The organism is Aquitalea pelogenes (assembly GCF_041914625.1).
GTDB lineage: Bacteria > Pseudomonadota > Gammaproteobacteria > Burkholderiales > Chromobacteriaceae > Aquitalea > Aquitalea pelogenes.
On sequence record NZ_JAYSDA010000008.1, the window covers coordinates 1 to 111,795 of the forward strand.

A 111,795-nucleotide genomic window follows, 5' to 3' on the forward strand; every position below is an offset into this window, starting at 1 on the left:
GCTGACGACGGAATGGTTTGCCAGACGGGTGGATGGGCGCTACGAAAAGTGCATGGAGCGCGGTGGATTCCATTGACAGCAAGGGCGGTTCTCCCCTGTACTTACAGACGGGTAAGTAGCGGGGAAACATAAAGATGGCTCAGCCACGAAACTGCCTGGTCGGCATGCTGCTGACCGGGGCGGCATGTTGTGCCACGGCAGGAGAACTGCGGGTACTGGTGGATGACAGTACCAGAATGCCGCAGGCAAATATTGTAGATGACACACTGCAGGATGGCCTGCACCGCGATATCGGCCTCGCGCTGGCTGCCCGCTTGCAGCGTGCTGCCAGTTTTCGCGTCATGCCACGCAAGCGGCTGCTTCCCGCGCTGGAAGCAGGACAAGGGGATGTGGTGTGCCTGACATTGCCTGAATGGATGCCGGGCAAGGATTTGCGCTGGAGCCAGCCCTTCATGCAAAACCAGGACTTGCTGCTCAGCAGCCGGGCAGCTGCACCGCGCAAGCAGCTGACGGCGCTGGCCGGGCAACCGGTGGGAACGGTACTGGGCTTTGCCTACCCGGAATTGCAGGCCGCGCTGGGTGATGGTTTTGTGCGGGATGACGCGCATAGTCTGGAAGACAGCCTGCGCAAGCTGGCGGCCGGTCGCGTGCAGCACGTCATCAGCAACCGGCTGTATCTCGATTACCAGCTGGCGCATGGCCTGCAACTGCCGCCCATGCAGCCGCATCTGGTGATCAGCAGCTACCGCATGCGCTGTGCCCTGTCTGCCCGCAGCCCGATCAGCCTCACCGCGCTGAACCGGGCATTGGGGCAGTTGCAGCAGCAAGGCGCATTCGAGCGCATGCTGCAGCATTACCGTTGACCATTTACCAGTTCAGTTGGTGCCAGCCCTGCTGTGCCGCCACGGCGGCAAGCTTGGGGTCGGCATTCACCGTGTAAGCCACATCCACCGCCTGCAGCAACGGCACATCGTTGATGGAGTCGCTGTAACCGTGGCTGCCGGCCAGGCTCTGGCCATGTTGTTGCAGCCATTGTTGCAGGCGGATCACCTTGCCTTGCTGATAAGTCATCACGCCATGCGTGTGGCCGGTGTAGCAACCCGCCTCGGTGGCCAGCTGGATGGCCAGGAAATCATCCGCCCCCAGAAAGCGCGAGATCGGCCCCACCAGATGTTCGCCGGTGGCGGAGATCACCAGCAGGGTGCGTCCCTCGGCCTTGTAGCGTGCCAGCGTGTCGCGTGCCTGATCGAACACGATGGGGGCGATGATGTCGGCAATGAAACGCTCCACCCACTCGGCCACTTCCTCCACGCTGCGCCCCTGCATCGGTTGCAGGGTGAAGTCCATATAGTCCTCCATGCGCAATTCGCCACGGCGGTAGGCCGCCATCAGCTCGGCCTCGCGCGGCAGCATGTCGGCGGGGGCCAGACCATGTTGCACCATGAATTGCAGCCACAGGCTGGAGCTGTCGCCATCGGTGAGGGTGTCGTCCAGATCGAAAATGGCCAGCATCAACGCACCTCGCGCATGTCGTCGCGGCTGATTTGCAGGCGCACTTCGGTGCCAGCCGGCATCAGGTCGCTGGCGGTGCGGTTCAGCCGGTCCACTTGCAGGGTGACGCCCGCGCTTTCAATCTGGTAACGAATGATATTGCCCAGCAACTGGTGCTGGCGGATGGTGCCGGCCAGCGTGTCAGCCTGCTGGCTGTGTGCATCCAGCACGTGGATGGATTCCGGGCGGATGGCCATGTGGCCGTTGATGTTCAAGCCCAGCAGGCGCTGTGTCTCTGCCGCGCCCAGCAAATTGTAATTGCCCATGAAGCGGGCCACGAATTCGGTGGCCGGTTCGGTGTACACCATTTCGGCGCGGCCTTCCTGCTCCACCCGGCCCTGGTTCATCACGAAGATGCGGTCGGACATGGTGAGCGCTTCTTCCTGATCGTGGGTGACGAAAATGGTGGTCAGGCCCAGACGGCGCTGGATGTCGCGGATCTGCTCGCGCAGGTTCTTGCGGATGCGGGCATCCAGTGCCGACAGCGGTTCGTCCAGCAGCAGGATGCGCGGCTCCACCACCAGCGCGCGCGCCAGTGCCACCCGCTGACGCTGGCCGCCGGACAGTTCGTGCGGATAGTGGTTTTCCTTGCCGGAGAGCTCCACCAGCTTGATGACTTCCGCCACCTTGCGGGCAATCTCCGCGCCATCGCACTTGCGCATTTTCAGGCCAAAGCCGATGTTCTGCGTCACGTTCATATTGGGAAACAGCGCATAGCTCTGGAACACCATGCCGATGCCGCGCTTTTGCGGTGACTGGTGGGTGATGTCCTCGCCACCCACGCGGATGTGGCCGGAGGTGGGGGTTTCAAAACCGGCAATCATGCGCAGCACGGTGGTTTTGCCGCAGCCGGACGGGCCGAGGAAGGTGACGAATTCGCCCTGTTCGATGCTCATGTTGAAGTCGTGAACCACGACATGGTCGTCAAAGCGTTTGTGCAGATTATTGATGGTGAGGTAAGCCATGTGGTTTTCCTTGGATTCTGTCTGGGCTCAGGCCGTCTTGCGGGCCGGGCGGGCATTGCGGGCGAATACCTGGATCAGCCCCATCGAGGCCCAGGTCACCAGGAAGGCGATGATGGCCAGTGCCGAAGGCTCGTAAGCGCGGTTGGCACCGATCAGTTGCAGGTAAGGGCCAAAGGCCGGGCGGCCCAGCAGGCTGGCCATAGTGAATTCGCCAATCACCACCGCAAAGGTGAGAAACGCCCCGGACAGGATGGCCGACTTCACATTCGGGAAAATCACCTGCAGCAGGATGCTGGGCCAGCTGGCACCCAGGCTCTCGGCCGCTTCGGTCAGGGTGCGTACATCAATGGCGCGCAGGCCGGCGTCGATCGAGCGGTACAGATAGGGCAGGGCCAGCGTGACGTAGCTGCACATCAGCAAAAAGTCGGTGGCGCGGTCATTGCCGGTCAAGGGCAGCCAGGCGCTGCTGTTGTACAGCTTGAGGTAGCCGAACACGATGACAATGGCCGGAATCACCAGCGGCAGCAGGGTGATGAACTCCACCAGCGGACGCAGGCGTGGCAGCTTCAGCTGAATCCAGTAGGCCGTCGGCACCACCAGCAGAATGCCGACGATGATGGTAAGCACCGCCATCAGCGTGGAGTAGCCGAATGTGGCCTGAAAGCCGGGGTCGGACAGCACCACCTTGTAGGCTTCAAAGCTGTAGCCGTCGCGGTTCATTTTCAGGCTGAACTCGAAAGTGGCAATCAGCGGTAGCAAAAAGTAAATGGTGCCGATGGCAATGGCCACCCAGGCGCCCAGTCGCGATGTCGATTTCATTCACGCCCCCTTTCGGCGCGGCTGCGCAGCCAGATATAGCCGGCATTGGACAGGCCGGTCACCACAATCATGCCCAGTGCCAGTGCATAGCCCAGGTTCTGGTCGTGCAGCACATCGCCGCGAATCTGCGCGTACAGCAGGATGGGCACGATATTGAGCGAGCTGCCGGTCAGTGCGTATGCAGTGGCTACCGCGCCAAAGGCGTTGGCGAACAGCAGCAGGGTGGAGCCCAGAATGCTGGGCCACAGAATGGGCAGGGCAATATGCCACCAGTAGGCGACGCTGCTGCCGCCCAGGCTTTCGCAGGCTTCGCGCCATTCGGCACGCAGGCCGTCAATGGCCGGGGTGACAATCAGCACCATCAGCGGAATCTGGAAGTACAGATAAGTCAGCGTCAGGCCGATGAAGCTGAGAATGGAAAAGCCGGTGCTGTAAAGGTCGAAGTCGGCATAGTTGCGCAGCAGTACCGTCACCAGACCCATGCGGCCCAGCGTGGACAAAAAGGCAAACGACAGCGGAATACCGGCAAAGTTGGACGCCACGCCGGAGAAGGTCATCAGCGTGGGGCGAATCCAGGCGGGCAGGCCGCCCTGAATGGCCGCCAGCGCCAGCAACAGACCGATCAGGCTGCCACCCAGTGCGGACGCCGCGCTGACTTCAAAGCTGATCCAGTAGGCCGACAGAATGCTGTCGTCAAACAGTTTGGCAATATTGCCCAGGGTGAAATGGCCGTTGGCATCCTGGAACGCGCCTATCATCAGCGTGGCGGTGGGCAGGATGAGAAACAGCAGGGCAAACAGGAAAAACGGCACCACGCCCAGCCAGTTCAGGGCAGACGGTGCCAGTCTCTTGCGAGCCTGTCCGGCCTCGGGCGGGCAGTGTGTGACGGAATCGGGTGAAGTGGGCATCCGTGGTGCAGCCTCGTAAAAAATGGGGAAGCCCGGCATGGGCAGGGAGTCTGCCGTGCTGTTGTGCTGCCTGGTGGGCAGGTCGGGTCTGTCCCGGTGACAGGATGGGGTAAACGTCATGGCCGCCGCAGCGGCCATGACGGCAAGGCAGATCAGCAGTGCAGGCTTACTTGACGTTGCTGCCCACTACGCTGTCCCACTGCTTGGTGATGGTGGCCTTGTAGACCTCCTGCTGTTCCAGCGTGGGGAACACGGCCTTCTTGTAGTTGGCTGCGGCCGGCAGCTTGGACAGCAGGTCGGCCGGGACTTTCTTGCGTGCAGCCAGGTCGTTGAAGCGGCTGGGGTGGCAGTAGCCCTTCAGCCAGCCCAGTTGGCCTTCGTCGGAGTACAGGTATTCCATCCACAGCTTGGCGGCGTTCGGGTGCGGGGCGTAGGCGCTGATGGCCTGTACGTACACGCCGGCCACCACGCCGGTCTTCGGTACCACCACGGCCACTTTCGGGTTGCCCTTCAGGGTGTCGCGGTCGGCCAGGGCGTTGTAGTCCCAGCGCACGATGATGGGGGTGGTGCCCTGGGCCAGCGAGGCAGCCTTGCCGATTACCGGCACGAAGTTGCCATTCTTGTTCAGTTGCGAGAAGAACTTCAGGCCAGCGTCGGCAGCCTTGGCCGGGTTGCCGCCTGCTTGCGACAGGCCGGCAGCGTACACGCCCATGATGGCCTGGTTGGCAGTGCGCGGGTCACCGGCCAGCGCCACGGCATTCTTGTATTCCGGCTTCAGGAGGTCGGCCCAGTCAGCCGGTACCTTCTTGATGATGTCGGTGTTCACTTCGAAAGCCAGCACGCCGTAGTAGTCGCCGTACCAGTAGCCGTCCTTGTCTTTCACTTCGGCCGGAATGCTGTTCCAGGTGGATACCTTGTACGGCTGGATCAGGCCGGCTTCCTTGGCTTGCGGGCCAAAGGACAGGCCAACGTCGATCACGTCCGGCGCTTGCGGGCCCTTGTTGCCCTTGTTGGCCTTGATGGCCTCGACCTCGTCACCGGAGCCGGCATCCGGGTTCAGTTCGTTTACCTTGATGCCGTACTTGGCCTTGAAGCCGGCCAGCAGGTCGCCATAACCACACCAGTCATGCGGCAGGGCGATGGTGGTGAGTTCACCTTCCTGCTTTGCCGCCTTGATCAGGCTGTTCAGATCCTGTGCATGCACAGCGGAAGCACCAACACTCAGTGCGGACAAAACAACTGCGGCCATCAGCTTCTTGTTCATTGGGACGATCCTTTGGACTAGGTCAATTGAGCAGGGCGATCTTAGGCAGTGCAGATGACGAGATGATGTGCGGCAAGTTTCAGTTGCGTGTCAGTTGCATGAAGTCTCAGGGCCGACCTGTTCTGGCCATAATCCGACATGCTGTCGTGCGGCTGTCATACAGCTCTGCTAAACACTAAGCGGTAGCGCAATCAACGTGGACTAGTCCAGATCATGGCAACAGAAAATAATCAGACTCAGGTGGCCCAAATACGACAGTCCTTGCTGGCGCAGATGGCTGGTGGCCTGCTGCCACCGGGCAGCAAATTACCGGCAGAACGCACTTTGTCGCAGCTGTTTGATACCACTCGCATCACCCTGAAGGACGCCTTGCTGGCGCTGGAGGCGGAAGGCTGCATTTACCGCGAAGAGCGGCGCGGCTGGTTTGTGGCCCCGCCGCGGCTGGAGTACAACCCGCAATACCGTGGCCATTTCCAGCAGATGGTGCAACAGCAGCAACGGCGGGTGGATACCCGCGTGCTGTCATCGCGCAGCATGGTGGCGGCACCGGAAATCAGCCAGCGCCTGCAATTGCCCGCGCTGGCGCGGGTGTTGCAAATCTGCCGCCAGCGCAGCCTGGATGGCCGGGTAGTGCTGTATGTCGAGCATTACCTGAAGCCGGAATGCTTTCCCGGCATCATGCGCGAGGATTTGTCGCAATCCCTCACCGAACTCTACCAGCAGCATTACGGCCTCCATTACAGCCGCTCCCGCTTTGACATTACCCCCACGGCGGCGCGTGGTGCGGTGGCGCAGGCGCTGATGCTGGCCGATGGCTCGCCCATCTTGCGCATTGCCCGCATCAATTACGACCAGCAGCAGCGCATCATCGACTGCGATATCGAATACTGGCGGCACGATGCCATCCGCGTGACGGTGGACAGCCAGCCGCAGGCCTGAGCCGTGTGCAGCGCCATACCGCCATGCCATTGGCCTGAATGGCTGGTTTGCAGCGCGAAAAAGGCATGAATTAACAATTGCACACAGTTTTCTTACAAACGCTTACCAAGTGATACAGCAGGGCAACAGACGCTAGCCGGTGTGCGGTGCATGCTGCAAGCACGATAACAACACTGGAGAATCCTGATGAAAACCCGAGTCCATCGTCTGGCCGGCTGGCTGTTGCTGGCCGCTTCTGTCAGCAGCCTGACTGCTTGTGTCGTGACTCCGACTCGTACTCAGGTCGTCTACAAGCCGGTGCCGGTCACGGTCCAGGCCCCTGTCGCGGTGCGCTGGAACCCGGCCGAGCATCCTTATTACGGTCATGCGATGAGCGATTTGCGTCAGGCCCGCGCCTTGCTGGCACGGCAGGATGTACAGCCGGTACAGGATGATGAGCGCTGGGCTGTCGGTGCCATTGACGCCGCGCTGAAGGAAATGAGCCAGGCCTCCATTCAGGATGGCAAGAACCCCTGGCAGATTCCAGCTCCGGATGCGCGCCTGAACCCGACTGATCGATTCCATCAGGCCCTGCAATTGCTGGAACAGGCGCGTCGTGATGCCAGCCATCGCGAGGACGACCCCTGGGTGCGCGATCTGCAAGGCCGCATCCTGCATCATATCGATGATGCACACCGCGCCACCCAGCAGGCCATTGCCGACGCCTTGCGCTAAGACCTGATAACAAAACCCCCGCTCCAGCGTTGCGCCGCCTTGTCGTACTCCATGTACTGTCTACGGCGACGCGCCTTGGCCCGGGTGCTCTGCGAGGTTTTGTTCTCGGTTCTGAGCCCACCGTTTTTCCTGACTTACTGCAACAACAATAAAACCGCTTGCAACCCTGGGAGATCACTATGTCTACCTTGAAAAAAACACTGGCAACCCTGCTGCTGGCCGGTTCGGCCCTGCTGGCTGCTTCGGCGGCACAGGCTGACGACTGGCACGATAATGGCTGGCACCCGGACATGCGCCAGGACTGGCATGAAGGCATGCCCTGGCGTTTCGAGCAGCACCACTGGCACCCGGATGAGCACCCTTATTACATGCATGCCATGACCGATCTGCGTCTGGCGCGTGATCTGCTGGCCCGCCCGGATCAACCGCAGGTAGAGCAGGGCGAACACCGTGCAGTGGACGCCATCAACCAGGCTCTGCATGCCATGCACGATGCGGCCATCGATGATGGCAAGAACCCCTTCCAGCGCCTGCCGCCGGATGCCGAATACCGCCCGGACGACCGTTTCCACCAGGCCCTGCGTCTGCTGGACAAGGCCAGGCAGGATGCCAGCCATGAAGAGGACGACCCCTATCTGCGTGGTTTGCAGCACTTCATCATTGGCCAGATCGGCATGGCCCAGCATGCGGTGGATGACGCCATTCGCCAGGCACTGCGCTAAGCTGTTTACTGCCTGCCAGCCTCCGTCACAGCCATGCTGTTGCGGGGGCTTTGTCATTGCAGCGATGCCGCAGCCCACCGGGTTTTGCGCTACCATGCCGGCTGTTTGATGTTGACCAAGGATGCAACCATGACCCGTCTGCTCATCCTCTATACCGGTGGCACCATCGGCATGGACCACACCCCGGAGGGCCTCGCCCCCGTTCCCGGCCTGTTGCCGCGCCTGCTGGAGCGTTTCCGTACCCCGGCACTGGACTTTGACGTGGTGGAATACCCGCAACTGATCGACTCCTCCGCCATTGTCCCGGCCCAGTGGCAGCAACTGATTGACGATCTGGCCACGCGCTACGCCGCCTACGACGGCTTTGTGGTGGTGCATGGCACCGACACCATGGCCTACACCGCCAGCGTGCTGGCCTTTGCCCTGCAAGGCCTGGCCAAGCCGGTGATTGTCACCGGTGCGCAACTGCCGCTGGTCCATCCGCGTTCGGATGGCTGGAGCAATCTGGCCGATGCGCTGGAAGCCGCCAGCCAGCCGGATTTGCACGAAGTGTGCATCGCCTTCAACCGCCTGCTGCTGCGTGGCTGCCGTGCCCGCAAGCTGGATGCCGCCAGCTTTGCCGGTTTTGACAGCCCCAATGCCCCGGCCTTGGCCAGCTTTGGCATTCAGGCCCACTGGCAGCGCCAGCACTGGCTGCGTGCCAGCCAGCCTTTCCAGCCGGTGGCGCTGGATGTTTCGCTCAAGCTGGCAACTTTCTTCCTGACGCCGGGCTATACCAGCACGCTGGCCGGGCAGGCCATGCGGGAGGGTGATCTGGATGCTGCGGTGCTGATGAGCTATGGCAATGGCAATACCCCGGCCGACCCGGTACTGCTGGATGGTGTGGCGGCGCTTACTGCCCGTGGTGGTGCAGTCCTGAATATCAGCCAGGTGGTGCATGGCGCGGTGGAAGTAGGTGCTTATGCCGTCAGCCAGCCGCTGGCCCGTGCCGGTGCCATTGCCGGTGCCGACCTCACGCCGGAGGCGGCTACGGCCAAGCTGCTGGTGTTGCTGTCGCAAGGCCTGCGTGGTGATGCCCTGCGCCAGCAATTGTCCACGGTGCTGGTGGGCGAGAGCAGCTAACAGCGCATATTGCTCAGCCATGCAAGGCGTGCCAGTGGCACGCCTTTTTTATTGCTGCAGTAGTGTGGGAGTTGACTAAAAAATAAGCGGTGTTGAATTTTCCTGTATCTTCAATGATTTGCCGCATTTATCCACATCCCCTCCACATGGCGGTACACGGCTGGCGTGGAAAACTACGGCTATTGCTCAAAAAACAGGCAGTGTTGCAAAGTCGTTTCAATCTCAGTGACTTAGCTGCCTTGTCCACAGACCACACACAAGCCTGTCCCCGCTGCTTGTGTAAAAACAGCAGCCACGCCGCTTGTGCCGCTGCGCCGGACCAGCCTCATCCACCAGAAGTGGTTTTGCCTAAAAAATAAGCAATCAACAAAAAATGTCGCGGATTCATGCACTTGCCCCACTTGCCCACAGGCGATGCACAAGCCTGTCCCCGCGTGGTGTGTAAAACCCTTGTTTGGCCTGCATTGCGCTGGTTTTTTGCCCATACGGGGCCATGGCAGGACAGTTAAATGGTGGTACTAGCCGGCAGTTGCGTGGATTGCCTAAAAAACAGGCAGTGTGGAAAAGGACAGCCGGATCATGTACTTAGCCAATTTGCCCACAGACCGTGCACAAGGCTTTCCCCGGCTGGTGTGTAAAAATGCCGGCCAGACGGGAAATCCGGAGGCATGGCCGCCTGCAAGTGAACAACTGCTGGTGATCAAAAGATTGCCTAAAAAACAGGCAATGGCAAAAAGCCATTGTGGTATCAGCCACTTGCCGGTGTTTTCCACAGCTCGCGCACAGGGCTGTCCCCGCCAATGGTGAGAAAAGCGCTTTGTCCGGCACAAAACGTCGGCAAGACTACTGGCAGCGGGGCAAGCCGACGTATAATTACACTCTTTGGCAGCAGGTTTGCCGTGAGCATCATTCACCGAATCGCCGTGGTCGGACCGGAGTCCTGCGGCAAGAGCACCTTGTCGGCCCAGCTGGCCGCCAGCATGCAGACGCAAGGCATGCGCGCCGTCCATGTGACGGAATATGCACGTGACTACTACGCCAATCGCCCCTACCAGGTGGCGATGTCCGACATCGAAGCCATTGCCCACGGGCAGTTGCAAGCGGAGGAGGTGGCGGCCCGGCAGCACGACTGGCTGATCTGCGATACCACGGTGCTGACCTGCAAGATATGGGCGGAAGTGGCATTCGGGCAGGTATCGCCCGCCTTGTTGCAGCATTACCGCCCGCACGACTATGAGCTGACCCTGCTGACGGCGGCAGACATACCCTGGCAGCCCGATCCGCTGCGCAGCCATCCCGCAGAGCGCGACTGGCTGCTGGGCTTGTATCAGGCCGAGCTGGCGGCGGCGGGCATTGTTCCGGTCTTGCTGCACGGCAGTGAACAGCAACGTCTGCAGCAGGCCTGGCATGCCATCCGGCAACTGCCACAATGGCTTGATGGGTTGCCTAAAAAATAGTCAGTCGGCACAAAGCCTTTGGCATTCAATGGCTTGTCCTGTTTTTCCACAGGCCGCTCACAGGCCTGTCCCGCCGCCGGGTGGAAAACCGGTGGCAACTGCCTAAAAAACGGGCAGTGACGGATTTTGCTTTTCGCTCAAACAGTTGCAGGCCTTGTCCACAAGCGGTGCACAAGCCTGTCCAGAATGGATGTGTAAAAATGAAGGAAACCTTTGCCTTGCGTAATGACTACATTGCGCTGTGCGATTTGCTGAAAACCTGCAGCGTGTGTGCTTCCGGTGGCGAAGCCAAACATTTCATTGCCGAGGGCAATGTGGCGGTGGATGGCGTGCAGGAGCTGCGCAAGACCTGCAAGATCCGCCCCGGTCAGGTGGTGAGCGGCGACGGTTTCACCATCACGGTTGTCGCAGCCTGATGAGCGAGGCCGAACTGCCGCCGGATGACGACCCGATGCCGCAGCCGCCGTTTGAAGTCACCGACGACATGTGTTGCGGCAGTGGTTGTGACCCCTGCATCCTCGACACCTATTATGCCGAGCTGCGCGACTACCGCAGCCGACTGGCCGCCTGGCAGGCGCGGCACAACAAGGACGGACAATAAGCCATGGCCAGCATTGACCTGCATTTTCATTCACATGCCTCGGACGGCGCCCTGCCGCCGGCTGAAGTGATTGCCCGCGCGGCAGAGCGTGAAGCCACGCTGGTGGCGCTGACCGACCACGACTGCACCCGCGGTCTGGCCGATGCGCGTGCCGCCGCTGCCGCCCACGGTGTGGATTTCCTCAATGGCGTGGAAGTGTCCGTCACCTGGAATGGCAAGCACACCGTGCATATTGTCGGGCTGGGGATAGACCCGGAACATGCGGCACTCAAGGCGGGCTTGCAGTCCATCCGCGATGGCCGGGTGCAACGTGCACAGGAAATGTCCGACTCGCTGGCCCGCATCGGTATTCATGGCGCTTTCGAGGGCGCGATGGCGGTGTGTGAAAACCCGGAAATGGTGGGCCGTACCCACTTTGCCCGCTTTCTGGTGAACAGCGGCGAGGTCAAGGACGTGCGCACGGTGTTCCGCAAATACCTGACGCCGGGCAAGCCGGGTTATGTGCCGCATGAATGGGCGCGGCTGGCCGATGCCGTCGGCTGGATTGTTGCTTCCGGCGGTATGGCGGTGATTGCCCATCCCGGCCGTTACGATATGGGCCGCACCCTGATCGAGCGGTTGATTCTGGACTTCAAGGACGCTGGTGGCCAGGGCATCGAAGTGGCCAGCGGCAGCCACAGCCTGGACGACATGCACAAGTTTGCGCTGATTGCCCAGCGTTACGGCCTGTTGTCCAGTGCCGGCAGCGATTTCCATGCCCCGGGCGAAGGTGGCCGCGACGTGGGCCGTACTGATGACCTGCCGCCCATCTGCCAGCCGGTATGGCAGGCACTGCAGGAACGCATCATCCGCGCCCCGCGCGCGGCATAAACCAACACTAAAGCACACACATGGCACAGTTTTTCATGATTCACCCGGACAATCCGCAACAGCGGCTGATCCGGGAAGCCGCCAACATCCTGCGTAATGGCGGGGTGGTGGTGTATCCCACCGACTCTTGTTACGCGCTGGGCTGCATGCTGGGCGACAAGAAGGCGATGGAGCGCATTCTGGCCATCCGTCAGATCGAACTCAAACACCACCTGACGCTGGTGTGTCACAACCTGTCCGAGCTGGCCAACTACGCCCGCGTCGACAACAGCCAGTTCCGCCAGCTCAAGGCCGCCACGCCCGGCAGCTACACCTTCATCCTGCAGGCCACCAAGGAAGTGCCGCGCCGCACCCTGCATCCCAAGCGCGCCACCATCGGCCTGCGGGTGCCGGACCACAAGGTGGCACTGGCGCTGCTGGAAGAGCTGGGCGAGCCCATCCTGTCCTGTACCTTGCTGTTGCCGGGCGACGAGGAAGCACTGACCGACCCGTATGAAATCCGCGAGCGGCTGGAGCACGTGGTGGATGCGGTGATTGACGGTGGCTGGTGCGGCACCGAACCCACCACGGTGATTGACATGACCGATGGCGTGGAACTGCTGCGCCAGGGCAAGGGCGACGCGGCCATCTTCGGTCTGTAAAACCCGCACTGGAACCATCCGTGCCTGCCCCCATCTAGTGGGGGTCAACGTTTTCATTTGAAAAAGAAGCCATGGGCGATACCTCTCAACTGATCCAGCAGATCAGCATTTATGCCTTGCCAGTTTTGCTGGCCATTACCCTGCACGAAGCAGCGCATGCTTATGCGGCCAAACGTTTTGGCGATGCCACGGCCTATATGCTGGGCCGCATGACGCTGAACCCGCTCAAGCACATCGACCCGGTGGGCACGGTGCTGCTGCCGCTGTTGTCGCTGATGATGGGTGGCGTGCTGTTTGGCTGGGCCAAGCCGGTGCCGGTGAATTTCGGCGCGCTGCGCAATCCACGCGTGGGCATGCGCTGGGTGGCTGCCGCCGGGCCGCTTTCCAACTTTGTCATGGCGGTGATCTGGGTGCTGCTGTTCAAGCTGGCCATCGTCATGGATAACAGCTATACCGAGCCGCTGGCGCTGATGAGCAAGGCCGGCATCAATATCAACGTGATGCTGATGGTGCTCAACCTGCTGCCCTTGCTGCCGCTGGATGGCGGCCGCATCGTGGAAAGCCTGCTGCCACCCGGCATGGCCTACAAGTATTCCCGGCTGGAGCCCTATGGCATGTGGATCCTCATTGCGCTGCTGTTTACCGGCGCACTGATGCCGCTGCTCAATCCCTTGAGCAAGCTGGTGTATCATCTGCTCAGTCTGTTTCTCTAACTTGCGGGAGGCCGCCTTGCCCGGTGGCCGACACAGCCTGTACCGTCCGCGCAGCAGCATGCGCAGCCCGGCACAGGCTTTGTCATTCCCGGACCATCTGGAAATCACACCATGTTTGCCAATCGCATCCTTTCCGGCATGCGCCCCACGGGCAGCCTGCACCTGGGTCATTACCACGGCGTCATCAAGAACTGGGTAGAGCTGCAATCCAGCCACGACTGTTACTTCATGGTGGCCGACTGGCATGCGCTCACCACCAATTACGACGACGTGGCCATCATCGAAAAGAGCATCTGGGACATGGTGATCGACTGGCTGGCCGCTGGTGTCGACCCGGAAAAAGCCACGGTGTTCATCCAGTCCAAGGTGCCGCAGCATGCCGAGCTGCATCTGGCACTGTCCATGGTGACTCCGCTGTCCTGGCTGGAACGGGTTCCCACCTACAAGGACCAGATCGAAAAACTGTCCACCAAGGACCTGGGCACCTACGGCTTCCTCGGCTACCCGCTGCTGCAGGCGGCTGACATCCTGGTGTACAAGGCCGGGCTGGTGCCGGTGGGCGAAGACCAGGTACCGCATATCGAACTGACCCGCGAAGTGGCCCGCCGCTTCAACAACCTGTTTGGCCGCGAACCCAATTTCGATGAACTGGCCCAGGCCGCTGCCAAGAAAATCGGCAAGCAGGGCAAGCAGTTCATGCAGCAGCGCACTGCCTATCTGCAAGACGGCAATGCCGAAGCCCTGCAAGCTGCGCGCGAGATTCTGGCCGCCAGCCAGAACCTGGGCGTGGCCGACCGCGAACGTCTGGCCGGTTGGCTGGAAAACAAGGGCAAGACCATCCTGCCGGAGCCGGAAGCCAAGCTGACCGCCGCCTCGCGCATGCCGGGCCTGGATGGCCAGAAGATGTCCAAGTCCTACGGCAACACCATCACCATGCGCGAATCGCCGGAGCTGGTGAGCAAGAAGGTGAAGGCCATGCCGACCGACCCGGCCCGCGTGCGCCGCACTGATGCTGGTAATCCGGAAAAATGCCCGGTATGGCAGCTGCATCAGGTGTACAGCGACAACGACACCCGCGAATGGGTGAAAAAAGGCTGTACCAGCGCCGGCATCGGCTGTCTGGAATGCAAGCAGCCGGTGATTGACGGCGTGCTGCGCGAACAGCAACCGATGTTCGAACGTGCCGAGCAATACCTGACCCATCCGGACCGGGTAAAGGAAATCGTGTTCGAAGGCTGCCGCCGCGCCGAGAAGGTAGCCAAGGAAACCATGGGTGACGTGCGCGCTGCGATGGGGCTGGGTTTCTAAAGCTTCAGCCTGGGCAGCGCTTGCAGTACAAGGCCGGAACGGAAGTTCCGGCTTTTTCATTTTCCGGGGGCGGTGATTACCCCAGACTGATAGCCATATTCTGTTTCATGCGGCTTTTTCACTACGAGAAATTTGGGGGAGCGCGGAGTGCGTATATGGTGGTGAGTGGCAGGGAGGTGGAGATTCGAACCGATATGCCCGATCCCTCGTTGGCACGCGCCGACTGAATGGCCACGGGCAAGGTTTTAAGCCACCGCATGTCTGAGCGGCGTGACGATAGCGCGCCGCGAGTTCGGTGGCGCCTTGGCCGTGGTCGGGCAGGCGGAAATACGCGGGCCGTCGAGGTCGCCTGGGGTTGCAAGGGGGCTGGCGAGGCAGCCCCCTTGCCTGCTGGCGGGCAGCCCCGCCATACCACGCAGCCACATTGTCTGGCGCGAGCCAAAGAGGCATGGAGGTGGCATTTTGCTTTGTTGGCTGCTTAGTGCTCCAGTCGAGGCAAAAACACCTCCGCCAGCATGCAGCGGCAACTGCCGCCACCGACTGCTTCAATGGTGGGGATGGGGTTGACCACCGGCTGGCCGTGACGCTCCAGTACCCGTTGCTGTTGCGGGGTGAAGCCATTCCAGGCGCGTTGCGACATGGCCAGGAGCGGGGTGCCGTCCTGTGCCGCCAGTTGCAGGATATTGCCGCAAAAGTGCTGTTCCACTTGTTCATGACTGATGTGGATCACCTCGTGGGTGGATTCCAGCGCGGCCAGCACCCGTTGGCGTTGTTCCGGTTGATACAGGCTGTCGGCGCAGATCACGGCGATATCCTGTCCCACCGACATCATCACATTGCTGTGGTAGATGGGGACGCCGTGGCTGTCGGCGGTGTCGAACAACTGCACATCGTCCAGACCACGCAAGCGGGCGTAACGGTACAGCGCCAGCGGATGGCAGCGCTGCGAGCGGGCGGCATACACCCGGCGGCGGGCATGGTCGAAAATCATCACGCCGGTGCCTTCCAGAATCAGCTCTTCTTCCCACGGATGGCCCACCCAGCTGATCTGGTTGATCTGGTAATCATGTTGCAGCAACAGCCGCGCCAGTTCTTCCACCCGCCTTTCCTGCCGGCGGTTGGGCGTGTGCATGGGGTAGATGTGCAAGCTGCCATCGGCGCTGGTAGTAAACCAGTTGTTGGGAAATACCGCATCCGGGGTGGGAATGCCGTCCGGGCTCTTTTCCAGCACCATCACCCGCAGGCCGTGGTCTTGCAGACGGCGGGTCATGGTGTCGAACTCGGCCATGGCCTGGGCGGTGACGGCGGCGGCAGGCAGGTTCAGCCGGTGCTGGAACACATTGTCGGCACCGGTCTGTTCGTTAAAGGCAAAGTCGACCGGGCGCACCATGACCACGGCGCGAGCCAGCTGCGGTTGTGCCGGGCGGTTCAGCGACAGCGGCTGAATCCAGGGCAGATTCTGATTTCCCATGTGATGAATTCGGGGCGGAGTGTGGAGGGTGCTGGTATAGTAGCCAGATCAAGATCAAACAAAAAGTTGGATTTGTTTGACATTTCCATAATGATTTGGAATGGATTTTCACCTAGCCGCCCTCAAGGCCTTTGTCACCGCCGCACGTGAAGCCTCGTTTTCCCGCGCTGCCGACTGCCTGCACCTCACCCAGCCCGGTCTGTCCAAGCGCATCCGCAGCCTGGAGGATGGCCTGCGGGTGGAATTGTTCGACCGCATCGGCCGGCGCACCGTACTGACCGAAGCCGGGCGCGCCTTCCTGCCGCATGCGCTGCGCATTCTGGCCGAGGCCGAGCAGGCCAGCCAGCTGCTGCGCAGCCTGCAACCGGCCCAGGTGGGCAAGCTGCATCTGGCTACCACCCAGCACATCGGTCTGTATTACCTCAAGCCCGTGCTGGCCGATTTTGTGCGGCAGTATCCCGGCATTGATCTCACCGTGGATTTCAAGACCTCGGCCGAAACCCACAAGCTGCTGTGTCAGGGCGAGCTGGAACTGGGCTTCATGTCCGAACCGCCTTTGCATGAGCAGGCGCTGGACTATGTGGCGGTGCTGGAGGAAAGACTGTGCTTTGCCGTGGCCGGGCAGCACCCGCTGGCACTGCTGGACTCCCTCACCCTGCAGGACCTGGCACGCTATCCCGCGCTATTGCCCGGCAGCAATACCCGCTGCCGCCGGCTGATTGAAAACCTGTTCCAGCAACAGGCCACCCCGCTGGATGTGCGTGAGCCGTCCAATTATCTGGAAGCCCTGCGTATGCTGGTGGAAGCGGGGCTGGGCTGGACAGCGCTGCCGGAAGTGATGATCAGCAGCACGCTGTGCCGTCTGCCGCTGGCCGAGCACGAACCCTCGCGCACTATCATGCTGGCCTATCACCGCAAGGTCAGTCTGTCCGGCCCGGCGCGGCTGTTTCTGGAATGGGTCAAAACCCACCCGCTTGGCGTAAACTCTGCCGCATGAGTACCCCGACCTCGCCCGACAACTTTGCCCTGACTGCGCCGGAATTGCCGGCCGGCCTGCCTATTGCCCATGTGTTTGGCCAGCCGGTGCTGGAAGTGCCACAAGACCTGTTCATCCCGCCCGATGCCTTGCAGGTGATTCTGGAAAGCTTCGAAGGCCCGCTGGACTTGCTGCTCTACCTCATCCGCAAGCAAAACCTCGATGTGCTGAATATCCCCATGGCCGACATCACCCGCCAGTACATGGGCTATGTGGATGCCATGCGCGCCGAGCGGCTGGAGCTGGCGGCGGAATACCTGCTGATGGCGGCGCTGCTGATAGAAATCAAGTCGCGCCTGTTGCTGCCACGCCCGCCGCTGGATGAAGAAGGCGAACCGGACGACCCGCGTGCCGAACTGGTGCGCCGCCTGCTGGACTACGAACAGATGAAGCTGGCCGCGCTGGAGCTGGACAAGCTGCCGCAGGCCGACCGCGACTTTGCCTGGCTGGCGGTATTGATCGAGCAGGGGGCAGAAGCGCGGCTACCGGATGTCGCTGCGGTGGATCTGCGCCAGGCCTGGCTGGCCATCCTGTCCCGCGCCAGGCACAAGCGCAGCCACAAGGTGGAAAAGGACGAGCTGTCGGTGCGCGAGCAGATGAGCTGGATTCTGCGCTACCTGACAGGGCGCGAATACGTGCCGTTCGAGGAACTGTTCGAAGTCGACAAGGGCGTGGCCCATCTGGTGGTCAACTTCATCGCGGTGCTGGAACTGGTGAAGGAAGGGCTGATCAAGGTCAGCCAGGACGCCGCCTATCAGCCCATCTATGTGCGCATCGCCATCAACTGATGCCGCCCACTGTTGCATACAGCACAGTCGCGGACGAATAGACAGTGTCGCTCGCGTGGATTTCATGTAAAATCCGCGCCTTCCCCCGCGCAATGTATTTCGCTCCCGTACCCCGCAAGCCGGGCCGGGCGATATCAGGTCCGATGACCACCATCACCGACTTAAACTATCTCAAGATCGTGCTGGAAACGGCATTGTTGACCGCGACGGAACCCTTGTCGGTATCCCAGCTCAAAAAGCTGTTTACCGAAGACATCAAGGCAGCCCTGCTCAACGACATCCTGGAAGACATCCAGGCTGACTGGCGTGGCCGCGGTGTGGAACTGGTGAAACTGGCCAGTGGCTGGCGCTTTCGCGCCCGGGCCGAATTCACCCCCTACCTGTCACGGCTGAACCCGGAAAAACCGCCGCGTTATTCGCGTGCCGTGATGGAAACCCTGGCGATTATCGCCTACAAACAACCTGTTACCCGTGGTGATATCGAATCCATCCGTGGCGTGTCGGTATCCACCAGTGTGATGCAAACCCTGCTGGAGCGGGGTTGGATTGAAGTAATCGGGCACAAGGACGTGCCCGGCCGGCCGGGGCTGTATGCCACCACCCGCAAGTTTCTGGATGATCTTGGCTTTGTTTCGCTAAGGGATCTGCCACCGTTGGCAGACTTGGGAACACTGGTCATACCCGATGCCCAGCCACAAGAGATCGGCAGCGAAGACGCCGAAGACACTCTCCCCCTCGACGATGAGGCGGACAATCTGGAGCCACTGGCAGAGTAGCCCGTGCGCTCGTACTGAAAGAGCATGATTTATGTCTACCAAAGGACAAAACAACGCCCGCCAGCCGGTGGCGCGTGTAAAGGGCCGCGAAAGCACCAGCCAGCGCCGTCAGCCTGACGCCGCACGTGGCAATGCCCCGCAGCAGCAAGGCCGTGGCAAGCCGGGAGGCTTTGGCAAACCGCGCAACCCGCAAGAAGCCGGTGGCAAGCCGCAAGGTCGCCGCCCGGCACCGCGCGATGCCTATGGCAACCTGATGCAGCCGCAAGCCGGTGCCGCCCCGCACGAAAGCGCACCGCTGTTCAAGATGAGCCGTGCCGAACTGGCACAAATGGAACTGCAACGCCAGGCCCGTGGCCTGCCGCGTGATGAAAACGGCGAACCCAACGGTAATGTGGCCGAGCCGAAAAAACCGGCCAGCAACCGCCGCAAGGAAACCGTGAACCGCCGTGGCGAAGTACAGGCCAAGCCCGCAGGCACCGGCAAGCGCAACCAGTCGGAAAACAATCGCCAGCAACAGGCTGCCCGTCGTCAGGAAAAGGCCGAGCGCCTGCAAGCTGAAGGTGGCGAAGCCCTGCAACACGAGCGCCGCTTTGGCAACAAGAATGCCGCCATGCCGGTGGCCGATGGTGAACAAAGCCCGCGCGAACAGCGTCGTGCTCCCGCCGCGGGCAAACCGCGTGCAGAAGGCAAGTCGCTGGTGATCAAGGCAAAAAAGTTGCGTCTGCGCAGCCCGAGTCAGGACGTGAAAGAAAAGTCCAAGCGGCTGCGCGAGGTACGCCTCGACAAGGAACAGATTGAACCGGTACGTCTGCAAAAGGCGCTGTCGGCATCCGGTGTTGGCTCCCGTCGCGAGATGGAAGAGTGGATTGAAGCCGGCTTGGTGATGGTCAATGGCAAAAAAGCCAATCTGGGCGACCGTGTCGGCCCGGAAGACCGCGTCACCGCCAAGGGCGACGTGATCAAGCTCAAATGGGCTGACCGTCTGCCGCGCGTCATCATGTACCACAAGCAGGAAGGCGAAATCGTTTCGCGTGACGACCCGGAAGGCCGTGTCAGCGTGTTCGACCGCCTGCCACAGGCCAAGAGCAGCCGCTGGGTGGCCATCGGCCGTCTTGACGTCAACACTTCCGGCCTGTTGCTGATCACCACCAGCGGTGAACTGGCCAACCGCATGATGCACCCCAGCTTCGAAGTGGAGCGTGAATACGCGGTGCGCGTGCTGGGCGAGCTGACCCCGGAAATCGCCAAGGAAATGACCGCCGGTGTCGAGCTGGAAGACGGCCCGGCTGCCTTCCAGCGCGTATTCCAGCGCGGTGGTGCCGAAGAAGGCGCCAACCAGTGGTACAACGTGGTGATCAAGGAAGGGCGTAACCGCGAAGTGCGTCGCATGTTCGAACACTTCGGCCTCACTGTCAGCCGTCTGATCCGCGTCCGCTTTGGCAACCTGGGCCTGCCCCCGCGCCTGAAGCGCGGTCAGTTCTACGAACTGAACGAAGCCGAAGTGGCTGCGGTGATGAAATGGTCTGACCTCACCATGACCGGCCGCAAGAAAACCCGCGGCAGCAAGGGCGAGTGAGCCGCCGCCATTGGCCGTCGCTGACGGCACTGGCGACGCGTGCAGGCAAATGGGTGGCTGCCTTGCGGTCACCCGTTTTGCATTCTGACGACGTGTCGCATCAAGGCAGGCAGCAGGCAACCCTGCCTGGGGCGGCTGCCCGCTTGCTGGCTGGCAAGCGCGGTCCGCGTGCCTCGGTGGTCATCATCCAGGATGGCCGGCTGTTGATGATGCAGCGCATCAAGAATGGCAAGGAATACTATGTCCTGCCCGGCGGCACCATCAAGTCTGGCGAAACCCCGGCCATGGCCGCGGTGCGAGAGACGCGCGAGGAAACCGGGCTGAATGTCTGGCTGGCCGAGCAGCTGGATGTACTGGAACACAAGGGACGCATCGAGCACGTCTTCCTGGCCAGCAAGTTTCGTGGCACGCTGCGCCTGGGCGGGCCGGAACTGGCACGCATGACCGAGGACAACCAGTATCATTTGCTGTGGCTGGACTATCAGCAGTTGCAGCAGTTGAAACTGCGGCCGAAAAACCTGCTGATGTATTGCCAGGAATGGCTGTTGCCGCCGCACAAATAATGGCTTGATGAACCCGCCGTACCGCTTTCACGCAAGCGGACTGCAACCCAAGGCTGGAAGATTCGCATGAGCAAGGCATTTACCCGAGAAAACGACGAAGCAGAAGACGATCTGCCAGCCGAACAGCGGCTGCCCGCGTCCAGCAAGAACTACATCACCCCCGGTGGCTGGTTGCGGCTGAAGGACGAGCTGTACCAGCTGGTCAACAAGGAAAGGCCGGAAGTGGTGCAGATCGTCAACTGGGCTGCCAGCAATGGCGATCGCTCGGAAAACGGCGACTATCTGTACGGCAAGCGCCGCTTGCGCGAAATCGACCGCCGCATCCGCTTTTTGACCAAGCGGCTGGAGCTGGCCGAAGTGGTGGACCCGGAAGCCCGTGAGGCGACAGATCAGGTGTTTTTCTCCGCCACCGTGCTGATTGAGCGCGGCGATGGCAGCGAGCAATTGCTGCGTATTGTCGGAGTGGATGAAATCGATCTGTCGCGTGGCCATATCAGCTGGATTTCACCGATTGCCCGCACACTGATCAAGGCGCGCGAAGGCGACACCGTGCTGTTTCGCGGGCCGGATGGCGACGAGGATATCGAGATCCTGGAAGTGCGCTACGAGAAAATCAGCTGAACCCACCAGGTTTGGTCACAAGCAAAAGCCCGTGCAGTTTGCACGGGCTTTTTTGCGTCCGGGGCTGCGTATTGTCCCTAGTGCTTGCCTTCGTCTGGCTCCTGACGGCCAGCCAGCTGGCTGTTGACCGCCATCCAGTCGCGGGTGGCGGTGTCGCCAATGCGGCTGAAAGCCTGGCTGAGCAGGCGGGCTTGCTCCTTGTGCAGGGCTTCTTCCAGCTTGCGGCCTTCGCTGGTGAGCGACAGTTGCTTCACCCGTTTGTCGTGGCTGGCCGCCACGCTGGCAATCAGCCCCATTTCCACCAGCTGGCGCAAGGGCATGTTGATGGCCTGCTTGGTGACATCCAGCGCACCCAGCAGGTCCTTGACCGACAGGCCGGGATAGCGGGCCACAAAGAACAGGATGCGGTGATGAACGCGGGCCAGGCCACGGCGGGCCAGTATTTCATCCGGCTTGGCGGTAAACGCCTTGTAGGCATGGAAGAACACTTCCATCGCCGCGCGCAGGTCAATCGAGCTATCAGTGTCAGGCATGTTGACGACTTCCCCGCCTAGGGGTAAATTAGGTCAAAAAAATTGACGTTTATTGTTCGTTGGATTGGCACAGCAGTAAACCATATGGCGGTAGCAGCCCAACAACAACACTGCTACAGGAGCTCCGCTTCCGTAGGCTTACCACCCTCGGCCACGGCGATATGGTTGACATACTGATGTGACAATCAGGGAGATTACCATGTTTTCAGAACGTATCGAACGACTGATGGGTTCGCTGATCCGCGAAATTCTGGCCGCGGCACAGCGCCCTGAAGTCATTTCCTTTGCCGGCGGCCTGCCGGCAGCCAGCTGTCTGCCCAAGCTGGACTTTACCGGCATGCCGCAGTCACTGGCGCAATATGGCACGACCGAGGGTGAACCGGAACTGCGTGAGCTGATTGCTGCCCAGGCGCGCAAGATGGGGCTGGACTGTACTGCCCAGCAGGTGCTGGTGCTGTCCGGCTCGCAACAGGCCATCGACCTTGCGTCCAAGCTGTTCATCGATCCGGGTACACCGCTGGTGACCGAAGGCCCCACCTATCTGGCCGCCTTGCAGTCATTCAAGCTGTTTGGTGCCAAAATCACCGCCGTGGCACAGGAAAACGGCCAGCTGTCGCCGGACAAGCTGGATCAAGCCCTGCGTACGGCCAAGCCGCGGCTGACCTATCTGATTCCCAGCTTCCAGAACCCGTCCGGTGCCTGTTACAGCGAGGAAAACCGCCGTGCACTGGCCGAGGTGATCGACAGCCATGGCCTGCCGGTTTACGAGGATGATCCGTACCGCGCACTGTCCTACGATGGCGAAGCACCGGCACCGCTGGTGAGCCACCTGAAGAACACGCCGTGGATTTATGCCGGTTCCTTCTCCAAGACCCTGGCACCGGGCTTGCGCGAAGGTTATCTGATTGCTTCGCCGGAACTCTACCCGCATCTGGTCAAGCTCAAGCAATCCACCGACCTGCACAGCAATCGTCCCGGTCAGTGGTTCATTGCCCAGCAACTGGCCAGCCCGGATTTCCCGGCTCACCTGCAATCCTTGCGCGATACCTACCGCGTTGGCCGCGATGCCATGCAGCTTGCGCTGGAAAAGCATTTTGCCGATCTGGCAGACTGGCAGGTTCCCAAGGGTGGGCTGTTCTTCTGGCTGACGCTGAAGCGGCCGCAAGATACCCGCGAGCTGCTGAAAGTGGCGCTGGCTAAGTGTAATGTCGCCTTCATGCCGGGTGAGCCGTTCTACCCCGATCCGGAAGATGGCATTGGACATTTGCGGCTCAATTTCAGCCACGCAGCACCGGAACGGATTGAAGAGGGCATTGCGCGACTGGCTGCCTTGGTACGTGCTGCACAAGACTGAGTCCCTTCGGTATTGGCCAACAAAAAGCCGCTCAAGAAGAGCGGCTTTTTTCTTGCTGCAGTTGGCTGGTTTCAGCTGCCGATAGGCCCTGCGCCTTCCAGCATGGTCACCCCGGCAAGGCCGGAACGGAACACGGCATGTTGCAGGGTTTCCACCGCCTTTTTACGGAAGAACTGCTTGCGGGTTACCAGCAGGACCCGGCGCTCGGGTGCCGGAGCCTCGAAGGGGACTACCGACAACAGGCTGTCATCGCCGGGGCCGATGGAGGTGGATGGCATCACCGTCACCCCCATGCCGCTGGCCACCATGTGGCGGATGGTGTTGAGCGAGCTGCCTTGCAAGGTGCTGGCCAGGCCCGAGTGGTGGTTCTGCTTGCTGGCCAGTTCGCTGCATGCCTGCAACACCTGATCGCGGAAGCAGTTGCCCTGGGTCAGCAGCAGCACGCTTTCGTCGGTCAGCTGGCTGGCATTGACGCAGTCCTGCTTTTCCCAGGGATGACCCTTGGGCGTGGCCACGACAAAGGGCTCGTCATACAGCGGCCAGGCCACCGTACCGGCTTCTTCGAACGGGTCGGCCACGATGATGGCGTCCACTTCACCGCGCTTGAGCATTTCTGCCAGACGCGCGGTGTAGTTCTCTTCCAGGATCAGCGGCATGTCCGGTGCCAGAATGCGCAGCGCCGGAATCAGCCGTGGCAGCAAGTAGGGGCTGATGGTGAAGATCACACCCAGCTTGAGCGGCCCCACCAGCTCGTTCTGGTGTTCGCCGGCCAGTCGCTTGACGGTTTCGGCTTCCTCCAGCACGCGCTGTGACTGCTCGATGATGCGTTCACCAATTTCCGTCACCGCCACTTCCTGGCCACCACGCTCGAACAGGGTGATGCCCAGTTCGTCTTCCAGCTTCTTGATGGCGATGGACAAAGTGGGCTGGCTGACAAAGCAGCTTTGTGCGGCGCGACCAAAATGGCGCTCGCGCGCCACGGCCACGATGTAGCGGAGTTCGGTCAGCGTCATGGTTTAGCGTTGATGCTCCGGCAGTACGATATTCACTTCCAGTACTTCGAAGTCGTCCTGGCGCTCCACCTGTACCTTGATATCGTCCAGATTGACCGACACGTACTTGGAGATCACCTCCATCAGCTCGCGCTGCAGTGCTGGCAGATAGTCCGGTGCGCTGCGGCCATTGCGCTCATGCGCCAGGATGATCTGCAGACGCTCTCTGGCAATGGCAGCGGTTTTCTGTCGTTTGCCGAACAGGATGTCGATAAGAGACATGGTTTAACCTCCGAACAGGCGCTTGAGCAAACTCACTTTGGGTGCATCAAGGAAGCGCATGGGGCGATCTTCGCCCAGGAAACGTGCAATCACGTCAGAATAGGCTTCGGCTACGTCGCTGCCCTTCAGATGAATGGCAGGGGTACCGGAGTTGGAGGCTTGCAGTACGGTTTGCGATTCCGGAATCACGCCGATCAGCGGCACGCGCAGGATTTCCTTCACGTCATCCACCGACAGCATTTCGCCCTTGTCCACGCGGGCAGGGGAGTAGCGGGTAATCAGCAGGTGCTCTTTCACCGGCTCGCCACCTTGTTCGGCGCGGCGCGATTTGGAGGCCAGAATGCCCAGGATACGGTCGGAGTCGCGTACCGAAGAGACTTCCGGGTTGGTGACGATCAGCGCTTCATCGGCAAAGTAGAGCGCCATCAATGCGCCTTTTTCAATACCGGCCGGGGAGTCGCACACAATGTACTCAAAGCCGCTGTCGGCCAGATCCTTCAGTACTTTTTCCACGCCTTCCTGCGACAGGGCATCCTTGTCGCGGGTTTGCGAGGCCGGAATGATGTACAGGTTGTCGCAGTTCTTGTCCTTGATCAGGGCCTGGTTCAGCGAGGCTTCGCCATTCACCACATTGATCAGGTCGTATACCACGCGGCGTTCGCAACCCATGATCAGGTCCAGGTTGCGCAGGCCGACGTCAAAGTCGATCACCACGGTCTTGTGGCCGCGCAGGGCCAGGCCGGAGGCAAAGCTGGCACTGGTGGTGGTTTTGCCGACACCACCTTTGCCGGAAGTCACGACGATGATTTTTGCCACGGTAAATCCTTTGATGTGAATTATTCGCCAAGCGCGGTCATGACCAGGCGCTCGTTCTCAAGTTGAATCTGGGTCGGCTTGCCCTTGATGCTCTCCGGCAAGGCCTGTTCGATAGTGCGATAGACGCCGGCAATGGAAACCAGTTCGGCTTCCATGCTGCGTACAAAAATGCGTGCGGCGGTATTGCCCCGTGCACCAGCCAGCGCACGGCCACGCAGCGGGGCGTAGACATGGATGTTGCCATCAGCAATCACTTCGGCACCGGCGCTCACCATGGCCAGTACCACCAGATCGCAGCCACGGGCGTAAATCTGCTGGCCGGCACGTACCGGCCGGTCCACGATCATGGTGCCGGGCGGCGGTGCCACCACGGCGGCGGCTTCTGCCGGTTTGTTCTGGCTTTCGCTGCTGCTTTGGGTGGAGCGGGCCGGCGTTACGCCACGCACATAAGCCAGGCCGTAGCGGCTGGCCACTTCCGCCATGGATGTTTCCGGATGACGCAGGGCAACCACGCGGATGCCATGACGGCTGAGCATGGGCAGCAGCCGGCCGTATTCGGTGTCGGCAGCTTGCGGCAGGCCTTCCACATCCAGCAAAAAGGCTTCGGCCGGTGCATCACCGGCCGGACCGAAGCGGGCATCCAGGGCGGTGGTGAGTTCTTCCAGATTGTCCGTGTGGAGAATCAGGGCCAGCAGATCGAGGCTGGCAGATTTGATGTCAAAGGCGTTGGCCGCAGAGCTCATGGGTAGGCTTTATATAAATAGATTTCTTCTATGGAGCGAGTTTACTGGCTTGCACTGCCCCTTTCAATGGCGCTGAATCAATCTGCATGCGGTGAGGGGTCTGCATTTTGCGCTGCAAAAAAAATCGTTGACGCCAGCGCCAGGAAATAGTCTTGCAACTGTAATGCTTTTGGAATGTTGCTGTTGTAAAAACACATACAAAATAGCTGTTTAGCTGATTGTGCGCTGCAACATTTTCTTGACCGCATACGCTGCTTTGGTTAAATTACGTTTGCTGCTGTGCAGCATCGGCGGCGAAACGGTTGTTGTGACTGTAAAGCTGAGTTGTATATCGACATTTCCAGGAGTAGCCATGTTTACCAATACCCAAGAATTCTCTGCTCTCGGCCAGGCGCAATTTGACAAAGCCGTTCGCCTGTCCTCCATCGTTCTGGCCGGTGCCGAACGCTTCGCCAGCCTGCAGCTGGAACTGACCCGCAAGCTGCTGGACAGCAATGCCAAGCATTTCAAGGCATTGACCGAAGTGAAGGACCCGAAGGCATTTGCCGAACTGCAAACCAGTCTGGCACAACCCAGCCTGGACCAGGCATTCAGCGTGGCACGTGAAGTGTACGATGTTGCCGTTGCCACCCAGGGCGAACTGACCACTTTTGTGGAAGAGCAACTGGCAGAACAGAACAAGCTGTTGCTGACCAATCTGGATCGCCTGTCCAAAAACGCACCGGCAGGTTCCGATGTTGCAGTTTCTGCACTGAAGACCCTGGTCACCAGCTCCAACGCCGCTTTTGAAAGCGTGTCCAAGACCGCCAAGAAAGTAAGCGCTGAAATTGCTGAAGCCAGCGTGGAAGCTGCCAGCAAGCAAGCCAAGGCTACCGCTGCTGCAGTAAGCCGCAAAAAGCCGGCTGCTGCTACACCTGCTGCCTGATCCAGCTTGGCTGAACGATAAAAACCCGCCATCTGGCGGGTTTTTTTATCAGATTAAAACCCCTCTCTCGCTTTCAGAAAGGAAAGCGAGGCTCCCTTACAAGGTAAGGGCGGGGGGATAGGGATTGGATGGGAAGGCTGCGGAATATAGTGCTTAATCGGAAGGCCCGGCTTTGCCGGGTCCAGCACAAATGTACCAATACTTTGTCTGCAGCCTGAAAACCCGCCATCTGGCGGGTTTTTTTGTTTGCTCAGTCCGCTTTGGGTGGCTGTTTGGGCTGCAAGACAGCAAACACCTGCTGCAAGATGTCATGCAAGGTGTCGCGTTGCTGCATGGCCAGCACAATCAGCAGGGCCAGATTGGCGGCAAAGTGCGTCTGGCTGGCGTGTGGCAGGGCAAAGCGTTGGCGCACTGAGGCGCTGTCAGCGGTATCTGGCGCAATGCCGTGGCTGCGCAGATAAGCCTGCGAAAGCTGCAACAGTTTGTCAGCGATTTGCCATTGCTGCTGCATCAGTGCTTCCCAATCGAGCAGTTGCGGGTTTGCTGTCGGAGGAGATTGCTGCCATGCCAGTTGCCAGGCGTGTTGCAAGGCTTGCATTACATGATGGGTGTAGCGCGCACTGCCAGAGGGGCCGCAGTGTAGCCAGGCCCCGGCCAGCGGAGCGCAATGATCCAGCCACTGCACGGCAGCAGGAGAGAGTGGTGCGCTGCTGCCGCACAACAGCATGAAGCCCAGTACTTCGCCTTGTGGCTGCCAGCTGGCACAAATTTCCACCAGTTGCTTGCCATGCTGGCGGCAGTGTTCGCTGCGTGCCGCCAGTGCCTGACTGTCGTCTGTTGCCAGATCCAGCCAGCAATTTTCCGCAAGATAGCCCTCCCAGTCAGGTGGCAGCCACAGCGGGCTTTCCTCCGGCACCTGGCACGGCAAACCGGCTGCCAGCAATCGCTGGCAGGTCCAGTGCAGTTGAGGTGAGGTGCCGTGAGGCTGAAACATGGGTGAGCCTTAAATGAGCAATTGCCTGTTCTGAACGGCAAGACCAAGATTGTTGATAAACCAGCCAAGTGCCTTGCCTGGACATTCTTCTTTCCAGGCATAGAACATTTTGGTGCAACTACGTTTTTCCTTCAGTGATTTTTCCACAAGTTGGCCACTTTGCAGATAAGGCGTGGCAAGCATGCGTGGCAAATAGCCGATTCCGAGCCCTGCCACCATCAAGGCCAGTTTGGCATCCAGGGTGTGGACGGTGAGGACGTCCTGGCCATCCAGAATCCCAGCTGTGCGGGTGGGCAGGCGGCGCGAGGTGTCTCCCAGCGAAATGATGCGGTGCTGGCGCAGGGTATGGGCCGCCAGTGGTTCCGCCGCGCAGGCCAGCGGGTGATTCGGGCTGACCAGAAACGCAAAGTCGATGGAGCCGATTTCACGGAAGAAGTAATCCCCGGCCGGTGGATGTCCCGGCGCTCCCAGTACCAGATCGGCACGCGCGTCATACAGCGCATCCCAGATGCCGCCAAATACTTCGCGGTTAAAGCGCAGCTGGGTGCCGCTGCCCAATTCGTCAAAGCGCTGGATCAGCGGAATGAGCTGTTCGAACGGAATGAGGTCGCCAATGGTGATGACCAGCTCGCTTTCCCAGCCTGCCGCCTGTTGCTGCAGCCGGTGTTCGACACTGCGTGCGGCATCCAGCAGGTAGCGTCCGTCGCGCAGCAGCAGCTCACCCGCCGGGGTAAGCCGGGCGCGGTGACCGCTGCGGTCGAACAACGTGATATCAAGGTCCTGTTCCAGTTTCTGGATGACATAGCTCACCGCAGAGGTGACGCGGTGCAATTCGTCCGCAGCTGCGGCAAAGCTGCCGTTACGGTCGATGGCATCCAGAACCAGCAGAGCATCAAGGGATAATTTCATGTTCAAAATTATTGAATGAACTGTTCAGATCATTTCGCTATGAATGGGAATTTATCGCGTTTAATATTCACTTCACCAACCCGATGCAAGTAAATAAGCCAATACTAGCAAAGTAATTCTACGTATTCATGGCGAATTGTCATCAAAAAAATTGAATATTTTTTTATGACGCGTGGCTGTTAATGCTTGCATTCATGCTTAATGAATGGAGTGAATCATGTTGAAAAAATTGATGCTGGCTGTTGTTGTTTCCAATGCTCTGGTCGCCGTTGCCATGGCCGACAGCGATGTACGCAGCCGTCCGGACAAGGATGTCCTCAAGCGTTATGAACAACAAATGAGCCAAAGCGATGCCCAGCGCAAGGCTGCTGATGAGTATGCTGGCAAGGCTATTGCCGCCAATCCGGCAGACTACCGTAATCATTGATCCGGTCAGGCAAACAAAAACGCCAGTGCATGCACTGGCGTTTTTTTGTCCGTGGCGGACACAAGCCTGCAGTGCAGGCCGTGTGAAGCAATTACTTGCCGAAGCGTTCAATGCCTTCCACCAGTTCGGTCTTGGCATCTTCCAGCGTGCCCCAACCGTGGATCTTGACCCATTTGCCTTTTTCCAGATCCTTGTAGTGCTCGAAGAAGTGCACCATCTGGGCACGCAGCAGTTCCGGCAGGTCTTCCAGCTTCTGGATGGACTTGTACATCGGGCACAGCTTTTCCACCGGTACGGCAACCAGCTTGGCATCGATGCCGCCGTCGTCTTCCATCTTGATCAGACCCAGTGCGCGACAGCGGATCACCACGCCCGGCGGCAGCGGGAAGGGGGTAACCACCAGCACGTCAACCGGGTCGCCATCGCCAGCCAGGGTTTGCGGCACGAAGCCGTAGTTGGCCGGGTACATCATGGAGGTGCCCATGAAACGGTCAACCACCAGGGTGTTCCACTCTTTGTCGAATTCGTATTTGATCGGCGCAGCGTTGGCGGAGATTTCGATCACGACGTTAAAGTCGCCCGGCATGTCTTTGCCCGGGCCGATGAGTTCCAGGTTCATCAGGCAGAATCCTTTGTTAATGGTGGTTGTTTACACGGAATTTCTTGCAGGATTATATCAGCAGCTGCCGTGTTGTGCGGTGCACAGGTATAATCTTTGACGGATTTGTGCACCAATCGGGAACACTATGTTTGACACGCTGATTACCGAATTTGACAAGGGTTTGCGCACCCTGTTTGCGCCGGCGCAAAGCCAGCGTCCACGGCCGGATGCCGGGCTGGATGAGGCCGAACTCAGCGCCGAGGAAAAGCGTCATGCCATCGGCCTGATGCGGGTAAACCACTGTGGCGAAGTGTGCGCACAGGCGCTGTATCAGGGGCAGGCCCTGACTGCACGCAATCCGGCCGCGCGCGAAGCCTTGCAGCATGCCGCATTTGAAGAAGTGGAACACCTGGCCTGGACCGAGCAGCGCATTCGCGAGCTGGGTGGTCAGCCCAGTCTGTTAGGCCCGCTGTGGTACACCGGCTCGCTGGCTATTGGTGTGACGGCAGGCTTGCTGGGTGACAAGTGGAATCTGGGTTTTCTGGAAGAAACCGAACACCAGGTTGGCGCGCACCTGGATAGCCACCTGACTGCCTTGCCGGCAGCGGATGCCAAGAGCCGTGCCATTGTCAGTCAGATGCGGGATGACGAACTGCGCCATGCCGACATGGCGCACGAATATGGTGCGGCCCGCTTGCCGGCACCGGTGAAGGGCTTGATGAAACTGACAGCCAAGGTGATGACGGTCAGCAGTTACCGGGTTTGATGCCTGATCAGGACATGTGTTGAAGATGCCACCTGCGGGTGGCATTTTTGTTGACTGATGGAATGCAGCAAAGTGGCTTTGGTGGCCGGAAATGAAAAAAGCCCAGTCTTGCGACTGGGCTGATTTCTGAATCCTGGCGTCCCCACGGGGAATCGAACCCCGGCTACCGCCGTGAAAGGGCGGTGTTCTAACCGCTAAACTATAGGGACTTTGGTGCACCCGGAGCGATTCGAACGCCCGACCCTTTGGTTCGTAGCCAAATACTCTATCCAACTGAGCTACGGGTGCAAAGTGGCGTCCCCACGGGGAATCGAACCCCGGCTACCGCCGTGAAAGGGCGGTGTTCTAACCGCTAAACTATAGGGACTTTGGTGCACCCGGAGCGATTCGAACGCCCGACCCTTTGGTTCGTAGCCAAATACTCTATCCAACTGAGCTACGGGTGCACTGTCTCGCAAGACGTTTTGTCTTTCGAGAGGGCGAACTATACCGATACGGTTTTTTAGTGTCAACACTTTTGCAGCAATTTTTTTTCCGGACTGATCGGGCGGCTTGGCGACACTGTTGCAGGCAACACAGCAAAACCACGATGGTTGCATCGGCAGGCCGTGGGGCGGTGTTAAGATGGCGCGCTTACCCGCCATGTTGCAGCCGGCTGATACCGGCTGTCCGCGCTTTGATGATTATTCCGACGAGATTGCATGCTGTTTGATATTCCCTGGGCGATTGTCGACCTTGAAACCACCGGTGGCCATATCGGCCGCGACCGCATTACCGAAATCGGCCTGATCCTGCTGGATGGCGAGCGGCAGCAGCGTTATCAGACCCTGGTCAATCCCTTGCAGCCGATTCCGCCCTTCATCGAAAACATGACCGGCATCAGCAATGCCATGGTGGAAGCTGCCGCGCCGTTCAGTACCATTGCCGCCGATTTGCTGCCCATGCTGCAAGGGCGTTTGTTGCTGGCGCATAACGTCCGTTTTGACTATGGCTTCTTGCGCAACGAGTTCCGCCGTGTCGGGCTGCGCTTGCAAAGCGCCACGCTGTGCACGGTCAAGTTGTCGCGGCGTCTTTATCCCCAACACTTCAAGCACAATCTGGACAGCATCATTCAGCGGCATGGCCTGCAACTGCCAGACCGGCACCGGGCAATGGCGGATGCCGAAGCCTTGTTGCTGTTCCTGCAGGCAGCCTGTGCCGAGCTGGGCGAGGCGTCAGTAAAGGAAGCCATCCAGCATGTATTGGCCCAGCCCGAGCTGCCGCCCGGCGTGGATGCCGCATTGGTGGATGACCTGCCCGACCTGCCGGGGGTCTATACCCTGTGGGGCGAGGCCGACCAGGCCTTGTACGTGGGACGTGCCAGCAATGTGCGCGCCAAGGTGGTGTCGCAACTGGCGCAGGATGGCAAATACGGCAAGCAGCCGGTGATTGGCCGCACGGTAACGCGCATCAGCTGTCAGGAGACGATAGGGGATCTGGGCGCGGCCTTGCTGGAACAGCAGCTCATGCGGCAGCTCAAGCCGTTTTACAACCACCGCAGCCGTCTGGCCAGCGAGGTGTGCTCCATCCAGCTGGATCATGCGCAAGGCGAATTCCTGCGGCCGATGATAGTCATGGCCGAGCAGCTGGATTTCAGCCGTACCGCCGATTTGTATGGCTTGTTCCGCAGCCCGAAAGAAGCGCGCAAGGCGCTGGCTGACATTGCCAATGGTCATGCCCTGTGCCAGTCGGTACTGGGGGTGGAAACGGTGACCACGCGCAAGGGCGCGGGCTGTGTGGCGTTGAAAGGCGGGCGCTGCCGGGGAGCCTGTGTCGGGCGCGAAGCCGCGCCCTCACACAATATGCGCTTGTTGCAGGCCTTGACGCGCTTGCGGATCAAGGCGTGGGAGTTTCCCGGCCCGCTGGCGGTAGTGGAAACCGATGAAGTGACCGGCAGTGCCATTGAGCATGTGTTCGATCAATGGTGCTATCTGGGCTCGCGCCCGGCTGGGGAGAGCAGCTTGCAGGGCAGTCCGTGCTTTGACATCGATACCTACAAGCTGCTGGATGCCTATCTGAAAAAGCCCAATCCCAACAGCAGCTTGCGTTTGTTGTCCTAGACGCGGGCTGGCTTATTCGTGCATGGCCTGGAAGCCGCGCAAGCGGCTTTCGATGATGCGTGGGTTTTCGCCATTGGCGATGGCCACCAGGCCTTCCACCACCATTTCCTTCATGGCGATTTCCGCTGCCACCAGGTGCTTGAGCTTGTTGGCCACTGGCAGGAAAAACAGGTTGGCCGAGCCTACGCCATACACGGTGGCGACAAAGGCCACGGCAATGCCGGCACCCAGTTTGGAAGGGTCGGACAGGTTTTCCATCACGTGAATCAGGCCCAGCACCGCGCCCAGAATACCCATGGTGGGCGAGTAGCCGCCAGCGGATTCCCACACTCTTGCCGCTTGCTTGCGGGCGTGTTCGAACATGCCGATTTCCACTTCCATCACGCCGCGCAGTACTTCCGGTTCGGCTCCGTCCACTACCATTTGCAGGGCTTTCTTGGTGAAGGGATCCTTTTGCTGGGCGACATAGCCTTCCAGTGACAGCAGGCCGCCACGGCGGGCAGTCTGGCTCCAGTTCACCACTTCGCGGATCAGTTTTTCATTGTCTTGCGGCGGCGGCTGGAAAATCCACTTGAGCATGCGGATGCCGGCGACAAACTGGCGCGGGGTGCTTTGCAGCATGACGGCGCTCATGGTGCCGCCAATCACGATCATGAAGGCCGTCAGTTGCAGCAGGGAGCCGATATTGCCCCCTTCCAGTGCCTGGCCGGCGATGATGGCCGTCAGGCCCATGACAATGGCAATGATGCTGATCTTGTCCACGCTTGATTCCGTTATCGTTGTCTGTGCAAGCAGATGGCTTTACAGCCATTTCAGGCTGCTGACAAAGTTATTTGGTGCGATTGTACTGGCCCCGGCAAAGCCGGGCCTTCTGACTAACTGCTTGATTCCGCAGCCTTTCCATCTATTCCCAATCCCCCCACCCTTTCCCTGAAAGGGAACCTCGCTTTCCTTTCAGAAAGCGAGAATCGGTGTCAAGTGTCCGCGTCTGCATTACAGCCATTCCTTCATTTTGGCCCGGATACGGGCGATCGCCTGGGTGTGCAGCTGGCAGACGCGGGATTCAGACACCTCCAGCACCGCACCGATTTCCTTCAGGTTCAGCTCTTGCTCGTAATACAGCGCCATCACCAGCTGATCCCGTTCCGGCAGGGTCTTGATGGCATCCACCAGTGCCTGGCGGAAATCCCCGTCGGCCAGCACCTGCAAGGGATTGGGCGCATTGCTGTCTTCGATGTTGGCAATGGCGTCGTTCAGGGTTTCGCCTTCGCCATCGGAAAAGTCTTCAAAGTGCACCAGGCTCAGGCCTTTGCAGTCGCCCAGCATGCTTTGGTAATCATCCAGTTCCACACCCAAGGCTTCGGCAATTTCCGATTCCAGCGGCGCGCGGCCCAGTTGCTGTTCCAGTTTGTTGATGCTGTCTTCAATCTGTCGTGCCTGACGGCGGGCCTGACGCGGCAGCCAGTCTTCGCGGCGCAGTTCGTCCAGCATGGCACCACGGATGCGCTGGCTGGCAAAGGTTTCAAACTGCACGCCTTGCAGCGGGTCGAATTGCCGCGCGGCATCAATCAGGCCGATGATGCCCACTTGCACCAGATCGTCCATTTCAACGGAAGCCGGCAGGCGCGCCATCAGCATGCCCGCCAGTTTTTTCACCAGCGGCAGGTGTTGCTGCACGTCGATTTCCGGGGTGGTAACAGCCGCGGCATAGCCTTTGCGGCGCAAGGACGGCAATGTCATCGTCGTTTGGCTCCATCGGCTTCGGCCCAGTCGCGCGAAGTGGCAATCAGCATGTCCATGAAACCGGTATCGTGACGCTCTGTTTCCGGGCTATCCCATTGTGGCAACACGGCCGCCAGCTGGGCAAAGGCTGCGGCGGCCTCGCTGTCGGGAAAAGCTTCCATCAGTGGCCGGCGCAATGCCTGGCTGCGGCGCACGGCGTTGTCGGCCGGCACAAAACCGACCCAGCGCAGCGAGACGCTGAGAAATTCGCTGGTGACGGCTGCAAGGCGGTTGAACAGGTCACGCGCTTCTTCCAGATGGCGGGCGCGATTGACCAGCACATTGAAGCGCTGGCGGCCAAAACCACTGGAAAGACGCTTGATGTTGGCGTAGGCGGTGGTCATGGAGTCGGCCGCCGGGCTGAGTACCAGCACCAGATTGTCCGCCACGCTGGCCGGGACAGGATCGGTAGCGGTAACAGGCACGTCTATCATCAGCACGCTGCTGTCGCGTTCCAGGGCGGCAAACTCGCTGCCCAGTCTCAGCCATAGCTGGGCAGAAAACAGTGCGCGTTCTTCCGGGCGGGCATACAGGTTGATCAACTGGATGCCCTGGCGCGAGGTGGTCATCATTTCATCCAGCCCGCCCACGCTCACCATCTGGCTTTCCAACGTGGCGGTGGTGGGTGTGCCCAGACGGCGCGCCTGCACCTGACCCAGGCTGCAGTCCACCACCAGCGGGCGATGGCCGGCATAAGCCAGGCCCAGTGACAACTCGGTCACCAGTGTGCTGGCACCGGCCTTGTCCGAACCGATGAAGGCGTAGCTGGGCGCGCGGCCGGACTGGGCAGTCAGACGGCGCAGGCTGGCGGCCTGGTCGTGCATGGCACCATTCATAACCAGCTGGCCTGTGCGGAGTTCATGATGGGCAGTTCATCACCCTGCAGGCTGAACGGTGAGCCGGGCTGCGGCGCGCGCAAGGCACGGTCTACCAGGAAGGCGGCATTGGCCGAGTGCAGGTCTTCCGGCACGCGCTGGCCATTGGTGATGTAAAACAGCTTGAGGCGGTTGCGGATGATGACATCCATGCTGGGCCCCATGCTCACGGCTTCGTCGATCTTGGACAGGATGCAGCCGGCCAGGCCGTTGCCACGGTAGTGGCGCACCACGTCTTCCAGCGTGTGGCCGTCGGCATTGGCAGCCAGCAGTAGCAGGCGTTCCACCTGGCGGCCTGCGCCACGGAACATCTCGATCTGGCCGGTCACGCGCGCATCACGCTGGCTCATGCCGACGGTGTCGATGAATACCAGGTGGCGGTTGGACAGGTCGGCCAGGGTCAGCTGCAGGTCACCTTCGTTCTGGATGGAGAACACCGGAATGCCGAGAATCTTGCCGTAGATACGCAGTTGGTCCTGCGCGCCAATCCGGTAGCTGTCGGTGGTGATCAGCGCCACATGCTGTGCACCGAAGCGCATGGTGGCATGCGCGGCCAGCTTGGCCACCGTGGTGGTCTTGCCCACGCCGGTGGGGCCTACCAGAGCATACACGCCACCCTTGTCCATGATGTCGTGATTGGCATCGGCGCATTTCAGATTGTGCATCAGCGCCGAGCGTGCCCATTTGATGGCGATGTCACCTTCATACTGGGCCGGCATTTTTTCAATCAGCTGGCGGATGAGGTTGGCAGAGAAGCCCATGGCCAGCAGATGCTTGAACAGCTCGATGCGGTTGGGGGTCTTGCCCTCCATGTCCGACCAGGCAAAGCTGGCCAGCTGGCTTTGCAACAGGCTGCGCAGCAACTTGATTTCATCGCCGATCTGCTTGAGCTCCTGCGCCATCATTTCCGGCTCTTCTTCGGCCGGGGCTGGCGCCGCCTTGCTGCGTGGTGGTACGGCGCTGCCATTGCTGGCCGGGCCGGCAGCCACGGTCTGCATCTTCACCAGTGATTCGGGCACGATGCTGGCCGGTGTGGGCCGTGCCGGAGGCGGCGTTTGCGGGCTGACGTTGAAATTGACAGCCGAGGTATCGGCCAGCGAAGGCTCGATACGTTGCTGCGGGCGCGGCGGTGGAGTGTCGATGCGCGGTGGGGCCGGGCTTTCCAGCGGCTCCACCGGCATGGCATAGGTACGGGCAATGGCGCGGTTGGTCGCACCGGCAGCTGGTGCCGGTGGCGCAACCGGACGGCTTACCGCCGGCGCATTGCGGGCCGGGTGCTTGCTGCCGGGGGTGGACAGATTGGTGGCCAGGTTGGCGACGTCTGCATCCGCCACGGCCATGATCTCTACGCCGCCCCCCATTGTCGGGCGATTGGACAAGATGAGGGCGTCGGCACCCAGTTCCTCGCGGACCTGTCTGAGTGCATCACGTGTGGTTTTTCCGAAGAATTTTTTTACCACCATTGTTTATCAGCCCTTGCTTCCCCCAATTACCGCAATTATACGAATGGATTTATTGTCAGGTACTTCATTATGCGAGATCACACGCAGTTGTGGGAGTGCTCTTCTCAAGAATCGTGCCAACAAGGGACGTAAACCCGGTGGCGTAAGCAATACCGGATTGTAACCTTGAATTTCCACCTGCTCGGCCTGTTGTGCTGCACTGGAGAGCAGGTTTTCCGCCAGTCCGGGTTCCAGCCCGCCACCGGTTTTGGAATTGACCGCCTGCGACAGTACGTTTTCCAGCGCCGGGTCCAGCGTCATCAAGGGCAATTCGGTTTCGCCGGGGAACAGTTGCTGCACGATCACCCGTGCCAGCGCAGTGCGCACCGCCGAGGTCAGGTCGTCCACATCCTGGGTGGTGCTGATATGGTCGGCCAGCGTTTCCAGAATGGTGCGGAAGTCGCGGATGTGAATGCCATCGGTAAGCAGCTGCTGCAATACCTTCTGCAAAATGCCGATGGGAACAATCTTGGGCACCAGGTCTTCCACCAACTTGGGCGACTCCTTGGCCTGGTGGTCGATCAGCGCCTGGACTTCCTCGCGGCCCAGCAGTTCTGCTGCGTGGGTTTGCAGCAGGTTGGAAATATGCGTGGCCACCACGGTGCTGGAGTCCACCACGGTGTAGCCCATTTGCTGGGCTTCCTCGCGCCGGGCGGCATCAATCCATACCGCGGGCAGGCCGAAGGCCGGGTCGGTGGTGGGGGTACCGGGCATGGTGCCATTCACCCGGCCCGGGTTGATGGCCAGGTATTGACCGATATAAGCCTCGCCCTGACCAACTTCTACGCCTTTGAGCAGGATACGGTAGGCGTTGGGCTTGATTTCCAGATTGTCGCGAATGTGTACCGCAGGCACCAGAAAGCCCAGTTCCTGGGCGATTTTCTTGCGGATGCCGCGAATACGGCGCAGCAATTCGCCGTCCTGGGTGCGGTCTACCAGCGGAATCAGGCGGTAGCCTACTTCCAGCCCCAGTGCATCCACATGCTGCACGTCGTTCCAGCTGACTTCGGCCATGGGCTGGTCGGGCGGGGCAGCCGCCTGTGCCTGCTGCTGGCTGGCCTGCACGGCAGCGGCTTTTTCCTTCTTGTCCATGGTCCAGCCCAGAAAACCCAGCAGGCTGGCAATCAGCAGGAAGGAGAAGTGCGGCATGTTGGGAATCAGGCCGATCATGCCAATGACCGCCGCGGTGATGTACAGCACCTGCGGTTTGGCAAACAGCTGGCCGAAGAACTGCTCCGACATGTCCTTGTCGGTGCCCACGCGCGACACCACGATACCGGCGGCGGTGGAGATGATCAGCGCCGGAATCTGGGCGACCAGGCCGTCACCGATGGTGAGCAGGGTGTAAGTCTTGGCGGCGGTGCCTGCGTCCAGATCATGCTGCACTACACCGACGATCAGGCCGCCGACAATATTGATGATGATGATCATGATGCCGGCCATGGCATCGCCGCGCACGAATTTGGAAGCACCGTCCATGGAACCGAAGAAGTTGGCTTCCTCGGCAATGGTGGAGCGGCGCTTGCGTGCTTCGTCTTCGCCGATCAGGCCGGCGTTCAGGTCGGCGTCAATCGCCATCTGCTTGCCGGGCATGGCATCCAGGGTGAAGCGGGCCGACACTTCGGCAATCCGCCCGGCACCCTTGGTGATCACCACGAAGTTGATGATGGTAATGATGACAAAGACGACGATACCAATGGCAACGTTGTCGCCGATCAGGAAGTGGGCAAAGGATTCGATCACCTTGCCGGCAGCATCCGGGCCGCTGTGGCCTTCCAGCAGGATCACCCGGCTGGACGCCACGTTCAGCGACAGGCGCAGCAGGGTAGTGACCAGCAGCACCGAGGGGAAGGAGGAAAAGTCCAGCGGCTTGCGGACATTGATGCCCACCAGCAGCACGATCACCGACACCGCAATGTTGAAGGTAAAGAACATGTCCAGCAGCACCGGCGGCAACGGCAATACCATCATCGACAAAATGAGGATGATGAGAATAGGGCCGGCCAGCTTGGTGACGTTGAACTGCTTCAACAGGGTGAGGAAATTATCCATCCGTAATTATGGTCTCGCTTTCGGGGCCGCATCTTGCTGGCGTTTGCTTTCCGGGTCAAGGTCAGCCGGGACATCCAGCTGGTCCGGGAAAACCGGTGCCAGCCCGCCATTGTACTCGTAGGCTTTCAACTGGTAGACATAGGCCAGGATCTGCGCTGCCGCAGTATACAGCCTGGCGGGGATTTCCCGTCCCAATTCGCCATGGAAATACAGTGCCCGGGCAAAGCTGGGTGAACGCATCACCGTGACCTTGTGCTCCTTGCCAGTGGCGATAATCTTTTCTGCCAGCTTCAGGGTGCCCATGGCCACGATTTCCGGCGCCTGCATGCCTTCCTCGTATTTCAGTGCCACCGCGTAGTGGGTCGGGTTGGTCACAATCACGTTGGCCTTGGGGATTTCCTGCATCATGCGTTTGCGTGCGGCTTCGCGCTGCAACTGGCGAATGCGGCCCTTGACCTCGGGCGAGCCTTCCATTTCCTTGTATTCCTGCTTGATCTCTTCCTTGGTCATGCGCAGCTGCTTGTGGTAGTTCCACAGCTGGAAGGGCACGTCGATCACCACCAGCATCAGCATGGCGGCGGTGACGATGAAAAAGGTGGTGATCAGCATGTCGGTCATCTTGAGGATGCCTGCTTCCAGCGGCATGGACAGCAAACCCAGGATGTCGGTGCGCTCGCGCCAGATGATCCACACGGCCACACCGCCGATCAGCATGCTCTTGAGGATGGCTTTCAGGCCTTCGGTGGCCGAGTTGAGCGAGAAGATGCGCTTGATGCCGCTGGCCGGGTTCAGCTTGGTCAGCTTGGGTTCCAGCGGTGCCAGGGTGAAGTTCCAGCCGCCGATCAGGATGGGCGTGGCCACCGCCACGATGGCAAGGCCGCCAAAAATGGGCAGCAACTGCCACAGCATGCCGAACATGGCTTCCTTGAAGCGGATGATGGCCGGCTCGGCCTGGGCTACCGTGTGCTGATCAAAAATCAGCAGCTGCTTCATCATGACCATGATGGCCGTGCCCAGCTTGCCTCCCAGCGTCATCAGCAGGGCGACTCCGGTCATGGTGACGGCGAAGGTGGACAATTCCCGCGAGCGGGGAACATTGCCATCATCCCGCGCGGTTTGCAGCCGTTTGGCTGACGCGGGTTCGGTCCGTTCGAGATCGGAATCTTCTGCCATTGAGCCCCTGTTTTCTGACGTTGTATTTTAAAGCGGATGGTAGCGTATGCCGGGGGCGGCAGGCCAGCCCCTTTTGCCGTATGGGTATTGGCTTTGCCGCTGGGAAGAGCTGTGCTGTGCACCGCCAGCTCAGGTACAATCCGCAGATTGAACTTGATGGATGGCAGCATGAAACAGTACCTCGACCTGATGCGCCATGTGCTGGAACATGGCCATGACAAGTCCGACCGCACCGGCACCGGCACCCGCTCGGTGTTTGGCTACCAGATGCGCTTCGACCTGCAACAGGGTTTTCCGCTGGTCACCACCAAGAAATGCCACCTGCGTTCCATCATTCACGAATTGCTGTGGTTTTTGTCCGGCGACACCAATATCCGTTATCTGAAGGAAAACGGCGTTTCCATCTGGGATGAGTGGGCCGATGAAAACGGCGACCTGGGTCCGGTCTACGGCTACCAGTGGCGCAGCTGGCCGGCGCCGGATGGCCGCCATATCGACCAGATCAGCAATGTGGTGGAGATGATCAAGCGCAATCCCGATTCGCGCCGTCTGATCGTGTCGGCCTGGAACCCGGCGCTGGTGGACGAAATGGCACTGCCGCCTTGCCACAGCCTGTTCCAGTTTTATGTGGCGGATGGCAAGTTGTCCTGCCAGCTGTATCAGCGCTCGGCTGACATTTTCCTGGGTGTGCCGTTCAATATCGCCTCCTATGCCTTGCTCACCATGATGGTGGCGCAGGTGTGCGGCCTCAAGCCCGGTGATTTCGTGCATACGCTGGGTGATGCCCACCTGTATAGCAACCACCTGGAGCAGACCCGTCTGCAACTGAGCCGCGAACCACGTCCGCTGCCGCAGATGAAGATTAACCCGGCCGTGACCGACCTGTTTGCCTTCACCTTCGATGATTTCACGCTGGAAGGTTACGACCCGCATCCGCACATCAAGGGAGCGGTAGCCGTATGAGCAAGCCTGTACTGACCCTGGTGGCGGCCAAGGCGCGCAATGGCGTGATCGGCATCAACAACACCTTGCCCTGGCATTTGCCGGAAGACCTCAAGCACTTCAAAGCGGTGACCCTGGGCAAGCCGGTGCTGATGGGCCGTAAAACCTACGATTCCATCGGCCGCCCCTTGCCAGGGCGGCGCAATATTGTCATCACCCGCCAGTCAGACTGGCAGGCCGATGGCGTGGAGGTGGCGCATTCGCTGGAACAGGCGCTGGAAATGGCTGATGGTGTGGCGGAAGTCTGCCTGATTGGCGGTGCTGATTTGTATCGTCAGGCGATGGCATTGGCAGATGCTCTGCGGCTGACCGAGATTGATGCCGATTTTGCTGGCGACGCCTGTTTCCCGGAGGTGAGCACGGCTGACTGGCAGGAAGTGGCGCGTAGCAGTTTCACCAGCGACAAGGGGCTGCAGTATGCCTTTGTCGACTATCAGCGCAAGCCGGGCTGAATGGTAGCCATGCCAAACAAAAGGCCGCTCGGTGAGCGGCCTTTGTTATTTACAAGTTGAGCAGTGTTCAGGAAGTGCTACCAGCCAGCGCTTCTGCCGATTGCTGGGCCAGCTTGCTGTAGTCCTGGCCGAATTCCGCCACCATGATGCGCAGGCGGGTGGTGTCGCGGGCAATGATGGTCTTGAGCAGGTCATCCAGGAACTGCTGGGTACGATCCATCTGCGAACGACCGGCACGCAGGATGGCATACAGGCAGCGCTGGGTGAGCGGCAGCAGGTCCTGCAAGGTGGCGCTCATGTAGCGGTTGCTGGAGAAGTCGTACAGCGCGCGCAAGAATTCCACGCCGCAATCGAAGTAGGCTGGCATGTCATCCTTGCGATGGCATTCGTCCAGCGTGGACATCAACTCGAAAAAACGCGCCAGGTCGTCGTTTTTCCAGTTGCTGGCCAGATTGCACACCACACGGTCCAGCAGCATGAACCACAGTTCGAAAAAGTCGCGCACGTCGGTGCTGGAAATGCTGGACACCATGGCACCACGCCGCGGGTAGATTTCCACCAGGTGACGGCGTTGCAGGATCAGCAGCGCTTCGCGCACCGAGCCACGGCTGACTTCCAGCTCGGCGGCAATCCGCAATTCCTGAATCCGTTCTCCCGGTGCCATTTCACCCTGGATGATTTTTTTACCGAGGTATTGGGCGATTTGCTCGGTGAGCGAATCGTTCGCCTTGAACGTCATCAGTGTCTCCATTATCGAATATTATTATTTTCATATATATTGGCTGATTCGGCAATTGGAATGTGGAATTGTCGGGCAGTCGGTCTGTTGCCTTGCTGCGGAGTGTGCCATGCCGACTGTTGCATTTTGTCGCGTGTACGGTGCGGCATCAGGGAAATCCCTTGTACAGTTTTCTGTTTTGGTTTTATTATTCGAACGCTTGTTTGAAAATCGCTGACACGAGGAATGGGGCTTTCAAACGCGTACTTGGGCAGGCAGTGCCACGTGTGTGCGGCAATGTGTGTTCTCGTAATCTAGCGGGTTGTTTACCGGTCCTGGACCGGGGGATGATTGGGGCCTTCGCTGCGGCGAAGGCCTTTTTTTATGTTCTGTCCCTGGTGCTGTGCGGCAGGCAAAAGAAAACCCCTGCCGGCATGAAGCAGGGCAGGGGTGCGTTAATCTGCTGTAACAGCGCGGATTACGCGATGGAGCGGCGGGTGGCCATCAGGTAATTCACCTGGGTGTCATCTCCCAGCGCATAGATACGGGTGAGCGGGTTGTAGCTCATGCCGCTGACGTTGCTGATTTCCAGCCCGGCATTGCGCGCCATGCGCGACAGCTCGGACGGCTTGAGGAAACGCGCATATTCATGCGTGCCGCGCGGCAGCATGTTGAGCACGTATTCAGCACCGACTACCGCCAGCAGGTAAGCCTTGGCATTGCGGTTGAGGGTGGAAAAAAACACCCAGCCACCCGGTTTCACCAGGCGGGCACAGCTGCGTACCACGCTTTCCGGGTCCGGCACGTGTTCCAGCATTTCCATGCAGGTCACCACATCAAAACTGCCGGGCGCTTCGTCGGCCAGATCCTCCACTGCAACACAGCGGTATTCGACGCTGACGCCGGATTCCAGACTGTGCAGCTGGGCCACTTTCAAGGACTTCCTGGCGAGGTCGATGCCGGTCACCTGCGCGCCGCGCTGTGCCATGCTCTCGGCCAGAATGCCGCCGCCACAGCCCACGTCCAGGACTTTCAGGTCCTTGATGCCGGCAAAGTCATCTATATAGTCGAGTCGCAGCGGGTTGATTTCATGCAGCGGCTTGAATTCGCTGTCCTTGTCCCACCATTTGTGGGCCAGCTGACTGAATTTGTCGATTTCCAGATCGTCTACATTGCTCATTGCTTACCTCGCCAGAATACGTTTGCGCCAGTCTTCACCGCGCGCCTTGAGATCTGCTTCGTCCAGGGTGGTCAGCTGACGCTGGGCGAGCAAGGCACGGCCCTTGACCCAGACGTGGCTGACCTGTTCGCGGCCGGCGGCATACACCACATGCGATACCGGGTCGAAAGCCGGCGCGGTTTCCAGCGCTGACAGGTCGATGGCAATCAGGTCGGCCTGCTTGCCCTGTTTGACCGAACCCACCTTGTCGGCAATGCCCAGTGCCTTGGCACCGTTGAGGGTGGCCATGCGGATGGCGGTGGCGGCCGGCACTGCGGTCGGGTCCAGCGTTCCCACCTTGGCCAGCAGGGCGGCCAGTCGGGTTTCGGACAGCATGTCCAGCTTGTTGTTGGACGCCGCGCCATCGGTGCCGATGCCAACATTGACGCCAGCTGCCAGCAAGGCCGGAACCGGGGCAATGCCGGAGGCCAGCTTCATGTTGGACGCCGGGTTGTGGGCAATGGAAATGCCATGACGGGCGGCGGCTTCAATTTCTGCGCTGTCCAGATGCACCATGTGTGCGGCAATCAGTCGCGGAGTGAGCAAGCCCAGTTTGGCCAGACGGGCCAGCGGACGTTGCTGGTGTTCTGTCACGCTCCCGGCCACTTCGTCGGCGGTTTCGTGGATGTGGCAGTGAATCAGCATGTCTTCACGCTCGGCCAGCTCCACCACCTGGCGGAATGTGTTGTCGGACACGGTATACGGTGCGTGCGGCGCCAGGGTGAAGGTAATCAGCTCTTCGCCCAGGAAGGCCTTGCGTTCTTCCATGCCCTTGCTGATGTATTCGCCGGCGTTGCTACCGTAGTTGGTGGGGAACTCCAGGATGGAGCAGCCGACAAAGGTTCGCATGCCGGAAGCCAGGCCGGCGCGGGCCATGGCGTCATGGTAGAAGTACATGTCGTTGATGGTGGTGGTGCCACCGCGAATCATTTCCGCCATGGCCAGGCTGGCGCCGTCGAACACGAAGTCATCGCGCACGTGTTTGCCTTCTGCCGGCCAGATGTGGTTGTTCAGCCAGTCCATCAATGCCTTGTCGTCGGCCATGCCGCGCAACAATGTCATGGCAGAGTGGCCGTGCAGGTTGATCAGGCCCGGCATCAGCACATGGTTGTCCAGCGTGATGGTTTCATCCGCTTGCAAGCTGCCACACTGGGCGATCGGAAGGATCTGGGCTATCCTGCCATCCTTGATGGCAATGGCATGGTTTTCCAGAACCTCGCCATCGTTTTCCACGGTAATGATCCAGCGTGCTGAAATAAGAGTGTCATAGTGCATGTGTGACATCAGGCCAATCCTGCAGAATTCGGAATGGCTTGGATTGTAGGCTGCTGCCATGGGCATGGCAAATTGACCATGGGCTGTCTCGCTGCGTTGCAGAAACTGTCGTTGTGCAGAAAAAATCACTTATAACGGAATCAGGTCTGACTTATCATGCGTGCATTCCCCGCATGCTTTGTCATCATTAGTTTTTTGCATCATTGAATATTTGAATATTGCCGGCGGATGTTCCGCGCCATTAACGCATTTTGATTATCAAGACCAATGGCAACCCAAGAAGATAAAAACCCTGTCACCTCCAGTTTGTCGCTGCGCGCGGTATTTTTGATCGCCGTGGTACTCGGCTTGCTCATTCCCGCGTCCATCATCAGTTACCTGAGTATCAACATTCAGCGCGATAACCTGACGGCACAACTGGAAACCGACGAAAAGCGCTTGCTGGACATTGTTGCGCTGGGCATGCAGGAGCCATTGTGGAACCTGAGCCGCCAGGCCGGCAGCCCGTTGATTTCCTCGGTGATGGAGGATGCCCGGGTGGTGTCCATCCGCGTGACCGATACCCAGTCCAACCAGGTGTTCCTGTCCGCCTTGCGTAGCGAGCGCCGCGTGGGTGGCGTGTCTTTCGTGCAGAAGCCGGTGATTTACCGTGGCGAGGAAATCGGCCAGGTGACGCTGGAATTCGATACCGAACATCTGGCCAATGCCCTGCACAACCAGGTCAAGAACATCCTGCTGATTCTGGTGGCGCAGCTGGTGCTGTCCATCCTGCTGATAATGAGTATTTTGCATTCCCGCTTCCTGCGCCCGATGCACAGCCTGACCGAACAGGCCACCCAACTGGCCGAGCTCAAGCTGGAGTCGCCGTTCTACTGGGCAAGACGTGATGAGATCGGCAAGCTGGGCAAGCATCTGGAATGGACCCGCTCCGAACTCAAGCGCCTGATTGACGAGCTGCGCGCCAAGACATTGGCGCTGGAGGCCGACATTTCGCGCCGCCGTGAAGTGGAAGATGCGCTGCGTCGCTCGGAAAACAAATACCGCGAGCTGTTCTGGTCCAATCTGGACGGCATTGTCATCAGTTCGCTGGACGGGCAGGTGATGGATGCCAACCCGGCCTTCCTCAACCTGATGTGCTACAACCTGGACCAGCTCAAGCAGCAGAACTTCTGGTCGCTGGTGGGGCAGGAGAGCGAAGCGCTGGAGCGTTTCAATCTGGACAACAAGGTATTGCGTTTCGGTTATTGCGACGAATTCGAAGCGGTGTACATGAACCGCTTTGGCAACCATGTGCCGGTCAGCGTGAAAACCGTTGCCATGCGTGACGCCTTTGGCCGCATCAATGCGGTATGGCGCATGGTGCGTGACATTTCGGAAAAACGTGCAGCGGAAGAGCGGGTGCAGCTGGCGGCCAAGGTGTTCGAGAACACCGTAGAAGGCATCATGATCACCGACAGCGAAAAACGCATTCGCAGTGTCAACAAGGCCTTTACCGAAATCACCGGTTATACGCAGCAGGAAGTGCTGGGGCAGAAAACCAGCATTCTGTCATCCGGCCGTCATGATGATGCCTTCTACACCACCATGTGGCAGGCCATTGATAATCAGGGCTCATGGCAGGGCGAAATCTGGAATCGCCGCAAGAACGGTGAAATCTATCCGGAATGGCTGGCCATCAACGCTGTGCGTAACCCCTTGTCGGAAATCACGCACTATGTGGCCATTTTCAGTGATCTGACCGAACGCAAGGCAGCAGACGAGCGCATCCAGTTCCTGGCGCACTTCGACGTGCTCACCAGCCTGCCCAACCGTGCGCACATGCACGACCGGGTGGAGCTGGCCATTCATAATGCCTGCCGCGACAACGAGCAGATGGCCTTGCTGCTGCTGGACCTGGACCGCTTCAAGACCGTCAACGAGTCGCTGGGCCATTCTGCCGGGGACATCCTGTTGCAGGTGGCGGCCGACCGCATCAAGTCCTCCCTGGCAGCAGGCGAGACGGTGGCGCGTCAGGGTGGTGACGAATTCATCATCCTGCTGCCGGCCATTTCCGACCCCAGCGAGGCGGCACTGGCAGCCGAGCGTATCCGTGAATCGTTTGGCGCCTCGATCGAACTGCACAATCACACCATCACCATCACGCCTTCCATCGGCATCAGCGTGTATCCGGATGATGGCCGTGACTTTGAAACCCTGGTGCGCAATGCCGATGCGGCGATGTATCACGCCAAGTCGTCCGGTCGCAACAGCTACAAGTTCTACACTGCCGACCTCAATGCCCGCGCGCGCGAGATTCTGGCCATTGAAAGCCAGCTGCGCTTTGCGCTGGAACGCAACGAGTTCATCCTGCATTACCAGCCACAGGTCGCCATGGCCGATGGCCGCATTACCGGTGCCGAGGCGCTGATCCGCTGGAATCACCCGTCACTGGGCATTCTTGGCCCGGCACGCTTCATCGAGGTGGCCGAGGAGCGTGGTTTCATCGTGCAGATCGGTAACTGGGTGATTCGTGAAGCCTGCCGTCAACTGGCGCTGTGGCATGACCAGGGCCTGCCCAAGATGTCCCTGGCCATCAATCTGTCCGCCTTGCAGTTCCGCCAGCAGGATCTGGCTGAGGTACTGGAGAAGGCGCTCAGCAGCCATGGCCTGTCCGCCGACATGCTGGATGTGGAAGTGACTGAAAGCGTCATCATGGAAGACGTCACCAGTACCTTGCAGGCCATTGACAGCATCAAGGGCATGGGTTTGCAGCTGTCGATTGATGACTTTGGTACCGGCTATTCCAGCCTGTCCTACCTCAAGCGCTTCAAGGCCGACAAGCTGAAGATCGACCGTTCCTTCGTGCGTGATATCCCGAATGATCTGGACGACTCCGCCATTGCCCGTGCCATCATCAACATGGCCAAGAACCTCAACATGCAGGTGGTGGCTGAAGGGGTGGAAACGATAGACCAGTGGCACTTCCTGAAACAGGAAGGTTGTGACCTGATTCAGGGCTATCTGCTGGCCAAACCGATGCCGCCGGAAGAGTTTGCCGGCTTGCTGGCCAAGGGAACGCTGCTGCCGGGGGAGTGAGCCCTGTGCAGTATTACCAGCCCTGCAGTCTGGGCAATAAAAAACCGCAAGACCAAAGTCTTGCGGTTTTTTTGTAGCCAGCAGCGGTTTATTCCGGACGCATCTGCGGGAACAGGATAACGTCGCGGATGGACGGGGCGTCAGTCAGCAGCATCACCAGACGGTCGATGCCGATACCGCAACCGCCAGTCGGCGGCAGGCCGTATTCCATGGCGCGGATGTAGTCGGCGTCGTAGTGCATGGCTTCGTCGTCACCGGCGTCCTTCTGGGCCACCTGGGACATGAAGCGTGCGGCCTGGTCTTCCGGATCATTCAACTCGGAGTAACCGTTGGCGTGCTCGCGGCCCACGATGAACAGTTCGAAGCGTTCGGTGATGGACGGGTCAGCATCGGAACCACGGGCCAGCGGGGACACTTCCACCGGATAGTCGATGATGAAGGTGGGGTTCCACAGCAGGCCTTCGGCACATTCTTCAAACAGGGCCAGTTGCAGGCTGCCCAGGCCCGGTGCCGGCGGCAGCTTGCCACCCAGGCGCTTGATTTCGCTGGCAACCCAGGCCGCGTCGGCCAGTTGTTCGTCGGTGTACTGCGGGTTGTAGTGCTTGATGGCACCAACAATGGTGAAGCGGTCGAACGGTTTGCCCAGTTCCACTTCCTTGCCGTTGTAGCTGATGGTGGTGCTGCCACACACGGTTTCGGCACAGCGACGGATGATGTTTTCGGTCATCTCCATCATGCGCTGGTAGTCGCTGTAGGCTTCGTAAAACTCGATCATGGTGAACTCGGGGTTGTGGCGTGTGCTCATCCCCTCGTTACGGAAGTTGCGGTTGATCTCGAACACGCGTTCCAGACCACCCACCACCAGACGCTTCAGATACAGTTCCGGCGCAATGCGCAGGTACAACGGCATGTCCAGCGCGTTGTGGTGGGTCACGAACGGTTTGGCCGTGGCACCGCCCGGGATGGGGTGCATCATCGGGGTTTCCACTTCCAGATAGCCTTCACTCACCATCACGTCGCGGATCTTCTGCACGATCTGCGAGCGCTTGATGAAGGTGGTGCGGCTTTCTTCGCTCATGATCAGGTCGGCGTAGCGCTGACGGTACTTTTGTTCCTGATCGGTCATGCCGTGGAATTTTTCCGGCAGCGGACGGATGTTCTTGGACAGCAGGCGCACTTCGCTGGCCTTGACGGTCAACTCGCCGGTCTTGGTCTTGAACAGCTCGCCACGGATGGCGATGATGTCGCCCAGGTCAAAGTGCTTGAACTCGGCGTGGGCTTCTTCACCGACACCGTCGTTGGCGATGTAAGCCTGGATGCGGCCGCTGCCATCCTGCAGGGTGGCAAAGCTGGCCTTGCCCATGACGCGCTTGAGCATCATGCGGCCGGCAACGGCAACCTCGATCTTCTCGGCTTCCAGAGCTTCCTTGTCTTTACCCGCGTGTTTTTCCTGAAGATCCTTGGCAAAGTGGCTGCGTTTGAAATCGTTGGGGAAAGCGACGCGTTTTTCGCGGATGCTCTTCAGCTTCTGGCGGCGTTCCGCCATGATCTGGTTTTCGTCCTGACTCAGGGATGATGCTTGTTCACGTTCAGACATGATGACTCCGTTGACTACTGCGGTAAGGGCAGGGGGCCATTCCCCCGCCAGGCCTCATCGGCCAACAATTAAGGTTTTACGCTGCTGTAATGCAGGCCGGCAGCTGCTGCCGGCCCGGACGTTTACACGCCCTGTTTCAGACTGGCTTCAATAAAGCCGTCCAGGTCGCCATCCATGACGCCCTTGATATTGCCCACTTCATGGCTGGTACGCAGGTCCTTGATGCGGGACTGGTCGAACACGTAGGAGCGGATCTGGTGACCCCAGCCCACATCGGTCTTGGTGTCTTCCAGCGCCTGCTTGGCCTCGTTGCGCTTTTTCAGCTCCAGCTCGTACAGCTTGGCACGCAGCATCTGCATGGCTTCGTCGCGGTTGCGGTGCTGCGAGCGGTCGTTCTGGCACTGCACCACGGTATTGGTGGGCAAGTGGGTGATACGTACGGCCGAGTCCGTCTTGTTAATGTGCTGACCACCGGCACCGGAGGCGCGATAGGTGTCGATACGCAGATCAGCCGGGTTGATGTCGATCTCGAAGCTGTCGTCCACTTCCGGGTATACGAATACCGAGGAGAACGAGGTGTGGCGACGGGCGTTGGAGTCAAACGGCGATACGCGCACCAGGCGGTGAACGCCCACTTCGGTACGCAGCAGGCCGTAGGCGTATTCGCCCTCGATCTTCAGCGTGGCGCTGCTGATGCCGGCCACTTCGCCTTCGGATACTTCCAGCACGTCTACCTTGAAGCCCTTGCGCTCGGCATAGCGGGTGTACATGCGCAACAGCATGCCGGCCCAGTCCTGTGCCTCGGTGCCACCGGCACCAGCCTGGATGTCCAGGAAGCAGTTGTTCGGGTCCATCGGGTCGTGGAACATACGGCGGAATTCCATCTTGGCCACCTTGGCTTCGACTTCTTCCATGTCGGACTGCACGGCGAGAATGGTTTCGTCATCCTCTTCGCTCTTGCCCATTTCCAGCAGTTCGCGGCCATCGGCAATGCTGGCATTGATGCTGTCCAGCACCAGTACCACGTCTTCCAGCTGCTTGCGTTCGCGGCCCAGTTCCTGTGCGCGCTTGGGGTCGTTCCAGATATCAGGGTCTTCGGTAAGGCGGCTTACTTCTTCCAGACGGTCTTTTTTACCGTCGTAGTCAAAGATACCCCCGAATATCGGCGGCGCGTTCGGCCAGGTTTTCAATCGTGGCCGCGATCTGGTTCAGGACTTCAACTTCAATCATGCTCTTGCTCCAGTTAGCAGTCTGTATTAGTAAATTCAAATATGCTTGGCGGTATTGATCAAACACAAAAAGCGCACCATGCGGTGCGCTTTTCGCTGATCTGGCTAAGTCTTAGCCAAACAGGTGAGCGACAGCTGCGCGCTCTTCTTCCAGCTCGGCCAGGGTGAAGTTCATGCGTTCGCGGCTGAACTCGTCCACTTCCAAGCCTTGAACGATCTTGTACTCGCCATTTTCGCATACAACCGGGAAGCCGTACATCACGCCTTCCGGAATGCCGTAGGAACCGTCGGACGGAATGCCCATGGTCACCCACTTGCCATTGCTGCCCAGCACCCAGTCGTGGATGTGGTCGATGGCGGCGTTGGCAGCGGAAGCAGCAGAGGACAGGCCACGTGCTTCGATGATGGCGGCACCACGCTTGCCAACGGTCGGCAGGAATACATCACGGTTCCAGGCTTCGTCGTTGATCATGGCTTTTACCGACTGGCCATCGATGGTGGCGAAGCGGTAGTCGGCGTACATGGTCGGGGAGTGGTTACCCCATACAGCTAGGTCCTTGATGGCGGAAACCGGCTTGCCAGTCTTGGCAGCGATTTGCGACAGGGCGCGGTTGTGGTCCAGACGCAACATGGCGGTGAAATTTTTCGGGTTCAGGTCCGGAGCGCTCTTCATGGCGATCCAGGCATTGGTGTTGGCCGGGTTGCCAACCACCAGAACGCGGACATTGCGGTCGGCGTGGTCGTTCAGTGCCTTGCCCTGAACGGTGAAGATGGCGCCGTTGGCTTCCAGCAGGTCCTTGCGTTCCATGCCTTTGCTACGCGGACGCGCGCCCACCAGCAGGGCTACTTGAGCGTCCTTGAAAGCGACGTTCGGATCGTCGGTGGCAACCATGCCGGCCAGCAGCGGGAAGGCACAGTCTTCCAGTTCCATCATCACGCCTTTAACGGCGGTCTGGGCTTGTGGCAGGTCGAGCAGTTGCAGGATGACCGGCTGGTCTTTGCCCAGCATTTCACCACTGGCGATACGGAACAGCAGGCTGTAGCCAATCTGACCAGCAGCGCCGGTAACGGCAACGCGAACGGGAGCTTTCATTGGTGGACTCTCCTTTAGATATCCGAGACTGTCTCAAATAGCAGATGTTGCTCTGCACTATAAGTGTGAAGCGAGTGTATCACGGAGTGTAGACCATGTGGGGCTGGAATCCCCATCAGAAATTCTGATATGCTGGTTTTACTCTTGTGTCTTATATAAGACATCCCTTTACGCTTGATTTGTTTGATGATACAAAGCCACTACATGATTGCAAATGCCCCACGTCGACAGCCGCTGTATGTGCAAATCAAGCAGTTTTTACTGCGTCGTATCGCCGAAGGCGAGTGGCTGGAGCATGATGCCTTGCCCAGTGAGTGGGATCTGGCTGATGAGATGTCCGTCAGCCAGGGAACGGTCCGCAAGGCGCTGAGCGAGTTGGTGGCCGATGGTCTGCTTTACCGCCAGCAAGGCAAGGGGACATTTGTTGCTCCGGTGCTCAGTGACTGGGGTAATGCCTTGCTGCAGTCGCCCGGTGTGTTTGACGAAGTGCCGGATCGCCTTAGTTGCGAGTTTCTGGCCATCTCCCGGATGAATGCCAGCGATGACATGGCGGTGGCCTTGCAGTTGCGTCGGCATGCGCCGATGTTCCGGGTGCGCCAGTTGTGGCGCGGGCAGGGCAGGCCGGTGGCGCTGGATGAGGCTTATCTGCCTGCCGAGCGCTTCGATGGTATGGAAGCGCGCTGGTTCAGGTCTGGTGTTGGTGTGTATGCCACCTTGCAGCAGCGCTTCGGAGTAAGAGTGGTTGAGAGTCGTGAGCAATACCGTGCAGTGATGCTGCCGCGTGAGGATGCCAACCTGCTTGGCCTGTCCGGGGCGGCACTGGAAGAGCCGGTGTTGAGTATGCTTCGACTGACCTTTTCGTCAGTTGGAGAGCGGGTTGAATGGCGGCAGCGCTACTGCCTGAGTCGGGACCTGGCGCTGCTGCAAAAGGGCTGCTGATGTCGCCTGCCGGCATGCAAATGTCGCTTGTCAGGCAAAAAACGGTCAGTAGCCGGGTGATTTTTGCTAGAATTTCCAGATCATATTGCCCTGCAGCATCGGGCAGCATGATGTTTAAGTATTGAAGGGGACCACCCGGTTTCTACAAGGGCGGACCTTTCAGGCGGGCTTCCAGACAGGGGCCCGGAGATAACCACTTGGTTCAAATACATCCAAGGAAGCCATATGCAGAAGCAACGACCGAAGCACCTGGATCTGGCCACGATCAGACTGCCCATCCCGGGCATCGTCTCGATCTTGCACCGGGTCAGTGGTGTGGCGCTCTTCTTTTCCCTCCCGCTGTTGATCTACCTCCTACATGGTTCGCTCAGTTCAGCAGAGTCCTTTGAAACCTACCGTGCCGTAGTCGCGCACCCGCTGATGAAGATCATCCTCATCGGCTTGCTGTGGGCCTACATGCATCACTTCTGTGCCGGTATCCGTTTCCTGTTCCTGGATATCCATAAGGGTCTGGAACTGCAAACCGCTCGCGCTACCGCCAAGACTGTTGTGGTGGTGAGCCTGGCTCTGACTCTGATTCTGGGAGTAGCACTATGGTAAACCGCTCTGTCATCGGCGCTCACTACGGTTTGCGCGACTGGGTCATGCAGCGCGTGACGGCCACCATCATGGTGATCTATACCGTAGCTCTGGCACTGTTCCTGCTGACCATGCCGTCCAGCTATGCCGGCTGGAAAGACTTCTTCGCGCAAACCTGGGTTCAGGTACTGACCCAGACCACCTTGCTGGCAGTGTTCCTGCACGTATGGGTTGGTATTCGCGATGTGTGGATGGACTACATCAAGCCGACCGGCCTGCGCCTGGCGCTGCATGCCTTCACCATCGTGTGGCTGGTGTCCTGTTTCATCTATTCCGTTAAAGTTGTCTGGGGGCTGTAATGGGCGTACCTGTTCGTCATTTTGATGCAGTAATCGTTGGCGCAGGTGGTGCCGGCATGCGTGCCGCCCTGCAGCTGTCCGAAGCTGGCCTGAAGACTGCCGTTCTGTCCAAGGTATTTCCCACCCGCTCGCATACCGTAGCGGCGCAGGGCGGTGTGTCCGCCTCTCTGGGTAACTCCGAGGAAGATCACTGGACCTGGCACATGTACGACACCGTAAAGGGTTCGGACTGGCTGGGTGACCAGGATGCCATCGAATTCATGTGCCGCGAGGCACCGAAGGTGGTGACCGAGCTGGAACACTACGGCATGCCGTTCGACCGTAACGCTGATGGCACCATCTACCAGCGTCCGTTCGGCGGTCACATGTCCAACTTCGGTGAAAAGCCGGTGCGTCGCGCCTGTGCTGCTGCCGACCGTACCGGTCATGCCATGTTGCACGCGCTGTACCAGCGCAATGTGCGTGCCAATACCCACTTCTTTGTAGAGTGGATGGCACTGGACCTGATTCGTGATGCCGACGGCAATGTGCAAGGCGTTGTTGCCATGGAAATGGAAACCTCGGAAATCGTGGTGTTCCAGGCCAAGGCCACCCTGTTTGCTACTGGCGGCGCCGGTCGTATCTATGCTTCTTCCACCAATGCCTTCATCAACACCGGTGATGGTCTGGGCATGGCCGCACGTGCCGGCATCCCGCTGGAAGACATGGAATTCTGGCAATTCCACCCCACTGGCGTTGCCGGTGCCGGTGTACTGATTACCGAAGGTGTACGCGGCGAAGGCGGCATCCTGCGCAACAGCGCGGGTGAACGCTTCATGGAACGCTATGCACCGAATGCCAAGGATCTGGCTTCGCGTGACGTAGTGTCCCGTGCCATGGTGACCGAGATCAACGAAGGCCGTGGTTGCGGCCCGAACAAGGATCACGTGCTGCTGGACATCACTCACCTCGACCCCGAAGTGATCATGTCCAAGCTGCCGGGCATCCGTGAAATTTCCATCAAGTTTGCCGGTGTGGACCCGATCAAGGCCCCGATTCCGGTAGTGCCGACCTGTCACTACCAGATGGGTGGCATCCCCACCAACTACCACGGTGAAGTGGTGGTGGAAGGCAAACCGGTACATGGCTTCTACGCCGCTGGCGAATGCGCTTGCGCCTCGGTGCACGGTGCCAACCGCCTGGGTACCAACTCCCTGCTCGACCTGCTGGTGTTCGGCAAGAGCTCGGCCAACTCGATGATCGACTTCATCAAGCAACAGCCGCTGGAACTGCCGCAACTGGCCACCGCCGACGTAGAGCGTTCGGTTGCCCGTGTAGAGCGTCTGAACAAGCAGACCAATGGCGTGGCCGTCAACGATGCCCGTACCGCCATGCAGCGCACCATGCAGGCGCACTGCGGCGTGTTCCGCTTCAAGGACATGCTGGCTCAGGGCGTTGAGAAGATTCTGGAAGTGGAAAAGATGGTTCAACAGACCGAAATTTCCGACAAATCCAGCGTGTTCAACATGGCCCGCATCGAGGCACTGGAGCTGGAAAACCTGATCGAAGTGGCCAAGGCCACCATGATCTCGGCCAATGCCCGTACCGAATCGCGCGGCGCACACGTGCGTGACGATGCACCGGATACACCGGAAACCCCGAACGGCCGTGACGATGCCAACTGGCTGAAGCACACCCTGTGGAGCCGCGAAGGCAACCGTCTGGAATACAAGCCGGTGAACCTGCAGCCGCTGACTGTCGACACCATTGCTCTGAAGACACGTTCCTACTAAGGGCTTGAACAAGATGACTACAGAAACCGTCAAATTCCGCATCTACCGTTACGATCCGGACAAGGATGCCAAGCCCTACATGCAGGACATCAGCGTGGAGCTGGATTCCACCGACCGCAAGTTGCTGGATGCGCTGACCAAGCTGAAGGTGAAGGATGACACCATCACCTTCCGTCGTTCCTGCCGCGAGGGTGTGTGTGGCTCTGACGCCATGAACATCAACGGCAAGAACGGTCTGGCCTGTCTGACCGATTTCCGCGATCTGAAACAGCCGATCGAGCTGCGTCCGTTGCCGGGCCTGCCGGTGGTGCGTGACCTGATCGTCGACATGACCCAGTTCTTCAAGCAATACCACTCGATCAAGCCGTACGTGATCAACGACACGCCGCCGCCGGAACGCGAGCGCCTGCAAAGCCCGGAAGACCGTGAAGAACTCAACGGCCTGTACGAGTGCATTCTGTGCGCCTGCTGCTCCACCAGCTGCCCGTCGTTCTGGTGGAACCCGGACAAATTCGTTGGCCCGGCCGGCCTGCTCGCAGCCTATCGCTTCATTGCCGATACCCGCGACACCGCCATCAACGAACGTCTGGACAATCTGGAAGATCCGTACCGACTGTTCCGTTGCCACACCATCATGAACTGTGTCGATGTTTGCCCCAAGGGCCTGAACCCCACCAAGGCAATCGGCAAGATCAAAGACCTGATGGTCAAGCGTGCAGTATGACCGCTTACGATCCGATTGAACTCAAGCGGATCCGTTGGCGGTCCCGCCGGGGCTTGCTGGAGCTGGATCTGGTGCTGGAGCGGTTTTTTGCCCAGCGCTTCGATTCACTCTCCCCGGCGGAGATCGACGCCTACAAGCGTATTCTCGATTTGCCCGACACCGACTTCCTGGATGTGGTGAACGGCAAGGCTGACCTGGACGATCCGGAAGAAGCCGCCATCATCGAGATCCTGCGCTCGGTTTGAGTTGCAGGCTGCAGGGCCCAAAAACGATTACAACACCACAAAACTGACTGGGAGTATTGCTGTGGAAACTAACCGCAAAGTGACGCTCGCTTACAACGAGGGCAAGGACACACTGGAAATGCCGGTACTGTCCGGCACTCTGGGTCCGGATGTCGTCGATATCCGTGCCTTCTCCAAGACCGGCATGTTCACCTTTGACCCGGGCTTCCTGGCCACCGCCAGCTGTGAGTCCGCCATCACCTTCATCGACGGTGATCTGGGTCAGCTCTACTACCGCGGCTATCCGATCGAGCAGCTGGCTGAAAAGAGCGACTATCTGGAAGTGTGCTACCTGCTGCTGAACGGCGACCTGCCGACCGCAGCCCAGCGCAAGGAATTCGAACGTGGCGTGATGCGCCACAACATGCTGCACGACCAGCTGATGAGCCTGTTCAAGGGCTTCCGTCGTGACGCACACCCGATGGCTGTAATGGTGGGTGTGGTTGGCGCGCTGTCTGCCTTCTACCACGACTCGCTGGACATCACCAATCCGGAACACCGTCGCATCTCTGCCCACCGTCTGGTGGCCAAGCTGCCGACCATCGCCGCACAAGCCTACCGCTACAACAAGGGCCTGCCGTTCTCCTACCCGAAAAACGGCCTGACCTATGCGGAAAACTTCCTGCACATGATGTTCTCCACCCCGTGTGAAGAGTACAAGGTGAACCCGGTTCTGGCCCGCGCGCTGGACCGCATCTTCACCCTGCACGCCGACCACGAGCAGAACGCTTCCACCTCCACCGTGCGTCTGGCTGGTTCCTCCGGTGCCAACCCGTTCGCATGTATCGCTGCCGGTATCGCCTGCCTGTGGGGTCCGTCCCACGGTGGCGCCAACGAAGCCGTACTGAAAATGCTGGACGAAATCGGCAGCGTGGACAACGTGGCCGACTTCATGCAAGGCGTGAAGGACAAGCGTTACAAGCTGATGGGCTTTGGCCACCGCGTGTACAAGAACATGGACCCGCGCGCCGCCATCATGAAGCAGACCTGCGACGAAGTGCTGAACGAACTGGGCCTGCACAACGATCCGAAGTTCAAGCTGGCCATGGCACTGGAAAAGATCGCCCTGGAAGACCCGTACTTCATCGAGCGCAAGCTGTACCCGAACGTCGACTTCTACTCCGGCATCGTACTGTCTGCCATCGGCATTCCGGTTTCGATGTTCACCCCGATCTTCGCCCTGGCACGTACCGTGGGCTGGATCGCGCACTGGAGCGAGATGATCGCCGACCCGGCCATGAAGATCGGCCGTCCGCGTCAGCTGTACACCGGCGCACCGCGCCGCGACATTGTCGATATCGACAAGCGCTAATCAGGCAGTGACGAGTTGGCCGGACACGTTTCGGCCAACTTTTTACCTTGTCTTACAGAATACAGTCAGCAGTTTAACGACAGATGCCGATAGAGCGCTGCGGAAAAAACGGAGACGGATTTGCCCTGCCAAAGCCCTTCTTGCGTCTTTTCCACAACGCTTTCTCCACGCAGCAATGTAGCCAAACGTAGACACGTACGTAGATAAAACAAAGGGTCGAATAATGATGCAATCCATGTACAGTCATTCCTACCTGTTCGGTGGGAATGCACCGTTCATCGAGGAACTGTACGAACAGTACCTCGCTGATGCGAATTCGGTTCCGGCCGAATGGCGCGACTACTTCGACAAGCTGGCACAGGCACCGGGTGCCGCCGAGCGCGATGTACCGCACATGCCCATCCAGGAATCCTTCATTCAACTGGCCAAGAAACCGGCCAGCGGCCCGCGCAACACCACTGGCGGCGAATGGGAAACCATGCAGAAGCAGGTGGGCGTGCTGAAGCTGATTTCGGCCTACCGCGTACTGGGTTCCCGTCAGGCCAATCTCGACCCGCTCAAGCGTATGGACCAGGCTACCCTGCAAGAGCTGGATCCGCACAAGCACGGCCTGACCGATGCCGACATGGCGGTACAGTTCAATGTGGGTTCGCTGGTGGCACCGCAAAAGCTGCCGCTGTCCGATATCCTGTCGCGTCTGAAACAGACCTATTGCGGCAATATCGGTCTGGAATTCATGCACATCACCAAGTCGGACGAAAAGCACTGGGTACAGAAGCGCTTTGAAGGCGATCTGTCCACCCCGCGCTACGATGCCGCCAAGAAAATGCGCATCCTCAAGCAGATCACCGCGGCCGAGACCCTGGAGCGCTATCTGCATACCAAATACGTTGGCCAGAAACGCTTCTCGCTGGAAGGTGGCGAATCCACCATTGCTGCGCTGGACCACCTGATCCACAACGCCACTGCGGTTGGCGTGCAGGAACTGATCATCGGCATGGCCCACCGTGGCCGTCTGAACGTGCTGGTGAACACCCTGGGCAAGCTGCCGCGCGACCTGTTTGCCGAATTCGAAGGCAAGGCCGCCCAGCAAATGGCCTCCGGCGACGTGAAGTACCACATGGGCTTCTCCTCCGACATCCCCACTGCCAGTGGTCCGATGCATGTGTCGCTGGCGTTCAACCCCTCGCACCTTGAAATCGTAAACCCGGTGGTAGAAGGCTCGGTACGCGCCCGTCAGGACCGCCGCAAGGACAGCGAGCGCAAGTGCGCCGTGCCGGTACTGATTCACGGTGACTCCGCCTTTGGCGGCCTGGGTGTCAACCAGGGTACTTTCAACCTGTCGCAAACCCGCGGCTACGGTACCGGTGGCACCATCCACATCGTGATCAACAACCAGGTAGGTTTCACCACCTCGGACACGCGCGACATGCGTTCCACCCTGTACTGTACCGACGTGGCCAAGATGGTTGAAGCGCCGATCTTCCACGTCAACGGTGATGATCCGGAAGCCGTCTGCTACGTGATGCAGGCTGCGCTGGACTACCGCATGCAGTTCAACAAGGACGTGGTCATCGATCTGGTCTGCTACCGCAAACTGGGTCACAACGAAGGTGATGATCCCTTCCTGACCCAGCCGATGATGTACAAGAAGATTGCCAAGCATCAGGGCGTACGCGCCATGTATGCCGAGCGTCTGGTACAGGAAGGCGTGCTGAAGGCAGAAGAGGCCGAAGCACTGATCCAGGCCTACCGTGATGCGCTGGACAAGGGCGAGCACGTGGAACAGACCGCGCTCACCAACTACAAGCGCGAACATGCCCTGGACTGGAGCCAGTACATGGGCACCCACTGGGCACACCCGACCGACACTTCGCTGCCGCGCGCCGACATCCAGCGCCTGACCGAGAAATTCACCACCCTGCCGGAAGGCTTCAAGCTGCATCCCACCGTGCAAAAGGTACTGGCTGCACGCAAGGCCATGGCCGCCGGTGAACAGAATGCCGACTGGGGCATGGCCGAGACCCTGGCCTATGCAAGTCTGGTGACCAATGGCTTCGGTGTCCGCCTGTCCGGTGAAGACTCCGGCCGTGGTACATTCTCCCACCGTCACGCCGTGCTGCACGACCAGAACCGCGAACGCTGGGACCAGGGCTCCTACGTGCCGCTGCGCAATATGTCCGACAACCAGGCTGAATTCCTGGTGATCGACTCCATCCTGAACGAAGAAGCGGTACTGGCCTATGAATACGGCTATGCCTGCTCCGCACCGGATCAGCTGGTGATCTGGGAAGCCCAGTTCGGCGACTTCGCCAACGGCGCCCAGGTGGCGATTGACCAGTTCATTTCCTCCGGCGAAACCAAGTGGGGCCGTCTGTGCGGCCTGACCACCATCCTGCCGCACGGCTACGATGGCCAGGGTCCGGAACACTCCTCCGCCCGTCTGGAACGCTGGCTGCAACTGTGCGCCGAGCACAATATGCAGATCGTGATGCCGTCCGAAGCCAGCCAGATGTTCCACATGCTGCGCCGTCAGGTGCTGCGTCCGTACCGCAAGCCGCTGGTGATCTTCCTGTCCAAGCGCCTGCTGCGTTTCAAGGACTCCATGAGCCCGATCGAAGACTTCACCAACGGCAGCTTCCGTCCGGTGATCGGCGATGCCGTGGTGCAGGATCCGAAGAAAGTGAAGCGCGTGGTGCTGTGTGCCGGTCAGGTGTATTACGACCTGGCTGCCGGCCGCAAGGAAAAGGGCCTGGAAGACGAAATCGCCATCGTGCGCATCGAGCAGTTGTATCCCTTCCCGACCGAGCAGGTAGCCGCCGAACTGGCACGGTTCCCGCAAGCCAAGGAAGTGATGTGGGTGCAGGAAGAGCCGCGTAACCAGGGTGCCTGGTACCAGATCCGCCATCGCCTGGAAGGTCTGTTGATCGGCAAGCAGTTCTTGTCGTTCGCTGGTCGTCCGTCTTCTGCTTCGCCGGCCGTAGGCTACATGAGCAAGCACGTTGCCCAGCTCAAGTCCTTCGTCGAAGAAGCCATGACGATTGCCAAGTAAGTACACGCCAACACAACGATTACACTGACGGGGGCGGCAGGATGACCGCCCCGCTCTGGAGAAGAACATGATTATTGAAGTCAAAGTCCCCCAACTGCCCGAGTCCGTTTCCGAAGCCACGCTGATGACCTGGCACAAGAAAGCTGGCGATTTCGTCAATCGCGACGAAAACGTCATCGACCTGGAAACCGACAAGGTTGTGCTGGAACTGCCGGCACCGCAGGCTGGCGTGATTGTTGAAATCATCGAACAGGACGGCGCTACCGTGGTTTCCGGTCAGCTGATCGCCCGCATCGACACCGCCGCCAAGGCTGGCGATGCCCCGGCTGCCGTTGCGGCTGCCCCGGCTGCTGCCGCTCCGGCTCCGGTACAAGCTGCTCCGGCTGCTGCACCGGGTGGCGCTGCCATGCCGTCCGCTGCCAAGCTGGCTGCCGAAACCGGCGTGAACCTGGCCAACGTGACCGGCACCGGTCGTGATGGTCGTGTCCTGAAAGAAGACGTACAGGCTGCTGCCGCTGCTCCGTCGCAAGCCGGTCCGGTACTGGCTTCCGCCGGTGTTGCCTTGTCCGCTACCCCGGCTGCCGTGAACGTGGCTGCCGTACTGGGTGACCGTCCGGAACAGAGCGTGCCGATGTCCCGCCTGCGTCAGCGTGTGGCCGAGCGTCTGGTGATGAGCCAGCAGACCAACGCCATCCTCACCACCTTCAACGAAGTGAACATGAAGCCGGTGATGGACCTGCGTGCCCGTTACAAGGACCGCTTCGAGAAAGAACACGGCGTGAAGCTGGGCTTCATGGGCTTCTTCGTCAAGGCCGTGGTTGCCGCGCTGAAGAAATACCCCATCGTCAATGCTTCCGTTGATGGCAACAACATCATCTATCACGGTTACTTCGACATTGGCGTGGCTGTTGGCAGCCCGCGTGGCCTGGTGGTTCCGGTCATCCGCAATGCCGACCAGCTGAGCCTGGCCGAAATCGAAAAACAGATCGCCGACTTCGGCAAGCGCGCCCAGGAAGGCAAGCTGACCGTGGAAGAACTGACCGGTGGTACTTACACCATCTCCAACGGCGGTACTTTCGGTTCCATGATGTCCACCCCCATCATCAACCCGCCGCAATCCGCCATTCTGGGCATGCACGCCACCAAGGAGCGCGCAGTGGTTGAGAATGGTCAAGTTGTCGTGCGCCCGATGATGTACCTTGCCCAGTCGTACGACCACCGCATCATCGATGGTCGCGAAGCGGTACTGAGCCTGGTGGCCATCAAGGACGCCATTGAAGATCCGGCCCGCCTGATCCTGGACCTGTAATACCGGGTCTGTCATGTCTGTTGGCCGCAAGTTGTCTTGCGGCCACTTTGAATAATGTGAACGGAGAAATGATGATTTTGCCTGACTGGCTGTATGCGGTAGCTTCCATCCTGGCTGGGGTCGCCATTGCGGTACTGACCTGGAAGAAGCAGCAACGCGGTATCCGCGAAGACCGTTACACCCTGGTGGGCAAGCTCATCATTGCCGTGTTCATGATTGCTTTCGGGATCTTGCTGTTCAAGGTCGGTAAATCCTGATCAAGGAAAATCAATGAGCCAACAGTTTGATGTAGTTGTAATCGGTGGCGGCCCCGGTGGATATGTGGCTGCCATTCGTGCTGCCCAGCTGGGTTTCAATACCGCTTGCGTCGATGCATTCAAAAACCCGGAAGGCAAGCCTTCGCTGGGTGGTACCTGCCTGAACGTGGGTTGCATCCCGTCCAAGGCGCTGCTGCAGTCCTCGGAAAACTTCCACGCGGTACAACACGACTTTGCCAAGCACGGCATCACCGTGTCCGGTGCCAAGATGGACGTGGCCGCCATGCTGGAACGCAAGACCGGCATCATCAGCAAGAACGCCGCCGGTATCAGCTTCCTGTTCAAGAAGAACAAGGTTGCCAACATCCACGGTCTGGCCGCTCTCAAGGGCCGTCAGGGCGACAAGTGGCTGATCGAAGTCACCGACAACGGCGCAGTGGTTGATACACTGGAAGCCACCAACGTCATCATCGCCACCGGTTCCAGCCCGCGTCAGCTGCCGGGTCTGGCCACCGACAACCATATGGTGCTGGACAACGAAGGTGCTCTGGCGCTGACCGCCGTACCGAAACGCCTGGGCGTGATCGGTGCTGGTGTGATCGGTCTGGAAATGGGTAGCGTGTGGAAGCGTCTGGGCGCGGAAGTGACCATTCTGGAAGCCGCACCGACCTTCCTGGCCGCTGCCGACCAGCAAATCGCCAAGGAAGCCTTCAAGACCCTGACCAAGGACACCGGTCTGGACATCAAGCTGGGCGTGAAGATTGGCGAAATCAAGGCTACCAAGAAGCACGTTACCGTCAACTACGAGCTGAACGGCGAAGCCGTGGCTGCCGAATTTGACAAGCTGATCGTCTCTATCGGCCGCGTGCCGAACACCGCCGGTCTGGGTGCCGAAGCCGTTGGCCTGCAACTGGACGAGCGTGGCTTTGTTGCCGTGGACGACCACTGCCACACCAATCTGCCGGGCATCTGGGCAATTGGCGACGTGGTGCGCGGCCCGATGCTGGCCCACAAGGCTTCCGAAGAAGGCGTTGCCGTGGCAGAACGCATTGCCGGCCAGAAGCCGCATGTCGATTTCGGCGTGATTCCGTGGGTGATTTACACCTCGCCGGAAATCGCCTGGGTAGGCAAGACCGAAGAGCAGCTCAAGGCTGAAGGCATCGAATACAAGAAGGGTACTTCCGGTTTCGCTGCCAACGGTCGTGCACTGGGTCTGGGTCAGGCACAAGGCACGGTGAAGATCCTGGCCGATGCCAAGACCGACCGCATCCTGGGCCTGCACATGATCGGCCCGATGGTGTCCGAGCTGGTGACCGAAGGCGTGGTGTCGATGGAATTCAAGGCCGCCAGCGAAGACCTGGCCCGCATTGTCCACGCACACCCCAGCCTGTCGGAAGTGGTACACGAAGCTGCACTGGCTGCTGACAAGCGCGCATTGCACGGCTAAGTGCTGCGGGGCCGTGTACAATGACACGGCCCCATGAATCTGCCCGGTAACTGTCGGGCAGATTTGCAAAGAGGGTATGGGAGCAGGGGCTGCCGCGAGAACAGTTCCGCCCCGATACATTAGGGTTGAGGAAGCGACCAAGGAATAGAGACGTTGGCCAGACAGGGCCCGCCATCATTTCCACCGAAAGGAAACCATAGATGAACCTGCACGAATACCAAGCGAAAGAGCTGCTGGCCAAATACGGCTTGCCGGTACAAAAGGGCATTCTGGCCACCACGCCGGAAGAAGCCGCTGCCGCTTATGACCAACTGGGCGGCAAGTTTGCCGTCGTCAAGGCCCAGGTGCATGCCGGTGGCCGTGGCAAGGCCGGTGGTGTCAAAGTGGTCAAGACCCGCGAAGAAGCCGCTGAAGTCGCCAAGAGCCTGATCGGCACCAACCTGGTGACCTATCAGACCGACGCAGCCGGCCAGCCGGTCAACAGCGTATTGGTATGCGAAGACATGTACCCGGTACAGCGCGAACTGTACCTGGGCGCCGTAGTGGACCGTGGCAGCCAGCGCGTTGTGTTCATGGTGTCCACCGAAGGCGGCGTGGAAATCGAAAAAGTAGCCGAAGAAACCCCGGAAAAGATCATCAAGATCGAAATCAACCCGCTGGTCGGCATGCAGCCGTTCCAGGCACGTGATGCCGCGTTTGCCCTGGGTCTGTCCGGTTCGCAAATCGCTGCCTTCAGCAAGCTGATGCTGGGCGCTTACCAGGCTTTCGTGGAAAACGACTTCGCCCTGTTCGAAGTAAACCCGCTGGCACTGCGTGAAAACGGCGAACTGGCCTGCGTTGATGGCAAGATCAACCTGGACTCCAACGCCCTGTACCGTCACCCGGCCCTGCTGGCCCAGCGCGACAAGTCGCAGGAAAACGAACGCGAAGTGAAAGCTTCTGAATTCGACCTGAACTACGTGGCCCTGGAAGGCAATATCGGCTGCATGGTGAACGGTGCCGGCCTGGCCATGGCCACCATGGACATCATCAAGCTGAAGGGTGGCCAGCCGGCCAACTTCCTGGACGTGGGTGGTGGTGCCACCAAGGATCGCGTGATCGAAGCCTTCAAGCTGATCCTGGCCGATGATTCGGTCAAGGGCGTGCTGATCAACATCTTCGGCGGCATTGTACGTTGCGACATGATTGCCGAAGCCATCATCGCCGCGGTGAAGGAAGTGAACGTGACCGTGCCGGTTGTTGTGCGCCTGGAAGGCAACAACGCCGAGCTGGGCGCCAAGATTCTGGACGAATCCGGCCTGAAGCTGGTTTCCGCCCAGGGCCTGAACGACGCAGCCGAGAAGATCGTCGCTGCCGTTGCTGCGCTTTAATCACCTGCACCGCATAAGGATTTCAAAATGAGCGTATTGGTAAACAAAGACACCAAAGTGCTGGTGCAAGGTTTCACCGGCAAGAATGGTACCTTCCACGCCGAACAGGCGCTGAAGGTTGGCACCAAGGTTGTGGGTGGCGTTACCCCGGGCAAGGGCGGTTCCGAGCATCTGGGCCAGCCGGTGTTCAACACCATGAAGGACGCCGTGCGTCAAACCCAGGCTGATGCCTCGGTCATCTACGTACCGGCAGCTTTTGCCAAGGATTCCATCCTGGAAGCCATCGACAGCGGCGTGAAGCTGATTGTCTGCATCACCGAAGGCGTGCCCACCCTGGACATGCTGTACGTGAAAAAAGCCGTGGACGAAGCCGGCATCCGCCTGATCGGCCCGAACTGCCCGGGTATCATCACCCCGGGTGAGTGCAAGATCGGCATCATGCCGTGGCACATCCACAATCCGGGCCGCATCGGTATCGTGTCCCGTTCCGGTACCCTGACCTACGAAGCCGTGGCACAAACCACCGCCCTGGGTCTGGGTCAGTCCACCTGCATCGGTATCGGCGGCGACCCGATCCCGGGTACCAGCCACATCGACGCCCTGAAGCTGTTCCAGGACGATCCGGATACCGACGCCATCGTGATGATCGGTGAAATCGGTGGTACCGCAGAAGAAGAAGCTGCTGAGTTCGCCAAGGCCTACGTGACCAAGCCGGTAGTCGGCTACATCGCCGGTGTGACTGCTCCCAAGGGCAAGCGCATGGGCCACGCCGGTGCCATCATCTCTGGCGGCAAGGGTACTGCTGAAGAGAAGTTCAAGGCCTTCGAAAAGGCTGGCATCGCCTACACCCGCAGCCCGGCCGAAATCGGCAAGACCATGTTCGAACTGCTGAAGTCCAAGGGCATGATCTGATCGCAGGTTTCACTTGCTGCAGCAAAAACGCCACCTTCGGGTGGCGTTTTTTTTATGGTCAGTCAGCGATGGTCGCATGACTGCCCGGTGGCGACTGTTTATGGTAGAACTGCAAGGTCGCCGCTTGATCCGAAAACACTGACCACAGCTGAATGAGAAGAGGAAAAACCATGCGCTACTGGCTTTGTCTGCTGGTGCTTGCCACCGGCGCCTGCAGCAGTTTCCCCACCCGCGAGGGGTATGCACAGAAGGTGTATTACTGGCAGGGCAAGGATGCCAATACCTTGTTGGCGCAATGGGGTGCACCCAGCAAGAGCATGACCATGCCCAATGGCAACACGCTGTATACCTACAGCAAGTCCTATACCCAGCAGCAGCCATATTTTGACAACCGCCGTTTCGAGCCAGGCAGCCGCTTTACCGTGACGGAAAACGGCCAGAGCCGGGTGATCGAAACGCCGGGGCGCTGGGTTTACGATGGCAGCATCGGTGGCGGCGTCATGCACTACAGCTGTACCACCAATTTCGTGGTGAATGCCCAGACCCAGCTGATCGAATCTGTCAGCTTTGACGGCAACGACTGCGTGGCCGTCCCCCGTCAGTAAGCCTGTTTATGGCAGCTTCCATTCCCCATTACTGCTGAACGGCAGGCTGGCGATGCCTTGCAAGTCCTCCAGCCGGCCTTGCAGCTGGTATTCCAGCCTGCCATCGCCCTGCAATGCCTTGCCCAGCTGCTTCAGCCAGCTGCCCAGCGAGGTATGCACCCTGACCTTGATTTCGCTTTCGCCCAGCGCGGCCACATTGATGGCCTGATTGCTTACCCCGCTGGCCATGTGCTGGCCGGCTACGCTCAGGTCAAAACTGAGCCCGCCGGCACGCAATGGCACGCTGTTGGGGTTCTGCAAACGCAGGGTAAGGTCGAAATTCTGCTCCAGCAGGGTAGATGCCGCCGGGCGGATATCCACCAGGCTGACTTGCGGTTTTTTCAGTCCAAAGGTGCCGCAGCCTGTCAGCCACAGGCAAAGCAATAGCGTGAGCAGTCCTGCCAGTCCATGGCGTTTCATTGCAATCCTCCCAGTACATCCTGCGTGACGGCGATCCAGGCGCGGGCCGCATGGGACAGATAGCCGCCTTGCTGCCAGATCAAGGCCAGATGCCAGATCAGCCAGGGGTTGGAAACCGGAATCACGTCGTATTCCTTCCGGTCCAGCCGCTCCACCACCGAACGGGGTAGCAGGGTGACGCCCAGACGCGCATTCACCAGTTCGACAATGAAATCCCAGTGTGCGCTGCGCCCGACAATGTTCAGTGGCTTGCCCATTTCACGGAAGGCGTGGCTGATGCGGCTGGACAGGGTGAAGTCTTCCGGGTACAGCACAAAGTTCTGATCGGCAATTTCCGGCAGCGTAATGGACGAGCGTCCATGCCATGGCGAACTGGCCGGTGCAATCAGGCACAGCGGGTCGCGCACCACGGCAAATTGCTGAAAGAAACTGTTGTCCACCGGCAGTACGGCAACGCCGATTTCCAGCTCACCACTGCGCACGCTGTTTTCAATGGCCAGTGCACCGTCTTCCACCATCTTCAGCTCGATGCCAGGGTAGCGTTCGCGAAAGGCACCCACTACCGGGGCGAAAAACGCCACCCCTACCATGGGCGGCAGACCAACCACCAGCTCACCGCGGGTGAGGCCGGCCAGGTCATTCAGTTCGTTTTTCAGCTGGTTCATGGCGGACAGCACATCCATGCCGCGCTCGAACGCCACCTTGCCGGCATCACTCAGCCGGAAGCTGCGGCCTTCCCGGATGATCAGCGGCGTGCCCAGTTCTTCTTCCAGCTGCTTCACCATTTTGCTGATGGTGGGCTGGGTGACAAACAGTGCATCGGCAGCCTTGGTAAAGCTGTGACGTTTCACCACTTCCACAAAGTAACGCAAGGCACGAATGTCCATGATCAATTCCATTTAAGAATGAGTCAGATAATTTTAATTCATTTTTTGAATGAAATGGGCGCGACTATACTCGGTACTCGTTGCTGCTGATGGAGCGAGCGCACCATGAAACGCCTGTCCGACCCTGCCGTAAAGCAAAGCCTGGCCACTGTATTGCAAGTGCTGATGCTCTGCCTGGTGTGGCTGCTGGCCAGTCGCCTGAGCCATGCCTATGTGCCGGAAATACCGGCTGGTGTGCTGGGCATGTTCCTGGTGCTGGCTGCACTGGCCCTGGGCTGGTTGCCGCTGGCCTGGTGCAAGAGCGGGGCTCGCTGGCTGTTGGCCGAAATGTTGCTGTTTTTCATTCCGGCTACTGTTGCCGTGGTGCAGTACCCGCAACTGATGGGCAGCATCGGCCTGCGCATTGTGCTGGTGATCCTGTTGTCTACCGTACTGGTGATGACCGTGACTTCGCTGGTGGTGGATGCAGGCTACAAATTCGAAATCATGCTGAAACGTCGCAAACGACAGCATGGAGTGTTGTGAGATGGAAAACCTGCTGGCATTTGGCTGTCTGGTGTTGACGCTGGTGTTGTACTGGCTGGCAAAGAAGCTGTATCGCCGCACGGGTAACTGGTGGACCGCACCGTTGTTGGCGGTTCCCTTGCTGGTGATTGGTGCGGTAGTGGTGGGGCATATTCCTTACCACACCTACTTTCAGGATACGCACTGGCTGAGCTGGTTGCTTGGCCCGGCAACGGTGGCATTTGCCATTCCGATTTACGAGCAGCGCCAGGTGATACGCAAGCATGCGCTGTCGCTGAGCTGCGGGGTGCTGGTTGCCATGCCGGTGGCCGTGATGAGTTCGGTATGGCTGGCCCGCGCTTTCGGTTTGTCCGAGCTGTTGCAGAAAAGCCTGGCGCCACGGTCCATCAGTACACCGTTTGCCATGGCCACGGCATCGAGCATTGGTGCTCCGCCGGACCTGACCGCGGTGTTTGTGGTGATTACCGGTGTGGCCGGCATGTTGCTGGGTGAACTGATGCTGATGTTGTTGCCCTTGCGTTCACGACTGGCCAAGGGGGCTTTGCTGGGTGCTGCCGCACATGGTGCCGGTACTGCCAAGGCCAACGAGCTGGGTGCCGAAGAAGGTGTGGTGGCCAGCCTGACCATGATGCTGGGTGGCATTGCCACGGTGTTTGCCGCCCCACTGATTGCCTGGTTTGTGTGATGCGGGCCGGATTGAAGATTTCTCTGTAGTAAGCCCATGCCATCGGGAGTGGTGTGTGGTGTCTCTCCTCTTGTTGTCCTCCCAAAACGAGCGTTGTTCGGGCTGACCCTATCCGGTCAGCCCATTTTTTTTGTCGCGCGGGGATGGGGCGAATCAGGCAAAGGTATCGATGCTGCTGCCCTTGCTGCTGTCCGGCTTGCCGCTCAAGGCAGCAAAAATGGCCTTGGTGGTGGCGATGGCTGGGTTGTTCTGTGCAGCCTGCAGTTGCTGCTCTTGCTGCTTGTCGATCTGGCTTTGTGCTTCGCGCGCCATCTGCTCAGCTTCGGCTGCAACGGCGCGGTCCTGCCCGGATGGGTCTACTGGTGCCAGGGCGGCAGCAGCTACCTGTCTGGCATTGGCCAGGGTTTCCTGCGGGTTTTGCCCGCTGGCCAGCCGGATGCTGACTTCCCCGCCGATGGCATATTGCTTGCCGTCCGGCCCTTCCTGATAACTGTAATTGGCACCACCGCTGACCAGTGCGCCACCCGCTGCCATATGCGCCTGCTCGTGCTGGCGGACATCGCTATCACGCGCGCGCAGTTCATCCAGTTGCTTTTGTTGGTCCGGAGTGAGGGTACTGCCCTGGTAAATGGCAGAAGGGGAAGGGGTGCTTACGCCCGGCACTGGCGTGGCAATCGACGCCATGCGCGCAGCAGTGCAAGCCGCACAGGTGCAATTGGGCCCGTGTTGCGACAGTGTGCTGATGCCATAGCCTGAGCTGGCATTGATGGACGATAGACTCATGATCCGCATGATCCGGATTCACTTCATTCTAGTGCAGTGCTTGCCTTAATGCATTGAATGCAAACAGCTATTCTTGCAATTGCAACTTTCGTGGCTGGCAGAGACGCACTGTGGGCAGGTGCCGCGGCAAGCGCTGTGGCCGGATCGCCCGCGACAGCCTGCGAGGACTGCGGCAGAATGAGGCCTGTTCGCGTTCTCTGGCCTTATCGGCCGGATGCGCATTCTTGCCGCAGCAGGCCGCAGCGCCTTGCGGCCATGATGAATTTCAGGAAATCCACAGCATGCAACAACAGGTAAATCAGGAAAACCAGCGTGAACTGGTGATGTCGGTATTGATGATGCCGGATATGGCCAACTTCTCCGGCAATGTCCATGGCGGCGTGCTGCTGAAACTGTTGGACCAGGTGGCCTATGCCTGTGCCAGCCGCTATGCCGGCTGCTATGTGGTGACCTTGTCGGTGGATCAGGTGTTGTTCAAGCAGCCCATCCATGTGGGCGAGCTGGTGACCTTCATGGCCAGCGTGAACCATGTGGGGCGCACCTCGATGGAAATCGGCATCAAGGTGGTGGCAGAAGACATCCAGCAGCGCTCGGTGCGCCATACCAATAGCTGCTATTTCACCATGGTGGCGTTTGAAAACGGCAAGGCAGTGGCCGTGCCGCCCTTGAGCCTGGAAACGGATGAACAGAAAAAGCGCTTCCGTGATGCGGAAATCCGCAAGAAATTGCGCATGGAAGCACAGCAAAAAACCAGCGATCCGTGCTGAAGGCGTAGAATCGCCGCCTTGCTCATTCCTCCAGGTGTCATCCCATGTTTAGCCTGCTGTACAGCGACCCGCGCTTTTATCTGATCAACAAGCATGCCGGTGTGAGTTTTCACCGCGAAGGGGAGGAAGACGGCTTGCTGGACGCGGTGCGTGCGGGTTTGAGAGACGACGCAGTATGGCCGGTCCACCGCCTGGACCGGGTGACTTCCGGCCTGATTCTGCTGGCCCGTTCCAGTCAGGTGGCCAGCCAGTTTGGCAGCGCCTTTGCCGACCATGCGGTGGAGAAATACTATCTGGCGCTGTCGGACCGCAAACCGCAAAAGAAGCAGGGCCTGATCAAGGGCGATATGGAAAAGGGCCGGGGCGGCGCATGGCGCTTGCTTCCTGCCGTGCAGAATCCGGCCATTACCCAGTTCTTCAGCTTCTCGGTACAGCCGGGCTTGCGCCTGTTTCTGTTGCGGCCACACAGTGGCAAGACGCACCAGCTGCGCGTGGCGATGAAGTCGCAATCCGCCCCGATTCTGGGCGATGTCCTGTATGGTGGCAGCCCGGCAGACCGGGCCTATCTGCATGCCTATGCCTTGCGCTTCATGCTGGATGGCGAGGCTTTCAGTTTTGTCTGTCCGCCAGACCATGGAGCCGAGTTTGTGAGCGAGGCACTGCACACCTGCCTGCAACGCGAAGCCAGCGCACCGTGGGCGCTGGCCTGGCCGAAAATCTAGTGTTGGAACCTTCCCAGTGTTATTCCAGCCTGCAGGCAATCGTCGGCAAAGGCCTGACTGGAAAGATGCTGATATTCCACCGCGCGCGCAGCGGCAATCGGGTCGCTGGCATCGCTGGCCGGCAGGCCGGGGTGACACATCATCAGCCCGCCATCAGGGCAGCTGTGCAGCCATTGCCGCATCAGACCGGTAAAACCGGCTTCCGGCTGTAAGGCATACAGGCCGGCAAACCACTGATTGCAGTGCAGGCCTTTTTGCTCGGCAGCAGAGGCAAAACCACGGCATACCTGTTGCAACACCAGCGCTTTCGGACGGCTGTCACCCGGGTGACCCAGACGCTCCGGCGCGCGCAGATAGGGTTTGCTGTTTGCAGTCCAGCGCAGGGCGATGGCGTCGAACAGGGCGTCGCGCACCACCGGCAGCGCATGCACATGCTGGTGGCCGTCGATGAAGTCCGGCAAGCGCCCCAGCTGCTGGCTGAACTGGTCGATCTGTCGCAGCAGGCTGTCGCGCAAGGCGGTGCGAGACAGACTGCGCAACTGGCTGAGCAGTAGCCAGTGCGACAAGGGCTTGATCAGCTGCGGTCCATTGGCAAAGTCGTGAGTGAGATTGAAATGCAGGCCGATGTCGGCTTGTTGTGCCAGCTCGCGCAAAGGGGCTGCCAGTGCGGGCCAGTGCGGGGACTGTGTCATCACGCTGGTGGCGGACAGCCGACCTGTCTGCAGCAGCGCAACAATGCCCTGGCTGATGGCGGGCGATTGAGCATAGTCATCAGCACACAGGGTCAGACGGCGCGGCGTCATGCAGCTTGCTCCTTGTCGGCAAAGGCCCACAACTTGCTGAAGACAAAGGTGAACACAGCCACCGTGGCCAGCACGATCAGCAGGGACAGACGGTAATCCAGCGGGGTGAAGCGCAGCAGCACGAAATACATGGCTTCATTCAGCGCAAAGCTCAGGCAGGCCACCATGAAAAAGCGTGGCAGCGCCTGACGGTGCGGTACGTGGGCGGCCTCGAATGTCTTGTGCCGATGCCCCCAGTAGCTCACCTGGAATGCCAGCAGGAAAGCCAGGATATTGGCCAGCAAGGGCGGCAGGCCCACTGGCACCAGAATCACTGCCACCAGCAGAAAATGCACCAGCATGGCACTGACGCCGATGATGCCGAACCACAGCAGCTCACGGTTCATTGCTGATCCTGCTCGCTGCGGCTTACGCGGCTGATCAGGTAAATCGGGCGCTGCTTCACTTCGCTGAAAATCCGGCCGATGTATTCGCCGAGAATGCCGATGGACAGCAGCTGTACCCCACCCAGAAAAGACACGGCCACCGCCAGGGTGGGCCAGCCGGGCTGGTCGTTGCCGAACAGCAGGGTGTGCAGCAGTTCCCACGAAGCATACAGGATGGACGCCAGCGAGATGGCGCTGCCAATCAGCGTCCACATGCGCAGGGGCACATTGGAAAACGCGGTGAGGCCGGTCAGCCCCAGGTTCAGCAGGCTGAAGAAGTTGAAGCTGCTTTTGCCCGCCCGGCGCTCTTCGGTATGGGTTTCCACCGGTAGCTGGGTAAAGCCCACCCAGTTGTACAGGCCTTTCATGAAGCGGTTGCGCTCCGGCATCTGGCGCAGCGCGTCCAGTACACAGCGGTCCATCACGCGGAAGTCTTGGGTGTTTTCCGGAATCTTGTGGCGTGCACCGCTGTTGAGCAGGGTATAGAACACGCGGGTGAACAGGCGTTTGCCCAGGGTTTCCGTATCGCGACTGGAGCGCACGCTGTACACCATGTCGTAGCCGGCACGCCACTGGCGCAGGAATTCCGGCACCATGGCCGGCGGATGCTGGAAGTCGCTATCGATCAGCACGGCCACATCACCGTGGGCGTGGTCGATGCCGGCAGTCAGTGCCAGTTCCTTGCCAAAATTGCGCGACAGCTGGATCAGCGTCACCGGCAGATGGTCGATCTGGCTCATGACCTGTTCCACCGTGTTGTCGCGGCTGCCGTCATCCACCACGATCAGCTCGTGGCGAAACCCTGCTTCGGTCAGCAAGCCATGCAGGGTTTGCAACATGGGGACAATGTTTTCGCTCTCGTTGTAGGCCGGCAAAATGCAGCTGACCAGCGGGTCGGCCGGTCGTGCAGCCGCCCGTTGTTGCAAGAGGAATGGTGGGACGAAGGCGCTAGGTGGCGTAGTGGTCATCGGCGTCTCCTTGTTATTCATGGCGTTGATCCGCTGGCTTGTTCGCGCAGCAGCAGCATCTGGTCCTTCATCACCGTAAAGCTGGCAATCGGCTTGAAGCGCTGCTTGATATCGGCAGGCAGGCTGGGCAGGTCGCGCTGCTCGGTAACAATGAAATGGCTGTGACCTTCTGCCAGCAACTGGCGCAGTACCTGCGGCTGTTGCGTGGTCTTGACCTTGCCTTGGCTATAGAACTCGGCGGAGAACTCGCGGCGGCTGTCCCAGAAAACCAGCGTGCTGCCGGCTGCCGGTTGCTGTTGTTGCCAGGCAGCAATCACCAGCTGTTGCGTGCGGAAGTAACGCTGCCCCTGCGTCCATTGCAGTGCAACGGCCAGCAGCAACAATACGCCGGACACCATGGCAAGCCAGGGCAGGCTGCTGCCTTGCTGCGGCTGGCGGCAGCCCTGCCACAAGGTGGCAAACAGCAAGGCACAACCCGGCAGCATGGGCAGCGGATAAGGGAAGATGATGTTGCCGGAAATGGTGAAAAACAGCAGCGTCATCAGGCTCCACAGCAAGACATACAAGCGCCAGCCATCGGTTTCGGCAGTGCGCTTCAGCATGTTTTTGCCATGACGACCCAGCCAGACCAGCATGGCCAGCGACCAGGGGAAAATCGCCCCCAGCCAATACAGCCAGATCATGCCGCGCGGGGTGGCATGGGCATAGCCGTATTTGTCACCCTTCCAGCCCGGGTCGAGGAAACGGCTGACATGCTCGCCCATGATGAAGTAATTGAGGAAGCCTGGCGTGCGGTATTCCGCCAGCAGATACCAGGGCAGGGCGATGGCCAGCATCAGCAGGCTGCCGCTGATCCATGGCAGGCGTTGCCACATGGCTTTCCAGCCATTGCGCAGCAATACCCAGAAGAAAATCGGCATGCCGACCAGCACAATTGTCAGCGGCCCCTTGGCCAGCAGGCCAAGCCCCAGTCCGGCAAAAAACAGATAGCCCCAGCGAGTGCCGCGCCCCTGCATGGCATGCCAGAACGACAACTGGGACAAGGCGACGCAGAACATCAGCGACGGGTCGGTCATCACCGTGCCTGCTGCTGCGAAAAACAGCAGGCTGCCAGCCAGAATCAGTGCTGCAGCCAGCCCGGCTTCACGTCCCAGCCGTTGCCGGGCGGCATCGGCCACCAGCCACAGCACTGCGATGGACAGCAGCAAGGCGGGCAGTCGGGCCGCCAGCGGATTGACGCCGAACAGGCCCATGCTGGCGGCGGAAGTCCAGGTGGACAGCGGCGGCTTGGCCCAGAATGGAATGCCATAGTCGTGCCACAAGGTGACCCAGTTGCCGGTTTCCAGCATCTTGCGGGCAATTTCCGCATAGCGGGCTTCGGTGGTGTCGGTCAGCGGAATGGCCCACATTGCCAGCAGACGAATCAGCAGCAAAGCGGCCAGAACATAAACGGCAAGGCGTTGCCATTGTGTGTGGGAGGACGGTTTCATGAAGTCCGGTGAGCACGCTTTGGGCGGCTGGGCAAAGTCGAAAAAAACCCGCACAGCTTACCATGCCAGCCTTGTTTTAGTCTTAAGCACCCGCCAGGCGCCATGCAAAACGCTGCCCTTGGGCGGCGCTTGACTCTGGCAGGGTGCGCTGGCTTATTGCAGGCCGTGCATCATCTTTTTCAGTTTGCTGGACAGCAGGAACAGGATCAGTGCGCCAATGCCGGCCATCACCACAAACACCATGAAGAAGTCATGCAGATTGTTGATGGCGTAACCCAACAGATGCGGGGCGGGCTTGGCCGGGTCCGGGTACAGCTCGGACAGGGTGCCAGCCAGTTTGTTGGCTGCGGCATTGGACAGGAACCAGATGCCCATCATCAGGCTGGTAAAGCGTGCCGGTGACAGCTTTACCACCAGCGACAGGCCGATTGGCGACAGACACAGCTCACCGAAGGTGTGCAGCACATACAGGCTGACCAGCCACAGCATGCTGACCTTGACGCCAGGTTCCAGCCCATCCACCCCGAATGCGATGACCAGATAGCCAATGGCCAGGAACAACAGGCCCAGTGCCATCTTTACCGGCGAGGCCGGCTCGCGGCCTTGCTTGCCAAGCCAGGTCCACAGCATGGCAAACAGCGGGGCAAAAATGACCACCGAAATCGGATTGACGGACTGGAAGTAGGAGGCTGGAACGGTAAAGCCCAGCAAATTGCGGTTGGTCTGCTCTTCGGCAAAGAAGGTCAGCGAGGCACCGGCCTGCTCGAAGGCTGACCAGAAGAAGATCACAAAGGCCGAGACAATCAGGATGACCGCCAGGCGTTCCTTTTCCACCCGCGTCAGCGGCGCATGGACCACCTTTTCACCACTGGCGTGATGGCGCTGCGGTGCCAGCCCGATGGGCTTGCCCTCCGGGGTCACCAGATATTTGTGCTTGAACAGGCTGAAGACCAGCAGGCTGAACAGCATGCCGCAGCCAGCGGCCAGGAAGCCCCATTTGAAGTCATCCGGATTGCCGGTATCACCCAGGGTGCCGCAAATGAGCGGGGCGATCAGCGAGCCGGCATTGATGCCCATGTAGAAAATGGTAAAGGCCGAATCCACCCGTTTGTCGTCCGGTGCATACAGCTGACCCACCATGGAGGAAATATTGGGCTTGAACAGGCCATTGCCAGCAATCAGCAGGCCAAGGCCGGCATACAGCAAGCTGGAAGCCAGCGGCACATTGCTGGCATGCAGGCTGCCGGAACAGAACAGCAGGAACTGGCCACACGCCATCAGGACGCCGCCGGTCATGATGGAGCGGCGATTCCCCCAGTAGCGGTCTGCAATGTAGCCGCCAATCAGGGGTGTGAGATAAACCAGACCGGTGTAGCTGCCATAGATGTCAGCGGCGTGTGCCTTGTCAAACATCAGGGCCTTGATCATGAACAGGACAAAAATGGCGCGCATGCCGTAGTAGCTGAAGCGCTCCCACATCTCGGTGACAAAGAGCAGATACAGCCCTTTGGGATGGGATTGGGTGGTCATAGACATTCCTTGTGCAGCTTGGGATGCCATCTGTCGATGGCTTGTTGTGATATTTTATTGCTTGCTATTTCAAGCAGGCGGCGATAGTAGCGACTTAATCACTCTCTGTGGAGTGTTTGTGCTGAATATTTAGCATGTTGTGCAGTATAAGAGAAAATTGATATTCATGGTTTGACATGCGGCAAGTATTTCAATGGAAAGGGAATTTTCCTGTTGTTTGTTGGTTTGAAGACGATGGTTTTCACCGCCGGGCTGTGGTAAATCGCGCAAAACGCTACAGCCGCGTACATGGTGGAACCGGGGCTGACAGACTAAAGGCAGAGCTGTGCTGATGGTGCTGACACAAGGACATGGAAAGCTGTGCCGGGAGAGGGTGGTGCTGTGTTGGCGTGGCATCACGGTCACACTGGATTGACTGTCTGGATGGATGGTTGACAATTTTCTTGCGATGAAAACTGCCAAGAGGTAATCTGGCCGCGCCATCCGGCAATGATTTTTACTAAGGTGTTTCACATGAACACGTTGGCAAGCTTGACCCGGACGGCTGCCAACCATGGTAGCCTGCCCAAAAACTGGTTTACCCTCGACATCGTGCTGGCCTACGACTTTCCCCGTCGCTGATCTCCCCTGCTAGCCGGTTCCCGGCTGCATTCTGCTGCATTCATTTTTTTCTATCTGAATCACATCTCTGGCTTTGTCGCGCCTGGCTGATCTGCGCCTGAGACGGCTGCTGCTCGCCTGCCCGCTGGCCAGAGCAAAGGGAGTATTACGCATGGCACGACGCATTCCTGAACCGTTCCGCATCAAAATGGTGGAACCCATCAAGCAAACCACCCCGGAATACCGCCAGCAGGCGCTGGCAGAAGCGGGCTGGAACCCCTTCTTGCTGCGTGGTGAAGATGTCTACATCGACCTGCTGACCGACAGTGGCACTGGTGCCATGTCCGACCGCCAGTGGGCAGGCCTGATGATGGGGGACGAAGCCTATGCCGGTAGCCGCAACTATTTTCATCTGGCGGATACGGTCAAGCAGCTGTTTGCCTACGAACACACGATTCCCACCCATCAGGGGCGTGGTGCAGAGCAGATCCTGTTCCCGGAACTGGTGAAACGCTGCCGTGGCGATCAGCCGGTATTCATCTCCAACTATCACTTCGACACCACCAAGGCACACGTCGAGATCGCCGGTGCACGTGCCATCAATGTGCTGACGCCCAAGGCGCTGGATACCGAGGTGGCTTATGACTGGAAGGGTGATTTCGATCTGGAGCGGCTGGATGATGTGATTGCCAGTGCCGGTGCCCAGAACGTGGCTGGTCTCATCATCACCATCACCTGCAACAGCGCAGGCGGACAGCCGGTGTCCCTGCCCAATATCCGTGCTGCCAGCCAGCTGGCACGTCAGCATGGTATTCCGGTGATCATCGATGCTGCCCGCTTTGCCGAAAATGCCTGGTTCATCCAGCAGCGCGACCCGGATTACGCCAAACACAGCATTGAAGAAATCGTGCTGGAAATGTTCAGTCACGGCGACATGCTGACCATGTCCGCCAAGAAGGACGGCCTGGTGAATATTGGCGGCCTGTGCTGCTTCAAGGAGGATGTCGATCTTTTCCGTGCGGTACAGGTACGTTGTGTGCCGATGGAAGGCTTTGTGACCTATGGCGGCCTGGCCGGACGTGATATGGAGGCCCTGGCTATCGGCCTGAAAGAAGGGCTGGATCCGGCCTATCTGACCTACCGTATCAGCCAGGTGGAGTATCTGGGCGAGCGTTTGCGTGCCGGTGGCGTTCCCATCCAGTATCCGACGGGCGGACATGCCGTGTTTGTCGATGCCAAGCGCCTGTTGCCGCATATTCCTGCCGAGCAGTTCCCTGCGCATGCGCTGGCTTGCGCGCTCTATCTGGAAGGCGGGGTGCGCGGCGTGGAAATCGGCTCCCTGCTGCTGGGGCGCAATCCGCAGACCGGCGAACAGGAACCGTCGCCGCTGGAATTGCTGCGGCTGACCATTCCGCGCCGGGTCTATACCAACGACCACATGGACTATATTGCCGATTGCCTGATCGAAGTGAAGGCGCGGGCTGCCAGTATCACCGGCCTTGGCTTTGAATACGAGCCGCCCATCCTGCGGCACTTCACCGCCCGTCTCAAGCCCTTGGCCTGAGGCTTGTTGCAATGAAAATGGCTGCCATCGGGCAGCCATTTTTTTGTGTTTACGGTGGACTGTCTTACTTGATCAGCTCGACCGGAATTACGGCCGCTTCCGTGCCGAAGGCATTGATACGGCTGGTGTTCTGCAGGCGCAGTTCACCATCCACATACACCTGGGCCTGCACGCTGTAGCTGCCGCTGGCCTGAATGGCCTGCTTGTCGTAGCACAGCGAGTAGCTCACCGGGAAGGCCTTGGGTTTTTCCAGAGTCTGTTCGGCCAGCAAACGGGCCGGTGCGTCAGCCTGTTTGCCATCATCCAGCAGGCGAACCCGTACCAGCGTGGTGGCCAGTGGCAGGTTGGCTGCAGTGGCCAGCGCCACCTTGCCGTTCAGGTACTGCGGCTGATACGCCTGGCTGGCGCAGCCTGTCAGGCCGAGTGCCAGTGCAAGAAGGGCAGTGCTACGCAGGTGCAGGTGCATCAGTCCACAGCCTCCAGCTTGGGTTGACCCAGCATGATCACCGGGCCTTGTTCCGGCTTCCATTCACCCTGCACGCGCCACTGGTTGCCTTTGTCTTCCAGCTGCACATACCAGTGGTTGGCCTTCACCAGTTCCTTGTTGAAGTTGCCGCTGTACTGATTGGCCGCCAGCTTGCGCAGGTCGGCCGTCACGTCATAGTCGTCCTGTGCCGGATGTACCAGCTTCAGGCTCAGCGTGTCCGGCAAAGGCTGCTTGCTGGTGGTGTTGACCGTGACGGTATGACCATCGCTGCTGAGCATGACCTGGGCGGTAATGCCCAGCGCTGCAGCTGCGGTGTTGCGGCGCAATTCCATATTGATGGCCTTGCCCTTGTTGTAATAGTCGTCCGTCACCAGGCCATCATCGGTCTTCAGCGCGGTGGTGATGTAGCAGCTGCCCACGATGACTGCGGCGAGCGGAAAGCTGATCAGAAACCACACCCAGGGTTCTTTATACCAGGGGCGGGATACGGGGGTGTCCAGTTGCATGACTTACTCTCCGATGAAGCTGGATTTTTCTTCCACATGCAGTACCGGGGTGCTGACGGTTTCCACCTTGAAGTGGATCTCGTGACTGCCCTTGGTGGCTACTTGCGGGTCGGCTTGAACGCGCACGCCAAAGCTTTCGGTTTCGGTTGCCTTGACCTTGATCTGCTTGCTGTCTGTTTCCAGTTTCAGATCAGGCATGCCGTCCACCGAGATTTTAAACTCCTGATCGCGTTCTGTGGTGTTGATGATCTTGATGGTGTAGGCATTTTCCAGCATGCCTGCGTCGGTTTCCTTCACCAGCGAGGCGCGATCACGCAGGATGTCCACCTTGAACGGCTTGCGCATCGCCAGCGAACCCAGTGCGGCACCCAGTACAATCAGCAGCACCACGGTATACATGATCACCCGCGGGCGGCGCAGATGCTTGATGATTTCGCTTTCCGGATACTTGCCTTCCAGCGCATTTTCCGTGGTGTAGCGGATCAGCCCACGCGGATAGCCCACCTTGTCCATCACTTCATCACAGGCGTCGATACAGGCGGCACAGCCGATGCATTCGTATTGCAGGCCGTTACGGATATCAATGCCTACCGGGCAAACCTGTACACAGATGCCACAGTTGACGCAGGAACCCAGGCCCTGTTCCTTGAAGTCCACGCCTTTCTTGCGTGCGCCGCGCGGTTCGCCACGTGCTTCATCGTAAGAAATGATCAGGGTGTCGGCATCAAACATCACGCTCTGGAAGCGGGCATACGGGCACATGTATTTGCATACCTGTTCGCGCATGAAGCCAGCCAGCAGGTAGGTAAAACCGGCGTAGAAGAAAATCCAGAAGCTTTCCCACGGGCCGTAGTCAAAAGTCGGCATCGCCTTGACCAGATCGCGGATCGGCGTGAAATAGCCGACCAGCGAGAAACCGGTCCACAGACAGAACACGATCATCAGGCCGTGCTTGGTCAGTTTCAGCCGCGCCTTGCGCAAGCTCATCGGCTCCTTGTCCAGCTTGATGCGCTTGTTGCGGTCGCCTTCCACCAGCTGTTCGATCCACAGCATGACTTCGGTGTAGACCGTTTGCGGACAGGAATAACCACACCACAGGCGGCCGGCAATGGTGGTCCATACAAACAGGCCAAATGCACAGCTCATCAGCAGTGCCGCCAGATAGACAAAGTCCTGCGGCCAGATGGTCAGCCCGAAAATGAAGAACTTGCGGTTGACCATGTCGAAAAACACCGCTTGCCGGCCGTTCCAGGTCAGCCAGGGCAAGCCGAGGAAAACCAGCTGAGTACCCAGGACAAACAGAATACGCCAGTTATTGAAGATGCCCTTGACGCTGCGCGGGTAGATCTTCTTCTGTGCCTCGTACAAGGACACGGTTTCGGAACCGGGTTTGGGAGAGGGGGGGGTGTGTTCTACTTTGACCGGGATATCTTTTAACGAATCAGACATGGTGTTTTCCTGAAGAGGATTTCGCAAAGTACACCTGGGTGATGGACTTTGCACAAGCATCTTGCAAGTAATTATATTATATGAATCAGTATAGTGTTTGATGTAAAGCATACTGCCCGCTTGCGCGGGCAGTATGTTGGCTAAGGCTTACTGCGCCTTGGCGTTATTGGACAAGCCCCACACGTAGGCTGCCAGCAGGTGAACCTTGCCGTCGCCCAGGAAGTCCTTCCAGGCCGGCATCTGGTTGTTGCGACCATTAGTGATGGTCTCGATGATGGTCTTTTCAGTACCGCCATACAGCCAGATGTTGTCAGTCAGGTTCGGTGCACCCAGTTGCTGGTTACCCTTGCCGTCCGGACCGTGGCAGGCCGCGCAGATGGTGGTGAAGGTTTCCTTGCCGCGTGTTGCACGTTCGGCATCATGCTTCTTGCCGGACAGCGACATCACGTAGTTGGCAACGTCCTTGACCTTCTCTTCGCCCAGTACCGAACCCCAGGCCGGCATCTGACCATGACGACCACCCTGAATGGTGGTTTCGATGGTTTTCGGATCGCCACCCCACAGCCAGTCGTTGTCGGTCAGGTTCGGGAAGCCCTTGGCACCGCGTGCGTCAGAGCCGTGGCACTGTACGCAGTAGGTCTGGAACAGGCGCTTGCCCATTTCCTGTGCCTTGGGATCGGCAGCAACCTGCTTCAGGTCTTCCTTCAGGTACTTGTCATACAGCGGCTGGTACTTGGCTTCCGCCTGGGCACGTTCTTCCTTGTACTGACCTACGGAAGTCCAGCCACGGATACCTTGCCACTTGCCAAGGCCAGGGTAGAGCACCAGATAGCAGGCACCGAAGATCAGCGTGATGTAGAACATCAGCATCCACCAGCGCGGCAGCGGGTGGTTGTATTCTTCGAGGTCGCCATCCCATACGTGACCCATGGTTTCAACCTGCTCACCCTTCTTGACCGTAGTCTTGGATTGGGTGAACAACAGCAGGGACAGCCCAACAAAACCTGCAACCACGATGGCCGTGATCCAGATGCCCCAGAAATCGCTTACGAAATCACTCATTGTTTTGCTCCGTTAGAAGCCGACTCATGGTTGTCGGCCTCCTGCACCTTGTCGTCGTCGAGAAAGGGCACATTGGCCGCTTCATCGTACCGGTTCTTTGAGCGTCTGCTATAGGCGATGAACAACACCAGAATAAAGAAGGTGAAGCACATCACGGTGAAGGCAGAACGCCCAATCGTTACCCAGTCCATGACTTAGCGAACATTCTTCAGTGCGAGACCCAAGCCCTGCAGATATGCAATCAGGGCATCCATTTCCGACTTGCCTTCCACCTGAGCCTTGGCTTCGGCGATATCCTTGTCGGTATAGGGAACACCTACAGCGCGCAGGGCTTCCATTTTCTTCGGCATGATTTCGGCATCGGCCAGGTTCTTCGACAGCCACGGGAAAGCAGGCATGTTGGATTCCGGAACCACGTCACGCGGATTGGTCAGGTGGACACGGTGCCATTCGTCGGAATAACGACCGCCTACACGGGCCAGGTCCGGACCGGTACGCTTGGAACCCCACTGGAAGGGATGGTCGTAAACCGACTCACCCGCAACGGAGTAGTGACCATAACGCTCGGTTTCGGCGCGGAACGGACGAATCATCTGGGAGTGGCAGTTGTAGCAGCCTTCACGGATGTAAATGTCGCGACCAGCCAGTTGCAGCGCGGTATAGGGCTTGACGCCGGCAACAGGCTGCGTGGTGGACTTCTGGAATGCCAGCGGCAGGATTTCCACCAGGCCGGCAAAGCTGATCACGATCAGGGTGAACACGATGAGGTAACCCACGTGCTCTTCAATCAGTTTCTGGATCTTTTCCATGTTCTTCTACCTTTATCCGCTTAAGCGTGAGCCGATGCGTTGACAGCCGGGATCTTGGCGTCAACAGCCTTGCCACTGGCAACGGTGCGGAAGGTGTTGTAAGCCATCAGCAGCATACCGGTCAGGTACAGCGTACCACCCAGGAAACGCACGAAGTGGTAGGGGTAGGTTGCTTTCACGGCTTCCACAAAGGCATAAGTCAGGGTGCCGTCGGCATTCAGGGCACGCCACATCAGGCCCTGGGTCACACCGGAGATCCACAGTGCGGCGATGTACAGAACCACACCAACAGTAGCCAGCCAGAAGTGAGCTTCGATCAGCTTGGTGCTGTGCATGGACTCACGGCCGAACAGGCGCGGCAGCAGGTAGTACATGGAACCGATGGTGATGAAGCCAACCCAGCCCAGAGCACCGGAGTGCACGTGACCGATGGTCCAGTCAGTGTAGTGCGACAGGGCATTCACGGACTTGATGGACATCATCGGGCCTTCGAAGGTGGACATACCGTAGAAGGACAGGGAAACCACCAGGAACTTCAGAACCGGGTCGGTACGCAGTTTGTGCCATGCGCCGGACAGGGTCATGATGCCGTTGATCATGCCACCCCAGCTCGGAGCCAGCAGCACCAGCGAGAACACCATACCCAGCGACTGGGTCCAGTCAGGCAGGGCAGTGTAGTGCAGGTGGTGAGGACCAGCCCACATATAGGTGAAGATCAGGGCCCAGAAGTGAACCACCGACAGGCGATAGGAGTAAACCGGACGACCAGCTTGCTTCGGCACGAAGTAGTACATCATGCCCAGGAAGGCGGCGGTCAGGAAGAAGCCCACGGCATTGTGGCCATACCACCATTGCACCATGGCATCCACGGCACCGGCGTACACGGAGTAGGACTTGGTCAGGGAAACCGGTACAAAGGCGCTGTTGACGATGTGCAGCAGGGCAACTGCCAGGATGAACGCACCGTAGAACCAGTTGGCTACATAGATGTGTTTAACCTTGCGGATGGCGATGGTGCCGAAGAACACGATGGCATATACCACCCAGGTCACGGCGATCATCAGCTTGATCGGCCATTCCAGTTCGGCGTATTCCTTGCCGAAGGTGATACCCAGCGGCAGGGTGATGGCAGCGAGGACAATGATCAGCTGCCACATCCAGAAGGTGAAGGCGGCCAACTTGTCCGAAATGAGTCGTACGTTACAGGTGCGCTGCACGACGTAGTAAGAGGTGGCAAACAGGCCGCTGCCGCCAAAGGCAAAAATCACGGCGTTGGTGTGCAGCGGGCGCAAGCGGCCAAAGTGGAACCAGGGCCCAAAATTGAGCTCCGGCCACACCAATTGGGCCGCAATGATGACGCCCACCAGCATGCCTACAATGCCCCATACTACGGTCATGATGGCAAACTGGCGCACCACCTTATAGTTATAAGTGGATTGCGTTTCCATTTAGGGTTTTCTCCAAGGTTGCTAACTTAGAACGTGACAAACCGTGGCGACTTGATTTCCTGCCCGCTGCCCCAAACTGAAATGAGCAGGAAAAGCCGCTGAGGAGCCTGAGCAATTTCAGACTAGCAAAGTGTTTGACCCGTGTTGACAATGTTCTGCCAGAAACCTGGCAAAGCGTGGTCAGACACACACTTTTTCCCCATTTATTCAGCAGGGATTCTAAAGCAAATGCCCATGACGGGCCAGTTGATTAGTATGCCTGCGGGATTTTTACGTCCACCATTTTCTTGATTTCAAGCGAGCTGGCAGCAAGCTATTAACCTGATGCCGCTTACTGGGGATTATATTGTCATGCCTGTCCAAGCCCTTGACTTAAGTCAAATCGTGATCGGCAGCCCCCCTGTTGCGATGCGGGTGCTAGAATCTGCCGTTTTCTATCCTTTCCTGGGCAGATCATGACCAAAGCCGTCCGTTACTCCATTCGTCCGTGCTCGCCGGAAACCCATTGTTTCGAAATTACGCTGCAGCTTGACAAGCCGGCCAGCGGCGGACAGGTGTTTTCCTTGCCTGCCTGGATTCCGGGTAGTTATCTGATCCGAGAGTTTTCCCGCCATATTGTCAGTATTCAAGCCAGTAGCGCTGGTAAAAGTGTTGGGCTGCGCAAGCTGGACAAACACAGCTGGCAGGCGGACCCGGTAAGCAGCAGCCTGACACTGGTCTACCTAGTGTATGCCTATGACCTGTCGGTGCGTGGCGCTTATCTGGACGACTCACGCGGTTTCTTCAATGCCAGCAGTGTGTTCCTGTCCGTTGCCGGCCGTGAGCATGAGGCATGCGAGGTGGAAATCCGGCCTGCCAAGGGCAAGGCCCATGCGGACTGGAAGGTGGCGACTGCCTTGCCCGCGGTTAAGGTGAAGAAAAGCGGCTTCGGGCTGTACCGTGCCGCCAATTACGACGAATTGCTGGACCATCCGGTGGAGTTGGGCGATTTCCATACGGTGAGCTTCAAGGCTTGCGGTGTGCCGCATCAGTTTGTGGTGTCAGGACGATTCCGTGGCGACTTGAAGCGCCTGGCACGTGATACCAAGAAAATCTGCGAATACCAGATCCGCCTGTTCGGCACGCCAGCACCGTTCGAGCGTTATGTATTCATGCTTTATGTGGGCAAGGACATCTACGGCGGGCTGGAGCACCGGGCATCCACGGCGCTGGTGGCCAATCGTGATGATTTGCCAGCCTTCGACCAGACCGAAATCTCCGACGGTTATCTGAAACTGTTGGGTCTGATCAGTCATGAGTATTTCCACAGCTGGAATGTGAAGCGTATCAAGCCGGCTGCCTTCAGCCCCTATGACTTGCGCAGTGAAGGCTATACCCGTTTGCTGTGGGCGTTCGAGGGCATCACTTCCTACTATGATGATTTGACCCTGTTGCGTTGCGGTCTGATCGACAGCAAGCGCTATCTTGGCCTGCTGGCCCAGACCATCAGCGGTGTACAGCGCGGTGCAGGCCGGTTGAAGCAAACGCTGGAGGAGTCCAGCTTTGATGCCTGGATCAAATACTACCGGCAAGACGAAAACAGTCCGAACAGCATTGTCAGCTATTACACCAAGGGCGCGCTGGCTGCCCTGGCACTGGACCTGACCCTGCGTGAACGCAGCCAGGGGGTGACGACGCTGGACGACATCATGCGTGCCTTGTGGACAAAATGGCTGGCTGATGGCAAGGGACTGGCCGAGCAGGAATGGGAAGAAATCGCCCAGCAGGTGGCTGGTTTCTCCTTGCAAGACTTCTTCGATCAGGCGCTGCGCTCCACCACTGATCTGCCCCTGCCGCAGCTGTTATTGTCCCAGGGGGTAGACATGAACTGGGACTACGCGGATCATGCCGGCGATGCCGGTGGCATCGGCCTGCCGGCACCGCAGCGAAAACCCAAGGCCAGCCTGGGTGTGAAGACACAAGCGGACCCGGCAGGTTTGCGCCTGACCCATGTTTACGATGGCGGCGCAGCGCAAGAGGCTGGACTTGCCGGCGGGGATATCCTGCTGGCGGTGGATGGGCTGAAGGCAAGCGACCTGGACAAGATGCTGAGCCGTTATCGTGTGGGGGAGAGCATCACCCTGCATCTGTTCCGGCGCGATGAACTTCTGGTGCGTGAAGTATGTCTGCAAGCCCAGCCGCAGATGACCTGCCGTTTGCAACTGCAGGAAAAGACTGGTCCGTGGCCACAGGGCTGAGTGCCATGGCGCGACGGACATGATGGTTCAAACAGTAAAGCGAATCTGGGTGGCGATCCTGCCCGGTTCATGACTCAGACCGGCACCAACCGGCAACGACCTGAAAATTAGAGAGAAGAACATGGCGCAGCAGCCTCAAGTGAACTATCTGAAAGACTATGCCGTCCCGGCCTATCTGGTGGACAGGGTGGATTTGAAGTTCGATATAGAGGAAGCGCAAACGCGAGTCCATTCGCGACTGGTGATCAAGCGTAACCAGCAATCTGCTGCGCCAGCCGATCTGTGGCTGGACGGAACGGCCACCTTGCGATCGGTCACGCTTGATGGTGAGCGCCTGTCTGCGGATGCCTACCAGTTGAACGCAGAAGGCTTGCTGATTCCCGGCGTACCCGACAGCTTCATCCTGGAGCTGGAAACCGAACTCGACCCTGCCTCCAATACCAGCCTGATGGGCCTGTATGCGTCCAATGGCAATCTGTTTACCCAGTGCGAGCCGGAAGGTTTCCGCAAGATCACCTTCTACATGGACCGTCCGGACGTGATGGCCAAGTTCACCACCACCATTGTGGCCGACAAGCAGAAATATCCGGTGCTGCTGTCCAATGGCAACAAGGTGGGCGAGGGCATGCTGGACAAAAAGCGTCACTGGGTGAAGTGGGTGGACCCCTACCGCAAGCCTTCCTACCTGTTTGCACTGGTGGCGGGCAAGCTGGTGGCTGCGCGTGACAAGTTCACCACCGTGCGTGGCCGGGAAGTGACGCTGGAAATCTGGACCGAACCTGCCGATCAGGACAAGGTTGCCTTCGGCATGGGTGCCGTCAAGCGGGCGATGAAATGGGATGAGCAGCGTTTCGGGCTGGAATACGACCTGGACATCTACATGATCGTGGCGGTCAGCGACTTCAATATGGGCGCCATGGAAAACAAGGGCCTCAATATTTTCAATACATCGGCCGTGCTGGCGCGCAAGGACACCCGTACCGATGCCGAATTCCAGCGCGTGGAAGCCATCATCGCGCACGAGTATTTCCATAACTGGACCGGCAACCGCGTGACCTGCCGCGACTGGTTCCAGCTCTCGCTCAAGGAAGGGCTCACCGTATTCCGCGATCAGGAGTTCAGTTCCGATCTGGGCAGCCGTGCCGTCAAGCGCATTGACGATGTCAAAAGCCTGCGTGCCTTGCAATTCCCGGAAGATGCTGGCCCGACCGCGCACCCGATTCGCCCTGACTCCTATATTGAGATGAACAATTTCTACACCATGACGGTGTATGAAAAAGGGGCAGAAGTCGTCCGCATGTATCACACCCTGCTGGGCGAAGAAGGCTTCCGCAAGGGCATGGATCTGTACTTCAAGCGCCACGATGGCCAGGCAGTGACCTGCGACGACTTCCGTGCAGCCATGGCCGACGCCAACGGGGTGGATCTGGAGCAGTTTGCCTTGTGGTACAGCCAGGCCGGAACCCCGCTGCTGCAAGTCAGCAGCGCTTATGATGCCGCCGCGCAGCGCTATGCCCTTACGGTCAAGCAGTCCTGCCGCATTGTGGCTGGCCAGCCTGCACCGCAAGCCCTGCATATCCCGCTGGCCCTGGGCCTGGTGGGAGCGAATGGCCAGGATCTGCCGCTCCAGCTGGAAGGTGAGGATGAGGCACGTCCCGGAACGCGCGTGCTGGATGTCAAACAGGACGAGCAAACCTTTGTTTTCATCAATGTGCCGGAAGAGCCGGTGCCGTCCCTGCTGCGCGGTTTTTCCGCCCCGGTGAAGCTGGAATACGACTGGCGTGACGATCAGCTTGCCTTTCTGATGGCCAACGACAGCGACAGCTTCTGCCGTTGGGAAGCGGGCCAGACCCTGGCCGAGCGGCTGTTTCGCCAGTTGATTGCAGCCCAGGCTGCCGGGCGGGCGCTGGTGCTGCCGGAAACCTTTGTTGCCGCCTTCCGCGCCGTGCTGAAGGATCACGCGGCTGACCCGGCCTTGCGCGCCCTGATGCTCGGCCTGCCGTCGGAAGCGGAAATCCTGGAAATGGTGGATGTCGCCGACCCTACCGTCATCCATCAGGTGCGTGACTTTGTGCTGGACCAGTTGGCAGAAGCATTGCGTGGCGAATGGCACGAGGCCTACCAGCTGAACCAGACCCGTGAGTACAAGCCCGAAGATGCCGGCAAGCGTGACCTGAAAAACCGCGCCTTGCAGATGCTGACCCGGCTGAACGTGGCCTGGCCGGCCGAAGCGGCACGCAAGCAGGTACTGGAGGCGGACAATATGTCCGACCAGATGGGGGCCATGCTGGCCTTGCGCGACCATGACGGCGAAGAGAGGGACGAGTGCTATACCGCCTTTGCCGCCCGCTGGCAGCGCGATGCACTGGTCATGGACAAGTTCTTCATGCTGGTGGCGTCCAGCCAGCTGGAAGGTACGCTCAGTCATGTGCGTGCCGCCATGGAGCACCCGGCATTCAGCCTGAAAAACCCCAACAAGGCACGCGCCCTGATTGCCACCTTCGGCAACAATATGGCGCACTTCCATGCACAAGACGGCAGTGGCTATCGCTTCCTGGCGGATCAGGTACTGGCGCTGGATGCCATCAACCCGCAAGTGGCCAGCCGCATCGTGCGTGCTTTCAACCGCTGGAAGAAGCTGGAGCCGGTACGCCAGGCACTGATGAAGGCCGAGCTGGAGCGCATGCTGGCCAGCCCGCTGTCCAAGGATGTCTACGAAATTGTCTACAAGAACCTGAAGGCCTGAACTGGTTGATGGTTGTTGACAGACATGCAGCAAAAGGGTCGCGCAAGCGGCCCTTTTTCATTTTCAGCAGGCAGGAATATTGACCTGTGAGGTGCTTGTTTGGATCATACGACTGTTTGACTTTATTCTGGCCAGGATGGCGATGACGGAAATCACACAGCAAGATCACTACCTGACGCTGGACGATGGTGAACAGTTATACATGCGGCGCATTTCCCGGGCAGGCAAGGGAGAGCCGGTGTTGCTGGTTCATGGCGTCATGGCCAATGGTCGCATTTTTTACAGCGACAAGGGCAGGGGGCTGGCGCCGTTTCTGGCAGCGGCGGGCTATGACGTGTTTGTCGCCGACCTGCGTGGCCGTGGCCGCAGCACGCCCAAAATCAATGCGGCCAGCCGGCATGGCCAAACAGAAATCATCTGCCGCGACCTGCCAGCCTTGCAGGCCGCCATCCGCAGTATCAAGGGCGACGTCGCCGTGCACTGGATGGCACACTCCTGGGGTGGCGTGCACATGAGCAGCTGTCTGCTGCGCCATCCACGCTTGTGTTCCCAGGTTGCTTCGCTGGTGTACTTTGGCAGCAAGCGCAGTATTGCCGTGCGAAACTGGCGCAAATGGCTGGAGGTGGATCTGCTGTGGAATGTGCTGGCGCGCTGGATCATCCGCGCGGTGGGCTATCTGCCAGCAGCCCGTCTGGGGCTGGGGGCTGATGACGAAACCGAAAAGAGCCATCGGCAAAGCAAGCGCTGGGCACAACAGCGCCCCTGGATTGATAGCGACGATGGTTTTGATTATGGCGCGGCAGCACGTCATGTCTCCTTGCCGCCAGCCCTGTACTTTGCTGCGCAGAACGATCCTTGTCGTGGCCATCCCGACGATGTTCGCCGGTTCCGCGGCGAGTCTGGTCCGCATTTGTCGCGCTTCAGGCTGCTGGCGCGGTCCACCGGTCATTGGCATGACTACGATCATGTTTCTTTGCTCACCCATCCGGACGCACCGGCCGATCACTTTCCGCTGGTTCTTGAGTGGCTGGCAGGGCGTCATGATCAGGTAATCGACCACAACTGATGAAGATCATTCCACTTGTCAAGACGCTGTGGTAGAACAGCGCGCTCTAGTGGAGAATGTGCGCATGAATCAAGAATCAGTGATCGAAGAAGGCAAGCTGGATACCATTATCGACCAGCTGGCCGAACACGGTTGGGTGGTGGATCACACCCTGTTCAGCGGCGAGGCCATCCGCCAGTTGCAGCAGTGCTGCCTGGAACAATGGCAAGCCGGCAGCTTTCATGAGGCCGCTGTGGGGCGGGGCGAACAGCAAGGACGGCGCAGCGAAATTCGCTCAGACTCGGTACTGTGGCTTGAGCCCGCTGATACCGCACCCGCTATCCGGCATTATTTTTCCACGCTGGATCAGGTGCGCCAGGCCGTCAATCAGGCCTTCTATATGGGACTGGAAGACCTGGAATCGCATTTCGCCGTCTATCCGCCCGGCAGCTTTTACAAGAAGCATCTGGATCGATTCCGCGACGATGATGCCCGCGCCCTGACTGCTGTGCTGTATCTGAACGAAGGCTGGCCAGATGATGCCGGTGGGCAGATCCGGCTTTATCTGGACGATGCATGCAGCCAGTCGCTGGACATTGCGCCCACTGCCGGCACGCTGGTGTTGTTCCTGTCTGACCGTTTCTGGCATGAAGTCCTGCCGGCCACCCAACAACGCTTGTCGGTGACCGGATGGTTCCGCCGCAGGCCGCGGATATAAGCCTGACCATCTTGCTGTGGTATTGCCGTGCTAGAATCAGCCAAAACCGGATGAAATGACAAGGGACGAATCAAGATGTCAGGCAACACCATGGGGCTGCTGTTTACTGTTACCTCTTTTGGCGAGAGCCACGGACCGGCCATTGGCTGTGTGGTGGATGGCTGCCCGCCCGGCCTGGCCATCAGTGCCGAGGAAATCCAGCTGGAGCTGGACCGCCGCAAACCAGGTACCAGCCGTCATGTCACCCAGCGACGCGAGCCCGATACCGTTGAAATCCTCTCTGGTGTGTTTGAGGGCAAAACCACCGGTACACCGATTGCCTTGCTGATTCGCAATACCGACCAGCGCTCCAAGGACTACGGCAATATCGCGGAAACCTTCCGTCCCGGTCATGCCGACTATACTTACTGGCATAAATACGGTGTGCGCGACCCGCGCGGCGGCGGTCGCTCCAGCGCCCGGGAAACCGCGGTGCGTGTAGCAGCCGGTGCTATTGCCAAAAAATGGCTGAAAGAGCGTTACGGCATGGTGGTGCGCGGTCACATGACCCAGATCGGCGAAGTGGACATTCCGTTCCAGAGCTGGGATGTGGTCAACAATAATCCTTTCTTCGCTGCGGATGAAAGCGTGGTGCCGCAGCTGGAAAACTATATGGACAGCATACGCAAGAGCCTGGATTCGGTAGGGGCTCGCTTGCGGGTGGTGGCCGAGAACGTCCCTGTTGGCTGGGGTGAGCCGGTGTTCGATCGACTGGATGCTGACATCGCCTATGCCATGATGAACATCAATGCGGTCAAGGGTGTTGAAATCGGTGCTGGTTTTAGCTGCGTAACCCAGCGTGGTAGCGAGCACGGTGATGAATTGACACCGCAAGGCTTTGCCAGCAATCACGCTGGTGGCATTCTGGGTGGCATTTCTACCGGTCAGGATATCGAAGTATCCATTGCCATCAAGCCGACATCCTCCATTGCCCAGCCGCGCCGTTCTATCGACAAGCAAGGCAATCCGATACTGATGGAAACCCATGGTCGTCACGACCCCTGCGTCGGCATTCGGGCCACGCCCATCGCCGAAGCCATGCTGGCCCTGGTGCTGATGGATCATGCCTTGCGCCATCGTGCCCAATGTGGCGATGTGGTAGTGGATACCCCCAAAATTCCGGGGCGGATCAGCTAAACTGGGATAAAGCCTGTCTGACAGCCTGGCACCAAGAGAGAGCACACCATGTTGAAGAACCTGATTGGCGGTTTGGCCGGTCGACTGAAAAAAAATGAAGACAGTCCCGACGACGAGATTGCTGCTGTCGAAAAAGAGCTGGAAGCCTCGCCGGTCAAGCCCAGCGCTGAGCCGGAACTGATCGAACAGCTGCCTCCCACCCTTGGCTTTGTCACGCACCAGCCGGTGATGGACCGACAACATCGCGTGGTGGCTTACGAGTTTTTCGTCAAATCCGGGGCTGCGGCAAAAGGGGGCAAGCAACAGGACTTCGATCGCCTGATGCTGACCACCCTGCAGAATATGGAAGTATTCCGCCTGCTGGCCTATCGTCGCGCCCTGGTACATATCTCCATCAGCTCCCTGACCGAGCCTTTGTTGCTGCAGATGCCGGCCAAAAGCGTGATTTTCGTGCTGGAGCCGGATCCGGGTCAGGCGGTGACAGTAGAGGTGATGCCGATTCTGGACGACCTGCGCAGCAAGGGCCTGCGCTTTGCCGTGGAGCCGGCCGCCTTCGACAGCCAGGTACTGGCGGAGCGCTTGCAACCGGAACTGTTCAACCGCATGGATTTCATGCTGCTGGACTTCGCCGCACCGTCCACCAGGGTGCTGGCACCCATTCTGGACCAGTTGCCGCGTCGCTACCCCAACGCCCGCTGGATGGCCCGCAATGTCGGTACCGCCGAGGATCTGGACATCTGCTTGCGCGCACCGGGCAGTAACCGTTTCGCCCTGTTCCATGGTCCGTTCATCGCCACGGTTCGCAGCCTGGAAAGCGGCAAGGTGGATAGCAACCAGACCCGTGTGCTGCAAATCATGCGCATGCTGCGTGCCAATGCCGAACCGCGCGAACTGGAGGCCCAGTTCAAGCTGGATTCGGTGCTGTTGTTCAAGCTGCTGCGTTTCATCAACTCCCCGGTGAACGGTCTGGCCCGCAAGGTACAAACCATCGAGGAAACCCTGTTGCTACTGGGCAGGGAAACGCTGTTCAAATGGCTGTCCATGCTGTTGTTCACCGCCAAGAAGGAAGATGGAACAGCGCTGGCATTGCTGGAAAAATCGCTGATCCGTGCCCGTTTTCTGGAACGGCTGGGGGCCTATCGTGGCAACAAGCTGGAGGCCGAGCATCTGTTCCTGACCGGGATGTTCTCCTTGCTGGATGTGCTGCTGAACCAACCCTTCCCGGATGTGCTGGATCCCCTGGAGTTGCCTCCCACGGTGCGGGACGCCGTGGTGGAAAACAAGGGTATGTTCAGCCCCTATCTGGCGCTGGCACTGGCCTGCGAACAAGGTGATGACCAGCGTATCAATGCCCTGTGCAAGGTGTTGAATTTCGAGGTGGAACATACCTGCCGCTACTACATCGACTCGGTGGTATGGGCGCAGGAGGTGCTGCGCGAAAGCGATGTGCACAATGATGTGGAAGCCGTCTGAGTCTTAAACAGCCAGGCGGTGAGCAAGCCAGCATTCCTTGCTGGCTTTTTTCATGGTCGTGTAAATTTCTGTAATTCGCTTATAGTAGCGTCTTGTGATGACGGGAAGCGCGTGGCAGACGGTTCTTGTCAACAACTGGCATAAAACTAGACAACAAACACCATAAATTTCCATCGGACTGCGGCATACAATGGCGTTCGACAGAAAATATAACCCCAAGCACTGCCCAGATGCCGGGCGGTGCGGGCAAGGCAATGTGATGAACACTATTGAGCAGATCAAGCAGTTGATTGTGGAAAAGTTCGGCGTGAAAGCCGAAGAAATTCAGGCCGAACGTGCGCTGAGTGAATACGGCCTGGACTCTCTCGGACAAATTGAATTGCTGTTTGCGATTGAAGAACATTTCTCGGTCTCCATTCCTGAAGAAGAGGCGCATGTCGCCAACCTGCAGGAACTGGCCGACCTGGTAGACCGCTACAAGAGTACCGCCCAATGACGCAGGCGGTAGCCATCACCGGTATTGGCCTGATTTCGCCGCTGGGCAATCAGCTTGATCTGGTCTTTGACAAGCTGATGTCGGGGACCTCAGGCATTCGCCGGTGGGAAACGGAACAAACCGGGTGCAAGCCTGCGGTGGTTGGTGCGGTGGATTTTGATCCGGCCAACTGGTTTACCCGCCTGCAGCTCTCCGGTGTGGACCGGGTCAGCCAGATGGCGGTGGCCGCAGCCACCCAGGCGCTGGATGATGCCGCCTTGCAATTGCCGGAAGACAAAGAGCAGGTTGGTGTCTATGTCGGTTGTGCCATGGGTGGCAGTACTGCCCTGGACAAGGGCTTCCAGAACTTCTACCAGACCCACACCCGCGTATCTCCCCTGTCGGTGATTGCCAGCATGGCCAATGCGCCAGCCGGGCATATCAGCATGCGTTTTGGCATTACCGGTCCTGCGGTCAATTATTCGGTCGCTTGTGCTTCTTCTGCCATTGCGCTGGGTGAAGCCATGCGTGCCATTCGCCATGGCGAAATCCGTCAGGCCATTGCCGGTGGTGCTGAAGCCATGTTGCTGCCCGGCATCATCAATGGCTGGCAGTCCATGCAGGTGCTGGCCAATCCGGATGGAGAACACCCCGAGCAGGCCTGCCGTCCCTATGACAAGACGCGCAGTGGGCTGGTACTGGCGGAAGGCGCTGCCTTTCTGGTGCTGGAGCGGCTGGATGATGCCTTGGCTCGTGGCGCTCGCATCTATGCCACGCTGGATGGCTATGCCTGCCGCAGTGATGCGACGCACATCACCAAGCCTGATGTCGCCGGACAGGTGCGCACCATGCGAGCTGCGCTGGCAGATGCCGGCCTTGCGCCGGAGGCCATCGGCTACTGCAACAGCCACGGTACGGCCACGCAAGTGGGGGACGTGGTGGAATGCGAAGCCTTGCAGTCCATCTGGGGTGAGAACACGCCGGGCCTGCGCGTGAGTGCCACCAAGTCCATGCATGGTCACTTGCTGGGTGCCACCGGCGGGCTGGAAACCGCCATCACCGCGCTGGCCTTGTACCATCGCCAGATTCCGCCGACTGCACATTGTCAGCAACTGGATGAAAACTGTCGGGTGCAACATGTGCTGGGCCAGGGGGTGGCAGCTCCCGAGCTGGCCGCAGCCATCAGCAACTCGTTTGCTTTCGGTGGCAGCAATGCCAGCCTGGTATTGCGTCGCCATCAGTAATGGCTGTACCCATCTTGTCAAAGCCCGCTTCGGCGGGCTTTTTCATTGATGTACCGGCTCAGGCTCGGCGAAAGGTCAGGCTGATGCGTCGCTTGCCCAGCAAGGCATGATCTCCATCGGCCAGGGGCATGATGCCGTGGAAACACAAACGTGCAGGCCCGCCAAAAACCAGTACATCGCCATGTTGTAGCAACAGTTTACGGTAGGGGTCTTGCCGTTGCAGGCCGCCCAGCATGAAGCGGGCGGGCAAGCCAAGTGACAAGGTAAGGATGGGGTGCGCGAAGTCGCGTTCATCCCGGTCCTGATGCAAGGACATCTTGCTACCTGCCTGATAGCAGTTGATCAGACAGGCATTGCTGACAAAGTTGTCAAATCCGGCTTCGGCTGCCCAGATGCGGGCCCGTTCCTGCAAAACCTCCGGCATGGTGGGCCATGGCTGGCCGCTTTGCGGGTCCAGCCTGCTGTAGCGATAACCATGGCGATCGCTGATCCAGCCCAATTCACCGCAATTACTCATCGCCACCGACATGGTGTGTCCACCCGGTGTTTGCATCTGCCGCAAGGGTGCTTGCCGCAAGACGTCTTCCACAGCCTGCCAGATGGCGGGCATCATGGAGTTGGCCTGCCCGGAAAGCAGGCAGACGCCTTCTGCCAGCTGCTGTTGTGAGGGGAACAGGCTGGCATCGCCAAACAGATCAGTCTGCATTGTCCCTTCCTTCTGTGGCATCGCGTTCGCGCTGCAATAATGACTGCTTACGTTCCAGACCCCAACGATAGCCGGACAAGCTACCATCCTGGCGAATCACCCGGTGGCAGGGAATGGCCACAGCCAGCGTATTGGCCGCACAAGCCCGCGCAACGGCACGCACGGCGGATGGCTGGCCAATCCTGGCAGCCAGTTCGGCATAGCTCATGGTCTGGCCCGGTGGAATATCACGTAAGGCCTGCCACACGCGCTGCTGGAAAGCGGTACCGCGAATATCCAGAGGCAAGTCCAGGCCCAGCTGTGGTTGGTCGATCAGGCTGATCACGGCAGCCATCTGCTGTTCGAATGCCTGTTCGTCACCGCGCAAGTCGGCCTTGGGAAACTGATCCTGCAATTGCTTCAGCAATAACGCCGGATCATCCCCCAGCAAAATGGCACAAATACCCAGCTGGCTTTGCGCCAACAGAATGGCCCCCAGGCTGCACTGGGCGATGGCAAAGTGGATGATGCTACGCGGCGCGCCCGCCCGGCGTTCGCTGGCGGTCATGCCCAGCCTTTGATTGGCCTGTGCATAAAAGCGGCTGCTGGACTGATAACCGGCATCAAGAATGGCATGGGTAATGGTGCAAGCATTTGGCAGCTGCTGTTGCAAGCGCTGGTGTCGCAAGGCCATGGCGTAGGCATGGGGCGTCAGGCCAGTAATACGTTTGAATACGCGATGGAAGTGAAACGGACTGATGCCGGCTCTCTCTGCCAGCTGCTGCAGGGTGGGCGTTTCCTCGGCCTGTGCCAGGTAGTGGCAAGCGGAGGTAATGATGTCTGCCTGCCGCTGGAAGAGGCTGGTTTCATCCGGTGTGCAGCGCAGGCAGGCGCGGTAGCCTGCTGCTCTTGCATCCTCCCCGTTGGCAAAAAACAGCACGTTTTCCCGTTTGGGCAAGCGTGAGGGGCAGGTAGCCCGGCAGTAAATACCGGTTGTCCGCACGGCATAGACAAACTGCCCGTCAGCCTGCGGGTTGCGTGTCATCACATCTTGCCAACGCGCATCCGCCAGCTCATCCGGCAGCTCTGGTGAGGAAGAAGTGGAAGCCATGGTCTGTTACTCCGGGTGTGGAATGAGGGAACAATAAGCACAATCCATTGCGCTGACACCCGCTTACTTGCGCTCAAATTCTAGCAGACCAGGCCAACTGCAAAAAAATAAGCCTGCACGATGGCAGGCTTGAGAAGGATCAACTGACTTGCGAAGGGCTTAGAAACTCTTGGACAGACCGATCAGCTCGCCATTACGGGCGCTGCCACCGGCTTGCGGCTTGTCATGCGACAGCTCGATATAAGCCATGGTGTGCTTACTCAGGCTGTAATGCACCAGCAGGTTGACGTACTTCTCCGTGCCTTGCACCAGCGCCGGAGAATTGTCCTTGCGTACCCCGGTTTGCAGGCCCAGCTGGGTATTGCCGATGGTGTAGTAGGCATACAGCGAGGTAGCGTTGATCACGCTGTCATCGGCCAGCTTGTTACGCTGATATTCCACAGCCAGTTCCAGCGCATCAATCGGCTTGTAGTTGGCGGTCAGGTGCAGCTGGCGATTGCTACCCAGCTGGCTGGTGTTGTTGGCATTGCTATTGGTGGTATTGCTGGAGGCACCATAGTTGGCAGAAACCGTCCAGTTGCTGCCGCTGAAACCGGCCAGCACGGAGTAGCGATTGGTACCGCTATTGCTGGTGGTCTTGTTTTCATCAGTGGAGAACTGCACGCCACCGTAGAAGCCGCCCAGATTGCCCGGCAGATCGTAACGGACCATGTTGTTGCCGGTTACGCCGCCATACCAGCCCAGGTGGTTGTCCGGGCCAGCCCATACGCTGTAATCGAACTTGCCGTCTTCCACGTTGCCGGTACCCTTGCCGGCACGGATCATACCAAAGCTACCCTTCAAGCCAACAAAGCTATCGTCGCTGGCAAAGGTGTTGGCTTGTTTGCCCATTTCATCGTAGCCGCTACCGGTCGGCGAGAAACGGTTATTCACCTGGAAGATAGCGCTCAGGCCATTGCCGAGGTTTTCTTCACCATTGAAGTTGATCTGGCCACGACCGGCCACATTGGTGGTGGAAACGGCAGCCGGGTTGGTGGTGTAACCCCAGGAACTGTTTGCTGCACCGTTGTACTGCAGAACGCCGGCACGGACAAAACCGGAAATGGTTACGCCTTCATCAGCATGGGCATAACCGGCGCAGGCAGCCAGTACGGCCATAGCAATGTATTTGTTTTGCATCTTGTCTATCTCCAATTGTCTCGCTTTGTTGTTTTGCTACTTAGGTTTGCGTTGGCAACCGGCGTCTCTTGCCCGACTTGTCCACCGCAAAAGCAGGGACATTGTTAATTTCTGTGACATTTACGGTCAAACGCATTTTATGTAGTGTTTTCACTACATATTGACACTGATGTATGTAGTAATTTAGCTACATTGAATTTGGGTTATTTCTGACGATTTGTACGTATTTATTACTAGGAAATTTCATAAATTTTATCAGTTAAGCACTTATTCACTGTCGTTGGTAATCTGCAACAAAGTGGCATGATGTGTCGCATTTGTGGGCTTTATTGAATTTATGCTGCATATGCACAAAATTGTTTGCAATTTAATATTATGAATTTGTGAATAATTTGTAGTCTTTGAAATGGATTTTGCTTACTAATTGGCAGTTGTGGTGGACCCATTCACCGCAAGCGGGCTGATTTTTCACAGTTTTGATGCAGGAATATGGCAGTCATGCGGAACGGTTAGAAAATCTGCACGATATTGGTGCTATGCAGCAAAATTCAGACTGATGCTTCATTCAGGAAGGTCTGCGCAATTAAATTGCGCCTGAGGACAGTATTAGATCATGGCTTGCAATGGCAGGAGAAAACCAATGCCGGGCACTTTCCAGCAGCTGACAGGGAAGGTTTGCCATCAGGATGGCATCTACGGTATCGCAGGGGCAGGGTGATTTGGCTGTGGGTAGCCTGGTATCTTGGAAATTAGGAGTGAGATGTGTCACGAGGACAGCGGAAAAACAAAAAAGCCCTTGATTGCTCAAGGGCTTAAATGTTGGTCTGGCGGAGAGGGAGTCCGCTCATTTATTGTTCATTCACATCCTGGCATGTTCAATAATCCATATTAAAACATAGGCTTATATGTATTTGTTGAACAAGGTAAGCTTGTGTTATGCAGCAAGATGCAGTGGTTGGTGGCATACTGGGTGGCATACTGACCAAAGCAAGGACATTAGATCCATGGCGATCCTTACCGATACCAAAGCCAGAAGCTTAAAGCCGGAAGATAAACCTATATCTCATGGTGCGGTGACTGGACTGTGTCTGCATCCCTCGGGTAGCAAGGGGCGAGGAAAGTGGGTTTTGCGCTATGTAAGCCCCCAGACGGGCAAGCGTCGTAATGCTGGGCTAGGTGCTTATCCTGAAGTGGCTATCGCGGAAGCAGCCAAGATCGCGATTGCTATGAGAGAGCAAATCCGCCAGGGAGTTGATCCTCTGGAAGTGAAACCCAAGCGAGAAGAGGCTGAGTCCCCACTTACATTTGAACAAGCGGCAATGCAGTTGCACAAGGAACTTCTTCCTAGCTGGAAAAATGACAAGCATGGGCAGCAGTGGATAAATACGCTGGATCAATATGCATTTCCTCAGCTAGGTTTACTTGCACTTGATCAAATTGCTCCAAGTCATGTCGCAGATGTACTACGTCCAATTTGGCTTGATAAAGCGGAAACGGCAAGTCGAGTCAAACAGCGTATTCATGCAGTGATGGCATGGGGCTGGGCACACGGCTTGTGTACGTCGAACCCCGTTGATGTCGTTCATCATTTATTGCCAGCGCAGCCTAGCAAATCGGTGAGGACCCAACATCAACCAGCTATGCCGTGGCGACAACTTCCTGCTTTCATTGCAATGCATCTTTGCATTGGTGGTAGACCTGATGTTACTCGTCTGCTGCTGGAGTTCCTGATATTGACTGCAGCACGTTCTGGAGAGGTACGCGGGATGATGTGGCAAGAGATTGACTGGGATGCTGCGATTTGGACAGTACCTGCTGATCGCATGAAGGCAAAGATGGTACATCGCGTCCCACTTTCAAAGAGGGCAATGCAGATTCTGCAGTGCTGCCGTGGTACACATGAAATCTTGGTATTTCCATCTCCCCGCGCCCAAACGGCACTGTCGGATATGGTGCTGACTTCATTCCTGCGACGTGTGGAGGCACCAAGCGATACCCCGGGCCGTATTGCTACGGCCCATGGCTTCCGTTCAAGTTTTCGAGATTGGTGCAGTGAGCATGGATACAGCAGGGATCTCGCCGAACGTGCGTTGGCACATACGGTTCAGAACAAAGTTGAGGCCGCATATCATCGCACGGACCTGCTTGAACAAAGACGTAGCATGATGGATGCTTGGAGTGTCTTTGTGCAAAGTGAATGTGAGGGTAGAAAATATGACCAATAGCATTTTATCCATGAATGAAATTATTTGTTCTTTGGGTGCGAATATTCCTGTTTCTGATGTTTTACAATTAATTGTTGATAACAAAATTGATTGTTTTGTTAAGCGGCAGGCCGATTTTAGAGTGTATGCGGAAGGAACTGTTTATGAAACAATTCACGTTATTAAAAGGCGTATGGAAGGACGGGTCAACGAAATTGAAAATCCTATTGAATTGGATAATGTAAGATATTTGAAAATCAGCAGGGACGAAGTTAAAGAGCTTTTTTCAAAGCAGTGGATTGAGTTGTCTAGATTTTATGAGGTTTTGATTGGTAATTCATTGGAAAGAAAGACAAGATTATTTAACTATTCGAATTGTTATTTTGTTGCTCCGGATGGTAGGAAAATTCCTAAGTATGGATTGTATGTGTTTTTTGATTATTTAAAGGTGCAGTCTTCGGATCTGCATGTGTTGGCTATTGATTTTGAGAAATTAAAAAATGTTTATTTTTCTAAATTTGAAACAAGTCAATTAATTGTTGAAAATCCATACGTAACAATCTTGAATTTGTGTGCCTATGAGTATTATAAAGATGGCTTGGGGAAAAAGTATGTGAAAGATGAGATTGTAAGTTTGATTCAATCAAAATCGGTGAGCGGTGTAAGTTTTAAGAAGAATGATGCGAATCAATTTGCTACTGTTCTTAATAGGAGTGAGCAATATCAGAGTAAGCGGGCAAGGGAGAGTTACAGGAAAATAAATAAGGAGGATCTTCCTTCTGATGTGTTGATTGGGGATAGGCATCAATGCTTTACTACAAAATTGATAGTTATAAATTATTTGTCCAATAAGTTTAGTAATAGACTTTGTAGTGAGGATTATTTAAAGGAAGAACTGAATAAGTATGGTTTTAAACCTATATTGGCTGAGCGGGTGGCGAAATGTTTAGCGCCATCCTTCGCAAAGAAGGATGGCGATGTTTAATATCCGGCATCTGTTGAATAGTCAAATTTTCTTACGATGGCTCCAATGCCAGGTATATTTTGTTCTGTAATAAGTTTTTTCATTTTAAGATTTTCCAGCAAAGGTGATATTGTTTCTTTTCCTCTAAGCGATGCTGGGGTGTATTGGTATAATCTTACTTTCTCTATTTGAAAAACTTTTCTCTTGATTATGTCATTGCATATCCAATTGTATAATTCTGTCGATTTTCTTTCTATTTCATTTGTTTTGTCAAAGTACTGAATGGCTTGATTAAAATACCATTCACTAAGATTTTTAGCGCGAAACATGGTGTTGTATTCAATGTCGCCATTTTTGTTTTCCAGTATGTGAAATATGCAGGCAATACGTACCATGTTGTTGGTTGTTTTTGCTGCAAAATCTTTAAATTCGCACAGGCTGTTTTGATGGTTGGTTAAAAATTTAATTTCACGCTTTGTTTCTTCATATAGTCTTGAGGCCTCTGGACTTAGTTTTATTGTTCTTCTATTAGTGGTGCTTTCGTCGTGTTCATTTTTTGATTTTCTCAGTAATGAACGAATTTTTTCCTGTATGTCCTCAATGCAATTTTTGGATGAAGAGTGAAACCCAAAGTTATACACGCCATTGTTTTGTTGTTGAAAGTAAAATAATGATCTAGCGTATAGTCCTACGCTGCGCATTTCTTCACCATGACGGTTGTCGAACTTCTTAAAAATATCTGGCTGTGAAAAAATTAACATAGCAGCTGCTGGGCTTCTGCATGCCATGGAGCCAGTAGTAAGTCTGTCAACATGAAATGATGTGCCATCATAGAGATTGCAGATCAGTTCAGGTTCTCCAAATATCCTTCCGGCTTTAAAGGCCGAGTTACCTTCAGATACAAATATCCCGCCAGTCTTTTCATTTCCTGCAAAAAAATTCTTTACTGAACTAGGTGTTGCATCACTGATTAAAATTCTATCTGCCGTCGGTGTGGTAGGTTTGATTTTCTCGTGTGTTTTTATTTCACTTTCAATGCTGCTGGTATCTTCTCCCTTTTTTATTAATTTTGTATATATTGAAGTTAATGAACCTTTCTTGATATTCCATAATGCTATTTCTCCACTTTTATCCTTTTCTAGCGCTTTAGTTGATTTTATTTCATCTTCTTCGTGCGACTTGAATGCCATTGCTGAATAGTTGTCAAGAATAGACTTTCCGAAGCCAGATTCAGCTATAACGTGAGCCAATAGAGCAGGTGGAATGATGAATCCAGGTTCAACTTCGACGTTGTAGCACCGAGTGACTGCCAGTGAAACTGCCGTTAGTAGTGCAGTGGCCGTTGCTGCAGGATCTATGCCTTTTTCTTGGTAGAGCTTTATCGCCGCATCCTGTAGGACGGGGGGGAGGGATGAAGTAACTGATTCAAAGCTATACATGATGATCTCCGTGTTAAATTAAAATTTACCTTGTAAGATAAGGCACATATTGGCCGTATCTTCTGGATTTTTTCTTGGTGCACCCATCTTGTTCTTCATCTTTGGCATCACCCCCTTTCGTAGTGTTCTTTGCTTCTCCAGCAATGTTTTAACGTAGTAGTCACCTTTGACCATGTAGGCAATCGCTAAGCGGATACCTTTTAGTTTGTCTGTTTCGCTAACATGAACCATACCAACTCCACAGTACTTATATTCATCTTTTCTTTTTGCACAGTTGTTATAGTTGCCTTTTTGATCAGTGCAATTTGTCCAGTACTTCCCAATTTCTTCTGTGAGGAAAATGTCCCGCTGATGCTCGTTGGAGTTCAGAGCAATGAATACATGTTGATGAAATCCACGAATGTATCCAAACTCTGTTGTGGATATATATCCAACAACGTCGGGTACGATCCGGTTCTCACTAAGCGCTCGTAGGAATTTGTCCAGGTAAACTCTGTTCAGTTGCGGTGTAATTGATTCGTAGTATTTTTTTAAGAAATATAAATCAATTCGAAGAATGAGTAGCCGAGAGTGCTTTTCGAAAAGTGCAATAATATACTTAACGACAGATCGCAGATTCTGTTGAGAAGTGTTTTCGTGGCTTCTGACAGCTCTTTTGAACTTTGCATGACGCATTACATACTGCATCCAATGCAAGGCTCTTGCTAAGATGAACGTTATTTTCGAAAGCTCATCGATCGTTAGTCCTGATTTTATTGCACTTGTGATGGCTTCTAATCTCCTCCTTAATATGCGAAAGAAAAGGTATACCCGTGGGGAAGTGGAGTGTTTGCAAAAGTAAGTAGGTATTAAACGAATGTTCTTGCGGATTAGTTCAATCAGCTTATCACCTACTGAACTGCATTTCGCCTTTTTTGATCTGTTGTTTTTGGCATCAGTAATATCAAAGTGTACTTCATTGCTTATTGCAATTTCTTTCATCAAGTCATCAATTTCTTTGATTAGCTTGATGAAATTTCCATCGCTGTGAAGTTCAATCAGATTGGAGCCATCGAAAGTAAGGCTATTTTTATAGTAGATAGCTTCATCTTCTGATTGGTCTTTTATTTTCATTTCAATCACTCCTTGTTGAGAGGTAATTGGTGTGAGTATGTTCATGCGCTATCCATGCATCGGTATGCATTGCTGATGCCTGGCTGTCACATGTAGTATGACAGCCATGATCAGTAGGTATAGGTGGTATAGGGTGTGCTAATGCTTAGCTGTAGATAGTTAACTAAGTAATACTAATTAATATCATAAGAACCGTAAGTCTGTTTTGTTCATAGTTTACGTGTCCCGAACAGTTTCTTATGGGAATTAGGCTGATTCCTCATTTTATTAATTGATATGTCTTGTTGAGTTAGCTGTTGGCTACTGGCCGGGTAGTGATACTTAGCTATCGTTGACGACTACACCTTTTTTTTGTTGTATCCATTTAATAACTTCAATAGCCAACCACCCACTTGCAGCGTTCCTAGCCGTGCTCCCGCTCAGTTTGAAACACTTGGGAAAGGTAGGGTCATACCACTGGCTGTTTTTATTCATGCGGTTATACAGGCTGGTGGCTCCAAGGCTCGTTGCTTCCATGACCTTGGTTTTTCGCCAAATGGTGTACTGAGTAATATTGGTGGACATTTTCGCCTCCTCAGGTTTATCGGGTTGACGAACTCATCGTAAGGCAGGTTGAAAAATATTCCTAAATATGCTTTTGCATATTTTATTGTGTGCATGATCGGGGGGCGGTGTACGGTGATTGCCGGTGGTCGATGGGTACCATAGGCTGGTAAAAAGAGTGATTTAAGCGGGTATTCGGCTGCTATTCTTGCTAGAACGCGGCAGACTTAGCATGTTTTCAATGCCCTAGCAAAATAGCAACAGGCTTGCGATGTGAACGGTCCCTGTCCCGACGGACTGAATAAATGTGCAGATTTGTGTGGTAGAGGCGTTTCTAGAAGAATCAATTTCCCCATCAATCACGCAAAAAAAAAGCACTCCTCATCAGGGGGGTGCTTTATACCACCAGCTCAGCTTCCCCACAGGGCACTGAGCTTGTCGGTCATCACTTCCTTGCCCTTCTGGGCTAGGTCACCCAGGCGGCTACGCAGTAGCTGCCACAGGTAAGCCAGGCACAGTTGCCAGGTGGTGTTGGAGATCTGTTCCGGCTTCGTTTCCCGTACCACTCCCCACTTTCTCTCATGCGGTAACACTCGCACGATGCTCTCCACCAATGCTGGCAAGCCGTAGTTTTCTGCAGCGGCAATCACGCAGATGTGGCTGGCTGGGATGTTGAAGGACTCGGCGATCACCCGCTGTTTCAGAGCCAAATTCTCTTGTTGCAATGGACCTGGACGATGCAGTTGTTCATCCCACTCCCGGCAGGGTTCGATCTTGTCGGCCTGACTGATTACAAATAGTACCGGGATGGGGTGGTCGGCCAGATTGGGCTGCAGCAATTCCTGATAGCTCTGTTGATCAAGGCTGAGGGCACGGTCATCGGCTTTAATCAGCCACAGGATCAGGTCCAGTTCCGGCAGCAGCGCCTGGTACTGCTCGCGGTATTCCTCATTGCGCTCCAAGCTTTCTCCGACACCGGGCATGTCGATCAGCGAGATGCCCCGGCCTGATTGATAGGCCAAGGTGATTTCTTGTGGGTAACGAGTACCACCAATCACATCACTGACCGCTGTTTCCTCTTGGCCGAATAATGCGTTGCACAGGGAGGACTTGCCGGTGCCACTCTTGCCCATCACGCCAATGGTGGCCTGGTAGCTGACGATCTTCTGCAGTTCATCCTGCAGGTACTGGCGGTAATCTGCTGACAGATGGCGGGTTTGCTTGTCCAGCCATTGGCTAAGGCAGCTTTGCAGTGGATGGGTAGATTCAGGAGGGTTGGCGGGCATGCGCATGTCAGACCTCACTTTCAATAGATGAAATAAAAATCGCCACCTCGGTGGAGATGGCGTTTGGTGTGGGATAGCAAATTCAATCGAATGAATGAATAGCGCGCCTAGCGATCTGGCCTGGGTGGTGTTGGCTCTTGCCGGTGCAGGCTATCCCCCAGGGTAATACCGAGCAGTAACAGACTGAGCGAACCGATACGGTCAGCGGAGGCGTGCTTGAGTAACAGCACACCGACCACTATCAGCAAAGGCAGCTGCATGGGATGACGACGTGGCGGGAGCAAGCTATTGAGCATGGTGCGGTCCTTCCCTGCTTAGAAACTTACCCAACCATTGTCAGATTTCACCATGCGCATATTGTCGTAGGTGTAGTCGATGTGGATGGTGCTGGCGTAGGAAGTGATATTGGCTTGAGAGTAGTCGCCGTAGACGTTGCGCGGCATGTTCGGGCAGGTGCGGTGCAAGTTGGCCATGATGCGCTCGCGTACCTTGACGATGAATTCATTCTTTTGCCATGGCATCCAGTCGGTCTGGCTGGATAGCTGTGCATTCATGTCATCTAGTAGCTTGGCATTCTCGGGTAGCGGTGCGAATTCCAAGGCGTACTTCACCTGCAGGGTGTAACGGTTATCTCCATCAGCAATGCCGTTAACCTTGTCGAAATTGCTGATGGTGACAATGCTGCAGTCACCCAACGACTTCTGGATGGCCTGCTTGGCTTCAGATGTGGATGGCGAGCTGGAGCCGGAGCAGGCGGTCAGCAGTAATAGACTGGTCAGGGCGCTGCCCAGAACCAGGGTGCGATAAGTGCAGGACATGGAGTGATTCCTTGTTAACAAAGTAAATAGTTGTCTTTCAAGTTGACTTTCAACTTATAAAGATGAGTTTCAACGCAACGGGTTCTTCATGTCAATGGGTTGTCTTGCGACTATTTGGGTTGAATGGAGACTACGATGGCAGAGAAGAAACCCGACCCCCTGGCCGTGAGCGTTGGCAAAGCGATTGCGGCACGACGGCAGGAAGCAGGACTGACCCAAGACCAGGTCGCAGGAAAATTGGATATCGGCAATGAGGCGGTATCCCGCATGGAGCGCGGGCTGGTGATGCCGACGGTGGCGCGCCTGCTGGAACTGGCCAGCCTGTTTCACTGCGACGCCTCATCCTTGCTGGTGGAATCCAGCAATCGCCCTGCCGAGCAGGCGCAGTACCTGGCACAGATGTTGGCCCGCCTGGACAGTGAAGATCGGGAGATGGTGCTGACGATGGTGGAACAATTGACCAACCGGCTGGCTAAGCCGTCCTGACTGCACCCAGCTTGGAGGTGAGCCGGGTAGGGCGAGACACCGCCTTCGGCTTCTCCTCCGACTCGGCACTGCCTTCCACTGCCGGATAGAACTCCTCCAGTAACTGAGGTACTTCCTCCTCGGTATCTTCGAACTGACCGTTCTGCAGCAACAGCCGGGCGGCTTGCTCCAGCTCGGCGGTGTCGATGCCTGCTTCCAGTTGTTCATCAGCAGCCTTGCGGGCGGTACTGACCGCTTCGGCCAGGGTCTGTCCATCGCGTAGTGTCAGATCCACGTAGTACACCGGGGTACGGTGTGACTGAGTGGTGCTCTTGGCACGCAGACGCAGTAACAGCGGCAGATGCTTGGTGTTACCGCCACTGGCTGCTTCGTAATACTTCAAGCGTGCTGCCAATGTCCGTACCGAGTTGTAACCGGTGGTGCGGAAGATGAAGCTGCCCAGCTCATCCTGCTGACCTTCCACCTGCACGTTGAGCCGGCCATACAGCTTGCAGCCCAGCTCCTTGGCCAAGGGGCAACGGTCCGGCCCGGCACACCCAATTTCCTCCATGCCCTGACTGGTTACCCGTCGTGCCGTTTCTCCGTTACCGACACACACCGGACGACCATTATTCCGGTCGAAGGCACTGTATTCGGCCCGCAGGTTCAGCTCGCTGTCGTTGAACAGCAGCTGGATCGGAATGGCGCGGATCTTGCCGTTCTGCGCCTGCTCTGACAGCGCCTGGTGCAAGGGATGCAGTAACCAGCCATCCCGGCTCTGCACCTGGGTGGTCAATGAAAAGCTGTCGTCCTTCTCCGGCAACCAGCGTTCCTGCTTCTGCACCAGCTTGCCAATGCTGATACGCCCGATCACGGGCGGGGTAATGGCGAGGCCTTTAATCACGATGCTTTCCTTTCCGTTTGAATGACAAAGCGCCGGGAACCGGCAATGGACTTGCTGTACTGGGCGAGTAGGGTGGGATGGTCTTGCGACAGACGTTCGACATCCGGGGCAACGCGATCCTTGGACCGCTTCCAAGTGATACGACCTGACTGAAAGACCGCAGCAGAGGCATGACCCAGCACGTTCTGGATCTGCTGGCGGATGGCCGCTTCCTTCGCTTCGGCCTCTTCCTTCCGCTGACGCTCCGCCAACAAGGCAGAGAACAGCCGATTACCTTCAATCGATTCTGACAGGTCGATGGTCTGGCCATCATCACGCGGGAACAGCCAGGACAGCGCAGCACCTGCATCATCCGAGCCATCCGGTGCCGGCTGAGTGTCCAGCACCACGTGCTGCCAGAACACTGTCTCCCGGGCGATCAGATCGGCAATCTTGTCCTCATCACGTAGCACTCGATAGATACGGAAATCCTGACCGCCGATCAGCACCGCTACATCGGCCCAGTCATGGCCGGTGACGGCCAGCTGATGCAGTACCTGGCATTGATAGGCCACCGGGATGCCTTCTTCCCACTGCGGCGCAGAGTGGTAACTGGCGGTCTTTATTTCCAGGATGCCCCAGCCTTCTTCTGGGCAACGCACCTCCCGATCCAGATTGGCCAGCATGAAATGGTGCTCAGCGTGCTGTAGTACCGCATTTACCCGCCGTACCTTGCGACCAGTCCGCTCGGAATATACCCGGGCCAGGATAGGTTCCAGAATCGTGCCCCAGATGACAGGCTCCTTCTCCGACAGATCTTCCGGCTCCTTGCGACCGGTCTTCTCCAGCCACAAGGACAAGGGGCACTTGTACGGGGACAGCCCAACGGCCGGAGCGGCATCAGACGAACCAATGCCCAGTTGCCGAATGCGCAGCCATTCATCACGAGACAACTTCAGGGTAGAGGCCAGACGAATGGCCTGTGCGTAGCGTTCAGCCATGGCAAAACACTCCTTATAAAGGCATAAAGCCCGGCAGCAAGGCTGACCGGGCAATGGATGAAATAAACGGGGAGATCAGAAACGAGAGAAGCGACAGCAGAGAGCAGGACAACAGAACCAGGAGAACTAGCGGGAAAGAATCAGACCAAAACCACACTCAGCCAGGTACAACTGGCACAATCACCGGCAACTCAGGAGAGAGCGTCAGCAGGATCTGCCGGATGGTTGGCCACTGTTGTGGTTGACCCCGCAGCATGAACTCCCCAGCCAAGCGTACTAGGCAGGCTTTGACCCAATCGAGGGAAGGGGGCAGGCCATCATGCAAGACGAACCACTCGGCAATGGCACTGCCCAGGGCTTCGGTCACCTCGTAGTGCCACACCCCCGGTGCGGCCTGATCCAGCTGGTCGTACAAGGTATCCGCCAGTGCTGCCACCATCGGCGCGTATTGCACCAGCTCGGCATGCAGCTCCAGACAGCCAGCACCCCAGATCACCAGCAGACTGCGCTCGGGATCCGGGCCGTCGTATGCCACACCCAGGCTATTCCAGGTGCAGAAGTCGCGCATTCCCGCTGTCAGACAGGCAGCGGTCAAGGCAATGGATTGCACGGAAGCCATGGCATCACTCCACCAAGGCCAAAGCATGCTCTAGCGCCTTGCCCTTCAACTGGGCCCCCTGACCGAACCAGGCCGAATCCAGCCGGTAGTCCTGACTACGGGCACGACGGCGATGGTCGACATACTCGGTCATCGCATTCACCAGGCCCCAGGCAGTACCACGAGTACCCGCCAACAGCGAGCCCATGCCGCCGCCGCTATACAGTGCCGACACCTGCTGCAGCGCCTTGGAGGTGACCGCATCCTCCGTGCCTTCCACCAATGGCTCATCCAATACTTCGCGGAAAAACTGGCAAGCCTCTTCCGGTGACACAGTACGCTGCGACAGCTGCTTGATGTTGCCGATGAATCGGTCCCAGGAAGACAGGCCAAGGCCCAGCGCATCCTTCACCTGCTGCGGGTCGAAGACAGTGGAGTGGGGCACCTTCACCGCACCGGTTCGGTCCTTCACTGCCATCTGCAGGGTGTTGTTACACACCACCCGTACTGAGGTGAACTGGGCTGTGGTACACAGCGTGCCGTCACAACTGGTGGCCAGCAGCAGATAGGCCTTCACCCGATCCCCGCCCTTGAGCATGGCTTCCTGCCCGGTCTTGGCCAGTGCCCATAGCTTGCGGCCACCCTTCAACACCCCAGCGGTTTCCAATTCAAAGCCACCGGCACTGACCAGGTCGCGATAGAACTCCAGCACTTCCGATGGCTGCACCACCTTATAACGCGGCGACACCACCGACAGTGGGGCCAGAGAGTCCGAGCGATACAGCACCTTGGAATCGGCAAACGGCCGGATGTGCATGCCGTCGTTCGCGACGTTGAACAAGACATCACTCTGCTCGATACGCCAGTCCATACCGGCTTCAGTTAGCCACACTTCCAGCGGCTGCTGAGGAGAAAGCGGATTGCCCAGACCGTGCCAGGGTGTGGCCCCGACAAAGGCCATGGATTCGATGAAATGGGACATGAGATCACTCCAATGAAAATGGCCCCCGTCAAGACGGAGGCCAGGGCATAAAGGACACCCGGAGTGGGTGTCGATGTGCGTGTTCAAGGAGGTGATATAGGGCTGAAAAAATCTGGATTACATTCGACAGTATGTCCGGCCAACGCTGTCGGTCAACAGGGAACTGGGCAATGGCAGGTTACACAGGACTTCCGCCGCTCCCCATTTACGCTCGCATCAGCCAGAACAGCCTACTCCATCAGTGCAACAGACTTTACCTGCACCCATAATGCCAGCCCGATGGTCAAACCCAATGACGCAGCAGCACGCTTGGTTAGCCTGGCCAATAACATGCTACGGCCAACCCGCACCCTCACTAAAGCCAGACCGGGATGGTCGTCATCAGCGATCCCATCAACGATGCCAGGCAGGATATTCTGGATGCTACTGTGCTCCGGAAAATCTAAAGTCAGACTTACGTCACGGGCAAGCACGCGAACCCGCACCGGCTGTCCGACCGACAGTCCACTATCCTTCGCCCACAGGCTACCTCCCTCGGTAAAGCCCACACGTGCCAAGTGCCACTCCTTGTCCACCGCTTCTACTGTGGCATCTAGGATGGCACCAGCAT

113 protein-coding genes and 4 tRNA genes (1 of these 117 only partly in view) are annotated in these 111,795 nt (G+C 58.0%); 58 read left to right on the forward strand and 59 right to left on the reverse strand.

Annotated elements, in window-relative coordinates:
• The first annotated feature begins 1 nt into the window (after nt 1).
• A complete protein-coding gene (locus tag ACE3SE_RS08260) occupies nt 2–76 on the forward strand; it encodes a DUF1615 family protein (protein WP_374554786.1) in 75 nt (24 codons plus the stop codon).
• A gap of 58 nt (nt 77–134) precedes the next feature.
• Entirely contained in the window at nt 135–863 is a 729-nt protein-coding gene (locus ACE3SE_RS08265; RefSeq protein WP_374554585.1) for a substrate-binding periplasmic protein, read from the forward strand.
• Nucleotides 864–867: 4 nt separating this feature from the next.
• On the opposite strand, the gene ACE3SE_RS08270 is transcribed toward ACE3SE_RS08265, so the two are convergent.
• The 5 genes from ACE3SE_RS08270 to ACE3SE_RS08290 all read right to left on the reverse strand — a co-directional run bounded on the left by ACE3SE_RS08270 (nt 868) and on the right by ACE3SE_RS08290 (nt 5,507).
• On the reverse strand, nt 868–1,512 hold the full coding sequence (locus tag ACE3SE_RS08270; protein ID WP_374554587.1) for an HAD family hydrolase: 645 nt from the start codon (nt 1,510–1,512) through the stop codon (nt 868–870).
• Nucleotides 1,512–2,516: an ABC transporter ATP-binding protein gene (locus ACE3SE_RS08275; RefSeq protein ID WP_045845565.1), complete on the reverse strand. Its 1,005-nt coding sequence runs from the start codon at nt 2,514–2,516 to the stop codon at nt 1,512–1,514. Before ACE3SE_RS08275 ends, ACE3SE_RS08270 begins: the two co-directional genes overlap by 1 nt.
• A 27-nt stretch (nt 2,517–2,543) precedes the next feature.
• Nucleotides 2,544–3,335, reverse strand: coding sequence for an ABC transporter permease (locus ACE3SE_RS08280; protein WP_045845566.1), 792 nt, complete (start codon nt 3,333–3,335; stop codon nt 2,544–2,546).
• Complete coding sequence (locus ACE3SE_RS08285) at nt 3,332–4,243, reverse strand: ABC transporter permease (protein ID WP_045845567.1); 912 nt, start codon at nt 4,241–4,243, stop codon at nt 3,332–3,334. The genes ACE3SE_RS08280 and ACE3SE_RS08285 overlap by 4 nt, the downstream gene beginning before the upstream one ends.
• A 166-nt stretch (nt 4,244–4,409) precedes the next feature.
• Entirely contained in the window at nt 4,410–5,507 is a 1,098-nt protein-coding gene (locus ACE3SE_RS08290; protein ID WP_045845568.1) for an ABC transporter substrate-binding protein, read from the reverse strand.
• Between the two features lie 240 nt (nt 5,508–5,747).
• On the opposite strand from ACE3SE_RS08290, the gene ACE3SE_RS08295 reads away from it, so the two are divergent.
• The 12 genes from ACE3SE_RS08295 (at nt 5,748) to ACE3SE_RS08350 (ending at nt 14,594) form a co-directional block, all read left to right on the forward strand.
• Entirely contained in the window at nt 5,748–6,446 is a 699-nt protein-coding gene (locus tag ACE3SE_RS08295; RefSeq protein WP_374554591.1) for a UTRA domain-containing protein, read from the forward strand.
• Between the two features lie 186 nt (nt 6,447–6,632).
• A complete protein-coding gene (locus ACE3SE_RS08300) occupies nt 6,633–7,160 on the forward strand; it encodes a hypothetical protein (protein WP_374554593.1) in 528 nt (175 codons plus the stop codon).
• 179 nt (nt 7,161–7,339) lie between these two features.
• Nucleotides 7,340–7,882: a hypothetical protein gene (locus ACE3SE_RS08305; RefSeq protein WP_131355516.1), complete on the forward strand. Its 543-nt coding sequence runs from the start codon at nt 7,340–7,342 to the stop codon at nt 7,880–7,882.
• A 129-nt stretch (nt 7,883–8,011) separates the two neighbouring features.
• Nucleotides 8,012–9,004, forward strand: coding sequence for an asparaginase (locus ACE3SE_RS08310; RefSeq protein ID WP_374554595.1), 993 nt, complete (start codon nt 8,012–8,014; stop codon nt 9,002–9,004).
• 579 nt (nt 9,005–9,583) lie between these two features.
• Nucleotides 9,584–9,811 (forward strand): hypothetical protein, encoded by a 228-nt coding sequence (locus ACE3SE_RS08315; RefSeq protein ID WP_374554597.1) that lies wholly within the window; start codon nt 9,584–9,586, stop codon nt 9,809–9,811.
• Between the two features lie 92 nt (nt 9,812–9,903).
• On the forward strand, nt 9,904–10,461 hold the full coding sequence (locus ACE3SE_RS08320; RefSeq protein WP_374554599.1) for an AAA family ATPase: 558 nt from the start codon (nt 9,904–9,906) through the stop codon (nt 10,459–10,461).
• Nucleotides 10,462–10,661: 200 nt separating this feature from the next.
• Nucleotides 10,662–10,877 (forward strand): RNA-binding S4 domain-containing protein, encoded by a 216-nt coding sequence (locus tag ACE3SE_RS08325; RefSeq protein WP_089084046.1) that lies wholly within the window; start codon nt 10,662–10,664, stop codon nt 10,875–10,877.
• Nucleotides 10,877–11,062 (forward strand): oxidoreductase-like domain-containing protein, encoded by a 186-nt coding sequence (locus tag ACE3SE_RS08330; RefSeq protein ID WP_045845572.1) that lies wholly within the window; start codon nt 10,877–10,879, stop codon nt 11,060–11,062. The genes ACE3SE_RS08325 and ACE3SE_RS08330 overlap by 1 nt, the downstream gene beginning before the upstream one ends.
• 3 nt (nt 11,063–11,065) lie before the next feature.
• The gene (locus ACE3SE_RS08335) at nt 11,066–11,932 is read left to right on the forward strand and encodes a 3',5'-nucleoside bisphosphate phosphatase (RefSeq protein WP_131355502.1); all 867 of its coding nucleotides are present in this window, start codon (nt 11,066–11,068) and stop codon (nt 11,930–11,932) included.
• 20 nt (nt 11,933–11,952) lie between these two features.
• Nucleotides 11,953–12,573, forward strand: coding sequence for an L-threonylcarbamoyladenylate synthase (locus tag ACE3SE_RS08340; RefSeq protein WP_045845574.1), 621 nt, complete (start codon nt 11,953–11,955; stop codon nt 12,571–12,573).
• A gap of 71 nt (nt 12,574–12,644) precedes the next feature.
• A complete protein-coding gene (locus ACE3SE_RS08345; protein WP_374554602.1) occupies nt 12,645–13,286 on the forward strand; it encodes a site-2 protease family protein in 642 nt (213 codons plus the stop codon).
• Between the two features lie 111 nt (nt 13,287–13,397).
• Complete coding sequence (locus ACE3SE_RS08350; RefSeq protein ID WP_045845576.1) at nt 13,398–14,594, forward strand: tryptophan--tRNA ligase; 1,197 nt, start codon at nt 13,398–13,400, stop codon at nt 14,592–14,594.
• Between the two features lie 478 nt (nt 14,595–15,072).
• On the opposite strand, the gene ACE3SE_RS08355 is transcribed toward ACE3SE_RS08350, so the two are convergent.
• A complete protein-coding gene (locus ACE3SE_RS08355; RefSeq protein WP_374554605.1) occupies nt 15,073–16,065 on the reverse strand; it encodes an arginine deiminase-related protein in 993 nt (330 codons plus the stop codon).
• A gap of 100 nt (nt 16,066–16,165) precedes the next feature.
• Between ACE3SE_RS08355 and ACE3SE_RS08360 the strand changes: the two genes are divergently transcribed.
• From ACE3SE_RS08360 to greB, 6 genes are all read left to right on the forward strand, one after another.
• A complete protein-coding gene (locus ACE3SE_RS08360) occupies nt 16,166–17,062 on the forward strand; it encodes a LysR family transcriptional regulator (RefSeq protein ID WP_045845577.1) in 897 nt (298 codons plus the stop codon).
• Nucleotides 17,059–17,889: a segregation and condensation protein A gene (locus ACE3SE_RS08365; RefSeq protein WP_045845578.1), complete on the forward strand. Its 831-nt coding sequence runs from the start codon at nt 17,059–17,061 to the stop codon at nt 17,887–17,889. The genes ACE3SE_RS08360 and ACE3SE_RS08365 overlap by 4 nt, the downstream gene beginning before the upstream one ends.
• 143 nt (nt 17,890–18,032) lie before the next feature.
• Nucleotides 18,033–18,665 (forward strand): SMC-Scp complex subunit ScpB, encoded by a 633-nt coding sequence (gene scpB / locus ACE3SE_RS08370; protein ID WP_045845579.1) that lies wholly within the window; start codon nt 18,033–18,035, stop codon nt 18,663–18,665.
• A gap of 328 nt (nt 18,666–18,993) precedes the next feature.
• Nucleotides 18,994–20,241, forward strand: a complete 1,248-nt coding sequence (gene rluB, locus ACE3SE_RS08375) for a 23S rRNA pseudouridine(2605) synthase RluB (RefSeq protein WP_370302983.1) — start codon at nt 18,994–18,996, stop codon at nt 20,239–20,241.
• A complete protein-coding gene (locus ACE3SE_RS08380) occupies nt 20,238–20,804 on the forward strand; it encodes an NUDIX domain-containing protein (RefSeq protein ID WP_052693794.1) in 567 nt (188 codons plus the stop codon). The genes rluB and ACE3SE_RS08380 overlap by 4 nt, the downstream gene beginning before the upstream one ends.
• Nucleotides 20,805–20,870: 66 nt before the next feature.
• Entirely contained in the window at nt 20,871–21,425 is a 555-nt protein-coding gene (greB, locus tag ACE3SE_RS08385) for a transcription elongation factor GreB (protein WP_045845581.1), read from the forward strand.
• Nucleotides 21,426–21,502: 77 nt separating this feature from the next.
• On the opposite strand, the gene ACE3SE_RS08390 is transcribed toward greB, so the two are convergent.
• Complete coding sequence (locus ACE3SE_RS08390) at nt 21,503–21,958, reverse strand: MarR family winged helix-turn-helix transcriptional regulator (protein WP_045845582.1); 456 nt, start codon at nt 21,956–21,958, stop codon at nt 21,503–21,505.
• Between the two features lie 199 nt (nt 21,959–22,157).
• On the opposite strand from ACE3SE_RS08390, the gene ACE3SE_RS08395 reads away from it, so the two are divergent.
• Nucleotides 22,158–23,312: an aminotransferase-like domain-containing protein gene (locus ACE3SE_RS08395; protein WP_374554609.1), complete on the forward strand. Its 1,155-nt coding sequence runs from the start codon at nt 22,158–22,160 to the stop codon at nt 23,310–23,312.
• 71 nt (nt 23,313–23,383) lie between these two features.
• On the opposite strand, the gene ACE3SE_RS08400 is transcribed toward ACE3SE_RS08395, so the two are convergent.
• Genes ACE3SE_RS08400 through minC form a run of 4 tightly spaced genes read right to left on the reverse strand, consistent with a single transcriptional unit; the run spans nt 23,384 to nt 26,145 of the window.
• Nucleotides 23,384–24,325 (reverse strand): LysR substrate-binding domain-containing protein, encoded by a 942-nt coding sequence (locus ACE3SE_RS08400; RefSeq protein ID WP_374554611.1) that lies wholly within the window; start codon nt 24,323–24,325, stop codon nt 23,384–23,386.
• Nucleotides 24,326–24,328: 3 nt separating this feature from the next.
• On the reverse strand, nt 24,329–24,586 hold the full coding sequence (gene minE, locus ACE3SE_RS08405) for a cell division topological specificity factor MinE (RefSeq protein ID WP_045845585.1): 258 nt from the start codon (nt 24,584–24,586) through the stop codon (nt 24,329–24,331).
• 3 nt (nt 24,587–24,589) lie between these two features.
• Nucleotides 24,590–25,402 carry a septum site-determining protein MinD gene (gene minD, locus ACE3SE_RS08410; RefSeq protein ID WP_374554613.1) on the reverse strand — a complete coding sequence of 271 codons (813 nt, stop codon included), beginning with the start codon at nt 25,400–25,402 and terminating at the stop codon, nt 24,590–24,592.
• 20 nt (nt 25,403–25,422) lie between these two features.
• The gene (gene minC, locus ACE3SE_RS08415; protein ID WP_131355484.1) at nt 25,423–26,145 is read right to left on the reverse strand and encodes a septum site-determining protein MinC; all 723 of its coding nucleotides are present in this window, start codon (nt 26,143–26,145) and stop codon (nt 25,423–25,425) included.
• A 352-nt stretch (nt 26,146–26,497) separates the two neighbouring features.
• Here minC and ACE3SE_RS08420 point away from each other — a divergent pair, with 352 nt between their 5' ends.
• The gene (locus ACE3SE_RS08420) at nt 26,498–27,070 is read left to right on the forward strand and encodes a phasin family protein (RefSeq protein WP_045845588.1); all 573 of its coding nucleotides are present in this window, start codon (nt 26,498–26,500) and stop codon (nt 27,068–27,070) included.
• Nucleotides 27,071–27,320: 250 nt separating this feature from the next.
• On the opposite strand, the gene ACE3SE_RS08425 is transcribed toward ACE3SE_RS08420, so the two are convergent.
• Both ACE3SE_RS08425 and ACE3SE_RS08430 read right to left on the reverse strand, forming a co-directional pair.
• Nucleotides 27,321–28,064, reverse strand: a complete 744-nt coding sequence (locus tag ACE3SE_RS08425) for a hypothetical protein (RefSeq protein WP_374554616.1) — start codon at nt 28,062–28,064, stop codon at nt 27,321–27,323.
• 9 nt (nt 28,065–28,073) lie between these two features.
• The gene (locus tag ACE3SE_RS08430) at nt 28,074–28,973 is read right to left on the reverse strand and encodes a LysR substrate-binding domain-containing protein (RefSeq protein WP_374554618.1); all 900 of its coding nucleotides are present in this window, start codon (nt 28,971–28,973) and stop codon (nt 28,074–28,076) included.
• A 217-nt stretch (nt 28,974–29,190) separates the two neighbouring features.
• On the opposite strand from ACE3SE_RS08430, the gene ACE3SE_RS08435 reads away from it, so the two are divergent.
• Nucleotides 29,191–29,400 carry a hypothetical protein gene (locus tag ACE3SE_RS08435; RefSeq protein WP_374554620.1) on the forward strand — a complete coding sequence of 70 codons (210 nt, stop codon included), beginning with the start codon at nt 29,191–29,193 and terminating at the stop codon, nt 29,398–29,400.
• 91 nt (nt 29,401–29,491) lie between these two features.
• Here the strand turns inward: ACE3SE_RS08435 and ppa are convergent, their stop codons facing one another.
• Complete coding sequence (gene ppa, locus ACE3SE_RS08440; RefSeq protein WP_045845592.1) at nt 29,492–30,019, reverse strand: inorganic diphosphatase; 528 nt, start codon at nt 30,017–30,019, stop codon at nt 29,492–29,494.
• Nucleotides 30,020–30,146: 127 nt separating this feature from the next.
• Between ppa and coq7 the strand changes: the two genes are divergently transcribed.
• On the forward strand, nt 30,147–30,767 hold the full coding sequence (coq7, locus tag ACE3SE_RS08445; protein ID WP_374554622.1) for a 2-polyprenyl-3-methyl-6-methoxy-1,4-benzoquinone monooxygenase: 621 nt from the start codon (nt 30,147–30,149) through the stop codon (nt 30,765–30,767).
• A 134-nt stretch (nt 30,768–30,901) separates the two neighbouring features.
• Here the strand turns inward: coq7 and ACE3SE_RS08450 are convergent.
• The 4 genes from ACE3SE_RS08450 to ACE3SE_RS08465 form a co-directional block, all read right to left on the reverse strand.
• Nucleotides 30,902–30,976: transfer RNA gene (locus tag ACE3SE_RS08450), tRNA-Glu, on the reverse strand.
• Between the two features lie 2 nt (nt 30,977–30,978).
• Nucleotides 30,979–31,055: transfer RNA gene (locus ACE3SE_RS08455), tRNA-Arg, on the reverse strand.
• Between the two features lie 4 nt (nt 31,056–31,059).
• A tRNA-Glu gene (locus ACE3SE_RS08460) sits at nt 31,060–31,134 on the reverse strand.
• Nucleotides 31,135–31,136: 2 nt separating this feature from the next.
• Nucleotides 31,137–31,213, reverse strand: a tRNA-Arg gene (locus ACE3SE_RS08465).
• 255 nt (nt 31,214–31,468) lie between these two features.
• Here ACE3SE_RS08465 and ACE3SE_RS08470 point away from each other — a divergent pair.
• Entirely contained in the window at nt 31,469–32,866 is a 1,398-nt protein-coding gene (locus ACE3SE_RS08470) for an exonuclease domain-containing protein (RefSeq protein ID WP_374554624.1), read from the forward strand.
• A gap of 12 nt (nt 32,867–32,878) precedes the next feature.
• Here ACE3SE_RS08470 and ACE3SE_RS08475 read toward each other — a convergent pair whose 3' ends face one another.
• The 6 genes from ACE3SE_RS08475 to flhB form a co-directional block, all read right to left on the reverse strand.
• Nucleotides 32,879–33,628 (reverse strand): flagellar motor protein, encoded by a 750-nt coding sequence (locus ACE3SE_RS08475; protein ID WP_045845595.1) that lies wholly within the window; start codon nt 33,626–33,628, stop codon nt 32,879–32,881.
• 231 nt (nt 33,629–33,859) lie between these two features.
• Nucleotides 33,860–34,606, reverse strand: a complete 747-nt coding sequence (locus ACE3SE_RS08480; protein ID WP_045845596.1) for an RNA polymerase sigma factor FliA — start codon at nt 34,604–34,606, stop codon at nt 33,860–33,862.
• Complete coding sequence (locus ACE3SE_RS08485; protein ID WP_045845732.1) at nt 34,603–35,472, reverse strand: MinD/ParA family ATP-binding protein; 870 nt, start codon at nt 35,470–35,472, stop codon at nt 34,603–34,605. The genes ACE3SE_RS08480 and ACE3SE_RS08485 overlap by 4 nt, the downstream gene beginning before the upstream one ends.
• A gap of 8 nt (nt 35,473–35,480) precedes the next feature.
• Nucleotides 35,481–36,986, reverse strand: coding sequence for a flagellar biosynthesis protein FlhF (gene flhF, locus ACE3SE_RS08490; RefSeq protein ID WP_374554626.1), 1,506 nt, complete (start codon nt 36,984–36,986; stop codon nt 35,481–35,483).
• A gap of 6 nt (nt 36,987–36,992) precedes the next feature.
• Nucleotides 36,993–39,077 carry a flagellar biosynthesis protein FlhA gene (gene flhA / locus ACE3SE_RS08495; RefSeq protein WP_045845598.1) on the reverse strand — a complete coding sequence of 695 codons (2,085 nt, stop codon included), beginning with the start codon at nt 39,075–39,077 and terminating at the stop codon, nt 36,993–36,995.
• A gap of 6 nt (nt 39,078–39,083) precedes the next feature.
• Nucleotides 39,084–40,250 carry a flagellar biosynthesis protein FlhB gene (gene flhB, locus ACE3SE_RS08500; protein WP_374554628.1) on the reverse strand — a complete coding sequence of 389 codons (1,167 nt, stop codon included), beginning with the start codon at nt 40,248–40,250 and terminating at the stop codon, nt 39,084–39,086.
• A 168-nt stretch (nt 40,251–40,418) separates the two neighbouring features.
• Between flhB and ACE3SE_RS08505 the strand changes: the two genes are divergently transcribed.
• Nucleotides 40,419–41,213 carry a thymidylate synthase gene (locus ACE3SE_RS08505; RefSeq protein ID WP_045845733.1) on the forward strand — a complete coding sequence of 265 codons (795 nt, stop codon included), beginning with the start codon at nt 40,419–40,421 and terminating at the stop codon, nt 41,211–41,213.
• Nucleotides 41,210–41,704 carry a dihydrofolate reductase gene (locus tag ACE3SE_RS08510; protein ID WP_374554630.1) on the forward strand — a complete coding sequence of 165 codons (495 nt, stop codon included), beginning with the start codon at nt 41,210–41,212 and terminating at the stop codon, nt 41,702–41,704. The genes ACE3SE_RS08505 and ACE3SE_RS08510 overlap by 4 nt, the downstream gene beginning before the upstream one ends.
• Before the next feature lie 67 nt (nt 41,705–41,771).
• Here ACE3SE_RS08510 and ACE3SE_RS08515 read toward each other — a convergent pair whose 3' ends face one another.
• From ACE3SE_RS08515 to ACE3SE_RS08525, 3 genes are all read right to left on the reverse strand, one after another.
• On the reverse strand, nt 41,772–42,443 hold the full coding sequence (locus ACE3SE_RS08515; protein WP_062790694.1) for a GntR family transcriptional regulator: 672 nt from the start codon (nt 42,441–42,443) through the stop codon (nt 41,772–41,774).
• 457 nt (nt 42,444–42,900) lie between these two features.
• Entirely contained in the window at nt 42,901–43,602 is a 702-nt protein-coding gene (gene ubiG / locus ACE3SE_RS08520) for a bifunctional 2-polyprenyl-6-hydroxyphenol methylase/3-demethylubiquinol 3-O-methyltransferase UbiG (protein ID WP_374554632.1), read from the reverse strand.
• 3 nt (nt 43,603–43,605) lie between these two features.
• Nucleotides 43,606–44,916 (reverse strand): TRZ/ATZ family hydrolase, encoded by a 1,311-nt coding sequence (locus ACE3SE_RS08525; protein WP_370302982.1) that lies wholly within the window; start codon nt 44,914–44,916, stop codon nt 43,606–43,608.
• A gap of 267 nt (nt 44,917–45,183) precedes the next feature.
• Between ACE3SE_RS08525 and ACE3SE_RS08530 the strand changes: the two genes are divergently transcribed.
• Nucleotides 45,184–47,991, forward strand: a complete 2,808-nt coding sequence (locus ACE3SE_RS08530; RefSeq protein WP_045845603.1) for a bifunctional diguanylate cyclase/phosphodiesterase — start codon at nt 45,184–45,186, stop codon at nt 47,989–47,991.
• An 88-nt stretch (nt 47,992–48,079) separates the two neighbouring features.
• Here the strand turns inward: ACE3SE_RS08530 and lysS are convergent, their stop codons facing one another.
• The 3 genes from lysS to ACE3SE_RS08545 all read right to left on the reverse strand — a co-directional run bounded on the left by lysS (nt 48,080) and on the right by ACE3SE_RS08545 (nt 51,910).
• Complete coding sequence (gene lysS, locus ACE3SE_RS08535) at nt 48,080–49,588, reverse strand: lysine--tRNA ligase (protein ID WP_045845605.1); 1,509 nt, start codon at nt 49,586–49,588, stop codon at nt 48,080–48,082.
• Between the two features lie 122 nt (nt 49,589–49,710).
• Nucleotides 49,711–50,818, reverse strand: a protein-coding gene (gene prfB / locus ACE3SE_RS08540; protein ID WP_131355459.1) for a peptide chain release factor 2 whose coding sequence is annotated in 2 segments (ribosomal slippage) — nt 49,711–50,733 and nt 50,735–50,818 — 1,107 coding nt in all. Because the reading frame shifts where the segments join, the coding sequence is not laid out codon by codon here.
• A gap of 111 nt (nt 50,819–50,929) precedes the next feature.
• On the reverse strand, nt 50,930–51,910 hold the full coding sequence (locus ACE3SE_RS08545) for a malate dehydrogenase (protein ID WP_045845606.1): 981 nt from the start codon (nt 51,908–51,910) through the stop codon (nt 50,930–50,932).
• Nucleotides 51,911–52,114: 204 nt separating this feature from the next.
• On the opposite strand from ACE3SE_RS08545, the gene ACE3SE_RS08550 reads away from it, so the two are divergent.
• The 14 genes from ACE3SE_RS08550 (at nt 52,115) to ACE3SE_RS08615 (ending at nt 66,831) form a co-directional block, all read left to right on the forward strand.
• Nucleotides 52,115–52,849, forward strand: coding sequence for a GntR family transcriptional regulator (locus tag ACE3SE_RS08550; RefSeq protein ID WP_374554636.1), 735 nt, complete (start codon nt 52,115–52,117; stop codon nt 52,847–52,849).
• 225 nt (nt 52,850–53,074) lie between these two features.
• Nucleotides 53,075–53,449: a succinate dehydrogenase, cytochrome b556 subunit gene (gene sdhC, locus ACE3SE_RS08555; protein ID WP_045845607.1), complete on the forward strand. Its 375-nt coding sequence runs from the start codon at nt 53,075–53,077 to the stop codon at nt 53,447–53,449.
• The gene (gene sdhD, locus ACE3SE_RS08560) at nt 53,443–53,787 is read left to right on the forward strand and encodes a succinate dehydrogenase, hydrophobic membrane anchor protein (protein WP_045845608.1); all 345 of its coding nucleotides are present in this window, start codon (nt 53,443–53,445) and stop codon (nt 53,785–53,787) included. The genes sdhC and sdhD overlap by 7 nt, the downstream gene beginning before the upstream one ends.
• Entirely contained in the window at nt 53,787–55,559 is a 1,773-nt protein-coding gene (gene sdhA / locus ACE3SE_RS08565) for a succinate dehydrogenase flavoprotein subunit (protein WP_374554638.1), read from the forward strand. The genes sdhD and sdhA overlap by 1 nt, the downstream gene beginning before the upstream one ends.
• Before the next feature lie 13 nt (nt 55,560–55,572).
• Nucleotides 55,573–56,283, forward strand: a complete 711-nt coding sequence (locus ACE3SE_RS08570) for a succinate dehydrogenase iron-sulfur subunit (RefSeq protein ID WP_045845610.1) — start codon at nt 55,573–55,575, stop codon at nt 56,281–56,283.
• On the forward strand, nt 56,280–56,528 hold the full coding sequence (locus ACE3SE_RS08575; RefSeq protein ID WP_045845611.1) for an FAD assembly factor SdhE: 249 nt from the start codon (nt 56,280–56,282) through the stop codon (nt 56,526–56,528). The genes ACE3SE_RS08570 and ACE3SE_RS08575 overlap by 4 nt, the downstream gene beginning before the upstream one ends.
• A 61-nt stretch (nt 56,529–56,589) precedes the next feature.
• The gene (gltA, locus tag ACE3SE_RS08580; protein ID WP_062790705.1) at nt 56,590–57,879 is read left to right on the forward strand and encodes a citrate synthase; all 1,290 of its coding nucleotides are present in this window, start codon (nt 56,590–56,592) and stop codon (nt 57,877–57,879) included.
• 223 nt (nt 57,880–58,102) lie between these two features.
• Nucleotides 58,103–60,931, forward strand: a complete 2,829-nt coding sequence (locus ACE3SE_RS08585) for a 2-oxoglutarate dehydrogenase E1 component (protein WP_131355457.1) — start codon at nt 58,103–58,105, stop codon at nt 60,929–60,931.
• Nucleotides 60,932–60,998: 67 nt separating this feature from the next.
• Nucleotides 60,999–62,240 (forward strand): 2-oxoglutarate dehydrogenase complex dihydrolipoyllysine-residue succinyltransferase, encoded by a 1,242-nt coding sequence (gene odhB, locus ACE3SE_RS08590; protein ID WP_045845613.1) that lies wholly within the window; start codon nt 60,999–61,001, stop codon nt 62,238–62,240.
• Between the two features lie 68 nt (nt 62,241–62,308).
• On the forward strand, nt 62,309–62,497 hold the full coding sequence (locus ACE3SE_RS08595) for a hypothetical protein (RefSeq protein WP_059287349.1): 189 nt from the start codon (nt 62,309–62,311) through the stop codon (nt 62,495–62,497).
• Between the two features lie 13 nt (nt 62,498–62,510).
• Nucleotides 62,511–63,944 carry a dihydrolipoyl dehydrogenase gene (lpdA, locus tag ACE3SE_RS08600; protein WP_045845615.1) on the forward strand — a complete coding sequence of 478 codons (1,434 nt, stop codon included), beginning with the start codon at nt 62,511–62,513 and terminating at the stop codon, nt 63,942–63,944.
• Nucleotides 63,945–64,144: 200 nt separating this feature from the next.
• Nucleotides 64,145–65,314, forward strand: coding sequence for an ADP-forming succinate--CoA ligase subunit beta (gene sucC / locus ACE3SE_RS08605; RefSeq protein ID WP_045845616.1), 1,170 nt, complete (start codon nt 64,145–64,147; stop codon nt 65,312–65,314).
• A 27-nt stretch (nt 65,315–65,341) separates the two neighbouring features.
• On the forward strand, nt 65,342–66,226 hold the full coding sequence (sucD, locus tag ACE3SE_RS08610; protein ID WP_374554642.1) for a succinate--CoA ligase subunit alpha: 885 nt from the start codon (nt 65,342–65,344) through the stop codon (nt 66,224–66,226).
• Nucleotides 66,227–66,396: 170 nt separating this feature from the next.
• Nucleotides 66,397–66,831, forward strand: a complete 435-nt coding sequence (locus ACE3SE_RS08615; protein WP_374554644.1) for a hypothetical protein — start codon at nt 66,397–66,399, stop codon at nt 66,829–66,831.
• 6 nt (nt 66,832–66,837) lie between these two features.
• Here the strand turns inward: ACE3SE_RS08615 and ACE3SE_RS08620 are convergent, their stop codons facing one another.
• Together ACE3SE_RS08620 and ACE3SE_RS08625 are read right to left on the reverse strand one after the other, a co-directional pair.
• On the reverse strand, nt 66,838–67,290 hold the full coding sequence (locus ACE3SE_RS08620) for an LEA type 2 family protein (protein WP_045845619.1): 453 nt from the start codon (nt 67,288–67,290) through the stop codon (nt 66,838–66,840).
• Nucleotides 67,287–68,177: a LysR family transcriptional regulator gene (locus ACE3SE_RS08625; protein WP_374554646.1), complete on the reverse strand. Its 891-nt coding sequence runs from the start codon at nt 68,175–68,177 to the stop codon at nt 67,287–67,289. Before ACE3SE_RS08625 ends, ACE3SE_RS08620 begins: the two co-directional genes overlap by 4 nt.
• Before the next feature lie 105 nt (nt 68,178–68,282).
• On the opposite strand from ACE3SE_RS08625, the gene ACE3SE_RS08630 reads away from it, so the two are divergent.
• Both ACE3SE_RS08630 and ACE3SE_RS08635 read left to right on the forward strand, forming a co-directional pair.
• On the forward strand, nt 68,283–68,702 hold the full coding sequence (locus ACE3SE_RS08630; RefSeq protein WP_045845620.1) for a CidA/LrgA family protein: 420 nt from the start codon (nt 68,283–68,285) through the stop codon (nt 68,700–68,702).
• 1 nt (nt 68,703) lies between these two features.
• A complete protein-coding gene (locus tag ACE3SE_RS08635) occupies nt 68,704–69,387 on the forward strand; it encodes an LrgB family protein (protein WP_233160536.1) in 684 nt (227 codons plus the stop codon).
• A 153-nt stretch (nt 69,388–69,540) separates the two neighbouring features.
• Here ACE3SE_RS08635 and ACE3SE_RS08640 read toward each other — a convergent pair whose 3' ends face one another.
• Entirely contained in the window at nt 69,541–70,170 is a 630-nt protein-coding gene (locus ACE3SE_RS08640) for a putative metalloprotease CJM1_0395 family protein (RefSeq protein WP_374554649.1), read from the reverse strand.
• 281 nt (nt 70,171–70,451) lie between these two features.
• Between ACE3SE_RS08640 and ACE3SE_RS08645 the strand changes: the two genes are divergently transcribed.
• Together ACE3SE_RS08645 and ACE3SE_RS08650 are read left to right on the forward strand one after the other, a co-directional pair.
• A complete protein-coding gene (locus ACE3SE_RS08645) occupies nt 70,452–70,937 on the forward strand; it encodes an acyl-CoA thioesterase (protein ID WP_045845740.1) in 486 nt (161 codons plus the stop codon).
• A 44-nt stretch (nt 70,938–70,981) separates the two neighbouring features.
• Nucleotides 70,982–71,659 (forward strand): TIGR01621 family pseudouridine synthase, encoded by a 678-nt coding sequence (locus ACE3SE_RS08650; RefSeq protein WP_045845622.1) that lies wholly within the window; start codon nt 70,982–70,984, stop codon nt 71,657–71,659.
• Here the strand turns inward: ACE3SE_RS08650 and ACE3SE_RS08655 are convergent.
• From ACE3SE_RS08655 to ACE3SE_RS08675, 5 genes are all read right to left on the reverse strand, one after another.
• A complete protein-coding gene (locus ACE3SE_RS08655; RefSeq protein WP_374554651.1) occupies nt 71,656–72,462 on the reverse strand; it encodes a ChbG/HpnK family deacetylase in 807 nt (268 codons plus the stop codon). The genes ACE3SE_RS08650 and ACE3SE_RS08655 overlap by 4 nt on opposite strands.
• On the reverse strand, nt 72,459–72,848 hold the full coding sequence (locus tag ACE3SE_RS08660) for a GtrA family protein (RefSeq protein ID WP_374554653.1): 390 nt from the start codon (nt 72,846–72,848) through the stop codon (nt 72,459–72,461). The genes ACE3SE_RS08655 and ACE3SE_RS08660 overlap by 4 nt, the downstream gene beginning before the upstream one ends.
• The gene (locus tag ACE3SE_RS08665) at nt 72,845–73,876 is read right to left on the reverse strand and encodes a glycosyltransferase family 2 protein (protein WP_374554655.1); all 1,032 of its coding nucleotides are present in this window, start codon (nt 73,874–73,876) and stop codon (nt 72,845–72,847) included. The genes ACE3SE_RS08660 and ACE3SE_RS08665 overlap by 4 nt, the downstream gene beginning before the upstream one ends.
• Complete coding sequence (locus ACE3SE_RS08670; protein ID WP_374554657.1) at nt 73,873–75,345, reverse strand: ArnT family glycosyltransferase; 1,473 nt, start codon at nt 75,343–75,345, stop codon at nt 73,873–73,875. Before ACE3SE_RS08670 ends, ACE3SE_RS08665 begins: the two co-directional genes overlap by 4 nt.
• Nucleotides 75,346–75,498: 153 nt before the next feature.
• Nucleotides 75,499–76,875 (reverse strand): peptide MFS transporter, encoded by a 1,377-nt coding sequence (locus ACE3SE_RS08675; RefSeq protein WP_374554659.1) that lies wholly within the window; start codon nt 76,873–76,875, stop codon nt 75,499–75,501.
• A 772-nt stretch (nt 76,876–77,647) separates the two neighbouring features.
• On the opposite strand from ACE3SE_RS08675, the gene ACE3SE_RS08680 reads away from it, so the two are divergent.
• Nucleotides 77,648–79,039: a tryptophanase gene (locus ACE3SE_RS08680; RefSeq protein ID WP_374554661.1), complete on the forward strand. Its 1,392-nt coding sequence runs from the start codon at nt 77,648–77,650 to the stop codon at nt 79,037–79,039.
• A gap of 64 nt (nt 79,040–79,103) precedes the next feature.
• On the opposite strand, the gene ACE3SE_RS08685 is transcribed toward ACE3SE_RS08680, so the two are convergent.
• The 7 genes from ACE3SE_RS08685 to ccoN all read right to left on the reverse strand — a co-directional run bounded on the left by ACE3SE_RS08685 (nt 79,104) and on the right by ccoN (nt 84,800).
• A complete protein-coding gene (locus tag ACE3SE_RS08685) occupies nt 79,104–79,505 on the reverse strand; it encodes a YbaY family lipoprotein (RefSeq protein ID WP_045845627.1) in 402 nt (133 codons plus the stop codon).
• On the reverse strand, nt 79,505–80,032 hold the full coding sequence (locus ACE3SE_RS08690) for a FixH family protein (protein WP_045845628.1): 528 nt from the start codon (nt 80,030–80,032) through the stop codon (nt 79,505–79,507). The genes ACE3SE_RS08685 and ACE3SE_RS08690 overlap by 1 nt, the downstream gene beginning before the upstream one ends.
• 3 nt (nt 80,033–80,035) lie before the next feature.
• On the reverse strand, nt 80,036–81,481 hold the full coding sequence (ccoG, locus tag ACE3SE_RS08695; protein WP_131355431.1) for a cytochrome c oxidase accessory protein CcoG: 1,446 nt from the start codon (nt 81,479–81,481) through the stop codon (nt 80,036–80,038).
• Between the two features lie 147 nt (nt 81,482–81,628).
• Nucleotides 81,629–82,543 carry a cytochrome-c oxidase, cbb3-type subunit III gene (ccoP, locus tag ACE3SE_RS08700; protein WP_374554664.1) on the reverse strand — a complete coding sequence of 305 codons (915 nt, stop codon included), beginning with the start codon at nt 82,541–82,543 and terminating at the stop codon, nt 81,629–81,631.
• On the reverse strand, nt 82,540–82,734 hold the full coding sequence (locus ACE3SE_RS08705) for a cbb3-type cytochrome oxidase subunit 3 (protein WP_045845631.1): 195 nt from the start codon (nt 82,732–82,734) through the stop codon (nt 82,540–82,542). The genes ccoP and ACE3SE_RS08705 overlap by 4 nt, the downstream gene beginning before the upstream one ends.
• A gap of 3 nt (nt 82,735–82,737) precedes the next feature.
• Nucleotides 82,738–83,352, reverse strand: a complete 615-nt coding sequence (gene ccoO / locus ACE3SE_RS08710) for a cytochrome-c oxidase, cbb3-type subunit II (protein ID WP_045845632.1) — start codon at nt 83,350–83,352, stop codon at nt 82,738–82,740.
• 20 nt (nt 83,353–83,372) lie between these two features.
• Nucleotides 83,373–84,800, reverse strand: coding sequence for a cytochrome-c oxidase, cbb3-type subunit I (gene ccoN, locus ACE3SE_RS08715; RefSeq protein WP_374554666.1), 1,428 nt, complete (start codon nt 84,798–84,800; stop codon nt 83,373–83,375).
• Nucleotides 84,801–85,255: 455 nt separating this feature from the next.
• Here ccoN and ACE3SE_RS08720 point away from each other — a divergent pair, with 455 nt between their 5' ends.
• The 8 genes from ACE3SE_RS08720 to ACE3SE_RS08755 all read left to right on the forward strand — a co-directional run bounded on the left by ACE3SE_RS08720 (nt 85,256) and on the right by ACE3SE_RS08755 (nt 95,914).
• Nucleotides 85,256–87,037 (forward strand): M61 family metallopeptidase, encoded by a 1,782-nt coding sequence (locus ACE3SE_RS08720; RefSeq protein WP_374554668.1) that lies wholly within the window; start codon nt 85,256–85,258, stop codon nt 87,035–87,037.
• Nucleotides 87,038–87,158: 121 nt separating this feature from the next.
• Nucleotides 87,159–89,783: an aminopeptidase N gene (gene pepN / locus ACE3SE_RS08725; RefSeq protein WP_374554670.1), complete on the forward strand. Its 2,625-nt coding sequence runs from the start codon at nt 87,159–87,161 to the stop codon at nt 89,781–89,783.
• Nucleotides 89,784–89,925: 142 nt separating this feature from the next.
• On the forward strand, nt 89,926–90,849 hold the full coding sequence (locus ACE3SE_RS08730) for an alpha/beta hydrolase family protein (protein WP_374554672.1): 924 nt from the start codon (nt 89,926–89,928) through the stop codon (nt 90,847–90,849).
• Between the two features lie 64 nt (nt 90,850–90,913).
• Nucleotides 90,914–91,546 carry a 2OG-Fe(II) oxygenase gene (locus ACE3SE_RS08735; RefSeq protein ID WP_374554674.1) on the forward strand — a complete coding sequence of 211 codons (633 nt, stop codon included), beginning with the start codon at nt 90,914–90,916 and terminating at the stop codon, nt 91,544–91,546.
• Nucleotides 91,547–91,621: 75 nt separating this feature from the next.
• A complete protein-coding gene (gene aroC / locus ACE3SE_RS08740) occupies nt 91,622–92,722 on the forward strand; it encodes a chorismate synthase (protein WP_374554676.1) in 1,101 nt (366 codons plus the stop codon).
• Between the two features lie 48 nt (nt 92,723–92,770).
• Entirely contained in the window at nt 92,771–94,195 is a 1,425-nt protein-coding gene (locus ACE3SE_RS08745) for an EAL and HDOD domain-containing protein (protein ID WP_045845639.1), read from the forward strand.
• Nucleotides 94,196–94,454: 259 nt separating this feature from the next.
• Entirely contained in the window at nt 94,455–94,691 is a 237-nt protein-coding gene (locus tag ACE3SE_RS08750) for an acyl carrier protein (RefSeq protein WP_045845640.1), read from the forward strand.
• Entirely contained in the window at nt 94,688–95,914 is a 1,227-nt protein-coding gene (locus ACE3SE_RS08755) for a beta-ketoacyl-[acyl-carrier-protein] synthase family protein (protein ID WP_374554679.1), read from the forward strand. The genes ACE3SE_RS08750 and ACE3SE_RS08755 overlap by 4 nt, the downstream gene beginning before the upstream one ends.
• Before the next feature lie 58 nt (nt 95,915–95,972).
• Here ACE3SE_RS08755 and alkB read toward each other — a convergent pair whose 3' ends face one another.
• The 3 genes from alkB to ACE3SE_RS08770 form a co-directional block, all read right to left on the reverse strand.
• Complete coding sequence (gene alkB, locus ACE3SE_RS08760; protein WP_374554681.1) at nt 95,973–96,620, reverse strand: DNA oxidative demethylase AlkB; 648 nt, start codon at nt 96,618–96,620, stop codon at nt 95,973–95,975.
• Entirely contained in the window at nt 96,610–97,710 is a 1,101-nt protein-coding gene (ada, locus tag ACE3SE_RS08765; protein WP_374554683.1) for a bifunctional DNA-binding transcriptional regulator/O6-methylguanine-DNA methyltransferase Ada, read from the reverse strand. The genes alkB and ada overlap by 11 nt, the downstream gene beginning before the upstream one ends.
• Before the next feature lie 159 nt (nt 97,711–97,869).
• Nucleotides 97,870–98,889 (reverse strand): porin, encoded by a 1,020-nt coding sequence (locus ACE3SE_RS08770; RefSeq protein WP_374554685.1) that lies wholly within the window; start codon nt 98,887–98,889, stop codon nt 97,870–97,872.
• Between the two features lie 1,004 nt (nt 98,890–99,893).
• On the opposite strand from ACE3SE_RS08770, the gene ACE3SE_RS08775 reads away from it, so the two are divergent.
• Both ACE3SE_RS08775 and ACE3SE_RS08780 read left to right on the forward strand, forming a co-directional pair.
• Nucleotides 99,894–101,114 carry a tyrosine-type recombinase/integrase gene (locus tag ACE3SE_RS08775; protein ID WP_374554687.1) on the forward strand — a complete coding sequence of 407 codons (1,221 nt, stop codon included), beginning with the start codon at nt 99,894–99,896 and terminating at the stop codon, nt 101,112–101,114.
• A gap of 10 nt (nt 101,115–101,124) precedes the next feature.
• Nucleotides 101,125–102,078, forward strand: a complete 954-nt coding sequence (locus ACE3SE_RS08780; RefSeq protein WP_374554689.1) for a hypothetical protein — start codon at nt 101,125–101,127, stop codon at nt 102,076–102,078.
• Here the strand turns inward: ACE3SE_RS08780 and ACE3SE_RS08785 are convergent.
• The 6 genes from ACE3SE_RS08785 to ACE3SE_RS08810 form a co-directional block, all read right to left on the reverse strand.
• Nucleotides 102,075–103,496: a DUF3987 domain-containing protein gene (locus ACE3SE_RS08785; RefSeq protein WP_374554691.1), complete on the reverse strand. Its 1,422-nt coding sequence runs from the start codon at nt 103,494–103,496 to the stop codon at nt 102,075–102,077. The genes ACE3SE_RS08780 and ACE3SE_RS08785 overlap by 4 nt on opposite strands.
• Nucleotides 103,497–103,514: 18 nt before the next feature.
• Nucleotides 103,515–104,654, reverse strand: coding sequence for a hypothetical protein (locus ACE3SE_RS08790; RefSeq protein WP_374554693.1), 1,140 nt, complete (start codon nt 104,652–104,654; stop codon nt 103,515–103,517).
• A gap of 276 nt (nt 104,655–104,930) precedes the next feature.
• Nucleotides 104,931–105,173: a helix-turn-helix transcriptional regulator gene (locus ACE3SE_RS08795; RefSeq protein ID WP_374554695.1), complete on the reverse strand. Its 243-nt coding sequence runs from the start codon at nt 105,171–105,173 to the stop codon at nt 104,931–104,933.
• A gap of 389 nt (nt 105,174–105,562) precedes the next feature.
• On the reverse strand, nt 105,563–106,444 hold the full coding sequence (locus tag ACE3SE_RS08800) for a GTPase family protein (RefSeq protein ID WP_374554697.1): 882 nt from the start codon (nt 106,442–106,444) through the stop codon (nt 105,563–105,565).
• Between the two features lie 101 nt (nt 106,445–106,545).
• Nucleotides 106,546–106,734, reverse strand: coding sequence for a hypothetical protein (locus ACE3SE_RS08805; protein WP_374554698.1), 189 nt, complete (start codon nt 106,732–106,734; stop codon nt 106,546–106,548).
• An 18-nt stretch (nt 106,735–106,752) separates the two neighbouring features.
• Entirely contained in the window at nt 106,753–107,256 is a 504-nt protein-coding gene (locus tag ACE3SE_RS08810) for a hypothetical protein (protein ID WP_374554700.1), read from the reverse strand.
• Between the two features lie 135 nt (nt 107,257–107,391).
• On the opposite strand from ACE3SE_RS08810, the gene ACE3SE_RS08815 reads away from it, so the two are divergent.
• Nucleotides 107,392–107,742: a helix-turn-helix domain-containing protein gene (locus ACE3SE_RS08815; protein ID WP_374554702.1), complete on the forward strand. Its 351-nt coding sequence runs from the start codon at nt 107,392–107,394 to the stop codon at nt 107,740–107,742.
• Here the strand turns inward: ACE3SE_RS08815 and ACE3SE_RS08820 are convergent.
• From ACE3SE_RS08820 to modC, 5 genes are all read right to left on the reverse strand, one after another.
• Entirely contained in the window at nt 107,729–108,625 is an 897-nt protein-coding gene (locus ACE3SE_RS08820; protein ID WP_374554704.1) for a recombination directionality factor, read from the reverse strand. The two genes, ACE3SE_RS08815 and ACE3SE_RS08820, sit on opposite strands and share 14 nt — an antisense overlap.
• On the reverse strand, nt 108,622–109,605 hold the full coding sequence (locus ACE3SE_RS08825) for a YqaJ viral recombinase family nuclease (protein ID WP_374554706.1): 984 nt from the start codon (nt 109,603–109,605) through the stop codon (nt 108,622–108,624). Before ACE3SE_RS08825 ends, ACE3SE_RS08820 begins: the two co-directional genes overlap by 4 nt.
• Nucleotides 109,606–109,762: 157 nt before the next feature.
• Nucleotides 109,763–110,224, reverse strand: a complete 462-nt coding sequence (locus tag ACE3SE_RS08830; protein ID WP_374554708.1) for a hypothetical protein — start codon at nt 110,222–110,224, stop codon at nt 109,763–109,765.
• 4 nt (nt 110,225–110,228) lie between these two features.
• The gene (locus ACE3SE_RS08835) at nt 110,229–111,185 is read right to left on the reverse strand and encodes a DUF932 domain-containing protein (protein WP_374554710.1); all 957 of its coding nucleotides are present in this window, start codon (nt 111,183–111,185) and stop codon (nt 110,229–110,231) included.
• A 230-nt stretch (nt 111,186–111,415) separates the two neighbouring features.
• On the reverse strand, nt 111,416–111,795 hold the 3' portion of the coding sequence (gene modC / locus ACE3SE_RS08840; RefSeq protein WP_374554711.1) for a molybdenum ABC transporter ATP-binding protein. It continues 694 nt past the right edge of the window; 380 of the gene's 1,074 nt are visible here — the last part of the coding sequence; its start codon lies beyond the right edge, outside the window; its stop codon occupies nt 111,416–111,418.

Bases quoted from the DNA above. Each gene is read 5' to 3' on its own strand.
- ACE3SE_RS08265 (WP_374554585.1), top strand. From the start codon at position 135: ATGGCTCAGCCACGAAACTGCCTGGTCGGCATGCTGCTGACCGGGGCG.
- ACE3SE_RS08270 (WP_374554587.1), bottom strand. From the start codon at position 1,512: ATGCTGGCCATTTTCGATCTGGACGACACCCTCACCGATGGCGACAGC.
- ACE3SE_RS08275 (WP_045845565.1), bottom strand. From the start codon at position 2,516: ATGGCTTACCTCACCATCAATAATCTGCACAAACGCTTTGACGACCAT.
- ACE3SE_RS08280 (WP_045845566.1), bottom strand. From the start codon at position 3,335: ATGAAATCGACATCGCGACTGGGCGCCTGGGTGGCCATTGCCATCGGC.
- ACE3SE_RS08285 (WP_045845567.1), bottom strand. From the start codon at position 4,243: ATGCCCACTTCACCCGATTCCGTCACACACTGCCCGCCCGAGGCCGGA.
- ACE3SE_RS08290 (WP_045845568.1), bottom strand. From the start codon at position 5,507: ATGAACAAGAAGCTGATGGCCGCAGTTGTTTTGTCCGCACTGAGTGTT.
- ACE3SE_RS08300 (WP_374554593.1), top strand. From the start codon at position 6,633: ATGAAAACCCGAGTCCATCGTCTGGCCGGCTGGCTGTTGCTGGCCGCT.
- ACE3SE_RS08305 (WP_131355516.1), top strand. From the start codon at position 7,340: ATGTCTACCTTGAAAAAAACACTGGCAACCCTGCTGCTGGCCGGTTCG.
- ACE3SE_RS08310 (WP_374554595.1), top strand. From the start codon at position 8,012: ATGACCCGTCTGCTCATCCTCTATACCGGTGGCACCATCGGCATGGAC.
- ACE3SE_RS08315 (WP_374554597.1), top strand. From the start codon at position 9,584: ATGTACTTAGCCAATTTGCCCACAGACCGTGCACAAGGCTTTCCCCGG.
- ACE3SE_RS08325 (WP_089084046.1), top strand. From the start codon at position 10,662: ATGAAGGAAACCTTTGCCTTGCGTAATGACTACATTGCGCTGTGCGAT.
- ACE3SE_RS08330 (WP_045845572.1), top strand. From the start codon at position 10,877: ATGAGCGAGGCCGAACTGCCGCCGGATGACGACCCGATGCCGCAGCCG.
- ACE3SE_RS08335 (WP_131355502.1), top strand. From the start codon at position 11,066: ATGGCCAGCATTGACCTGCATTTTCATTCACATGCCTCGGACGGCGCC.
- ACE3SE_RS08340 (WP_045845574.1), top strand. From the start codon at position 11,953: ATGGCACAGTTTTTCATGATTCACCCGGACAATCCGCAACAGCGGCTG.
- ACE3SE_RS08345 (WP_374554602.1), top strand. From the start codon at position 12,645: ATGGGCGATACCTCTCAACTGATCCAGCAGATCAGCATTTATGCCTTG.
- ACE3SE_RS08350 (WP_045845576.1), top strand. From the start codon at position 13,398: ATGTTTGCCAATCGCATCCTTTCCGGCATGCGCCCCACGGGCAGCCTG.
- ACE3SE_RS08355 (WP_374554605.1), bottom strand. From the start codon at position 16,065: ATGGGAAATCAGAATCTGCCCTGGATTCAGCCGCTGTCGCTGAACCGC.
- ACE3SE_RS08360 (WP_045845577.1), top strand. From the start codon at position 16,166: ATGGATTTTCACCTAGCCGCCCTCAAGGCCTTTGTCACCGCCGCACGT.
- ACE3SE_RS08365 (WP_045845578.1), top strand. From the start codon at position 17,059: ATGAGTACCCCGACCTCGCCCGACAACTTTGCCCTGACTGCGCCGGAA.
- scpB (WP_045845579.1), top strand. From the start codon at position 18,033: ATGACCACCATCACCGACTTAAACTATCTCAAGATCGTGCTGGAAACG.
- rluB (WP_370302983.1), top strand. From the start codon at position 18,994: ATGGAACTGCAACGCCAGGCCCGTGGCCTGCCGCGTGATGAAAACGGC.
- greB (WP_045845581.1), top strand. From the start codon at position 20,871: ATGAGCAAGGCATTTACCCGAGAAAACGACGAAGCAGAAGACGATCTG.
- ACE3SE_RS08390 (WP_045845582.1), bottom strand. From the start codon at position 21,958: ATGCCTGACACTGATAGCTCGATTGACCTGCGCGCGGCGATGGAAGTG.
- ACE3SE_RS08395 (WP_374554609.1), top strand. From the start codon at position 22,158: ATGTTTTCAGAACGTATCGAACGACTGATGGGTTCGCTGATCCGCGAA.
- ACE3SE_RS08400 (WP_374554611.1), bottom strand. From the start codon at position 24,325: ATGACGCTGACCGAACTCCGCTACATCGTGGCCGTGGCGCGCGAGCGC.
- minE (WP_045845585.1), bottom strand. From the start codon at position 24,586: ATGTCTCTTATCGACATCCTGTTCGGCAAACGACAGAAAACCGCTGCC.
- minC (WP_131355484.1), bottom strand. From the start codon at position 26,145: ATGAGCTCTGCGGCCAACGCCTTTGACATCAAATCTGCCAGCCTCGAT.
- ACE3SE_RS08420 (WP_045845588.1), top strand. From the start codon at position 26,498: ATGTTTACCAATACCCAAGAATTCTCTGCTCTCGGCCAGGCGCAATTT.
- ACE3SE_RS08425 (WP_374554616.1), bottom strand. From the start codon at position 28,064: ATGTTTCAGCCTCACGGCACCTCACCTCAACTGCACTGGACCTGCCAG.
- ACE3SE_RS08430 (WP_374554618.1), bottom strand. From the start codon at position 28,973: ATGAAATTATCCCTTGATGCTCTGCTGGTTCTGGATGCCATCGACCGT.
- ACE3SE_RS08435 (WP_374554620.1), top strand. From the start codon at position 29,191: ATGTTGAAAAAATTGATGCTGGCTGTTGTTGTTTCCAATGCTCTGGTC.
- ppa (WP_045845592.1), bottom strand. From the start codon at position 30,019: ATGAACCTGGAACTCATCGGCCCGGGCAAAGACATGCCGGGCGACTTT.
- coq7 (WP_374554622.1), top strand. From the start codon at position 30,147: ATGTTTGACACGCTGATTACCGAATTTGACAAGGGTTTGCGCACCCTG.
- ACE3SE_RS08470 (WP_374554624.1), top strand. From the start codon at position 31,469: ATGCTGTTTGATATTCCCTGGGCGATTGTCGACCTTGAAACCACCGGT.
- ACE3SE_RS08480 (WP_045845596.1), bottom strand. From the start codon at position 34,606: ATGACATTGCCGTCCTTGCGCCGCAAAGGCTATGCCGCGGCTGTTACC.
- ACE3SE_RS08485 (WP_045845732.1), bottom strand. From the start codon at position 35,472: ATGCACGACCAGGCCGCCAGCCTGCGCCGTCTGACTGCCCAGTCCGGC.
- flhF (WP_374554626.1), bottom strand. From the start codon at position 36,986: ATGGTGGTAAAAAAATTCTTCGGAAAAACCACACGTGATGCACTCAGA.
- flhA (WP_045845598.1), bottom strand. From the start codon at position 39,077: ATGGATAATTTCCTCACCCTGTTGAAGCAGTTCAACGTCACCAAGCTG.
- flhB (WP_374554628.1), bottom strand. From the start codon at position 40,250: ATGGCAGAAGATTCCGATCTCGAACGGACCGAACCCGCGTCAGCCAAA.
- ACE3SE_RS08505 (WP_045845733.1), top strand. From the start codon at position 40,419: ATGAAACAGTACCTCGACCTGATGCGCCATGTGCTGGAACATGGCCAT.
- ACE3SE_RS08510 (WP_374554630.1), top strand. From the start codon at position 41,210: ATGAGCAAGCCTGTACTGACCCTGGTGGCGGCCAAGGCGCGCAATGGC.
- ACE3SE_RS08515 (WP_062790694.1), bottom strand. From the start codon at position 42,443: ATGACGTTCAAGGCGAACGATTCGCTCACCGAGCAAATCGCCCAATAC.
- ubiG (WP_374554632.1), bottom strand. From the start codon at position 43,602: ATGAGCAATGTAGACGATCTGGAAATCGACAAATTCAGTCAGCTGGCC.
- ACE3SE_RS08525 (WP_370302982.1), bottom strand. From the start codon at position 44,916: ATGCACTATGACACTCTTATTTCAGCACGCTGGATCATTACCGTGGAA.
- ACE3SE_RS08530 (WP_045845603.1), top strand. From the start codon at position 45,184: ATGGCAACCCAAGAAGATAAAAACCCTGTCACCTCCAGTTTGTCGCTG.
- lysS (WP_045845605.1), bottom strand. From the start codon at position 49,588: ATGTCTGAACGTGAACAAGCATCATCCCTGAGTCAGGACGAAAACCAG.
- ACE3SE_RS08545 (WP_045845606.1), bottom strand. From the start codon at position 51,910: ATGAAAGCTCCCGTTCGCGTTGCCGTTACCGGCGCTGCTGGTCAGATT.
- ACE3SE_RS08550 (WP_374554636.1), top strand. From the start codon at position 52,115: ATGATTGCAAATGCCCCACGTCGACAGCCGCTGTATGTGCAAATCAAG.
- sdhC (WP_045845607.1), top strand. From the start codon at position 53,075: ATGCAGAAGCAACGACCGAAGCACCTGGATCTGGCCACGATCAGACTG.
- sdhD (WP_045845608.1), top strand. From the start codon at position 53,443: ATGGTAAACCGCTCTGTCATCGGCGCTCACTACGGTTTGCGCGACTGG.
- sdhA (WP_374554638.1), top strand. From the start codon at position 53,787: ATGGGCGTACCTGTTCGTCATTTTGATGCAGTAATCGTTGGCGCAGGT.
- ACE3SE_RS08570 (WP_045845610.1), top strand. From the start codon at position 55,573: ATGACTACAGAAACCGTCAAATTCCGCATCTACCGTTACGATCCGGAC.
- ACE3SE_RS08575 (WP_045845611.1), top strand. From the start codon at position 56,280: ATGACCGCTTACGATCCGATTGAACTCAAGCGGATCCGTTGGCGGTCC.
- ACE3SE_RS08585 (WP_131355457.1), top strand. From the start codon at position 58,103: ATGATGCAATCCATGTACAGTCATTCCTACCTGTTCGGTGGGAATGCA.
- odhB (WP_045845613.1), top strand. From the start codon at position 60,999: ATGATTATTGAAGTCAAAGTCCCCCAACTGCCCGAGTCCGTTTCCGAA.
- ACE3SE_RS08595 (WP_059287349.1), top strand. From the start codon at position 62,309: ATGATGATTTTGCCTGACTGGCTGTATGCGGTAGCTTCCATCCTGGCT.
- lpdA (WP_045845615.1), top strand. From the start codon at position 62,511: ATGAGCCAACAGTTTGATGTAGTTGTAATCGGTGGCGGCCCCGGTGGA.
- sucC (WP_045845616.1), top strand. From the start codon at position 64,145: ATGAACCTGCACGAATACCAAGCGAAAGAGCTGCTGGCCAAATACGGC.
- sucD (WP_374554642.1), top strand. From the start codon at position 65,342: ATGAGCGTATTGGTAAACAAAGACACCAAAGTGCTGGTGCAAGGTTTC.
- ACE3SE_RS08615 (WP_374554644.1), top strand. From the start codon at position 66,397: ATGCGCTACTGGCTTTGTCTGCTGGTGCTTGCCACCGGCGCCTGCAGC.
- ACE3SE_RS08620 (WP_045845619.1), bottom strand. From the start codon at position 67,290: ATGAAACGCCATGGACTGGCAGGACTGCTCACGCTATTGCTTTGCCTG.
- ACE3SE_RS08625 (WP_374554646.1), bottom strand. From the start codon at position 68,177: ATGGACATTCGTGCCTTGCGTTACTTTGTGGAAGTGGTGAAACGTCAC.
- ACE3SE_RS08630 (WP_045845620.1), top strand. From the start codon at position 68,283: ATGAAACGCCTGTCCGACCCTGCCGTAAAGCAAAGCCTGGCCACTGTA.
- ACE3SE_RS08635 (WP_233160536.1), top strand. From the start codon at position 68,704: ATGGAAAACCTGCTGGCATTTGGCTGTCTGGTGTTGACGCTGGTGTTG.
- ACE3SE_RS08640 (WP_374554649.1), bottom strand. From the start codon at position 70,170: ATGAGTCTATCGTCCATCAATGCCAGCTCAGGCTATGGCATCAGCACA.
- ACE3SE_RS08645 (WP_045845740.1), top strand. From the start codon at position 70,452: ATGCAACAACAGGTAAATCAGGAAAACCAGCGTGAACTGGTGATGTCG.
- ACE3SE_RS08650 (WP_045845622.1), top strand. From the start codon at position 70,982: ATGTTTAGCCTGCTGTACAGCGACCCGCGCTTTTATCTGATCAACAAG.
- ACE3SE_RS08655 (WP_374554651.1), bottom strand. From the start codon at position 72,462: ATGACGCCGCGCCGTCTGACCCTGTGTGCTGATGACTATGCTCAATCG.
- ACE3SE_RS08660 (WP_374554653.1), bottom strand. From the start codon at position 72,848: ATGAACCGTGAGCTGCTGTGGTTCGGCATCATCGGCGTCAGTGCCATG.
- ACE3SE_RS08665 (WP_374554655.1), bottom strand. From the start codon at position 73,876: ATGAATAACAAGGAGACGCCGATGACCACTACGCCACCTAGCGCCTTC.
- ACE3SE_RS08670 (WP_374554657.1), bottom strand. From the start codon at position 75,345: ATGAAACCGTCCTCCCACACACAATGGCAACGCCTTGCCGTTTATGTT.
- ACE3SE_RS08675 (WP_374554659.1), bottom strand. From the start codon at position 76,875: ATGACCACCCAATCCCATCCCAAAGGGCTGTATCTGCTCTTTGTCACC.
- ACE3SE_RS08680 (WP_374554661.1), top strand. From the start codon at position 77,648: ATGGCACGACGCATTCCTGAACCGTTCCGCATCAAAATGGTGGAACCC.
- ACE3SE_RS08685 (WP_045845627.1), bottom strand. From the start codon at position 79,505: ATGCACCTGCACCTGCGTAGCACTGCCCTTCTTGCACTGGCACTCGGC.
- ACE3SE_RS08690 (WP_045845628.1), bottom strand. From the start codon at position 80,032: ATGCAACTGGACACCCCCGTATCCCGCCCCTGGTATAAAGAACCCTGG.
- ccoG (WP_131355431.1), bottom strand. From the start codon at position 81,481: ATGTCTGATTCGTTAAAAGATATCCCGGTCAAAGTAGAACACACCCCC.
- ccoP (WP_374554664.1), bottom strand. From the start codon at position 82,543: ATGAGTGATTTCGTAAGCGATTTCTGGGGCATCTGGATCACGGCCATC.
- ACE3SE_RS08705 (WP_045845631.1), bottom strand. From the start codon at position 82,734: ATGGACTGGGTAACGATTGGGCGTTCTGCCTTCACCGTGATGTGCTTC.
- ccoO (WP_045845632.1), bottom strand. From the start codon at position 83,352: ATGGAAAAGATCCAGAAACTGATTGAAGAGCACGTGGGTTACCTCATC.
- ccoN (WP_374554666.1), bottom strand. From the start codon at position 84,800: ATGGAAACGCAATCCACTTATAACTATAAGGTGGTGCGCCAGTTTGCC.
- ACE3SE_RS08720 (WP_374554668.1), top strand. From the start codon at position 85,256: ATGACCAAAGCCGTCCGTTACTCCATTCGTCCGTGCTCGCCGGAAACC.
- pepN (WP_374554670.1), top strand. From the start codon at position 87,159: ATGGCGCAGCAGCCTCAAGTGAACTATCTGAAAGACTATGCCGTCCCG.
- ACE3SE_RS08730 (WP_374554672.1), top strand. From the start codon at position 89,926: ATGACGGAAATCACACAGCAAGATCACTACCTGACGCTGGACGATGGT.
- ACE3SE_RS08735 (WP_374554674.1), top strand. From the start codon at position 90,914: ATGAATCAAGAATCAGTGATCGAAGAAGGCAAGCTGGATACCATTATC.
- aroC (WP_374554676.1), top strand. From the start codon at position 91,622: ATGTCAGGCAACACCATGGGGCTGCTGTTTACTGTTACCTCTTTTGGC.
- ACE3SE_RS08745 (WP_045845639.1), top strand. From the start codon at position 92,771: ATGTTGAAGAACCTGATTGGCGGTTTGGCCGGTCGACTGAAAAAAAAT.
- ACE3SE_RS08750 (WP_045845640.1), top strand. From the start codon at position 94,455: ATGAACACTATTGAGCAGATCAAGCAGTTGATTGTGGAAAAGTTCGGC.
- ACE3SE_RS08755 (WP_374554679.1), top strand. From the start codon at position 94,688: ATGACGCAGGCGGTAGCCATCACCGGTATTGGCCTGATTTCGCCGCTG.
- alkB (WP_374554681.1), bottom strand. From the start codon at position 96,620: ATGCAGACTGATCTGTTTGGCGATGCCAGCCTGTTCCCCTCACAACAG.
- ada (WP_374554683.1), bottom strand. From the start codon at position 97,710: ATGGCTTCCACTTCTTCCTCACCAGAGCTGCCGGATGAGCTGGCGGAT.
- ACE3SE_RS08770 (WP_374554685.1), bottom strand. From the start codon at position 98,889: ATGCAAAACAAATACATTGCTATGGCCGTACTGGCTGCCTGCGCCGGT.
- ACE3SE_RS08775 (WP_374554687.1), top strand. From the start codon at position 99,894: ATGGCGATCCTTACCGATACCAAAGCCAGAAGCTTAAAGCCGGAAGAT.
- ACE3SE_RS08780 (WP_374554689.1), top strand. From the start codon at position 101,125: ATGAATGAAATTATTTGTTCTTTGGGTGCGAATATTCCTGTTTCTGAT.
- ACE3SE_RS08785 (WP_374554691.1), bottom strand. From the start codon at position 103,496: ATGTATAGCTTTGAATCAGTTACTTCATCCCTCCCCCCCGTCCTACAG.
- ACE3SE_RS08790 (WP_374554693.1), bottom strand. From the start codon at position 104,654: ATGAACATACTCACACCAATTACCTCTCAACAAGGAGTGATTGAAATG.
- ACE3SE_RS08795 (WP_374554695.1), bottom strand. From the start codon at position 105,173: ATGTCCACCAATATTACTCAGTACACCATTTGGCGAAAAACCAAGGTC.
- ACE3SE_RS08800 (WP_374554697.1), bottom strand. From the start codon at position 106,444: ATGCGCATGCCCGCCAACCCTCCTGAATCTACCCATCCACTGCAAAGC.
- ACE3SE_RS08805 (WP_374554698.1), bottom strand. From the start codon at position 106,734: ATGCTCAATAGCTTGCTCCCGCCACGTCGTCATCCCATGCAGCTGCCT.
- ACE3SE_RS08810 (WP_374554700.1), bottom strand. From the start codon at position 107,256: ATGTCCTGCACTTATCGCACCCTGGTTCTGGGCAGCGCCCTGACCAGT.
- ACE3SE_RS08815 (WP_374554702.1), top strand. From the start codon at position 107,392: ATGGCAGAGAAGAAACCCGACCCCCTGGCCGTGAGCGTTGGCAAAGCG.
- ACE3SE_RS08825 (WP_374554706.1), bottom strand. From the start codon at position 109,605: ATGGCTGAACGCTACGCACAGGCCATTCGTCTGGCCTCTACCCTGAAG.
- ACE3SE_RS08830 (WP_374554708.1), bottom strand. From the start codon at position 110,224: ATGGCTTCCGTGCAATCCATTGCCTTGACCGCTGCCTGTCTGACAGCG.
- ACE3SE_RS08835 (WP_374554710.1), bottom strand. From the start codon at position 111,185: ATGTCCCATTTCATCGAATCCATGGCCTTTGTCGGGGCCACACCCTGG.